The sequence below is a fragment of the Agromyces mediolanus genome (assembly GCF_023715325.1).
GTDB classification, from domain to species: Bacteria; Actinomycetota; Actinomycetes; order Actinomycetales; family Microbacteriaceae; genus Agromyces; species Agromyces mediolanus_A.
Genome location: NZ_JAMBNX010000004.1, coordinates 170,724 through 282,948, shown reverse-complemented (window position 1 = coordinate 282,948; position 112,225 = coordinate 170,724). Strand labels below are relative to the sequence as shown.

Sequence of the window (112,225 nt, the reverse complement as noted above, 5' to 3'; positions counted from 1 at the left end):
TCTGGGAATTCTCGCACGCCCCGTTCGGTTGCTAATATTTCGACATCGAATAGTTCGTATTCGAAGCGCGCGGATGCCTCGGCCCGGTGCGGCGCCGGGGCGGCCCGCCGCGAGCACCATCCCAACCCGAGTCCGCGACGGAACCCGTCGCGGACTCACCGGAGCCGTCCGGACCTGAGGCCTGAAAGGGGGCGCGACCCCGTGCGCGCGAAACTGCTGATCTTCGCATCCGCCATCGGCATGCTCGGCTGGGGGGCCGTGCTCCCCTATCAGTACGCGTACGCCGCCGACACCCGCGGCTGGGGCGCGCTCGTGGCCGCCGGGGCATCCTCCCTGTTCTCGATCGGGGCGCTCGTCGCCGCGCCGATCGCCGGACGCTTGAGCGACCGCTTCAACCCCGTGCTCGTCGCGGTCATCGCCCAGCTCATCGGCGCGGCCGGGGTCGGGGCGCTCGCCTTCGTCGACAGCCCCGGCTTCTTCCTCGCCGGCATGCTCGTGTTCGGTCTGGGCCTCGCCGCCGCGGTTCCCGCGAAGCAGGTGCTCGCGCTGCAGTGGTCGACGAGCGACGACCGGCGCAAGGTGTTCGCGTACAAGTTCACGGGCGAGTCGCTCGGCATGGCGGCGGGCGCGTTCCTCGCCGGGCAGATCGTCGACCTCGGCCGGGCGGACGGACTCGACGTCGGCTTCGCGATGGCAGCCGCCGGGTTCGTGCTCTCCTCGGCCATCATCGCGCTCGCCGGGCGCGGTGCCGTCGTGCCGAGCGAGTTCGCGGTCGCGGCGGTCGCCGACGGGCGTCCCGTCACCGCCTCCGTCGGGGCGATCGAAGCGGCGACCGGCGCGATCGCCGCCATCGACGTGCGCGCGGCGAAGCGGGACCGCAGCGTCGTCCGAGCCATCCTGCGCACGCCGGCCCTCCGCTGGACGGCCATCGTCACCGTGACGCTGGCGCTCGGGTTCTACGCCCAGTTCGAGTCGGGGCTGCCCGCCTACGGCCTCACCGTGCTCGGCGTGGATGCCTCGGCGATCGGCATCGCCGCAGCGGTGAACTGCATCGTGATCGTCGCCCTGCAGGTGCTCGTCGTGAAGCTCACCGCCAAGCGGAGCGCGCCGTCGCTGCTCATGGTCGTCGGCATGATCTGGGTGGTGTCGTGGCTCGCGCTCTCCGCCGCGCAGTTCGCGCCGGGCATCGCGACCGCGCTGTTCGTGACGACGTACGGCGTCTTCGCGATCGGCGAGACGATCTACAGCCCGGTGCTGAACCCGCTCACCGCGCAGCTCGCCCCGAAGGGCATGGTCGGGCAGACGCTCGGCACGATCGGCGCGCTCCAGACGGCGTTCTCGGCGGCCGGTCCGCTGGTGGCGGGCGTGCTGCTCGGCGCCGGGCTCGCCGACGTGTTCCTCGGCATGCACCTCGCGGTCAGCGTCATCGCGGTGTTCGCCGCGTGGCGGGTGAAGCGCGCGATGGAGGCGATGCCGGTGCCCGCGGCATCCGAGCGCGTCGACCCGCCGACCGCGCCGGTGCCGCTGCACTGACGCTGGCGGCCTCGCGCCTCACCGCGCGCCGCCGCCGGCCCCGCCTCCCGCCGGGCTCGCCTCGCGCCTCATAGAACTCAGGAACGCCTCCCGGCGAGCACCGGAATCCCGGGGCTCCCGCAAATCACGCACCCCATAACTGCCACATGTTCCTGAGTTGTGTGAGGGGGGAGGGGGAGGGGGCTACTCGCCGACGGTGACGAAGTCGGCGAGGGGCTTGCGCTGACGCGGAGCGATCTCGCGCTCGCGGAGCACGTCGGAAAGCCGGTCGACGTCGCCGAGCGCGCCGATGGTCGTGATCGAGACGACCTCGTGTCGCTCGTCGAGCCCGAAGGCGTCGTGGATCGCCTGCGCGTCGAAGCCGCCCATCTGGTGGGTGTGCAGGCCCTCGTGCTGCGCCTGCACGGTGAGGTGCGCGACCGCCTGGCCGAGGTCGTAGCGCGCCCACGGGCGGGGCCGGCCCTCGGCATCCACCGTCTCGGCGATGTTCACGATCAGCACGGCGGCCGAGTCGGCCCACTCCTTGTTGAACCCGGCCATCGCCCCGTGCAGCGAAGCGAAGGCGGCGGTGCCACGGCGGGCGACGATGAACCGCCACGGCTGCGAGTTGTTCGCCGACGGCGCCCAGCGGGCCGCCTCGAGGATCGTGCGGAGCTGCTCGGACTCGACCACAGCCTCCGGGTCGAACGCGCGCGGGCTCCAGCGGTCGGCGAGCGGGTCGATGAGCGGGGCCTCGGTGGCGGCCTTGCGGCTGGTGAGATCGGTGACGAGGGTCATGATGCGGCTTTCGTGATCGTGGAGGTTCTGCCGGGACGCCGTTGACCCGTCCATTCGAACGTATCGAGTTCCGAGCCTATTCCGCCCGCGTCGGACGGCGTGCTCCAGAGCGGGCACAATACCCGTATGGATTCCGCAGCCGACGCGCCTGCGCGCGTGCCCGCCAGCGTGCTCGCGATCGACGCCGGCCAGACCGGGGTGAAGGTGCGGCATCGCTCCCCCGACGGCCTCGTCGAGTGGGCCGAGCCCGGCGTGCGCACCGACCAGCCGTTGCTGCCGCAGCTCGCCGACGCGATCCGCGGTGCCGCCGCGCGCGGGCTCTCGGCCGAGGCGGTCGGCATCGGGACGACGGGCCTCACCACGCCGGACTTCGATGCGGAGCCCCTCATCGAGGCGGCCGCCCCGCTCGGTACGCGCGAGCTGATCCTCGCGCACGACTCGATCACGGCCTACCTCGGCGCGCTCGACGAGGCGCGCGGCGTCGTCGTCGCGGCGGGCACGGGCGTCGTCACGCTCGCGGTCGGGGAGTCGGCCGTCGCGCGCATCGACGGCTGGGGCAACATCATGGGGGATGCCGGGAGCGGCTACTGGATCGGCCGCGCCGCCCTGGAGGCCGTCATGCGCGCGCACGACGGGCGCGGCGAGGCGACGGCGCTCACCGACGCGGTGCGGCGCGAGTTCCCCGAGCTCGAGGAGGCGTACATCGTGCTCCAGGGAGACGGCGAGCGCATCCGCCGCGTCGCCCGCTACGCGCGAGCGGTCGCCGAGCTCGCCGACACGGACCCGGTGGCCGCCGGCATCCTCGACGCCGCCGCGCGTGAGCTCGCCCTCGCCGCCGTTACGGGGCTTCGCCGCGTCGGCGAGGATCTCGCCGCGGCGCCCACCGTGCGTGCCGTGGGCGGCGTGTTCGGTTCGACGCGCCTCGCCGGCGCGTTCGAGCGCGCGGTGCGGCACGAGATCCCGGCCGTGGAGGTCGAGATCGGCTCCACGGATCCGCTCGACGGTGCCGCGCGGCTCGTGGCGATGGCGCCCGGCAACCCGCTCCACGCGCACGTGGCCGCCGCCACCCGCTGACGCCTCCCTCCCCTCCCCACTCCCTCCCGTCCCCTTCACAACTCAGGAACATCTGCCGGTTATGGCCGGTGAGCGGTGGCGCGAGGCCCGGGATTCCGGGCTTCGCGCGGACGCGTTCCTGAGTTCTGCGAGGGCAGGCGGGGCGAGGGCGAGGGGCGGGGCCCCGAGGGGGGGCGGGTGAGGCGCGGGGCGTGGGGCGAGGCGCGGGGGGCGTGGCGGCCGCGGGCGGGCCGCGGGCGGGCCGCGGGCGGGGCGCGGGGGGCGCCGCGGCTCAGCGCGCGGCGAGCTCCTCGCGGATGCCGGCGACGAAGGCGTCGATGTCGGCTTCGGTCGTGTCGAAGGAGCACATCCAGCGCACCTCGCCGCGCGAGGCATCCCAGTCGTAGAAGCGGAAGCCGCGCTCGCGCAGCCGGTCGGCGACGCCCTCGGGGAGCACCGCGAAGACGCCGTTCGACTGCGTCTCCTGCGAGAAGCCGAGGCCCGGCAGCTCGCCCGCCGCGATGCCGGCGTCGAGCGCGTCGCGCAGTCGGCGGGCCATCGCGTTGGAGTGCCTGGCGTTCTCGAGCCACAGCTCGCCCTCGTACAGGGCGATGAGCTGCGCCGAGACGAAGCGCATCTTCGAGGCGAGCTGCATGTTCAGCTTGCGCAGGTACTTCAGGCCCTCGGATGCCTCGGGGTTCAGCACGACGACGGCCTCCGCACCGAGGGCACCGTTCTTCGTTCCGCCGACGCTCAGCACGTCGACGCCCGCGTCGCGGGTGAAGGCCCGCAGCGGCACGCCGAGCGAGGCGCCGGCGTTCGCGAGGCGCGCGCCGTCGAGGTGCAGCTTCATGCCGAGCGAGTGCGCGTGGTCGGCGATCGCCCGCACCTCCTCGACGGTGTAGGCGGTGCCGAGCTCGGTGGTCTGCGTGATCGACACGACGAGCGGCTGGGCGCGGTGCTCGTCGCCCCAGCCCCAGGCCTCCTGGTCGATGAGCTCGGGGGTGAGCTTGCCGTCCTCGGCGGGCACGGTGAGCAGCTTCATGCCGCCGACGCGCTCGGGCGCGCCGCCCTCGTCCGAGTTGATGTGCGCGGTCTTCGCACTGATGACCGCGCCCCAGCGCGGCAGCATCGACTGCAGCGCGGTCACGTTCGCGCCGGTGCCGTTGAACACGGGGAACGCCTCGATGCCCTCGCCGAAGTGCCCGGCGAAGACCTGCTGCAGGCGCTCGGTGTAGGCATCCTCGCCGTAGGCGACCTGATGGCCGTCGTTCGCGGCCTGGATGGCGGCGAGCACCGCGGGGTGCACGCCCGAGTAGTTGTCGCTGGCGAAACCGCGGAACGTCGTGTCGTGGAGCTGCGAAGTCACCGAACCATCCTGCCACCCGCTCCCTGGCAGCGTCTCGTAGCTTGGCGCACGGAACGCGCGCCGCGCGCCCCGGCGACGCACGGATGCCGCGCCCGCTGGGTCGCTGAGCTCGTCGAAGCGTCCGCGGGTTCGGCGGCTCAGGCCTCGAGTTGCCCGACTTTCATGAAAGTTGGGCAACTCGGATCTCGTGGAACTCAGCGCACACCCACGACCCGGGCGATGAGCTCCTCGTAGGAGACGCCCGCGGCGGCGAACATCCGGGGCACCTGCGAGTGCGACGTCATGCCCGGGATCGTGTTGATCTCGTTCAGCACGAGGCGTCCGTCCGGTGTGACGAAGAAGTCGACGCGCGCGATCGCATCGCAGCCGAGCGTCTCGAAGAGCGCGCGGGCGGCCTCTTCCAGCCGCCGCGTCGTGGCGTCGTCGAGGGCGGCGGGCACGGTGAACCTGGCCGAGCCGTCGTACTTCGTGGCGGAGTCGAAGACCCCTTCCCCGTGGATCTCGAGCGGCGGCGGCACGAGCAGCCGGCCGTCGGCCGCACGGACGACGGCGACGTCGATCTCGCGGCCCGCGACGGGCTGTTCGACGAGCACCCGGTCGTCGAAGCGCCGCGCCTCCGCGATCGCCGCGGCGAACTCGGCTGCGGTGCGCGCGAGCCGCACGCCGTGGCTGGAGCCCGCGGTCGCCGGTTTCACGACGACGGTGCGGACGAACGGGATGCCCGCGTCGAGCTCGGCCGCCCCGTAGCAGCGACCCGGGGCGACGTCGACGCCGTTCGCGGCGGCGACGAGCTTGGTGAGCTCCTTGTCCATGGTCACCGCGCTCGCCGTGAGCGGGGAGCCGATCAGTCTGATCCCGGCGAGCGTCGCGAGCGCGGCGAGTGCGCCGTCCTCGCCCGGAGCGCCGTGGATCATCGGGTAGACGGCGTCGCAGTCGGCGAGCAGCTCGAGCGCCGCGGCGAGGCCCGCCGCCGGGCTCGGGCCGAGCTGGCGTCCGCGGATGCTCCAGCAGCCGTCTCGTTCGATGCGGAGCCGCACCGCTTCGACGCCGATCCGGGCGAGCGCGGCCTCGACGGCGGCGGCGCTCGCGACGCTTACGTCGTGCTCGGCGCTGGTGCCGCCGGAGATGACGGCGATGCGGCGGACCGGTCGGACGGGTCGGGCGGGTCGGGCGGGTCGGGCGGCGGCGCGCTCGGCGCTGCTCGGTGCTGGCATGGAGGCCTCCTCGGCTGGCAGTCCACCCCGCCGGATGTTGCGTGGGCGTATCGGAATCCGCAGACGGCGGCGCAACACGCCCGCCGCTGGACTGGCCGCATGGCCCCACCCGCATCCGCACTCCTCGTCCACCACGACGCGATCCGCGCGAACGCCGCGCACTTCGCAGCGTCGACCGAGGGCCGCCTGATGGCCGTCATCAAGGCCGACGCGTTCGGCCACGGGCACACGGAGGTGGCGCGGATCGCGCTCGAGGAGGGTGCGGCGTGGCTCGGGGCGGCCTCCATCGACGAGGCGCTCGCGCTCCGGACGGCGGGCCTGCGCGCCCCCATCCTGAGCTGGCTGAACCCGCTCGACGCGGACTTCGAGGCGGCGGTGACGGCCGACGTCGACCTCGCGGTGGCGAGCCCCACCCTGCTCGGCGCGGTCAGCCGAGCGGCGGCGCGGCGCGGCCGGCCGGCGCGGGTGCACCTGCACCTCGACCTCGGGATGGCGCGAGAGGGGTGCCCGCGGGAGGGGTGGTCGGCGCTGTGCGAACTCGCGCACGAGCTGCAACGGCAGGGGGCGGTGCAGGTGGTCGGCCTCATGGGGCACCTCTCCTGTGCGGACGCCGTCGGACACCCGCAGACGCGCGTGGAACGCCAGCGCTTCGTCAACGCGGTGCTGGCGGCGCGGCGGCGGGGGCTCCGGCCGGGCGTGCTGCACCTCGCGGCGACCGCTGCGACGGTGACCGGGGAGGGGAACGGCTTCGGCCTGCACCGGATCGGGGCGGGGCTCTACGGCATCGATCCGTCCGGGACGTCCAGTGCGCTGCGCCCCGCGCTGACGTTGACGACGCACGTGGTGGCCTCGCGCGAGGTCGCCGCCGGAACGGGCGTCGGCTACGGCCTCGATCACGTCGCCGAGGCGCGGACGAACCTGGCGCTGCTGCCCCTCGGCTACGCCGACGGCTTGCCGCGCGCCGCGTCCGGGCGGGCGGAGGTCCTCGTGCGGGGCCGGCGCCGCCCGCTCGTCGGCCGGTTCTCGATGGACATGGTCGTGGTCGACACAGGAGGCGAGCGGATCCGGCCGGGCGAGCCGGTGACCGTGTTCGGTCCCGGCGACGCGGGCGAGCCGACCGTCGCGGAGTGGGCCGGGTGGGCGGGCACCATCGAGCACGAGCTCGTGACGCGGGTCGGCGCCCGGGTCGCGCGGGTGCACCGGGTGGATGCCCCGGCCGGCCGCAGCCTCGGGCGCACCGCATGAGCGGCGTGGAGCGGAGCGGGCACGCCGACCCCGGCGTGCCCCGCGAGATCTGGGGCGACGTCGTCAAGGGCGTGCTCATCGTGCTCGTCGTGTTCTGGCACGTCGTCATGAAGAGCTACCTCGAGGTGGACTGGCAGCTCGGCGTGCCGATCCCCGGCGCGTGGGGGCTGCTCGCCGACCTGATCTGGCCGTTCCTCATGCCGCTCTTCCTGCTCGTCTCCGGGTACTTCGCCGCGACGGCGTTCACCCGGCCCTGGGCGGTCGTGCTGCGCCCCCGGGTCGTGCGCTTCCTGTACCTCTACCTGCTCTGGTCGCTCATCCACACGGCGGCGCTCTGGGCGTTCCCCGACTTCCCCACGCTCGTGCCGCGGGGCGTCGCCGAGTTCGTCGAGGCCGTCACGATCAGTCCGCCGAACACCTGGTACCTTCTTGCGCTCGCGCTCTACTTCCTCGTCGCGAAGGGGCTCGCTCGGGTGTCTCCGTGGCTCGTCGTCGGGGCCGCCGCCGTGCTCTCGGTCGTCGTCGCGGCCGGCTACGTCGAGATCGTGAGCAACCGCGGCTCCCTGCTCTACAACCTCACCTTCTTCCTGCTCGGGCTCCATCTCGCTCCGCACGTGCGCCGACTCGCGGGGCGGGTGCGGCCGGTGCGGCTCGCGCTCCTCGGGGCGGGCTACCTCGCGGTGTTCGCGGCCATGCGGCTGACCGGCAGTGAGACGGTGCCGGGCGTCTGGCCGCTCGTCAGCGTCGCGGGGGTCGCGTTCGGCCTCGCTGCGGCGCCCGCCTTCGCCAGGATCCCGGTGCTCGGCCCCGGTGCCGCGTGGATCGGACGGCGGAGCCTTCCGATCTATCTCCTGCACATGCCGCTGCTCGCCATCGCCGACATCGTGCTCGCCGAATGGCTGTCGCTCGCCTCGCGCCCCGTGCAGCTCGTGGCGGCGGCGGCGCTGCCGCTCGTGCTGACCGCGGTGCTCGTCGCGGCGTGCGTCGGGCTCGAGCGCGTACTGGTCCGCGGTGGGGCGGGCTGGCTCTTCGAGCTGCCCGGGCGGCGGCGCCGAGCGTCCGCGGCGCGGGGTGCCGCCGAGGCATCCGCTCCCCACCCCGCGCCTCGACCGTCCCGCGGGCCCGCGTGGGGCGCGGTCGTCGTCGTCGCGCTCGTCGTCGCGAGTGGCGTCGTCGCGGTCCGGGCGACCGAGATCCCCGGCTGCGAGGCGGATCCGTCGGTGCAGGCCGCCGCCTGGCCCGGGCGCGTGAGCATCGGCGCGGTCGGCGACGTGCTCATGCACGACATCGGCCACGGCGTGCCCGCGGACGGCGGTGCGGCGCACTTCGACGCCGTGCGCCCGTGGTTCACCCAAGACCTCGTCACCGGCAACCTCGAGCAGGTGATCGCCGACGACACCGGCTACGACAAGTGCGGCGGCGACGAGGACTGCCTCGCCTTCCGCAGCGCTCCGGAGACGGCCGGCACGCTCGACGGCTTCGACCTCATGAACCTCGCGAACAACCACACGGGCGACTTCGGTCCCGTCGGGTACGCCGACACCCGCACGAACCTCGCCGCGAACGGCATCCGCTCCGTCGGCGACCGGAACGAGATCGCCTGCACCCGCATCGGCGACACGACGGTCGCGGTGATCGGCTTCGCCCCCTACCGGGACACGAACCGGGTCACCGACCTCCGGCACGCTCGGAAGCTCGTCGCCGCGGCGGCCGCGAGCGCCGATCTCGTCGTGGTGCACGCGCACATGGGGGCGGAGGGGCCGACGGCGAACGTCGTGACCCCCGGCCCGGAGGAAGCGTACGGCGAGCAACGCGGGGATGTGGTGGCCTTCTCTCACGCGGTCGTGGACGCCGGCGCGGACCTCGTGATCGGGCACGGGCCGCACTCCTTGCGCGGGATGGAGTTCTACCGGGGGCGGCTCATCGCCTACAGCCTCGGCAACTTCGGCGGCGGGGGCGTGTTCGGCGCCGAGCAGGCGACGAGGTACGGGGCGTACCTCGACGTGACGCTCGAGGCCGACGGGCGCTTCGCCGGCGGGCGGGTGCGTTCGATCGACTTCGAGCAGGAGGGCGGCGTCCCGCGGCCGGATCCGGAGGGGACGGCGGCACGGCTCGTGGCCGAGTTCGGGGCGCGCGACTTCCCCGAGCGCGCGGCGCGGGTCGGGGAGGACGGCACCATCGCGCCGCCGGACTCCGAGCGCCCGCGCTGAGGCCGTTCAGGGGTCGGCGGCGGGTTCGGGCCGGGGTCGTAGGCTGAGGGCATGGATGCGGCGCCCAGCGAACCCGGCTCGACCCTGCACACGCACGCGGTCGACAGCCAGCGCCGGGCGGCGGCCCTCGGCGAGGGGAATCGGGTGCTGTCGCGCACCCAGAAGGTGTACGTGGCGCTCAGGGACGACATCGTCCGAACCCGGCTCGCGCCCGGCGAGGTCGTCATCGAGCCGGAGCTGGCCGCGCGGTTCGGGGTGTCGAAGACGCCCGTGCGCGAGGCGCTGCAGATCCTCGTCGTCGAAGGGCTCGTCGTCGCGCTTCCGCGTCGCGGCTACGTGGTCCGCCCGCTCGGGATCAGCGAGGTGCGGGAGGTGCTCGATCTGCGCCTGATCATCGAACCGCCGATGGCCGCGGCGGCGACCCGCTACGGGAGCGCGGCCTTCGTCGAAGAGCTCGGCGCGATCCTGGACGCGCAGCGCAGCGGATCGGGCACGGCGGAACTGACCGACGCGGCGCGCGCGTTCCACGAGTGCATCCTCGGCGCATCGCGGAATGCGCGGGCGAAGGGGCTGATGAGCGGTCTCTTCGACGAGACCACCAGGAGCCACCACCTCATCCCGGCGATCGACGCGCGCATCCACTCGGACGTCGAGAACGAGGGCCACGAGCTGGTCCTGGCGGCGATCGAGTCCGGTGATCCGCAGGCCGCCGAGGAGGCCATGCGCCGGCACCTCCTGGAGCTCCGCGAGTTCGTGCTCCAAGCGTTCCTCGAAGCCTGAATCGCGCTCGCCCGACGCGTCGGCACCTCCCCGTCGATTGAGATATATCTCAGGAATATGTGTGTTGTGCGCAAGATATATGTCAGTTATGGTGGGTGCCGACACCGAGGTCGGCGCCCCGCCATCGGTGCGACGCGCTGAGAGGACCCACGAGTGCTGCGACGCCGCATCCGCACCTTCACCGAGCTGTTGAGCTTCGATCCACCCGCGCTGCCCTCCGAGGCGAAGCGAGTGGCGGCCGCGCGCAGCCTCGACGACCTTCGCCGGATCGCCAAGCGGCGCGTGCCGGGGTTCGTCTTCGACTACGTCGAGGGTGCTGCGGTGACGGAGCAGGCGGCGCGGGACAACGAGGCGGCCTTCGCCCGCCGGAGATTCGTCCCGTCCGTCACGGAGAGCGCGGCCGGCGCATCGCTCACCACCCGCCTCCTGGGACGCGAGCACGCGATGCCGATCGGCATCGCCCCGATCGGGCTCACCGCGCTCATGCGGGCAGCCGGCGAGACCGACGGCGTCCGCGCGGCCGCGAGCCGGGACGCGCCGTTCGTGCTCTCCACCATGGGAACGCGGAGCATCGAGCAGCTCGCCGACGCCGCCCCGGCTGCCCGGCGGTGGTTCCAGCTCTACCTGCGGCGCGACCGAGCCGCGTCGCTCCTCCTGATCGACCGGGCCGCCGCGGCGGGCTTCGACACCCTCGTGCTGACCGTCGACACCCGGGTGCCGGGGCAGCGCTACCGCGACGACCGCAACCGGCTCTCGATGCCGCCGCGGCTGACGGTGCGCACGGCCGCGCAGTCGGCGCTGCATCCCGCCTGGTCGCTCGAACTGCTGGCGCACGACGCTCCGGCCATGGCGAACTTCGGCCCTCGCTCCGGACGCGTCACGGACGTCGTCGGCAGCATGTTCGACCCCGCGCTGTCGTTGCACGACGTGCGCTGGCTGCGCGACGCCTGGAGCGGGCCGATCGTCGTGAAGGGCGTGCTCTCCGCCGTCGACGCCGAGCGCTTCCTCGAAGCCGGGGCCGACGCCATCTGGCTCTCCAACCACGGCGGTCGCCAACTCGACCGCGCCATCTCCCCCGTCGAGGTCGTGAGCGCGGTGCGCGCCGCCGTCGGCGACGACGTACCGATCATGCTCGACTCCGGCATCCGCAGCGGCCTCGACGTCGTCGCCTCGATCGCCTGCGGCGCCGACTTCGTCTTCCTCGGCCGCGGGTACATGTACGGACTCATGGCCGGTGGGCAGCTCGGCGTCGAGCGAGCACTCGACATCGTGGCGACGGAGACGTTGTCCACGATGCAGCTGCTCGGCGTGCGGACCACGTCCGAGCTGCGCGGTCGAGGCGCCGACCTCCTGCAGCCGACCGGATAGCCCCGCACCACCGCCAGCACTTTTCAATGACGAAAGGACACCCCATGGCCATCGAACAGCAGCGCACCATGACTCCGCAGGCGAGGCGCGCCATCGCCGCGGCCTACTTCGGCACCCTCATCGAGTGGTACGACTACGCGCTCTACGGCGCCGCCGCCGGTCTCGTGATCGGTCCCCTCTTTTTCCCCGACGTCATCCCGGCCTCCGCCTCGATGCTGGCCTTCGCGACGTTCGCCGTCGGCTTCGTGGTGCGGCCGCTCGGCGGGCTCATCATCTCCCACCTCGGCGACCGCGTCGGCCGGAAGCCCGCGATGATCCTGACCATCGTGCTCATGGGCATCGCGACCGTCGGCATCGGGCTCCTCCCGACCGCGGAGGCGATCGGACTGGCGGCGCCGATCCTCCTGATCCTGTTCCGCTTCATCCAGGGCTTCGGCGCCGGAGCGGAACTCGCCGGCGCGCTCACCCTGGTCGCCGAGTACGCCCCCGAGCGGCGGCGAGGCCGGGTCATCGGGCTGGTCACCTCGGGCGCCCCGGGCGGAGCGTTCCTCGCGACGCTGGCCTTCACCTTCGCCTCGATGCTCCCGGGCGACGTGCTGCTCGGCTGGGCCTGGCGCATCCCGTTCCTCGTCTCCGCCGTGCTGTTCGTCCTCGCCCTGTGGATCCGTCGCCGCCTCGAGGAGACGCCCGAGTACCGGGACGCGGTCGCGAACGCCGAGCACACCGCGATCAAGGTGCCGTTGGCGGAGCTGTTCCGCCGCAGCCCCCGCGAACTCGTGCTCGGCTTCTTCAGCGTCTGCGGGCACAACGTCACCAACTACGTCCTGAGCGCCTTCGCGCTCAGCTACCTGACGCTGACGGTCGGGATGCCGCGCGTCGAAGCACTGATCGCCGTGCTGGTCGCGTCGCTGCTCACGGCGTTCGCGCCCGTCCTCGGCGGGATCGCGGTCGATCGATTCGGGGCCAAGCGTGTGCTCGTCTTCGGGTCGGTGGCGGGCATCGTCCTCACGTACCCGGTCTTCCTCTCGCTGCAGTCGGGCGATCCGGTGCTCGCCGCGCTCGGCATGACCGCGCTCGGCGTCGTCGCCGTGGGTGCGACCGCGGCCTCCACCGGGACGTTCCTCACCAACCTCTTCCCGACCCGCTATCGGTTCACCGGCGTCGCGACGGCCCGTGAGCTCAACGGCGCTCTGGTCGCCGGGCCGACACCGCTCATCGCCACCGCGCTCGTCGCCGCGGCCGGGGGAGGGCTCGCGTTCGTCGTCGTGTTCGTCATCGCGGCCTGCGTCGTGTCGCTCCTCGCCGTCGTCGCGACGCCGAAGCGCATCGGCGACCTGCAGCCCGAGGAGGCGGCCGACCCGTCGCGGCTCGCGCGGGCCGAGCGGGTGTCGGACTAGGCGCTCGCCGCCGGGGCATCCACGTTCGCGACGTCGTCGACGGTCTGCAGCCAGTCGCCGTACTCCGCGACCCAGCGCTCGATGAGCCCGGCGGCGTAGTGGCTGGGGTCCCAGCCCGCGTAGAGCGACATCCGCACCTGGCGGCCGTCGCGCATGACGCGGACGGGGTGCAGGCCGAACGCGGCCTCGTTGGTGAGGACGGCCGCGCCGCGGCCGGCCGCGGCGAGCCCCTGGGCCATGAACGAGGAGCTCATCTCGGTGGCCTCGGGGAGGGCGAGGCCCGCCTCCGCGAGCGCGTCGTCGAAGACCATCCTGGCCTGGTTCGTGCGGTCCATGAGGATGAGCGGATGCCGCACGAGCTCGGCGACCTCGACGTCCGGTCGGCCGTGCAGCGGGTGGCCGGCGGCGACCTGCGCGGTGATGCCGATGGGGGAGAGCCGCCGGCCCGCCCAATCCGCGGGCGGCGGTACTGTCGAGACGCCGAAGTCCGCGCCGACGGCGACCGTTCGCTCGAACACGAGGCTCGGCTCGCACTCGATCGCGTCGATGACGGGATGCCTCGCGCCGTGCGCGGCGGCGAACGGCGCGAGGGTTCGCAGGATCGTCGCGAAGGGGGCGACGGCGACGAGCCGGGTCTCGAGCGGGCGCTCGACGCCGACGGCGTTGCGGGCCATCTGTTCGCGTCGCACCAGGTCGCGCCCGACCCCGAGGAAGCGCCGTCCGGCCTGGGTCAGCCGGAGCGCCCCGTGGCCGCGCTCGAACAGCTCGACGCCGAGCTCCTGCTCGAGCGCGCGCAGCTGCCGGGACACTGCCGGCTGCGAGATCCGGACCTGGCGGGCGCCCTCCGTGATCGAGCCCGCCTCGGCGACCGCCAGGAAGTACTTCACGACGCGGAGTTCCATCAATGCCTCCAAGGCATGCCACAGACTGTTTGGGGATGTCGAAAGCATGCCATGGGCGTCGCCGCGTGTGGAGGACGGGCGCGGGCATCGCCGTGAAATGGTACATTTCTTCATGCAAGGCCCTATGCGACCCGTGAGGTCGCTCGAAGGGTCTTGCGCCCCGCGAACCCCTGGCCCAGGCTGGGGGTTCTTGCGTTGGCGGGCGTCACTCAGTCGAGCCAGTAGACCCCGTCGTCAGTGTCGTCGGGCCAGTGGGCGCGCGCCTGCAGGTATGCGCGGACAGCGCCCGCGCTCGTGGCGTGCGGTGCCGTCCAGATCTCGGGGTGGCGCTGTCTGTGGAGGTGGTAGGCGCCATACGCCAGGAGGTCGGCAGCTTGGATCAGCTGACTGTACCGGCTGTCCTGCATCATGGGGTCCTCGAGGATGCGCCGCGAGCGCAGCTCGAGGGCGCGGTGCGCCGCACGGTAGGGGGCCGCCGATCGGATGGCGCGTTCCCAGATGTTCCGACGCTGCGCGGGGTCCAGCTCGGGTGATTCGTCGGTCCCCTGCTGCCCGTCGTAGAAGACGAGGACTCGGGTGTCGTGCGCCTCCGCCCAGTCCTCGAGGCGTGCGACGAAACGCGCGTAGAGCGTTGCGGGCGACCGATCCGTCGAGCCGACGGTGAAGACCGTGAATGCGCTGCGCTTACTGAGGTGGCTGAGCATGATCCGGCCGGTGGCGGCGCGCTGCGCCGCGCCGAAGCGGCGGTTGTCGGCGGACGACTCGCAGTACCTCCCGCGACCTTTGTACAGCTCGTTGGCGTGCAGCTCGCGGAGCTTCGGAACTCCGAACGCCCGGTGGATCTCCCGCCTGCCCGAAAGCCAGGCGTCGAGCACCGAGGTCCAGTGCGCGTCCTCGACGATCAGTGCGGTGAGGGTCGTTCCGTGTCTCGAATCGCCGGAGTCGTCCACGTAGCAGAGGTGCATGCGGGCAGCCCGCTCAGTTGAACAGGGGGTACGGCCCGAGCAGGCCGGCGGCGAACGAGAGCGGAGCGAGGGGCGAGCGGGTCATGGCTGGACCGTAGTGGGCGGCCCTGCCCCGGCGACTCCGCCATCCACAGGCCATGCTGCTGAGGCATGAAAACAGTGCAGATTCGGTATTCGACAGCATGGCACGGCCACGCGCAGAATGGGGCGATCCCGGGACATCCACCTCGTCAGCACCCATCCCCCGCAACGGAGCACCCATGGCACAGACCGAGACGCGCGCCCGCGCCCGCACCACGCCCGACCGGCAGGGCCGCACCGCCCGCATCGCCGCCTTCCTCGGCACGACCGTCGAGTGGTACGACTTTCTACATCTACGGCACCGCCGCCGCCCTCGCCTTCGGGCCCGTGTTCTTCCCGAACGTGGACGCCTCGACCGCCATCCTCGCCTCCTTCGCCACCTTCTGGGCCGGCTTCCTCGCCCGCCCGATCGGCGGCATGGTCTTCGGCCACCTCGGAGACAAGTTCGGCCGCAAGAACACCCTCGTCGCCACGCTGCTGATCATGGGCGTCGCGACGTTCTGCATCGGCATCCTCCCCGGCTACGCGACCATCGGCGTCGCCGCGCCCGTCCTGCTCACCCTGCTGCGCGCCCTGCAGGGCTTCGCCGTCGGCGGCGAATGGGGCGGCGCCGTGCTGCTGGCCGCCGAATCGGGGCCGAAGTCCAAGGCCGTGCGCGGCGGCATGTTCGTGCAGCAGGGCTCGCCCGCCGGCAACATCCTCGCGACGACCGCCTTCGCGCTCGCCGCGTTCCTGCCCGACGAGGCGTTCCTCGCCTGGGGCTGGCGGATGCCGTTCCTGCTCTCCGCCCTGCTCGTCATCATCGGCCTCGTGATCCGCCTCCGCCTCGAGGAGCCCGAGGAGTTCGCCCAGACGAAGGCCGCCGCCGAGACCGTGAAGGTGCCCCTTTTCGAGCTGTTGAAGCGCCACTGGAAGACCGTCGTCGCCGCCGTCTTCGCGAGCGGACTCGGCATCGGCATGGCGTACTTCGTCAGCACCTTCATGCTCTCCTACGCCACCACCACCCTCGGCGTCGACCGCCAGGTGATGCTGAACATCCTGCTCGTCGGCGCGGTGATCCAGTTCATCTGGCAGCCGATCGGCACCCGCATCGCCGAACGGGTCGGCACGACGAAGTTCATGATCTGGAGCCTCGGCGCGAGCGCCCTGCTCGCCGTGCCGCTCTTCCTCCTCGTCACGACTGGCGAGCCCTGGCTCATCCTGCTCGGCATCGGCATGTCGATGATCGCCGGCACCGGCTACTACGCGGTGCTCGCGGGCTTCCTCGCGCAGGCCTTCCCCGTCGAGGTCCGCTACAGCGGCGTCTCGCTCTCGTACCAGCTCTGCTCCACCCTGATCGGCGGCACGACGCCGCTGCTCGCCCAGCTGTTCCTGAACCTCGGCGGCGGGCACTGGGGCGGCGTGGCCGGCTTCTTCATCGCCCTCATCGTCATCACGGTCGCCGGCGTGCTCGCGCTCGCCGCGATCACCGGATTCTCCGCGGCGCGCGAGCGCGAGCTGCGGAACGCGGAGTAAGGAGCCGCACCCCGACATGCGCATCGACACCATCCTCAGCAACGCCCGCATCACGACGCTCGACCCGGAACGGCCGACGGCGAGCAGCCTCGGCATCCTCGGCGGCCGTGTCGTCGGCTTCGACGAGGAGCTGCACGGGGTCACCGCCGACGAGCGGTTCGACCTCGGCGGCGCCCCCGTCGTGCCCGGCTTCAACGACGCCCACCTGCACTTCTCGATGCTCGGCAAGGAGCAGGTGCAGCTCGACCTCGCCTTCGAGCAGGCGCCCACCCTCGACGCGCTGTACGCGCGGGTCGAGGCGTGGGCCGCTGCGAAGCCGGAGGGCGCCTGGGTCATCGGCAACGGCTACGACCAGAACAAGATCGGCGCCCACCCCGACCGCGCAGTGCTCGACCGCATCGCCGGCGGCCGCCCCGTCTACCTCGTTCACAACTCGAACCACATGGCCGTCGCCAACACGGAGGCGTTCCGTCGCGCCGGGCACCCGGACCCCGACGCCCTCGAGGCGCCCGCCGGCGGCAGCATGGCTCGCAACGCCGGCCGGGCGACCGGTCTCCTGCAGGAGCAGGCCATGCAGCTCGTGAACCACGTGTTGAAGCCCGTGCCGCAGGAGGAACTCGTCACCGCGCTCGCCGCGGCGAGCGAGTGGGCGCTGCGCAACGGCGTCACGAGCGTCACGGAGCCGGGCATCGGCGGCGCCCTGATCGGGCACGGCCCCGCCGACGTGCGGGCGTTCCAGCTCGCCCGGGAACGCGGCCTGCTGCGCACCCGTGTGACGCTCATGCCCTACATCGATGCGATCCACGACCTCGGCCCGCTCGGCGACGGCGTCGACGGCTGGGGCGTCGACCTCGGCATCCGCAGCGGGCTCGGCGACGAGTGGCTGCGGATCGGTCCCATCAAAGTCGTCTCAGACGGCTCGCTCATCGGGCGCACCGCGGCCATGTGCTGCGACTACGCCGACACCCCGGGCAACGCCGGCTACCTGCAGTGGCAGGCCGAGGAGATCCGCCGCTTCATCCTCCGCGGGCACGAGAACGGCTGGCAGCTCGCGACTCACGCGATCGGCGACGGCGCGCTCGACGTCGTGCTCGACGCGTACGAGGAGGCGCAGCGGCGGATGCCCCGGCCGGGAGCGCGGCACCGGATCGAGCACGTGGGCGTGGCCTCCGACGAGCAGGTGCGCCGGATCGTCGCGGGCGGGCTCGTGCCCGTGCCGCAGGGCCGCTTCGTCTCGGCGCTCGGTGACGGCTTCCTCGCCGCGCTCGGCGAGGACCGGGCCCGGCTCGCGTACCGGATGCGCAGCTTCGTCGACGCGGGCGTGGAACTGCCCGGATCGACGGATGCCCCGGTGGTGCCCGGCGAGCCGCTGATCAGCCTGCACGACATGGTGAATCGGCGTGCGGCGAGCGGGGCGCCGATCGGGCTGCACGAGGCGCTGACCCCGGCGCAGGCACTGCGGGCGTACACGGTCGGCTCGGCGTACGCCGAGCACGAGGAGGCGCGGAAGGGTGCGCTCTCGCGCGGCAAGCTCGCCGACCTGGTGGTGCTCTCGGACGACCCGCTGCAGGTGGCGCCCGAGCGCATCCGCGAGCTCTCCGTCGGCGCGACGATGGTGGGCGGCGTGTTCGGCTTCGACGTCGCCGGGGAGCTCGCTCAGGCGACCGCCGCCTGAGCGGCGCCCCGCGCCCGCCCCGGCGCCCCCGGCGCGAAAGGGTCGGATTCCGACAAAGCCCAGGGAGTGCGACGGCATTTCTGTCGGAATCCGACCCCCTCGTGGAATGGAGCGGGCCGGGGAGCGGCCCCGGGAGCGGGCCAGGGAGCAGGGGAGGAGGGCCAGCCCGCGCTACCCCCGCAGCGCCTCGGCGAGCTTCACCCGCGTGCCCGTGCGGAGCAGCGAGTTCCGATAGATCCGGTCCCCGATCGCGAGGGCGCCGAGCGTCGTCGCGACCAGGATGAGCAGCGAGAGCACCGGCTCCCACCACTCGGCCTGGCCGAGGAAGATCCGCACCGGCATCCCCACCGGGGCCGAGAACGGGATGTAGCTCATCACCGTCAGGATCGCCTGGTTGTCGAAGAAGAACACCACCGCGAAGTACGGGATCATCACGAGCATCGTCACCGGCGAGGTCACCGAGCCGACGTCCTCGGCGCGCGACACGAGCGCGGCCGACGCCGCGAACAGCGCCGCGAGCATCACGAAGCCGATCGCGAAGAACACCACGAACCAGATCACCGAGGAGCCGAGCACCCCGAGCAGCACCCGCTGCCCGGTCGCGAGCAGCCCGACGACGGCGAGCACTGCGATCGCGATGATCTGCCCGAAGGCGAGCACGCTGTTGCCGATCACCTTGCCCGTCAGCAGTTCGCGCGCCGACACCGTCGAGAGCAGGATTTCGATGATGCGGGTCTGCTTCTCTTCGACCACCGACTGTGCGATGGTCGAGCCGAAGGTGATCGCCGACATGAAGAACACGATGCCGAAGCCGAACGCGATGAAGTACGCGAGCAGCGGGTCGACGGTCGCCGGGTCGAGCAGCTCGACGCCGGGCTGCGCCGAGAGCGCCTGCACCACGCCGCCGGGGGTGCGGTCGAGCCCGATGACCTGGAGGCCGGTCGGGTCGGATGCCTCGGGCACGATGATCGCGTCGACCTCGCCGTCCCGGAGGAGCGCCTCGCCGGCGGCCCGGTCGTCGACGGGTACCGCTTCGAGGGCGGGATTGCCCTCGACGGCCGTCGCGGCCGTCCCGACGACCGCGACCGTCGCGGGGTCGGACTTGCCGCCGAAGATGCCGCCGAGCACGACCGAGGCGAGCACGGCGAGCATCAGGATGCCCGTGGAGACAAGGAAGGCCTTGCTCCGCAACCGCGTGGTGACCTCGCGGCCGGCGATGAGTCCCACCGTCTCGGTGAACTTCGGGGTGCGGAGTTCGGCGGTGCTGCGTGACGTGCTCACTGCACGACCTCCTTGAAGATCTGGGCGAGCGTCGTGTGCTCGCGGGTGAAGCCGGCGACCTCGCCCCGGCGGAGGGCTTCGGCGAGCACGGCGCGGCGCGCGGCATCCGTGTCGGCCTCGAAGCGGGCCCAGCCGCCGTCGAAGTCCGTCACGACGACCCCCGGAAGCTCGCGCACCCAGCCGGCGTCGCCGTCGGTGAGCAGCTCCCAGCGCTCGGAGCCGTGCTCCGCGCGGAGCTCGTCGCCCGAGCCCGCGGCGCGGATGCGACCGCCGGCGATGATGACGAGGTCGTCGCAGATGCGCTCCACGATGTCGAGCTGGTGCGAGGAGAACAGCACACGGGCACCCGAATCGGCCGCGTCGGACAGCACCGACTGCACCGTCTCGACCGCGATGGGGTCGAGACCCGAGAACGGCTCGTCGAGCACGAGCACCTCGGGGCGGTGCACGAGCGCGGCGGCGATCTGCGCGCGCTGCTGGTTGCCGAGCGAGAGGCTCTCGACGGGGTCGTCGTGCCGCTCGGCGAGGCCGAGGCGGTCGAGGAGCTCCTCGGCGTTGCGGCGGGCCGCGGCCGGCGTCCAGCCGTGCAGCCGGGCCAGGTAGACGGTCTGCTCCAGCACCCGCATCTTCGGGTAGAGGCCGCGCTCCTCCGGCATGTAGCCGAAACTGCGGCGGTCGGCGGTGCCGAGCGGATGGCCGTCGAGCGTGACCGTGCCGGTGTCGGCGCCGAGGACGCCGAGGACGATCCGCATCGTCGTCGTCTTGCCCGCGCCGTTGCCGCCGACGAATCCGGTGAGGCGGCCCGGCGCGACCTGGAACGACACATCGTCGAGGGCGACGCGCTCGCCGAAGCGCTTGCCGAGGTGGTGGAGTTCGAGCATGCTCCCACGCTAGGCAGCCGGGATGCCTCCGGCATCCGCCGCACGACGGGTTCCCGTGGCCGCGCCGCCGTGCGCGTCCCCCCTGCGGGGGAGACCGGCTCTGCCCTGCTTCCCGCCCCCGCCCCCGGGTGGGAGGAGATCGACAGTTCCGGAGGTCTCCATCGCCGGAGGTGTCCTCCCTGCGCGTCAATCTCCTCCCGCGGGGGAGACCACCCCGTGCTCGTACGCGTAGACCACGGCGTGCACCCGGTCGCGCAGGCCGAGCTTCATCAGCACCTTCGACACGTGGCTCTTCACCGTCGCCTCGCCGACCCACATGCGCCCCGCGATCTCGGCGTTCGAGAGTCCCTCGGCCAGCAGCACGAGCACCTCGCGCTCCCGATCGGTCAGCGTGTCGAGTTCCGGCGGCGCGCTCGGGCGCGCGGGAGGGGCGGATGCCTCGTCGCCGGCGTCGGGCGCGGGAGCGGGCGCGGGCCGGCTCGAGGCATCCGTGGAGTTGTCCCCGCCGCTCCCGCCCGCCGCGAGCACGCCGTGCCGGCGAGCCGCCTCGATCACGCGCCGGGTGACGTCGGGCGCGAGCAGCGCCTCGCCGCCCGCGAGCACCTGCACGGCGTCGATGAGCCGTTCCGGGCTCGAGTTCTTCAGCAGGAAGCCGCTCGCGCCGGCCTCGAGCGCCGCGAACAGGTAGTCCTCGCGGTCGAAGGTCGTGAGCACGAGCACCGCGGCATCGACACGCGGATCGGCGGTCAGCCGGCGGGTGGCCTCGAGGCCGTCGACGTTCGGCATCTGCACGTCCATGCAGACGACGTCGGGCGCGAGCTCCAGGGTGCGGGCGACGGCGAGCTCGCCGTCCTCAGCCTCTCCGACGACCTCGATGCCGGGCTCCGAGTCGAGGATCGTGCGGAAGCCGGCGCGCACCAGGCTCTGGTCGTCCACGACGAGGACGCGGATCATCGACCGTCTCCGTTCGACCCCGGCCGCCGTGCGTCATGCTGCAGCGGGAACGCCGCACGCACCAGATACCCGCCGCGCGCACGAGGCCCGACCTCGAGTTCGCCGCCCGTCGCGGCGACGCGCTCCCGCATGCCGACGAGTCCGAGTCCGGCGGGCTCGGCCGAGGCCGATCCGCCGGCCGAGCGCCGCACGATACCGGTGTTCGCGACCTCGAGCTCGAGGCGCTCGGCCGTCCAGCGGACGCGCACATCGGCGGTCGCGGCGGCACCCGCGTGCTTGCGGACGTTCGTGAGCGCCTCCTGGGCGACCCGGTACGCACTGGCCTCGACGAGGGTCGGCGCCGGCCGGGGGTCGCCGACGACGGCGAACGCGGTCGGCAGCCCCACGGCGGTCGCTTCGGCGGCGAGGGCTTCGATCTGCGCGATGCCGAGCGTGCTGGCCGTGGGCTCGGGCTCGCCGTCGGCGCGCAGCGTGCCGAGCAGCGCGTGCAGCTCGGTCACGGCCTCACGGGAGCTCGTCTCGATCGCGGAGAGGGCGTCGCTCGCGGCATCCGGATCCGAGGAGAGCACGCGTCGCGCCGCGCCCGCCTGCACGCCGATCACGGAGACGTGGTGCGCGACGACGTCGTGCAGCTCCCGGGCGATCCGCACACGCTCGAGCGCGACCGCCTGGCGACGCGATCGTTCGCGTTCGGCGGCGAGCTCGGCGGTGCGCTGCTCGAGCGCCGCCCGCTCGCGGGCCGAACGGTAGCTCGCGTCGCCGAAGTACCAGGCCCCGCCGAAGTAGAGCAGGTTCGTCAGCACATTCACGAGGCCGTACGCCAGGTACGGCGAGAGGACGCCCTCCCGGCCGAGCTCGGGGGCCACCTCCTGGACGGTCGAGAAGAAGATCAGCGACCAGAGCAGCCAGCCGAACATCGCGACGACGATCACGAGGCGCACCACGAACGCGCGGCGGCGGCTGCGGCCCCACGCGCCGACGGTGTAGATCCCGATGAAGAGGGCGATGTTGCTGAACAGCGCTTCGCTCACGTACAGCACCGCGCCCGTGATGAAGGCCGCGGAGGCCACGATCGCGACGAGGTCCGGGAACCGGCGGCGCAATGCGAGCGGGAGCGTCATCGCCGCGGCCCAGAGCAGCGACGCCCACCAGGGGCCGTCGTCGTTGTAGCCCGTCGCGCGGTAGAGCACGAGGCTCGCGGCGCTGGCGACGGCGAGGACGAGGGCGAGCAGGAGGTCGTTGCGCAGCTGCCGTCTCGTCGGGCCCTGACGGACCCACTCGACGCCCTCGATCACGGGCGGGGCTGGGGGCGGCTGCTGCATCCCATCACGCTAGCGGGGCGGATGCCTCGGGGCATCCGTCGCGCGGGGGAGGTGGCGCGCCCGCCGCGCCCCGGGAGGGCCATTCGGCCGGAGTTCACCTCCCTGGCGGTCGAACTCCTCCCGCGGGGCGCGTTGCGCGTCGGGCGGACCCTGCCCGGGGTACCGGATGTCGGCGGTGGTGGGTACCCTCGCACCGTGGACGAGCAGCGCCGCCCGACGGCTGACGAAGGCACGGCACCGGGAGTGCCGGTGTCCGCGGTCGCGGCTGCTGCCGAGAGCGTGCCGCCCGCGCCGGGCGCGCCCGCCGCATCGGCACCCGCGCCGACGCCGCCCGCCAACGGCATGCGCACCTTCGCCCAGGTGCTCGTCAACACGATGGTGGCGAACGTCACCACGAGCTTCCTCTGGTTCGCACTCACCTTCTGGGTCTACCTCGAGACGAAGTCCGTGCTCGCGACCGGCATCATCGGCGGCGCGTACATGCTCTTCATCGCGTTCTTCTCCATGATCTTCGGCACGATCGTCGACCGGCATCGCAAGTACCGGGTCATGATGCTGTCGAGCGTCGTCACGCTGGCGTCCTTCGCGCTCGCCGGGCTGCTGTACCTGCTCCAGCCCGAGCGGGCACTGCTCGACCTCGGCGGCCCGTGGTTCTGGGTGTTCACGGGCATCATCCTGTTCGGCGCCGTGGTCGAGCACCTGCGCAACATCGCGCTGTCCACGACGGTGACGCTGCTCGTGCCCGTCGAACGGCACGCCAACGCGAACGGCCTGGTGGGCACCGTGCAGGGGCTCGCCTTCATCGTGACGAGCGTGTTCTCCGGCCTCGCGGTCGGTCTGCTCGGCATGGGCGGCACGATGATCATCGCGGTGGGGCTCACCTTCGTCTCGGTGCTGCACCTGCTCTTCGTGCGCATCCCGGAAGCGAAGCCCGTGGTCGAGGCGGGCCGGTCGCCGGCCATCGACTTCCGGGGCAGCATCGCGGCGATCCGACTGGCGCCGGGCCTGTTCGCGCTCATCCTGTTCTCGACGTTCAACAACCTCATCGGCGGCGTCTACATGGCGCTGATGGACCCGTACGGCCTCACCCTGTTCGAGGTGGAGTGGTGGGGCGTCGTCTTCGGCGTCGCGTCGACGGGCTTCATCGTGGGCGGCCTGATCATCGCCAAGTGGGGCCTCGGGCGCAATCCGATCCGAACGATGCTGCTGGTCGTGATCGGCATGGGAATCCTCGGGGCGTTCTTCACCGTGCGCGAGTGGTGGTGGCTGTACGCGGTCGGCATCTGGCTCTACATGGCGCTCGTGCCGGCCGTCGAGGCCGCCGAGCAGACCGTCATCCAGAAGGTCGTGCCGTTCACCAAGCAGGGCCGCGTCTTCGGCTTCGCGGCCGCGTTCGAGGCGGCGGCGGCGCCGATCACGGCGTTCCTCATCGCACCGATCGCGGAGTTCTGGATCATCCCGTTCATGCGCTCCGACGCCGGCTACGAGACCTGGGGCTGGCTGCTCGGCGACGGCGAGGCGCGCGGTATCGCCCTGGTGTTCCTCGTCAGCGGACTCGCGACGGCCGCCCTCGGGCTCGCCGCCTTCGCCACCAGGGCGTACCGCACGCTCTCGGCCGAGTACCGCACGGCCGACGCGACGACGCCCGACGAGGCGCAGGCCGGCGAACCGCAGCCGGGCGAACCGCAGCCAGGCGAACCGCAGCCGGGCCAACCGCAGCCAGGTGAGGCGACGCCCGGCGAGGCGCGGGCCGGCGAACCTGAGGTCCACGCCGACCCGGCCCGTGGATCCGGCTAGCGCGCCAGCCGGTAGGTGAGCCCGAGGTGCCCGGTGGGGAAGCTCACCACGTGATCGAGCGCCAGGCGCTGCAGGGCGAGCGCGTTCGGGGTGAACGAGCGCCCGGCCCCGAGCAGCACCGGCACGACGCGCAGGCGCAGCGTGTCGACGAGTCCGGCCTCGAGCAGTGCGTCGGCGAGCTGCAGACTGCCCCAGACGATCACGTGCTCGCGCTCCGCCTTCAACGCCGCGACCGAGTCCGCCGGGTCGCCGCGCAGCAGCGTCGCCTCGCCGTCGCCCCAGGGCGCACGCTCGAGCGAGTTCGACACGACCCACTTCGGCAGCCGGGCGATCGGCTCGGCGACGGGCTCCGCCACCGGGTCGGCCGCGGGCCAGTACTCGGCGAACATGCGGTAGCTGTTCGCGCCGAGCAGGATGGCGTCGACATCCTCGAGGTAGGCGAGCTGGTCGTCGTCGGTCACGTCGAAGGCGGGCACCGCCTCGACGAAGTCCAGCCCGCCCTGTTCGTCGGCCGCGTAGCCGTCGGCCGAGACGATCTGCTCGAGCGTCAGGCGGCCCATCAGCGCGCCCCGTTCGCGAGGTGCTCGTCGAGCACGTCGAACGCGGAGGCCCAGCCGTCGTAGACGTCGTCGTCGCCGGGGCCCGCCGCGATGCCCACGAGGTGGAACAGCATCTCGGTGCGCTCGCCGTCGAGTTCGCGCAGGAGCACCGTGATGAGCGGGGCCGCGTCGTCGGCATCCTCCGGCGAACCCCAGGTGAAGGCGAGCCGCTCGGGCGGTCGCACCTCGCGGTAGACGCCGGCGGTCGGGTAGCGGGAGCCGTCCGCGGGATTCACCATCGTGTAGCGGTACCGCCCGCCGGGGCGCACGTCGAGCTCGACGCTGCCCTCCTCGACGTCGATGCCGCGCGGATGCCACCACGTGACGGCCTGCTCCGGCTGGGTCCAGGCGCGCCAGACGAGGGCGCGGGGCGCGTCGAGGATGCGGGTGATCGTGAACTGCGGTCGGTCGTCAGGCGCGGTCATCGCCGGTTCCCTTCAGTCGGCGGAGTTGCTCGTCGAGCAGATCGAAGCGCTCGTTCCACTCGCCGCGGTGGCGTTCGACCCACTCGGATGCCTCGTCGAGGGGCTCCGTGCGCAGCGTGCAGCTGCGCCATTGCGCCTGCGCGGCGCGCTCGATGAGCCCGGCGCGCTCGAGCACCTTGAGGTGCTGCGAGATCGCTGGCCGGCTGATCTCGAACGGTTCGGCCAGCTCCCCGACGGTCGCGGCTCCCACGCGGAGCCGCGAGAGCATCGCGCGGCGGGTCGGGTCGGCGAGGGCCTGGAAGACGAGGCTGAGCCGGTCGGTCATGTAAGCAACTCCTTAATTAAGGATTTGTTTAAATTAGCCCGACCGCGGCGCGGTGTCAAGGCATCCGTCCGAAGCCCGCCGTCACGTGCGCTTCTCGGCGCGATGCTTCAGGAAGATGAGCGGCAGCAGCCATCCGCCGAGCGCGGTGATGATCCACACGACGAGCGTCGCGAGGACCCAGGTGACCGCGCCGTCGATGTGGATGCCTCCCGGGAACAGGGAGGCGATCAGCAGCGCGAGGAAGGTCGTCACCAGGCCGATGCCGCCGAGCACCGCCGACGCGTACTGGCGGGCGAGATTGAAGACGAACGGTCCGAGGATCGCCTGGGCCACCGAGAACACGATGATCGCGACCAGGAAGCCGCCCCACTCGAGGTGGAAATCGGGAAGCACCCACGAGGCGACGAGGAGGCCGAGTGCGGCCGTGACGAGCGAGATCGCCAGCCGGATCAGAAAGCGCACCATGGCGCGAGCGTATCGTGCGGCGCCCGCCTGAAGGGGGCGGGCGGTGGGCTCCGCCGGTCGGAGCGGGCGAAATGCCCCCCTTGCCGGGGGAGGAACCCTCGCCTACGGTGGAAAGGGATGCCTCGACCGCGCGATGTTCCTCGTGCGCTGCGTCCCGAGCGGACCCGGCGCGGCGCGGCGACCGCGCAGACCGGCTCCACCCGCATCGGCGTCGAGCCGCACCGCAGGCACGCGCACCGGGACCGGCCGTCGCGGGTCTCGGGGCCGATGCTCGCCATCGCCGCGGCCGGCGTCGCCGCGCTCTGCACGGTCGGCGCGGTGATCGGCGTGCACGCCGCGATCGGCGACAACGACGGCCCCGCCGTGCAGCTCGCCCACCGCGGTGTCGACCTCCGACCCGATGCGGAGCGCGGGGGCGCGGCGGAGCAGAACGACGGCTCGGCGGCCGGGTCCCCCGAGGCGCCGGCGCCGAGCGCCCCGCCCACGGTGCCCTCGACCCCGCTGCCGACGCTCCCAGCCCCGGCGCCCTCGCCCGAGCCGTCGCCGAGCCCGCGCCCGGAGCGGCCGTCACCATCACCGTCGCCGAAGCCGACCCCGTCGACGCCGCCCACGAACCCGTACCTCGACCCCGCCGATCCGCGCTTCGTCTCCGAGAGTGACCGTGCGGCGTGGTCCACCGGACAACGGGCGGTGCGCGCGTGCATGGCCGAGGCCGGCTTCGAGTACCGCGAGTGGGAGTGGTGGAACGGCGGTACCCCGAAGCCCGCCGGGCTCGACGAGCAGACCGACACCGCCTGGCGCTTCGCGCTGCAGGGCGATGAGGGAACCGCGGGGTGCGCCGTGGCGGCGGGCGACGCGCCCTCCATTCCTCCGGAGGCTGTGCCGCCGGGGCTCAGCCCCGAGGGCGTGCCCCCGTCGGTGCCGCCCGAGTCGGGCGTCGCGCCCGGCGCCGGCACTGCGCCCGCGCCGGAGGGCGTCGAACGGTCGGATGCCGCCGAGTCTTCCCGGGGCGCCGCAGTGCCGGACGACGACGCGACGACCGCGCCCTAGCCGCGGCGGCCGTCCGCGGTGCCGGCGCTCAGCCCGCGGTGCCGGGTCCCAGCCCGCGGTGCCGGGGCTCAGCCGCAGTGCCGCGGTGCCGGGGCTCAGCCGCAGTGCCGCGGTGCGCGGCGCTCAGCCCGCGAGCGCCTCTTCGGCGACGAGCGGTTCGATCCACTCGAACACCGGCTCGAGCGCATCGCGGCGGAGCCGGTGCATGGTCGCCTGGTCGACCCGGCGCGCCCGCACGAGGCCGCTGCGGCGCAGGATGTCGAGATGCCGCGACGCGGTGGAGCGGGAGACCTCGATCCGATCCGCGAGTTCGGTGATCGACACCCAGTGCGCGCCGTTCAGCACCTCGAGGAGGTCCCGTCTGACCGGGTGTGCGATGGCATCGAACACGGTCGATCGTTGACGGAGCACGGGCGCTCTCCCCTCTGAGTTCCGCAGCGAGCCTACCCGAGCGGTGACGCCACGCTCACTCCGCCGAGAGCGTCTCCACCCGACCGTTGAGCGCCGAGGCATCCTCGCGCCAGAGCGCGACGACCCGCTCGGCGAAGCGCTCCTCGAGCCCCTCGAGCGCCTTCACCCGGAAGGTGACGGCCGCGCCGCGGTCGCCGGCCTTGCCGAGGCCCTGCGCGACGCTCTGCATCCACGACTCGCTCGCGGCCTTGACCGCCGTGTAGTTGGCGCCACCGGCGGTCGGGTGCTCGATGGTCGTCGAGGAAATGATCGTGATCCGCCCGGCGGAGGAGCCGACGAGGTCGTCCCACAGGGCGCGGCTGAGGTGGCGCAGCGCGGAGAAGGAGCGCTCGAGCACGCGGTAGTCCTCCTCGGTCTGCCCGGGGAGCCCGCCGCCGCCCCGCCAGCCGCCGACGAGGTGCACGACGCCGTCGACGTCGCCGACACGACCGTGCACCCGCATCGCGAGCGGCCAGACCTGCTGCTGATCGGTGAGGTCGGCGAGCTCGGTCACGAGTCCGGGGAACTCGGCCGCCATCGCCTCGAGCCGCCCCCGGTCGCTGCCGACCGCGACGACGATCGCGCCCGCGTCGAGCAGCGCGCGCGCGACCGCGCGGCCGGACGCGCTCGTCGCACCCGCGATCAGCACGACCCGGCCCGCGGGTCCGTTCGTCGAGTCATCCACCATGTCGTTCTCCATCCGCGTGCTCCATCGAAAGCGAATCACCCCGAGCGCCGGAACGGAAGCTCCGTGTGCGCCCGGGGTGATCCGGTGAATCCAGGGCTCAGGCCTCGGCGTCGCCCGTGATGCCGACCGTCGACTCGATGACCGGCTTCATCTTCTTGTCGAGGGCCTCGAAGAACATCGACAGCGGGAACTCGTCGTCCATCACGAGGTCGGTGTAGCCCTTCGGCGGCCCGGCGAGCACCTCGCGCGGCAGGCCCTCGGCCCACACCGACGCGGGGTTCGGCGTGACCACCGAGGTGACGAGCTCGTAGGCCTTCAGCCAGTGCACCGTCTTCGGGCGGTCGATCGACTCCCAGTAGAGCTGGTCGATCGCGTCGCCGAGCTCGACGACCGCGTCGGCGACGGCGTCCCAGTCGAAGCTCAGCTCGACGTCGCGCCACTCCAGCACGTGCTTCTGGTGCAGCCACGCGAACAGCAGCTGCCCGCCGAGGCCGTCGTAGTTGCGCACCCGGCTGCCGGTGATCGAGAAGCGGAAGATGCGGTCGAAGATGACCGCGTACTGCACGAGCTTGCCGGTCGAGCGCATCTGCTCCTCGATGTCGGTGAGCTCCTCGCCGGCCGCGAGACGGGCGTCGAGCGCACGCTGGATCTTGACCGACTCACGGAACGCGGTGAGGTCGCAGCGCAGCTCCTCCAGCGAGTAGAGGAAGAACGGCATGCGCTGCTTGATCATGAACGGGTCGAACGGCAGGTCGCCGCGCATGTGGGTGCGGTCGTGGATGATGTCCCACATCACGAAGGTGCGCTCGGCGAGCTCCTGATCGCCCAGGAGGCTCGCGGCATCCTCGGGCAGTTCGAGCTTCGTGATCTCGCTCGCCGCGCGCACGACGCGGCGGTAGCGGGCCGCCTCGCGGTCCTGGAAGATCGCGCCCCAGGTGAACTGGGGGATCTCGCGCATCGCGACCGTCTCGGGGAAGAGCACCGCCGAGTTCGTGTCGTAGCCGGGCGTGAAGTCGACGAGGCGCAGGCTCACGAAGAGCTTGTTGCCGTAGTCGCCGGCCTCGAGCGCGGCGATGAACTCCGGCCAGATCGTCTCGACGACGAGCGCCTCGACGTGGCGCTCCGACGAGCCGTTCTGCGTGTACATCGGGAACACGACGAGGTGGCGGATGCCGTCGACGCGGTGCCGCTGCGGCTGGAACTCGACGAGCGAGTCGAGGAAGTCGGGGATGCCGAAGCCCTCGCCCTGCCACCTGCGGAAGTCGGCCTGCAGCGCCGTGAGGTAGGCGGCCTCGTGCGGGAAGCGCGGGGCGAGCGCGGCGACGGACTCGACGATCGTGTCGACGAGCGCGGATGCCTCGGGGCGGTCGGTCTCGACCGGCACCGAGCCGTCCTTCACCTGGAGCGCCTGCAGCCGGGTCGCCGCGTCCTTCAGCGCGAGCCAGGCGGGGTCCTGCTCGACCCCGGCCGCGAGGGCGATCGCCTCCGGCGACACCGCGTCCTCCAGGACCTCGGGTTCGCCAACGATGGTGTCAAGAGTGGTCTGTGACATTCGGAACCTCCCGTCGTCGTGGTGGTCTGCGGCAGCGCGGAATCGCCGCCCATCCCAGGGTAGGCGCACGCGCTCTGCGATTGGTTGCGGTGCGACGCGGGAATATTGCGCCGATCGCGCGATCCGCGCTGGCGATCGCCAGCCCGCACACGAATCCGATAGCGGACGCATAGGGGATGCATAGCGTGCGTGCGTACCGTCGCTCGAGGCCGGGCGACGGACTCCTCCGCACCGGCCCGGCGCACCGGCATCCGGATCGGCGTCCGCCGAACTCGACCAGACGAAACGAGTCCCACATGACCCACACCCGCCCCTCCGCCGCCGTCGCGCTCGTCGTGCCGACGATCGCCCTCGCCGGCTCCGCCGTCGTGACGGTGATCGGCGCCATGTGGACGTCGCAGGCGAACACCACGCTCAACGCCGCGCTCACGAGCGGCACCGGCACCGCCGTCGACGTCTACGGCAGCCAGTCGGAGATCGTCGTGTCGTCGGGGCTGCTCACCGGCGGCATCGTCGGCCTCGTCGTCTCGCTCGCGCTGTTCGCGGTGCTGATCGGCTTCGGCGCGCTCTCGCGGCGGACCCCTGCGCCGGCGCTCGCCGCCGAGCCGGCGTTCGCCGACGAGGAACACGTCGACGAGGTCGTCGTCGAGGAGACGACCGTGGTGGAGGCCGAGCCGGGCGCCGAGCCGGCCGAGCCCGCCGAGCCCGCGCGGGCCGCCGACCCCGCCGACCCGGCCGAGCCCGCCGACCCGGCCGACCCGGCCGAGCCGGCCGCGCCCGGCGCACCGCGGGGCTGACCCGCCTCACACAACTCAGGAACGCCCGACCGGCGCCCCGCGCGATTCCGCGGGCGCGCCGACCGGGCGCTCCGCCGAATCGGCAGATCTTCCTGAGTTGTGTGATGGGTCGGGCGGTACGGTACTGGGGTGGCTGAACTGCTCACCGCGGCCCAGGTGCGGGCGGCGCTCGCCGCGGCATCCTCCCCCGAGCGCGCCGCCGGAGCCGCACGCTTCTTCAAGACCGGGCCCGGCGAGTACGCCGCGGGCGACGTGTTCATCGGGGTCACCGTCCCGGCGACCCGCGCCATCGTGCGCCGGGCGCTCGCGCTCCCCGCGTCAGAGACCGCCGAGCTCGTCGCCAGCCCGATCCATGAGGAGCGGCTCGCCGGGCTGCTCGTCATGGTCGAACGGTTCCGCCGCGCCGGTCGGGCCCGCAGCCGCGACGACGCCGCGCGCCTCGCCGAGCACGAGGCCTACCTCGAGGCCGTGCGCGCCGGCCGGGTCGACAACTGGGACCTCGTCGACGCGAGTGCCGAGTACCTCCTCGGCGAGGTCGTCTACGCCGAGCTGCCCGCCGCCGAGCCGGTGCCGCCGCTCGTCGCGGAGCTCGCGGCATCCGCCTCGCTGTGGCAGCGCCGGGTGGCCGTGCTCGCGACGTTCGCCGCGATCAAGGGCGGGGATGCCGCGCCCACCCTCGCCCTCGCCGAGACGCTCCTCGACGACCCCGAGCCGTTGCTGCACAAGGCCGTCGGCTGGATGCTGCGCGAGGTCGGCAAGCGGGTCGACCGGGCCGCCCTCACCGAGTTCCTCGAGCGCTTCGCCGCGCGGATGCCGCGCACCATGCTCTCCTACGCCACCGAGCACCTGACCCCGGAGGAGCGGGCCGCGTACCGCGCCTGCCGCTGAGCGGCCTCCGCGCACAGAACTCAGGAACGGGCCCCGGCCGATCGGCGCCGTTCCGCGGATGCCGCGATACCACGCCGCGCATAACGGCCAGATGTTCCTGAGTTGTGTGAGTGGGGGAGGCGGCGGGGGCTCAGGCCCACTTGCGCACGGCCCAGCGCTCGAACAGGCCGACGACGGCGTCGCTCAGCTTGCCGAGCACGGCGAGCAGGATGATCGCGAGGAAGATCCGGTCGATCCGGCCGTTGTTGCCGGAGTCCACGAGCAGGAAGCCGAGCCCCATCGAGCTCGCGATGAGCTCCGCCGCGACGAGGAACAGCCACGACTGCGCGAGCGCGAGCCGCAGCGCCGAGACGACCGAGGGCACCGCGGCGGGCAGCTGCACCACCGACAGCAGCCGCACGCCGCGCAGGCCGAACGCCCGCCCGGCCTCGAGCAGCTGCCGGTCGACGTGCCGCAGCGCGGCCGCGACGACCGTGTACACGGGGAAGAAGGCGCCGATCGCGATGAGCACGACCTTCGACTCCTCGCCGATCTTCAGCCACAGGATGAGCAGCGGCACCCAGGCGAGCGAGGGCACCGCGCGGATCGCGCCGAGCGTCGGCGAGAGCAGGAGGTCGCCGAGTTTCGACAGCCCCACGACGGCGCCGACGACGAGGCCGAGCGCCGCGCCGACGGCGAAGCCGATGAACACGCGCTGCGTCGAGATCGCGACGTAGAGGCCCAGCAGGCCGCGCTCGGCGAGATCGACTCCGGCCGTCCACACCATCTCGGGGCTCGGCAGCATCGACACCGGCACGGCGCCCGAGGTCGAGGCGAGCTGCCACGCGACGAGCAGCCCGAGCGGCAGCAGCGCGCCGCCCGCGATCCGGAACCAGCGCCGGTCGGCGAGACGGCGGCGCGTCGAGACGGCGGATGCCCCGGCCGGACCGGCGCTGCCGGCACCACCGCTCCGGCGGCCGGATGCCTCGCGCCGGTCGATCCCGGAGACGCCGAGCGGCCCGGCCACGGCGACCGCGAGGCCGCCGTCGGCGACGGGCGCGTTCGACTGCCGGTCGACCGAGGTCACGCCCGCAGGGCCGTCCTCGGCGCCGGTGCGGCCGGCGCCGGGGTCCGTGCTCGTGCGCGCGCCGCCGCGCGAGGCATCCGCCGTCATCGGATCGGCCCTACTCGAAGCGCGACGCGTCGGCCTTGGCCGCGAACTCGTCGTTGATGAGCGAGCCGAGCGCGGCGTCGACCTGGTCCTGGCTGGCGACGTCGCCGAGCTCGACGAAGATCGGGCCGATCTTCTCGAGCACCGCGACCTGCGCGTCGCCCGGCACATGGTCGACGTCGAGATTCGTGCGCTCGTCGATCACCTTGGTGGCCACGGCGAGGTCGAGGCCCGCGACATCGGCGAGGATCTGCGCCGTCTCCTCGGGGTTCTCCTGGGCCCACTGGCGGGCGTGCTCGTACGCGTCGACGACGGCCTGCGCGACCTCGGGCTTGTTCTGGATGAAGTCCTCGGTGGCGTTCAGGAAGCCGTAGGAGTTGAAGTCGACGTTCCGGTAGAACAGCGTCGCGCCCTGCTCCTCGGCTCCGGCCATGATCGGGTCGAGGCCCGCCCAGGCCTGCACCGAGCCGTTCTGCAGCGCGGCCCAGCCGTCGGCGTGCTGGAGGTTCTGCACGGTGATGTCGGAGGCCTGGAGGCCCTCGGCCTCGAGCGACTGCAGCAGGAAGAAGTACGGGTCGGTGCCCTTCGTCGCGGCGACCTGCTTGCCTTTGAGGTCGGCGACCGAGGAGACCCCGGTGCCGTCGACCGTGACGAGCGCGGCCCACTCGGGCTGCGAGAAGAGGTCGATGACCTGGATCGGCGAGTCGTTCGAGCGGGCGAGCAGGGCGGCGGAGCCGGCGGTCGAGCCGACCTCGATCGCGCCGGCGCGCAGCGCCTCGTTCGCCTTGTTCGATCCGGCCGACTGCACCCAGGTGACGTCGAGCCCGGCGTCCTCGAGCCAGCCCTGGTCCTTGATGACGAGGCTCAGCGGGTTGTAGGTGGCGAAGTCGATCGCGAGCGTCTGGCCCTCGAGCGAGCCGGACTCGGCGCTCGGGGCCGGCTCGGCGGCCTGGCCTTCGCCGGCGACGCAGCCGGAGAGCAGCAGGGCGCTCGCGGCGGCGCCCGCGACGAGCGCGGTGCGGATGAGACTGGTGCGGGACATGTGACTCCTCGGGGGTGGGGTGCAGACGGGGCCCGGCGCGCTCAGTAGGGGAACGCCGGGATGGTGCTGGTGGCCTGGATGCCGCGGGCGGCGCCGTGCCGGTCGATGCCGAGCCCGTCGAGCAGTCGGCCGCGGAGCTCGGCGAGCTCGGCGGAGCCGCGGTCGCGCGGCCGGGTGCCGGGCACGACGACGGTCTGGCGGATGCCCGCGCCCGGCGCCGCGTCCGTCGACGCCGCACCGTCGGGGCCCGGCTCCGTGCCGAGCACGACGATGCGGTCGGCGAGCTGGAGCGCCTCGTCGACGTCGTGCGTCACGAGCAGCACCGTGGTGGGCTCCGCCGCGTGGATCTCGAGCAGCAGGTCCTGCATGCGCAGCCGGGTCAGGGCGTCGAGCGCGCCGAAGGGCTCGTCGAGCAGCAGCACGTGCGGCGACCGGGCGAGGGCCCGGGCGAGCGAGGTGCGCTGCGCCATCCCGCCGGAGATCTCGCGCGGCCGGTGCTCGGCGAACTCGGCGAGCCCGACGAGCTCGAGCAGGCGCGCGACGTGCGCCCGGCCCGCGGCGCGCGCGGTGCCACGGGGCAGGCCGAGGGCGACGTTCTGGGCGACGGTGCGCCAGGGCAGCAGCCGGGGCTCCTGGAAGCCGATCGCGCTGCGCGCGTCGTAGTCGCCGACGGGGCTGCCGGCGATCGTCACCCACCCGCTCGTCGGCCGGTCGAGGCCGCCCGCGATGCGCAGGAGGGTCGACTTGCCGCAGCCGCTCGGGCCGAGGATCGCGAGGATCTCACCGGCCTCGACGACGAGGTCGATCCCTCGCAGCACCGGCCGGTCGCCCGAGGCGGTCGGGAACGCGCGACCGACGCCGCGGAACTCCACGGGCAGCGCGGCTGCGCTCGTGCTCGTCGGCGTCGCTGGCATCTGGGCTCCCGGGTTCCGGGCTCGCCGGAACCGATCGGCGGCGCCCATCGGGGGAGATCAGCGCGCGGGGCGGTGGTGGATGCCCCGACGGTACCCAGCCGGTGCCGCGCTGTCAGCCCGGTGCGACCCATGGCGTAACACGGGCCCGTCGGGCCTCGCACGAGCCCGCCCGGCGCGAGGTGCCGCTCAGCCGAAGATCATCGGCAGGTCGCCGTCGTCGTCGCCACCGAGCTCGAGCTCGACGAGCACCGGCACGTGGTCGCTCGGGGCGTCGCCCTTGCGCTCGTCGCGGTGGATCGACGCGCTCGTGACGGCCTCGGCGAAGGCCTCGGAGCCGAGGATGAAGTCGATGCGCATGCCCTCGTTGCGGGGGAAGCGGAGCTGCTTGTAGTCCCAGTAGGTGAACAGGCCCTCGGGCACTCGGGCGCGCACCACGTCGCTGACCCCGGCGTTCTCGAGCGTGAAGAACGCCTCGCGCTCGGCCGGCGAGACGTGCGTCGTCTGGCCGACGATCACGGTGGGGTCGCCGTTGTCGACGTCGAGCGGGGCGACGTTGAAGTCGCCCATGAGCGCGAACGGCACCTCGGGATGTGCGCTCGTCTGGGCCCGGGTGTACTCGGTGAGCGCCGCGTACCAGTCGAGCTTGTAGGTGTAGTGCGGGTCGCCGAGCGCGCGGCCGTTCGGCACGTAGAGGCTCCAGAGCCGTACGCCGTCGACCGTCGCGCCGATCGCGCGCGCCTCGCGGGGCAGATCGGGGCCCTCGTGGCCCTTCAGGAAGCCGGGCATGCCGGGGAACTCGTGCTCGACGTCGCGGATCGGCGCGCGGCTCGCGATGGCGACGCCGTTCCACTGGTTGAGCCCGTGGATCGCGAGCTCGTAGCCGGCCTGCTCGAACGCCTCGTGCGGGAACTGCTCGGGCTTGCACTTGATCTCCTGCATCGCGAGCACGTCGACGTCTTCGCGCACCATCCAGTCGACGACACGGCCGACGCGGGTGCGGATCGAGTTGACGTTCCAGGTGGCGATGCGCATGGGATCCAGCGTATCCGCCGCGTCCGGCGCCACCGGCACGGTGATGCCCGCGCGCGGCATTGCTGCCATGATCGAAGCCGAGCGAGGAGGCGACGATGGGATTCAGCGTCGAAGGCGTCGAGGGCATCGGCGAGATCACGGCGGGCGCCGATCTGGCGGCGATCATCGCGGGGGCGGCCTCGCTCGAGGACGGCGACATCCTCGTCGTCACCTCGAAGATCGTCTCCAAGGCCGAAGGGCGGATCGTCGAGGCATCCGATCGCGAGGCGGCGATCACCGCCGAGACGGTGCGCGTCGTCGCGACACGGGAGTACGACGGCGGGGTCACCCGCATCGTCGAGAACCGCCAGGGCATCGTCGGCGCGGCCGCCGGTGTGGACGCCTCGAACTCGCCCGACGGCACGGTGCTGCTGCTGCCCGTCGACCCCGACGGCTCGGCCCGCGCGCTCGCGACCGGGCTGCGTGAGCTCACCGGCCGCCGCATCGGCGTCATCCTCTCCGACACCCTCGGCCGGCCCTGGCGCGAGGGGCAGACCGACATCGCGATCGGCGCGGCCGGGGTGCACGTCTTCGACGACCTGCGCGGGCAGGTGGATGCCTCGGGCAAGGCGCTCGCGGTGACCATGCCGTGCGTCGCCGACGAGCTCGCGGGCGCCGGGGAGCTCGTCAAGGGCAAGAGCGCGGGCGTGCCGGTCGCCGTGGTGCGCGGGCTCGGGCGCTACGTCGGAGACCTCGATCTGCCCGGCGCCCGGTCCATCCAGCGGCCCTCCGACCGCGACCTGTTCCGGCTCGGCGCCGACGAGGCGTACGACGAGGGATACCGCGCCGGCTTCGACGAGGCGCAGGCGGAGGGCGGCGAGCGCTGAGCCCGGTGCCGCGGTCCGTCCTCCCGCGCATCCGCAATTCTGGATCCAATCTGCGTGCCCCACGCCGATCCATCCGCTAGCCTCGTCGCCATGAGCGAACGCGAGACCCGCACTGCCGGAGCGAACGCACCGAGCGCCGAAGCACTGGAGCGCCTGGCCGGCCGGCACCAAGCGGGATACCGCTCGGTCGGCACCATGGCGTACGACATCCTCCGCGACGCGATCCTCGACGGCACGCTCGCCCCCGGCCAGAAGCTCCGCCAGGAGACCCTCGCCGAGACGATCGGCGTGTCGCGCCTGCCGGTGCGTTCGGCGCTCATCCAGCTCGAGGCCGACGGGCTCGTCGAGTTCCACGCCCGCCGCGGCGCGGTGGTGAAGGCCCTCTCGGCGGAGCAGGCGCGCGAGGTCTACGACATCCGCGTGCTGCTCGAGGTCGACGCGCTGCGCCACTCCATGGACGAGATGACTCCGGAGCGCATCACCCGCCTCCGCGAGCTCGGCCGCACGGCCGACGCCGAGGAGGAGGGCGCCGACTTCGTGGACGCCCGCACGCAGTTCTACGCGGAGCTCTACGGGGCGGCCGCGCGTCCCGTGCACTGGGAGATGATCGAGCAGCTGCGGCTGAAGGTCGGCCGCTACGTGCTCGGCTGGCGCCTCGTCGGCGGCGGCGAACACGGGCACTCGCACGAGGAGCTCGTCGCGGCCGTCGAGGCGGGCGACGCGGATGCCGCGGCCGAGGTGCTGCGCTCGCACCTCACCGGCGTGCGCGACGCCGTGCTCGCCATGCTCTCCGCCGAGGGCGGCACCCCCGCCCCCACCCCCTGACCTGCCCCGCCCCGCCCCGCACTGCGTGGCTCGGCGACCCGCCGGGTGCTTGCTTTTGGATCCAGTATCCGAAAGACTGATCCGGCGGGAGGTGGATCCGCCGCGTGACGCCGGTACGACGACGCGTCAGGATGGAGGGGTGTCAGTGCACATCGGTTACGCCGCCATGCTCGAGCAGTTCCCTCCGTCCGACGCCGTCGCTTTCGCCGCTGCGGCGGAACGTCACGGCTTCAGCGGCACCATGGCCACCGATCCGTTCCAGCCCTGGTTGCCGCGTCTCGGCCAGGCCTCGCACGTGTGGAGCGTGCTTGGTGCGGTCGGCGCGGCAACCCGGGGCGACCTCGGGCCCGGCGTCACGACGCCCACGTTCCGCATGCACCCCGCGGTCGTCGCCCAGGCGAGCGCGACGCTCGCCTCGATGTACCCCGGCCGGCACTGGCTCGGCATCGGCTCCGGCGAGGCGATCAACGAGCACGTCGTCGGTACGTACTGGCCCGAGCCGCCTGACCGCATCGCGCGCATGTTCGAGGCCGTCGAGCTCATCAAGAAGCTCTTCGCCGGCTCCATCGCCGGGCGCGACGTGCGCCACTCGGGCCCCAGCTTCAAGATGGAGTCGACCCGGCTGTGGACCATGCCGAAGGTCGCCCCCGAGATCTACATCGCGACCGCGGGGCCCGTCACCGCGCGGCGGGCCGGTCGCGTCGCCGACGGCCTGATCACGCAGAGCGGCCCGTCCGAACGCCTCGAGGTGCTGCTCGCCCGCTTCGCCGACGGCGCCCGCGACGGCGGTCGTGACCTCGCGAAGATGCCCCGCGTGCTCCAACTGCACCTGTCCTGGGCCGAGACCGACGAGGAGGCGATGCGCAACGCGCTCGCCGAATGGCCGATCGCCGGCATGCGCTTCGGCCGCGGCGACATCCGTTCGCCGTTCGAGCTCGAGCAGCTCGCCCGCACGGTGCGGCCCGAGGACTTCGCGGGGCGCATGGTCGTCTCCGCCGACCCCGATCTGCACCGGGCCGAGATCCAGCGCCACCTCGACCTCGGCTTCGACCGCATCTACCTGCACAACGTCGGCCGCAACCAGCTCGAGTGGCTCGAGGTCTTCGGCCGCGAGGTCGTGCCGGGACTGCGGCCATGAGCGGCGGTGACTGGGTCGTCGTCATCCCGGTGAAGACCTTCGCCGCGGCGAAGTCGCGGCTGCGCCCGCAGCTCGACGACGAGCAGCGCGCCGCGCTCGCCCGCGCCTTCGCGCTCGACACGGTGGATGCCGTGCGCACCGCCGAACGCGTCGCCGAGGTCGTCGTGGTCACCGCCGAGCCCGAACTCGGCGGCGAGCTCGCCGCACTGCCCGACGTGGAACTCGTCCCCGAGTCCGGCGAGGCCGGCCTCACGGCCGCGATCGAACTCGGCATCGCGCAGGTCAGGCACGGCGGCGGCCGGCACCTCGCGGTGCTCCTCGGCGACCTGCCGGCGCTCCGCTCGGCCGCGCTCGACGCCGCGCTCGAGGCCGCCTGCGGCCACCGGCTCGCCTTCGTCGCCGACCTCGAGGGCACCGGCACGACGCTCGTCACCGCGCTCGCCGGCACCGGCCTTCGGCCGGGCTTCGGCCCGGACTCAGCGGCCGCGCACCGTGCCGCCGGGTTCGCCGACCTCGCCGTGCTCGGCACGATCGACCTCGGCCTCCGCCGCGACGTCGACACCGTCGAGGCACTCGAAGCCGCGCTCGGCCTCGGCGTCGGGCCGCGCACGGCGGAGGTCGTCGCCGCCTTCGCCGACGAGGCGTTGCCGCACGCGCCGGCCGAGGCATCCGGGACCCCGTCGGACGGGGCGGAAGCCCAGGCGGCCCCCGCACGTTCTCAGTGATCAGCAGTTCCCAGCAGAAGGAGACCTATCGTGACCCTCACCCTCGGGTACAAGGCCAGCGCCGAGCAGTTCGACCCCCGCGAGCTCGTCGAGATCGCCGTCGCCGCCGAAGGCCACGGCATGGAGTCGGTGTTCGCGAGCGACCACTTCCAGCCGTGGCGGCACACCGGCGGGCACGCGCCGTTCTCGCTCGCCTGGATGGCCGCGGTCGGCGAGCGCACGAGCTCGGTGAAGATCGGCACGAGCGTGATGACGCCGACCTTCCGCTACAACCCCGCGGTGCTGGCGCAGGCGTTCGCGTCGCTCGGCGTGCTCTACCCCGACCGCATCATCGCGGGCTTCGGCTCGGGTGAGGCGCTGAACGAGATCGCGACCGGGTTCCGCGGCGCCGGCGAGCAGGACTGGCCCGAGTTCCGCGAGCGCTACGCCCGGCTCCGCGAGGCCGTGCGGCTCATGCGGGCCCTCTGGAACGAGGACGGCCAGGTCAGCTTCGAGGGCGAGTACTACTCGACCCACGACGCCTCGATCTACGACCGGCCCGAGACCGCCGTGCCGGTCTACATCGCCGCGGGCGGCCCGCAGGTCGCGAAGTACGCCGGCCGCGCCGGCGACGGCTTCATCTGCACCTCGGGCAAGGGCGCCGAGCTCTACGCCGAGCAGCTCATGCCCGCCGTGAAGGAGGGCCTCGCCGCCCGCACCGACGGCCGCACCTTCGACGAGTTCGACCGGATGATCGAGATCAAGCTCTCCTACGAGGAGACGGAGGAGGCCGCCCTCGACAACACCCGGTTCTGGTCGCCGCTCTCGCTCTCGAAGGAGCAGAAGCACGACATCACCGACCCGGTCGAGATGGAGCGGGCCGCCGACGCGCTGCCGATCGAGCAGATCGCGAAGCGCTGGATCGTCGGCACCGACCCCGACGCCGTCGTCGAGCAGATCGGCCAGTACATCGACTGGGGCTTCAACCACCTCGTGTTCCACGCGCCCGGGCACGACCAGCGCCGCTTCCTCGAGCTCTTCGAGCGCGACCTGGCTCCCCGCCTCCGCGCCCGCGGCTGAGCCGCCTGCCCCGGCCCGCCCTGCCCCGGCCCCGGCCCGCCCTGCCCCGGCGGTGGCGGGCCCGGCACCGCCCGGTTGCACGACGAAGCTCGGGGCGCGCCGTCGCCGCACGGCGCGTCGCCGGGATCGTCGTGCACCTCGCAGCCTCGCCGCAGCGGGCGGTGACGCTCCCGGCCCCCGCGGCGGCCCGCCGTGTCAGACTCGTGTCATGGCGGCGACGGGCTGGGTGGTGCGCGACGGCCGCGCCGAGCTCGAGATGTCGGCACTGCGAGCCCGCAGCGGGGTGATGCACGCCGTGCTCGCCATCGCCCTGGTCCTTGCCGTCGCGGCCGTCGTCACCGCGTTCTTCGTGGTCGACGCGCGCGGCGGGGTGATCGGGCCGCAGCCGCTGCTGCTCCTCGGCGGGGCCGTGTTCTTGGCGGCCGCGGGCCTCAGCGTCGTGATCGGGCGGCCGTTCCGCCGCCGGGGTGTGCTCTCGATCGGGCCCGGCTCGATCCGCTGGCGCGACGCCCGCGGCGAGCTGATCGTGCCCCTATCGCAGGTGCATCGGATCACGGTGCGCCGCCGGTTCATCCCGGGCATCGATGTCGACGCCGGGCGACGGAGCTGGGGGCTGCGCACCTCGGCGTCCATCATGGATGCCGCGCGCGACGACATGCGACCCCTCTCGGCCCGTGCCCGACGCGCGCTCGACGAGGCGGGGTTCGTGTCGAGCCCGAAGGCGAACGTGACCGTCTGGCAGCGCGCGTAGGCTCGGTTCCGAGTGCTGCCGCTCAGTGCAGGCCGGGGCGGTTCACGCTCGGCGGGATCGCGCAGTAGTCGTAGAAGTACCGGCTCGGCGCGCCCTCGTCGGCGAGGTCGACGATGACGTTCGCGCCGGAGTGCGGCAGCTCGTCGCCCGCGAGCGTCCAGACCGAGAAGTGCCAGATGCCCCGCACGGCGTCGTCGAGGAGGCCCTGGCCGTCGACCACGAGCACGGAATCGGGTCCGGGCGGCGTCGCCGTGTCGGCCGGCTCGCCCGCGCGGAACGGCTCGACCGTGCCGCTGCGGAGCTCCGCCTCGGTCACGGCGCCGAGGGAGCGTCGCACGACGTCGTCACCGGATGCCTCGGCGATCGCCTGCGCGAGGGCGTCGGCGAAGCGGGCGGCGCGACCGGCATCCGCCCCGTCGACCGCGACGAGGCGACGCCCGCGATTGGCGTGGTGCAGGAACTCGGCGGCGATGCCGTCGACGACCGATTCGCTCACGCCTCCAGGCTACGCGCTCGGCGTGCTGCCGGTGCGGGCCGGGACCGCGTCGGGTGCGACGGCCGCCGCTGCGCCGCCCGCGACCGCGACGAGGGGCCGCCCGGTGATCGGATGGTCGATGATCTCCGCCCGGACGCCGTAGACCTCGTGCACGAGCTCGGCCGTCAGCACCTCGCGCGGCGGGCCCGCGGCGACGACCCGCCCATCGGCGAGCACGAGCACGTGGTCGGCGTAGGCCGCCGCCTGGCTGAGGTCGTGCAGCGCCGCGACGACGGTGAGGCCGCCCCGGGCGAGGCCCGCGAGCAGTTCGAGCGCGACGAGCTGCGCCGAGAGGTCGAGGTGGTTCGTCGGCTCGTCGGCGAGCAGGAGTTCGGGCTCCTGGGCGAGCGCCCGGGCGAGCGTGACGCGCTGGCGCTCGCCGCCGGAGAGCTGGCCGACGTGGCGCTCGGCGAGATGCGCGGCGCCGGTCGCGGCCAGCGCATGCTCGACGAGCGCGTGATCGCGCGGGCCTGCGGGGGCGAAGGCGCCGAGGTGCGGCGTGCGCCCGAGCAGCACGGCCGCCGACACGGAGAGCTGCGGGTCGAGCTCGGCCTGCTGCTCGGCGAGGGCGACGAGGCGGGCGCGGTCGCGGCGGCGCATCCGGTCGAGCTCCCGGCCGTCGAGCGAGAGTTCGCCGGCGTCGGCCCGCTCGATCGCGGCGATGAGGTGCAGCAGGGTCGACTTGCCGGCGCCGTTCGGGCCGATGAGCGCGGTGAGCGCGCCGCCCGGCAGCGTGGCGTCGATGCCGTCGATGATGGTGCGGCCGCCGCGGGCGAAGCGCACCCGATCGAGATCCAGGGTCATGCGTTCCTCCTCGAGCGGAGCAGCAGCCAGGCGAACACCGGGCCGCCGATGAGGGCCGTCAGGATGCCGACCGGCAGCTCGCGCGGGTCGAACAGGGTGCGCGCCCCGGTGTCGGCCCAGACGAGGAAGATCGCGCCGGCGAGCGCCGAGAGCGGCAGCAGGGCGCGGTGGCCGGGGCCGATCACGAGCCGCACCGCGTGCGGCAGCACGAGGCCGACGAATCCGATCGAGCCGCTCACCGCGACGAGGGCGCCGGTGAGGAGGGCGGTGCCGCCGAGGAGCAGCGCCCGACTGCGGGCGACGTGCACGCCGAGCGCGGCGGCGCCGGACTCGCCGACCGCGAAGGCGTCGAGGGTGCGGGCGCTCGCGACGAGCGGGGCGCCGACGACGAGGAGCGCTCCGCCGGCGATCGCCACGGAGGTCCAGTCGGTGCCGGAGAGCGAGCCGAGCAGCCAGTTCAGGATCTCGCGGTAGCTGTCGTTCGTCGCGCTCCAGAAGATGGCGAGGCTCGTGATCGCGCCGAACACGCTCGTCACGGCGACGCCCGCGAGCACGGTCGTCGTCGGGGCCAGCCGACCGCCGCGCCCGGCCGCGAGGGCGAGGCCGAGCGTCGCGACGAGCGCGAGCACCGCGCCGCCGAAGGCGGCGAGCGGCAGCAGCAGGCCCCAGCCGAGCACGAGCACGACGACCGCGCCGACGGAGGCCCCGGAGGACAGGCCGAGCAGGTAGGGGTCGGCGAGCGGGTTGCGGGTGATGGCCTGCATCACCGCGCCGCACAGGGCGAGGCCGGCGCCGACCGCGGCGGCGGTGAGCACGCGCGGCATCCGCAGCTGCCAGACGATCCCGTCGCGCAGTGGCGACAGCGTCGGCTCGCCGAAGCCGAGGTGCGCGGCGAGGCTCGCGAGCACCTCGCCCGGGGAGAGGTCGGCCGGGCCGAGCGTGACGGCGACGACGAGGGATGCCGCGAGCAGCACGAGCCCGACGAGGCCCGCCGCGAGGGCGCGACCGCCGCCGCGCCGGCTGCGCGAGCCCGTGCCGCCCGGCGTCGCACCCGTCGGAGCGGTGCGCGCCGCGTCGACCCCGGCCGGGCCCGCGGCCCGCACCGTCGTCTCCGTCCGCCCGGCCGCGCGCATCAGCCCTCCAGCGCCCCGAGCTGTTCGACGAGGGACTGCACCGCCGACACGTTGCGCACGCCCGCCTCGGTCGCGGGGAAGTCGACGACGAGGAAGCGCTGCTGCGCGACCGCGGGCAGGGCCGCGGTGACCGGGTTCTGCTGGAGCAGCTCGATCTTCGAGGCCGCGGTGTTCCACGGCGCGTCCACGAGCACGATCACGTCGGGCTCGGCGTCGACGACGGCCTCCCAGCTCATCGAGGTCCAGGTGTCGCGGACGTCGGCGGCGACGTTCTCGAGGCCGGCGGCATCCATGATCATCTGCGGGGCGCCGATGCCCGCGCCGACGAAGGGGGTGTCGGTGCCCGAGCTGTACCAGAGCGCGGTCAGCCCGTCGGTGTTCGGCTCAACGGCGCCGAGCGCGGCGCGCTGCTCGGCGACGAGTTCGGCCGCGGCATCCGGCACGTCGAAGATCGCGCCGAGTTCCTCGAACTCGCGGAAGACCTCGTCGAAGGTCAGCGGGTCGGGCATGTAGCCCGCGCCCTTGCAGGCGGCGGGGGCGACGTAGCTCGCGACGCCGAGCGCGGCGAGCTGGTCGCGCTCGCCGGCGCCCTCGGCGGAGAGGTTCGACTCCCAGCCGGCGTAGACGAGGTCGGGTTCGAGCTCGAGGGTCGCCTCCTGGGAGGGCACCTTGTCGGAGACGACCGGTACGCCGACGAGCGCGTCGGCGTACTCCTCGGGTACCGGCCCGTCGCTGAAGGCCGTGCCGACGACGCGGTCGCCGAGGCCGAGCGCGAGCATGAGCTCGAGCGTGGAGGACTTGACGGTGACGACGCGCTCCGGAGCAGCGTCGAAGGTGACCTCGGTGCCGCAGTTGTCGAGCGTGAGCGGGTAGCCGCTCGTGGCGGGCGCGGATGCCTCGGGCCGCTCGGCCGAGGCCGGGGCGGCGCAGCCCGCGAGGGCCACGGTCGAGGCGACGGCGAGGCCGAGCGCGGTGGCGACGAGCGCGGGGCCGCCGAGGCGGGCACCGCGGGCGGAACGGGCGCCGCGGGCGGAAGCGCCGGAACGGCGGCGACGGGTGGGACTGGTGGTCATGCGGTCTCCTGGGCAGGGGCGAGCGATGGGGAATCCGACGAGGTCGGCGACTCGCGGCCCAATCCCGGACCACTGACACCGGGCAATCCCGCCCGGCCGTCGCTGAAGAGCCTAGCTCCGAGCACGATCTCGGATCAATACTGGATTCTGGATCCAAGATACGACATGATGGGCTCGGCGGGCCCGATCGGAAGCTTCCGATCGACACCGCGGATGCCGATTCATCCGCCGCGTGCCGGGCCCCGCGCAACGAAGCGTCGAGATCCGGGAGGACCCGCATGAGAAGCACAGGCGTCGAGTTCTACAGCGAGGGCGATCGCATCGCCGCCATCTGGCGCACGCCCGAGACGCCGGGCCCGTATCGGGCCATCGTGCAGGGCCCGGGCTGGCTCGGCCTGAAGGACGCGAAGCTCTACGTGCGCTACCACGAGGCACTCGTCGCCGCCGGCTTCGCCGTGCTCGTCTTCGACTACCGCGGCTTCGGCGACTCCGAGGGCGACCGAGGCATCCTCTCGCCCGCGCGCCAGCTGCAGGACCTCGTGAACGCCGTCAGCTACCTCACCACCCGCGACGACGTCGTCGCCGACGCCATCGGCGTCTTCGGCACCGGCGGCACCGGCGGCGGCAACGCCGTGCTGCTCGCCGACGTCGACCCTCGCGTCAAGGCGGCCGTGAGCCAGGTGCCCGTCGCCGACGGCACCGACTGGCTGCACCGCATGCGCGAGGAGCACGCCTGGCTCGCCTTCCTCGCGAGCCTCGAGGAGGACCGCCGGCTGCGTGTCGCCACCGGCCAGGGCCGGCTCGTGCACCCCCGCGAGGAGATCATGGTGCCCACCCCCGAGCGCCGCGCCACGAACATCAAAGCCGACGTCGACGACCGCATCCCGAGTGCCATCCCCCTGTCCTGCGCCGAGGAGATCCTCGCCTACCGCCCCATCGACGCGGCGAACCGCCTGCGCACCCCGCTCCTCGTGATCGGCGTCGAGGGCGACGCGACCACCCCCACCGACCACGCCGAGGCGCTCTACGCCGCGGCGAAGGGGCCGAAGCAGCTGATCATGCAGCGGCACACCACCCACTACGCGGCCTACGACCGCTACTGGGAGCAGACCACCCCGCTCATCGTCGACTGGCTCGACCGCCACGTGCGGCCGAGCGACGTCGTCGTGCGCACCACCCCCTCGCCCGAGCAGGGCGAGACCACCGAGCTCATGGAGGCACCGAAGTGACCATCGACCTCAGAATCGCCGGCGGCACCGTCGTCACCCCCGCCGGCCCCGAGCGGGCCGACGTGCTCGTGCACGACGGCCGCATCGCCGGCCTCGTCGGCCCCGACGTCGCCATCGACGCCGCGCGCACCGTCGACGCCACCGGCCGACTCGTGCTCCCCGGCATGGTCGACGTGCACGTGCACACCCGCGAGCCCGGCTACGAGCACAAGGACGACATCCTCACCACCACCCGCCAGGCCGCGGCCGGCGGCGTCACGACCATCTTCGGCATGCCCAACCTGAACCCGCCGACCGTCGACGTCGAGACCCTCACCGACGTGTTCGAGCGCTACGCCTCGAGCTCGATCGTCGACTGGAACCACAACCCCGCGCCGACGAAGTTCGACGAGATCGAGCCGATGGCCGAGATGGGCATCAACGCCTTCAAGATCTACATGGTCGTCGACACGGGGCGCACCTACCCGCACCCGGCCGGCACCGGCATCCACGACCACGGCCACCTGCTGCAGATCATGGACCGCATCGCGAAGACCGGCAAGCGCTTCATCGTGCACCCGCACGACCAGGCGCTCATGGACTACATCGAGGGCGAGGTGCTCGCCCGCGGCGAGAACACGCCGCAGGGCTACGCCTCCGCGTACGCCGCCCGCGAGGGCGTCATCTGGGACACGGCGATCGACGTCGTGCTGCGGCTCGCCGAGGCATCCGGATGCCCCGTGCACATCGCGCACATCCAGACCCGCCGCTCGATCGAGGCGGTGCGCCGCGCGAAGGCCGCCGGCATCGACGTCACCTGCGAGGTGAACCACTGGGCGCCGTTCCTCTCCACCTGGAACGACGTCGAGACCCTCGGGCCGTACGCCCTCTCCTACTGGGTGCCCGACGACAACCGGGCCGCCATCTGGGAAGGCATGCGCGACGGCACCATCGACATCGCGAGCTCCGACCACGCGCCGCACACGCGCGAGGAGAAGGAGATCGGCTGGACCGAGATGTGGAGCGCGCACACCGGCACGCCCGGCATCCAGTACTACTACGAGCTCATGCTCGACGCCGTGAACCGCGGCGAGCTGACCCTCGAGCGAGCCGTCGACCTGGTCGCGACCATCCCCGCCGACAAGTTCGGCCTCGCCGGCGTCAAGGGCACCATCCAGCTCGGCGCCGACGCCGACCTCGTCATCGCCGACCCCGCCCACGAGTGGACGATCACGAACGACGACGTGCTCTCGAAGATCGGCTGGACCCCGTACGACGGGCGCACCATCAGCGCCCGCATCGAGCGCACCCTCGTGCGCGGCCAGGACGTGTACGCCGACGGCGAGGTCGTCGGCGCCCCCGGTCACGGAAAGCTCGCGGCCGCCCCGGTCGCAACACCTGCGGCACGCGCCGCCGAACCCGCGCTCGCCGCGACTGAAGGGAACTGACACATGAAATTCGGACTGCTGCTGCCGCACTTCGGCGAAGAGGCGAGCAAGGAGAAGCTGCTCGAGGGCTCCAAGCGCGCCGAGGAGCTCGGGTTCGACTCCGTCTGGGTGCGCGACCACCTCGTGTTCGAGCCGCACGGCGAGATGGAGAAGCCGAACCGCACCTTCTACGACGCGCTCACGACGCTCACCGCGATCGGCGCCGTCACCGAGAAGCTCGAGCTCGGCACGGGCTCGCTGATCCCCTTCCGCCACCCGCTCGTCACCGCCCTCATGGCCGGCACGATGACCCAGCTGCTCGGGCCGCGCCTCATCCTCGGCTTCGGCGCCGGCACCTTCGACCACGAGTTCGAGGCGATCGGCTGGGGCGACCTCAACCGGGTCGACATGGTCCGCTCGAACGCCGAGATCCTGAAGCGGGTCTTCACCGAGAACGACGTCACCTACGACGACGGCATCTTCTCCTTCGAGAACGTCACGATCGAGCCGAAGCCCGTCGGCGGCCGGGTGCCGTTCTGGTACTGCGGCGCGACGCCGCGCTCGGCGCGCCTCGCGGCCGAGTACGCCGACGGCTGGATGCCGGGCCGCATCTCGCTCGCGTCGATCGCCAAGCGCATCGAGGTCATGAAGGAGATGACGGATGCCTCGGGCCGCCCGATGCCGACCGTCGCCGTCATCCCGCCGACCTCGATCGAGGAGACCCGCGAGGAGGCGCTCAAGCACGTGAACGTGCCCGGCCTGCTCGCCTGGGCCAACAAGGCGAAGTTCGCCGTGAAGCCCCCGTCGGGTAGCTTCGAGACCGTCGAGGACCTGGAAGGCCAGCTCATCGTCGGCAACCCCGATGAAGCGGTCGCCGAGCTCAAGAAGTTCGAGGCGACGGGCGTCGAGCACGTCGTGTTCGACTTCCGGTTCAAGTTCGACAAGTTCTTCGACCAGATCGAGCTGCTCGGCAGCGAGGTGCTGCCGAAGATGCGCTGACGCGGCACTCCGCCGTGCCCCCGAATTGGAGAGAGAGATGACGACGACGTCAATCGAACGGAACGAGGCGGGTGCGCCGCTGATCTCGGTGCGCGACCTGTCGGTGAGCTACGACGTAGCGCGAACGGGCAAGCGGCTGACGGCCATCGAGGGCGTGGACCTCGACGTGCACGAGGGTGAGTTCATCACCGTGCTCGGGCCGTCGGGGTGCGGCAAGACGACGTTCATGAACGTCGTCGCGGGGCTGGTGAAGCCGACGACGGGCACGGTGCTCGTCGGCGGCTCGCCGGTCACCGGGCCGGGGCCGGACCGTGCGGTGGTGTTCCAGGACTACGCGCTGCTGCCGTGGCGCACCGTCTTCGACAACGTGAAGTTCGGCCTCGAGATGCAGAAGGAGCTGAAGGGCGCCGGCTGGCGGGAGCGGGTGCAGGAGGCGATCGAACTCGTCGGGCTCGCCGGCTTCGAGCAGTCGTACCCGCGGGAGCTCTCCGGCGGCATGCAGCAGCGTGTCGGCCTCGCCCGCGCGATCGTCGCCGAACCCCGCATCCTGCTGATGGACGAGCCGCTCGGCGCCGTCGACGCCCTCACCCGCGAGGTGATGCGCGACGAGATCGAGAAGCTCATGGCGGCCACCGGCAAGACGGTGCTGTTCATCACGCACTCCATCGAGGAGGCCATCCTCCTCGGCGACCGGATCGTGGTCTTCAAGAGCCACCCCGGCGCCATCAAGGAGATCATCGAGACCGGGCTCGAGCGCCCGCGCTCCGAGCGCAGCATCCAGCACGACCCGCGCTTCCTCGAGCTGCGCGACCACCTCTGGGACGCCCTGCAGGGCGAGGCCACGGCGGCGGCGGTCTCGAAATGAGCGCCTTCCTCGCCGCCGGGCCGAACCTCGGCCGGGGCGGCATCGGCGCCTGGCTCGCCGGACTCAGTCCGGCGGGCAAGGCGGGCGTGCTCGCGGTCGAGGTCGTGGTCATGCTCGTCGTGTGGCAGCTCGTCGTCGGGGTGTTCGGCTGGATCAACCCCGTGTTCCTGCCGCCGCCCACCGCCATCGCGCAGGGCTTCGTCGAGCTCGTCGCGGGCGGCATGCTCTGGCCGAACATGCTGATCTCGGCGCAGGCGTGGCTCATCGGCTTCGCGGTCGCCGCGGTGATCGCCATCCCGATCGGCCTGCTCATGGGCAGCTCGCTGCCGATGGACCGTGTCGTCGGGCCGATCGCGTGGACGATCTACGCGACGCCGACGATCGCGTACCAGCCGCTCGCGAAGGCCTGGTTCGGCTTCGGCATCGGGCCGGTGATCTTCCTCGTGGCGGTCAGCGCGCTGTTCCCGATCCTGTTGAACGTGGCGGCGGGCATGCGCACGACGAACGCCTCGATCATCCGGGCGGGCCAGGTGTACGGCGCGAGCCGCACGCAGCTCTACCGCTCGGTGTACCTGCCGTCGACGGTGCCGTTCCTGTTCGCCGGGCTCCGGCAGGCGGTCGTGCTCGCCACGATCGGCATGGTCGTCGCCGAGCTCGCCGGCTCGGCCTCCGGCATGGGCGCGCTCATCATCAAGGCCGCCAACACGTACCAGACCGACCAGGCGTTCGCCGCGATCGCGATCGTCGTGGCGTGGAGCGTCGGGATGACCCAGGTGGTGACCCTCGTCGAACGATGGGCCGCCCCGTGGACGAGGAAGGGCCGGCGATGACCGTCACCAGTGCGACCGGCACGATGCGCATCGTGCGCCCCCGGCGGGTGATCCGGCGGAGCGAGGCCAAGTGGACCTGGCTGCTCGTCGGCGTCATCGCCGCCATCCTGCTGATCTGGGAGGCCGCGGTCAGCTGGCTGCAGCTCATCCCGGCGTCGTTCCTGCCGCCGCCCACCGCGATCGCGGTGTCATTCGGCAAGCTGCTCGTCGACCCGGAATTCTGGGCCGCGTTCGGCTACAGCCTCGGCAACGTCGCGATCGGCCTTGTCATCGCCGTCGTGGTGGGCGTCACCGTCGGCCTCGCGGTCGGCTGGTCGCCGGTGCTGCGGTTCACCGTCGCGCCGTTCCTCTGGCTGCTGTACTCGACGCCGAAGGTGGCGCTCGCACCGCTGTTCATCCTCGGCCTCGGGCTCGGCAGCGAGTCGAAGATCGCGCTCGTGTTCCTGCTGGCGGTGTTCCCCATCATCCTGAACACGATGGAGGGCGCCGTCACCGTCAGCACCTCGCTCGTGAACGCCGGGCGGGTGTACGGCGTCAACGGCGTCGCCCTCGGCTGGAAGATCATCGTGCCGGCGACGCTGCCGTACAGCCTGTCGGGCATCCAGCGCGGTGCCGCGCTCGGGTTCACCGGCGAGGTGCTCGGCGAGTTCCTCGGCGGCACGGGCGGGCTCGGGCACATGCTCGAGTACGCCGCCTACCAGTTCCAGATGGACGACGCGATCGCCATGGTCATCGTGATGGTCATCATCGCGAACCTGACGCTGCTGCTCATCTCCACGCTGCGACGCCGCCTGGCGCCGTGGTACGACGACCGGAAGATCGCGGGGGCCTCCTGATGCACAAGCAGATCGTCATCCCCGAGGGGGTGTACCCGCCCACGGCGGACTTCAGCCAGGCGATCCGGGTCTCCGGCGGCGACCTGGTGTTCCTGAGCGGCATCATCGGCATGCGGCCGGACGGCACGATGCCCGCCGAGCCCGCGGCGCAGATCGAGCTCGCCTTCGAGAACCTCGTGAAGGTGCTCGAGGCGGCCGGGGCGACTGCGGCGGATGTCGTGAAGGTGAACGTGTTCGTGCGGGACGACTTCCAGCTCGTGCGCGACGAGCTGCGGGCCATCCGTGCGCGGTACTTCACGCACGACTTCCCGGTGTCGACGCTGATCCAGGTCGCCGGCTTCGCCGGGCCCGACTACCGCTTCGAGATCGAGGCGATCGCGGCGGTGCCCTCGGGCTGAGTCGCGGTGCCGCTCGTGGTGCCGCGGGTGTGCCGCGGGTGGCGCTCGTGCCGCTCGTGGCGCCGCGGGTGGTTCCGCGGGTGGCGCTCGTACCGCTCGTGGCGCCGCGGGTGGCGAGAGACCGCCGGCCCCCGTCTCATGCGCGATGACGGGGGCCGGCTTCGTCGTGCCCCTCCGTCGGACGCGTCTGGGCCCGTATCGCGCGAGCGCGCCACTTCGGCGTCGTTGCGCCAGTGTGGGTGGCACGTTCGTGGTGAAGTGGCGCTGGTGGTGGCTCGAGGCATCCGTCGGGCCGGTGGCGGATCGCGGGCGCGCCACTTCGGCGTGGGCTTGAGGGCCCGGTACCGGTGGCGGTTGCGGTGGTGGTGGCGGCGGCATCTGTATGGCGCTGGCTCTGGCTCGACGCATCCGTTTTGACGCTCGGGTGCGGTCTGCGCCACTTCGGCGTCGTTGCGCCAGTATGGGTGGCGCGATCGTGGTGAAGTGGCGCTGGTGGTGGCTCGTGGCGTTCGTTGGGTCGGTGGCGGGTGGCGGGTGGCGGGCGCGCCACTTCGGTGTGGGCTCGAGGGCCCGGTACCGGTGGCGGCAGTCGTGGTGCGGGCATCCGTTTTGACGCTCGGGTGCGGTCTGCGCCACTTCGGCGTCGTGGCGCCAGTATGGGTGGCGCGTTCGTGGTGAAGTGGCGCTGGTGGTGGCTCGTGGCGTTCGTTGGGTCGGTGGCGGGTGGCGGGCGCGCCACTTCGGTGTGGGCTCGAGGGCCCGGTACCGGTGGCGGCAGTCGTGGTGCGAGCATCCGTTTTGACGCTCGGGTGCGGTCTGCGCCACTTCGGCGTCGTTGCGCCTGTATGGGTGGCGCGTTCGTGGTGAAGTGGCGCTGGCTCTGGCTCGAGGCATCCGTTTTGGCGATGTGGGCGCGCAAGCGCGCCACTTCGGCTTCGGTGCGCCAGTGTGGGTGGCGCGATCCCGGTGAAGTGGCGCTGACGAGCAGCGCGGCGCGGCGCGTCGCACCCTGGCCCGCGCTCGGGTTCACCAGACCAAGCCCCGCAAAGCCCCGGCCAAGTCGGGTGGGCTCCCCCGAACACGCCGAAGCCCCCGCCGTCATGCGCTGCGGCGGGGGCTTCGGGAACGGGACGAAGCCCGATCAGGGGTACGGCAGCGTGGCCGGCGGGTCGTTCTCGACGCCGACGAGCTCCTGGGCCTTCTCGAGGTACGCGAGCTGCCCCGCATCGAACTCGAGCGGCTCGAGCGACTGCGTCTCGATCGTGGTGTCCCACGCGTCCTGGTCGAAGTACAGGTTCGAGCAGGCGAGGTGCCCGTCGAGCACCCACACGCTGTCCGAGCCGCGGAGCGCCGACACGTCGAAGTCGTTCGCCTCGTAGATGTCGAGGATCTCGTCGACGTTCTCGGGGAACTCGCCCGGCGCCGGGGCGGTCATGAAGTCCGCCGCCTTCAGCGTCGCGCGGAGGAACCGCACGAGCGTGTTCGGGTTCTTCTGCGCCCAGTCGGTGCCGGCGACCTGCACGTCGTTCGCCCAGTTGCGCAGGGCCTCGACGATGATGTTCGCCCCGTGCTCCTCGAGCGCCGGGCGGTCGTCCGTGTAGAACGGCTGCAGGCTGATCCGGTCGTTCACGAAGAACTCGGTCCAGGACTCGGAACCGGGGCCGGGGTACACGACCTCGACGTTCACGGTGTCGAGGTCCCAGCCCTCTTCCTTCAGCACCAGCTTGCGCTGGAACTCGGCCGGGTCGCCGGGGGTGCCGGCGAGCGTGATCGTCGTGCCGTCGAGGTCCTCGACCGATTCGATGCCCTGCTGGACCGCGAAGTCGAAGTTCTGCCGGCAGTAGTGCCCGCCGACGAGGTCGATCGGGACGCCGCCCCGGATCGCCTCGATGACGGTGCCGGTCGACTCGACGCCGATGTCGGCGCTGCCCGACGCGACGGCCGCGGTGACGTTGTCGGCGGTGATGACCTCGACGGTGAGGCCCTCCTCCTCGTAGTAGCCGAGATCCGTGCCGAGCACGTACATCGAGTACATCGTGATGTCGGGGAAGGGGATGGCGACGGTGATGTCGGTGTCCTCGGCGGGACCGGGTTCGCCGTCGCCGAGGTCGACCGGGCCGGACGGCGCCGGTGCGGCGGAGCTGCAGCCGACGAGCAGCGCCAGTGCGGCGATGCCGGCGGCAGCCGCCAGGCTGCTGCGGGGGATGGATCTGCGCATGACTCTCCATTCTTGGCGGGATAGACCCTCGCGGTCGGATCCCGCGGGAACGGCACCGTCCGCGAGTATGGATACGGTATCCAATTCGCTCGGGACTGTCCATGCCCTCTTTCTCGGGGTGGTCGGGTGGGTGCGTTTCGCGGCGCGGCGGGCCCGCGAGGTCGCACGTACGGCTCTCGGGAGCGGATGCCTCGCGCACTTCGTGCGACTCCACGGCGCGAACTCGCACGAACCGTGCGGGAGCGGGCTGGGGAGGAGCGGTTTGCGCGACGTCGAAGTGCCCGGGGGCGGGTGGGCGGGTGGATGACAGAGGAGGGCGCGGGGCCGGCGAGGGCAGCGGGGTGGGATGCTCGTAGCACTGGACGCGGATTGTGATTTTGGATACCGTATCCAGAAAGACGACGCGAGGAGGCGGAGTGCGGGCAGCGCTGCTCACCGATCACACCCTGGACGCGCTCGCCGTCGCCGAGGTGCCGGTTCCGACCCCGGGCACGGGCGAGGTGCTCGTGCGCGTCGAGACCGTCGGGGTGAACCAGCTCGACCGCAACGTCATCGCGGGCATCGGCCCGGGCGCCTCGGCCAAGCTCCCCCGCGTGCTCGGCATCGACCCGGCCGGCACGATCGTCGCCGTCGGGCCCGGCATGAGCGAGGCGCGCCTCGGCCGCCCGGTCGTCGTCAAGCCCAACATCCCCTGCGGAGCGTGCCGCAGCTGCGCCGCGGGCCGCGAGGCCGACTGCCCGGCGCAGACGGTCATGGGCGTGCACCGCAACGGCGGCGCCGCCGACTTCGTCACGGTCCCCGAGCGGAACGCGATCGACCGCGGCGACCTCCCGGCCGCGCTCGCCACGGCGGCCGTGCACACGGTCCCGATCGTGCTCAACGCCTTCGAGGCGATCGGCGTCGGAGCGGGCGACCGGCTGCTCGTCACGGGCGCCGGCGGCATGCTCGGCCAGATCGCGCTGCAGCTCGGTGTCGCGAGCGGGGCCGAGACCGTCGGGGCATCCCGCACTGCTGCGTCCGGACCCGACGGTGCCCGGGTGCTCCGCGCCGCGTCGCCCGACGAGCTCCGCGAGCGCCTCGGCGCCGAAGCCCCCTTCGACGCGGTCGTCGACGTCGGCGGGCACGGGCCGACCTTCGCTGCGGGCATCGCCGCGCTCGGCTGGGGCGGTCGCGCCGTGACGTGCGCGGCCTCCGTGGATCCGGTGCTCGAGCTCGACCAGCGCAGCTTCTACCTGCGCCGACTGCGGCTCGTCGGGGTCGCGAGCGCCGACTTCGCGCAGGTGCGCCGGGCGCTGAAGCTCGTCGCCGAGGGCCGGGTCGTCCCAGCCGTCGCGGCGCGGTTCCCGCTCGAGCGGATCGCGGATGCCTACCGCGCCCCCCGCACGGCGCCGGGCAAGGTGATCGTCGATGTCGCCTGAGTTCGCGCGGTCACCTGCGCCGCGCGCCGGCGCCCGCACCGCCGCCGGCACCGCCACCGGCACCAGCACCCGCACCTGCACCGCAGCACCCCCCGTCCCCCGCGGCACCAGAGGAGAGGACCTCCCAGCATGACCCCCACCCCCAGCGGCCCGCTCGCGGGCGTCCGCGTGATCGAGCTCGGGCAGTACATCTCCGGCCCGTACGCCGCGAAGCTCCTCGCCGATCTCGGCGCCGACGTCGTGAAGGTCGAGTCACCCGACGGCGACCCCATGCGTCGCTGGGAGGGCAGCGGGCAGATGAGCCCGCAGTTCGCCGCGTACAACCGCGGCAAGCGTGCCGTCGTGCTCGACCTGAAGAGCGAAGCCGGCCTCGCCGCGCTCCTCGACCTCGTGCGCGACGCCGACGTGCTGATCGAGAACTTCCGGCCCGGGGTCGCCGCGCGCCTGGGCTTCGGCCCGGACGTGCTCGCCCGGGTGAACCCGCGCCTCGTCTCCTGCGCCATCACCGGCTTCGGCCCGGAGGGGCCGTACGCGAAGCGCCCTGCCTACGACACCGTCATCTCGGCCGTGGGCGGCATGTACAGCCAGGTCGTCCCGGAGGATCTCCTGAGGCCGCTCGGGCCCGCCTTCTCCGATCTGCTCTCGGGCATGTCGGCCGCGCAGGCCGTGCTCGCGGCGCTGCACGCCCGCGGCGACGCCGGCCCGGGCGAGCACGTCGAGGTGTCCATGGTCGGCTCGCTCATCGACTTCCTCACCGAAGCCGCGTCGACGTACCTCGAGACGGGCCAGGTCGCCGGCCCCGACTCCCGGCCGCGCCGGGCGCAGGCCTACGCGTGCCGCGGCTCCGACGGGCTCGACTTCGTCATCCACCTGTCCGTCCCGGAGAAGTTCTGGACCGGGCTGCTCGAGGTGCTCGAGCGCCCCGAGCTCGCCGACGACCCGCGCTTCGCGACGCGCGAGGCCCGGGTGCGCAACTACGACGCGCTCGACGCGGAGCTGAAGGCGACGACGGTGCGGATGCCTCGGCAGCACTGGCTCGACCGGCTCGTCGCGCACGACATCCCGCACGGGCCGCTGAACACCGTGGCGCACCTCTTCGACGACCCGCAGATCGCCGCGATGCAGCTCGTCGAGGAGATCGCCGGGCCGGATGGCTCGGCCCTCCGCGTGCCGGTGCCGAGCACGCGCTTCCACCGCTCGGGCCGGCCCGTGCTCGCCGCGGCACCGCGGCTCGGGCAGCACGCCGACGAGCTGCTCGGCCCGGCGCACGCGCAGTCCGAGGCATCCGCGCAGCCCGAGGCATCCGACGCATCCGCCACCCCCGAGAGGAGCCGGGCATGAGCCGCATCGACGAGCTCGTCGCCATCGACGTGCACACCCATCCGCAGACCGAGGAGTTCCTGCAGGCGATGGGTCAGCGTCACCAGCAGATGGCGAAGCACTTCGGCCGGGAGCGGCCCGTGGTCTCCTTCGCCGAGCAGGCCGACCAGTACCGGGAGCGCAAGATGATGGCGGTCATCGTGAACTCGGACTCCGAGACGACCTCCGGCATCCCCGGCGCGCCGAACGACCTGCTCGGCAAGGCGCAGGCGGACCACCCCGACGCCTTCATCGCCTTCGCCGGCATCGACCCGTGGAAGGGTGAGGCGGCGATCGCCGAGATCCGCCGCATGCACGCCGAGTACGGCATCAAGGGCGTCGGCGAGCTGAACGCGGCGCGGCAGAAGTTCCTGCCGAACGACCGGCGGTTCTTCCCGATCTGGGAGACCTGCGCCGAGCTCGGCCTCGTCGTGATGTTCCACTCCGGCTTCCCGGGCGCTGGAGCCGGGACGCCCGGCGGCGGCGGGTACCGGCTCGAGAACTCGCGGCCGGTGCCGTACCTCGACGACGTCGCGGCCGAGTTCCCCGAGCTGAAGATCATCAGCGCGCATCCCGCCTGGCCGTGGCACCTCGAGAACCTCGCGATGGTGTGGCACAAGTCGAACGTGTACCTCGACCTCTCGGGCTGGGCACCGAAGTACCTGCCGCCGGAAGTGGTCCGCTACGCGGACTCGCTCATCACCGACCGGGTGCTGTTCGGTTCGGACTGGCCCGTGATGACCGCCGACCGCTGGATGACGGAATTCGCCGAGCTGCCGTTCAAGCCCGAGTCGCGGCAGAAGATCCTGCTCGACAACGCGCGCGCCCTGTTCGGCATCTGAGCCGCGCCCGACCCGCGCGCTCGTTCCGCGCCCGACCCGCATCCCCTCGCCCCTCCCGGAAGGACCCACATGGCCGAGCTCGTCCTGGCGGCAGCCACGCCGCACAACCCGCTGCTGTGGCGGGCGATGAACGATCCGGTGCCCGACGACCTGCAGCCGATCGCGGCGAACTTCGCCCGCATCCGCGAGGCGGTCGCGGCGCACGAGGTCGACGCGCTCGTCGTCATCGGCACCGATCACGTGCGGCAGTTCTTCTACGACAACTCGCCGGCGTTCGTCGTCGGCAAGGCCGAGTCGTACCACGGCACCTGGGAGAACGAGGTCCGCACCTTCGGCATGGAGTACGTGGAGCTCGCCGGGCACCGCGAGCTCGCCGACGAGATCACGGGCCGCACGGTGCTGCCCGAGACGATCGACCTCGCCGTGAGCCTGGAATGGCGGCTCGACCACAGTTACGTCATCCCGCTGCAGTACGTGCGCCCCGAGCTCGACCTGCCGGTCGTGCCGATCCACACGAACGCCTCCATGCCGCCCGTGCCCTCGGTGCGTCGCTTCGTCGCCCTCGGCGAGCACCTGCGCGACGCGATCGAGCGCTGGGACTCGGACGCCCGCGTCGGGATCCTCACCTCCGGGCACATGGCCAACGACGTCGGCGGGCCGCGGACCTTCGCCGGTTCACCGGACCCCGACTTCGACGAGGCGGCGGCCGCGTGGATGCGCGACGGCGACCTCGAGGGGGCCATCCGCGTCTGCAGCGACTTCCAGCGCCTCCTGGAGGCGGGCTGCATGACCTACCAGTACCTGAACGCGGTGGCGGCGCTCGCCGCGATGGGCGGCCGGCCGGCCGACTTCGCCGAGGTGACGCCGTCGCGCTTCGCTTCGAGTCTGTTCTTCCTGTGGGGGAGCCGCTGATGAGCAAGTACATGGTCGACAAGTTCATCCGCGCGGTGGAGCTGAGCGACGCGGCCGTCGCGGCGTACGTCGCCGACCCGGCCGGTGTCGTGGACGCCTGGCTCGCCGGGGCCGGCGGGCCGACGGGACCGAGCGACGACCGGGAGCTCACGCCGGCCGAGCGGGATGCCTTCGCCGCGCGCGACTACGAGGCGCTCTACGCGCTCGGTGCCCACCCGTACCTGCTGTGGCACTTCACCGAGGCGGTGTACGAGCACGAGTACACGCCCGACTCCGGCTGGCGCGAGCTCGTCGAGCGCTACCGCGCGGCCGTGGCGCCGCAGGGGATCGTCGACTACATCCCGTAGCCGCGCGCACGCGCGCCCGTGCGTGCGCCGCGCGGGCGTCGCGTGCCTACTCCTCGACGCCGGGGTCGCCGCCGCGGAGGCCGCCCTCGCGCGACTCCGTCATCGGCTCGCCGCGCTCGGCCGGGCCGGTGCCCGGCACGGGACCGTCACGGCCGGTCGTGTCGTGATCGATCGGCTGGGTGTTTCCCAGCTCGTCGTCGTCGGTGTCGACGCGGCGCTCCGCGTCCGGCACGACGGCGTCCTCGGGCAGCTCCGAGTCGACGTAGGCGCCCTCGCCCTCCTCGGGCACGTACTCCTCGCCCGGGATCTGCGACTCCACGTAGGAGCCGGCTTCCTCCTCGGGCATCCGGTCTTCGTTCCGCGACATCTCGGCCTCCCCTGCTGGCGTTCGTGCGGTGGACGAGGCCCACGCTCGCAGGCGCGGCCGAGCGCGGCAACGGGCTTGACACCCGGTGCAGGAACGCCGTACCCCGCGCCCGCTCTCCGACTTGCCCGACTTTCATGAAAGTCGGGCAAGTCGAAATGGGGTGGGGCGTGGCTCAGGGGCGCAGCGCGCTCGCGAGGTCGAGGGCGGCGCCGGCGACGGCGGTCGAGGTGTCCGGGTCGCGCATCCAGAGCGGCGCGGCGTGCGCACGGACGCCGGATGCCTCGAGCGCGGGCACCGCTCCGGCATCCGCCTCGTCGACGAGCCAGCCGTCGATCAGTCCGCCGCCCGAGCGCGGGCCGTAGTGCCGGGCGACCGCCGCGGCATCCGTCTCCACGCCGATCGCGGCGAGGCAGGCGTCGGCCATGCCGCGCACGACCTTGCCGCCGATAATCGGCGAGACGCCGACGACGCGTGCCGGAGTGGCGCGCAGCGCTTCGGCGATGCCGGGGATCGCGGTGATCGTGCCGATCGACACCACCGGGTTCGAGGGCGCCAGGAGCACCACGTCGGCACCCTCGATCGCCTCGACGACGCCGGGCGCGGGCCGGGCGTCGAGAATATTCCGCTGCCGGAATGCCATTGCGGGCAGCCCGGCGCGGTGCCGAGTCCACCACTCCTGGAAATGCAGCTCGCGGCGCCCGTCGTCGGTCGGCTGGGCGACCTCCACCCAGGTGTCGACCTCGGTGTCGGTCGCGGGCAGCAGGTGCACGCCGAGCGGCCAGCGGCGCTGCAGGCGCTCGCCGATCTCGGACGGGGTGAGCCCCTCGCGGAGCCAGGCGGTCCGTGCGAGGTGCGTGCCGAGGTCGAGGTCGCCGAGCGTGAACCACGGCCAGCCGACGCCCCACTCGCGGAGCTCGGCCGCGACGCGCTCGGTCTCGCCCGCCCGGCCCCAGCCGCGCTCGGCGTCGTTCACGCCGGCGAGGGCGTAGAGCAGCGAATCGAAGTCGGGCATGAGGCGCACGCCGGCGAGCCAGACGTCGTCGCCCGTGTTCACGACCACCGACACCTGATCATGCGGTGTCGGCTGGTCGGGCGGGACGGATGCCCCGGGCAGCGGCTCGGTGCGCGCCTCCCGACGTCGCAGTTCCTCCCTGAGCCCACGCACGAAGCGCGAGCCGCCGACGCCGCCGGCGAGCACGGTGATCCTCACCGTTCCAGCGTAGGCGGAGCGGCGTGCACGTCCGCCTCGCATCCACTGCCTTCCCGCCACCGTGCGCGCCGGTTCCGCGTTGCTCATCCGAGCAATCCATTGCCCGAAACGGCGCCTCGGGAGAGGATGAGCCGAACAGGAACCATGAGCCACGAGTGCACGACGACGTGCGGCAGGAGGCAGCATGACCATCGTTCGAGCGGCGATCACGCAGACGAGCTGGACCGGAGACAAGGCGTCCATGCTCGACAAGCACGAGCAGTTCGCGCGGGATGCCGCGGGGCAGGGCGCGGAGGTGATCTGCTTCCAGGAGCTCTTCTACGGGCCCTACTTCGGCATCACGCAGGAGCAGAAGTACTACCGCTTCGCGGAGCAGGCCGACGGGCCGATCGTGCAGCGCTTCGCCGCGGTCGCGAAGGAACTCGGCACCGTCATGGTGCTGCCGATCTACGAGGAGGCCGAGACGGGGGTGTACTACAACACCTCGGTGCTCGTCGACGCCGACGGGGCGATCCTCGGCAAGTACCGCAAGCACCATCTGCCGCACCTCGATCGCTTCTGGGAGAAGTTCTACTTCCGGCCGGGTAACCTCGGGTATCCCGTCTTCGACAGCGCGGTCGGCCGCATCGGCATGTACATCTGCTACGACCGGCACTTCCCCGAGGGGTGGCGGGAGCTCGGCCTGAACGACGCGCACATGGTGTTCAACCCGAACGCGACGAAGCCCGGACTCTCGAACCGGCTGTGGGAGGTCGAGGGGCCCTGCGCCGCAGTCGCGAACGGGTACTTCGTGCTGCAGCCCAACCGCGTCGGGCGCGAGGACAACGAGTACGGCGAGCTCGCCGTCGACTTCTACGGTACGAGCCAGGTCATCGACCCGCGCGGCAACTTCGTCGGCGAGCGCGGCTCGGGCGAGCACGAGGAGATCCTCGTGCGCGACCTCGACCTCGACATGGTGCGGCAGATGCGCGACGACTGGCAGTTCTACCGCGACCGCCGGCCCGACTCGTACACCCGCATCGCGCAGCCGTGACCCGCGCCGCCCTTCGACAGCCGCCCGTTCGACGGCCATCCCTTCGACCAGCTCAGGGAACCAGCATCGTGACGCAGCAGCCCTTCGACAAGCTCAGGGAACCAGCATCGTGACGCAGCATCCCTTCGACCAGCAGCCCTTCGACCAGCTCAGGGAGCCAGGACCATGACCACGACCCTCATCACGGGCGGCACCGTCGTCGGCGCGACCGGGCGCGGCGCCGCCGACGTGCTCATCGACGGCGAGCGCATCGTCGCCGTGCTGGAGCCCGGCAGCGCCCTCCTCGGCGCCGACCTCGCCGGCTCCGTCGACCGGGTGATCGACGCGAACGGCAAGTACGTCATCCCCGGCGGCATCGACGCGCACACCCACATGCAGCTGCCCTTCGGCGGCACCGAGGCCTCGGACACCTTCGAGACCGGCACCCGGGCGGCCGCGCACGGCGGCACCACGACGATCATCGACTTCGCCGTGCAACGGTACGGGGAACGCGTCGAGGACGGGCTCGCCGCGTGGCACGAGAAGGCGGCAGGCCAGTGCGCCATCGACTACGGCTTCCACCAGATCATCGGCGGCGTGGACGAGGCATCCCTCCAGGCCATGCGGAAGCTGCCCGACGAGGGCATCACGAGCTTCAAGCTCTTCATGGCCTACCCCGGCGTGTTCTACTCCGACGACGCGCAGGTGCTGCGGGCCATGCAGGTCTCCCGCGAGACCGGCATGCTCACGATGATGCACGCCGAGAACGGGCCGGCGATCGACGTGCTCGCCGAGCAGCTCGTCGAGCAGCGCAAGACCGACCCGTATTTCCACGGCATCGCCCGTGCCTGGGAGATGGAGGAGGAGGCCACACACCGCGCCATCATGCTCGCGAAGCTCACCGGCGCCCCGCTCTACGTCGTGCACGTCTCGGCGAAGCAGGCGGTCGAGCAGCTCGCCTGGGCGCGGGACCGCGGGCAGCACGTGTTCGGTGAGACCTGTCCGCAGTACCTCTACCTCTCGCTGGAGGAGCAGCTCGGCGCCTCGAGCGAGCAGTGGGGCGCCTTCGAGGGCGCGAAGTGGGTGTGCTCGACGCCGCTGCGCAGCCGAGAGGAGCGCCACCAGGACGCGATGTGGCAGGCGCTGCGCACGAACGACCTGCAGATGGTCTCCACCGACCACTGCCCGTTCTGCATGAAGGACCAGAAGGAGCTCGGGCTCGGCGACTTCCGCAAGATCCCGAACGGGATCGGCTCGGTCGAGCACCGCATGGACCTCATGTACCAGGGCGTCGTCACCGGCGAGCTCACGCTCGAGCGCTGGGTCGAGCTCACGAGCACGACGCCGGCGCGGATGTTCGGGCTCGCCGGCCGCAAGGGCGCGATCCAGCCGGGGGCCGACGCGGACCTCGTCGTCTACGACCCGGACGGGCGCACGACGATCGGCATGCCGGTCGACGAGCAGGGCAACCCGACCGGGCGCACCCACCACATGAACATGGACCACTCCGCGTGGGAGGGCTTCGAGGTCGACGGGCACGTCGACGTCGTGCTGTCCCGGGGCAGGGTCGTCGTCGAGGGGAACGAATACCTCGGCCGCAAGGGCGACGGCCGCTACGTGAAACGGGGGCTGTCGAGTTACGTGAGTTGAGGAGTGGTTCGCTGAGCTCGTCGAAGCGCCCCTTCGACAGGCTCAGGGAACCAGGGCCCTTCGACAGGCTCAGGGGACCAAGCTCAGGGAACCAACGAAGAACGGAGGCACCACCGATGGACTTCGGCGTCGTCCTGCAGACCAACCCGCCCGCATCGCGGACCGTGCACCTCGCGAAGCTCGCCGAGCAGTTCGGCTTCTCGCACGTGTGGACGTTCGACTCGCACCTGCTCTGGGAGGAGCCGTACGTCATCCACTCCCAGATCCTCGCGGAGACCCGGCGGGTGATCGTCGGGCCGTTCGTCACGAACCCGGCGACCCGCGACTGGACGGTCACGGCGAGCGTCTTCGCGACGCTCAACGAGATGTACGGCAACCGCACGATCTGCGGCATCGGCCGGGGCGACTCGGCCGTGCGGGTCACGAACGGCAAGCCGACCACGATGGCCGAGCTGCGCGAGTCGATCCACGTCATCCGCGAGCTCGCGAACTCGCGCGCCGTGGAGTTCAACGGCGCGACGCTGCAGTTCCCCTGGTCGCTCGGCTCCCGGCTCGACGTGTGGGTCGCGGCGTACGGGCCGATGGCGCTGAAGCTCGCCGGAGAGGTGGGCGACGGGTTCATCCTGCAGCTCGCCGACCTCGACATCGCGGCGTGGATGATCCGCACGGTGCGGAACGCCGCCGAGGCCGCCGGGCGAGACCCCGACGAGATCGCGTTCTGCGTCGCGGCGCCCATGTACATCGGCGACGACCGCGAGCACATGCGCGAGCAGTGCCGCTGGTTCGGCGGCATGGTCGGCAACCACGTCGCCGACCTCGTCGCCCGCTACGGCGAGCACGGGCAGGTGCCGGAGGCGCTGACGGAGTACATCCGCGGGCGGGAGGGCTACGACTACAACAGCCACGGCCGCGCGTCCAACGACCACGTCGACTTCGTTCCCGACGAGATCGTGGAGCGCTTCTGCCTGCTCGGCTCGGCAGAGGAGCACATCGAGAAGCTGCAGCGGCTCGCCGAGCTCGGCGTCGACCAGTTCGCCGGCTACCTGCAGCACGACAACAAGGAGGAGACCCTGCGCGTCTACGGCGAGCAGGTGATCCCGGCGCTCCGCGAGCACCTCGTCGCGAAGCGCTGATCACCGAACGGAGCCCACCATGACCGATCCTGGCCCCGAGGCCGATCTCACCGACGGCACCGACGAGCTCGCGCGCGAGCTCGACCGCGCGCATGTCTTCCACTCCTGGTCGGCGCAGGCGCAGACCTCGTCGCTCGTCATCGCCTCGGGGCGTGGATGCCGCGTCTGGGACCATGCCGGCGTCGAGTACCTGGACTTCTCCAGCCAGCTCGTGAACGTCAACATCGGCCACCAGCATCCCGCCGTCGTCTCGGCGATCCGGGAGCAGGCCGAGCTGCTCACGACCGTCGCCCCCGCCACCGTGAACCTCGCCCGCGGCGAAGCCGCGAAGCGGATCGTCGACCGCGCGCCCGAGGGCTTCCGCCGGGTGTTCTTCACGAACGGCGGTGCCGACGCGAACGAGAACGCGATCCGCCTCGCCCGGCTCACGACGGGGCGCGACAAGATCCTCTCGACGTACCGCTCGTACCACGGCAACACCGGGGCGGCGATCGTCTCGACCGGCGACTGGCGGCGGGTGCCGAACGAGTTCGCCCGTGGGCACGTGCACTTCTTCGGTCCGTACCTCTACCGCTCGGAGTTCTGGGCGCGGAGTCCGGAGGAGGAGTGCGAGCGCGCCCTGCAGCACCTGCGCCGGGTGATCGAGTCCGAGGGGCCGCAGACGATCGCGGCGGTGCTGCTCGAGACGGTGCCCGGCACCGCCGGGGTGCTCGTGCCACCGCCCGGCTACCTCGCCGGCGTGCGGGAGCTCTGCGACCGGCACGGGATCCTGCTGATCCTCGACGAGGTGATGGCGGGCTTCGGCCGCACCGGCCGGTGGTTCGCCTTCGACGGCTACGAGGTGCGGCCCGACCTCATCACCTTCGCGAAGGGCGTGAACTCGGGCTACGTGCCGGCCGGCGGGGTGATCATCGACGAACCGATCGCGGCGGGCTTCGACGAGCGGGTGTTCCCGGGCGGACTGACCTACTCGGGGCATCCGCTCGCGATGGCCTCCATCGTCGCGACGCTCGACGCGATGGCCTCGGAGGGCATCGTCGAGCACGCGCGCGCGATCGGTGAGACGGCCATCGGGCCGGGGCTCGCCGAGCTCGCCGAACGGCACGGGGCGATCGGCGAGGTGCGCGGCGAGGGCGTGTTCTGGGCGATGGAGCTCGTCGCCGATCGCGAGACGCGCGAGCCGCTGCCCGCCGTGGCGATGGGTGAGCTCAAGGCGGCGCTGCTCGCGCGCGGGCTGCTGCCGTTCATCCAGGACAACCGCATCCACGTCGTGCCGCCGTGCGTCGTGACCGCCGACGAGGTGGCCGAGGCGATGGCGATCTACGACGAGGTGCTGAGCGCGATGGGAGGCGCATCATGAGTGAGCTCGAGTTCGTCGAGCACTGGATCGGCGGGGCCGCGACGAGCGGGGTGGGGGAACGCACGGGGCCGGTCTACGATCCGGCCCGCGGCGTCGTCGCGCGCCGGGTGCGGTTCGCCGAGGCATCCGATGTGGACACCGCCGTGGATGCCGCGGCGCGCGCCTTCCCCGCCTGGCGCGAGGTGTCGATCGCGAAGCGGCAGCAGATCATGTTCCGCTTCCGGGAGCTGCTGGCGGCGCGCAGCGACGAGCTCGCCGCGATCCTCACGAGCGAGCACGGCAAGGTGCTCGGCGACGCCGCCGGCGAGATCGCCCGCGGCCTCGAGGTCGTCGAGCTGGCGTGCGCGATGCCCGCGTACACGAAGGGCGAGTACTCCGAGAACGCGTCGACCGGCATCGACGTCTACACCGTGCGGCAGCCGCTCGGCGTGGTCGGCATCATCAGCCCGTTCAACTTCCCCGCGATGGTGCCGCTGTGGTTCTTCCCCATCGCGATCGCGAGCGGCAACACGGTGGTGCTGAAGCCGAGCGAGAAGGATCCGAGCGCCGCGGTCTGGCTCGCGCGGCTGCTGCAGGAGGCCGGGCTCCCAGACGGGGTGCTGAACGTCGTGCACGGCGACAAGGTCGCGGTCGACACGCTGCTCGAGCATCCCGAGGTGCGGTCGATCTCCTTCGTCGGCTCGACGCCGATCGCCCGGTACATCTTCGAGACCGCCTCGCGGAACGGCAAGCGGGTGCAAGCGCTCGGCGGGGCGAAGAACCACATGCTGGTGCTGCCCGACGCCGACCTCGAGCTCGCCGCCGACGCCGCCGTGAACGCCGGCTTCGGGTCGGCGGGCGAGCGCTGCATGGCGATCTCCGCGCTCGTCGCGGTCGACTCGATCGCCGACGAGCTCGTCGCGAAGATCGCCGAGCGGATGGCGCGGCTGCGCACCGGCGACGGCACCCGCGGCTGCGACATGGGTCCGCTGATCACGCGGGAGCACCGGGACAAGGTGGCCGGGTATCTCGACGTGGCCGTGGCGGACGGGGCATCCCTCGTCGTCGACGGGCGCGACCCTGAGGTCGACGGCGACGCGGACGGCTTCTGGCTGGGGCCCACGCTCGTCGACCGGGTGCCGACCGGGTCGGCCGTGTACCGCGACGAGATCTTCGGGCCGGTGCTGTCGGTCGTGCGGGTCGCCGGGTACGAGGAGGGGCTCGCGCTCATCAACGGTTCGCCGTACGGGAACGGCACCGCGATCTTCACGAACGACGGCGGCGCTGCGCGGCGCTTCCAGCGGGAGGTGACGGTCGGGATGGTCGGCATCAACGTGCCGATCCCGGTGCCGGTCGCGTACCACTCCTTCGGTGGTTGGAAGGACTCGTTCTTCGGCGACACGAAGGCGTACGGGCCGCAGGGATTCGCGTTCTTCCAGCAGGAGAAGGCGATCACCTCGCGGTGGCTCGACCCGAGTCACGGCGGCGTCGACCTGGGCTTCCCGCGGCACGACTGATCGGGCTCAGGCGGGGCCGGCGCTCGCCGCGGCGAAGGTGCGGGCGAGCCCGGCGATCACCTCGCGGAGCTCGGGCGGGTCGACGACCGTGAAGGGCAGGCCGAGCCGGCCGAGGTAGACCGCGAGGTCATGCAGGGTGTTCGAGCCGGTCTCGACGAGGCAGTGCTGCGCATCGATCGGCGTGACGAGTCCCGCCGGTGGTTCGAGGTGCTGCAGCAGCTCGGCCTGCGGGACGTCGAAGCGGATGCGGGCGCGCACCGGCCAGCTCGCGGAGCCGATGCCGCGCAGCACGTGCGCCGCCGCGCCGCCCTCCGGCGGCTCGCGGGGGACGAAGCGCCGCGCCGTGGGCTGGCCCGGTTCGACGCGGTCGGCGCGGAAGCTGCGCCAGTCCTCGCGATCGAGATCCCAGGCGAGCAGGTACCAGCGGCGGCCGGTGAAGACGAGCCCGTGCGGTTCGACGAGGCGCTCGGACGCGGTGCCGTCGGCGGCCTCGTAGGTGAAGCGCAGGCGTTCGTGGTCGCGGGCCGCTGCGGCGATGCGTTCGAGCACGGTCGCGTCCACGGTCGGCCCGCCGCCGGCGGCGGAGACGGTGGCGTCGCGGAGGGCGTCGACGCGGTGGCGGAGACGCGGCGGCAGGGTCTGCTCGAGCTTCGTGAGGGCTCGTAGCGAGGCCTCCTCGATGCCGGTGACGGATCCTGCGGCGGCAGCGCGGAGCCCGACGGCGACGGCGACGGCCTCTTCGTCGTCGAGGAGGAGCGGGGGCAGCGCACTGCCGGCCGCGAGGCGGTAGCCGCCGGCGACGCCGGGTGAGGAGTCGACGCGATACCCGAGGATGCGGAGCCGCTCGATGTCGTTCCGGACCGTACGGGTGGTGACGTCGAGGCGGTCGGCCAGCTCGGCGCCGGACCACTCCCGGCGACTCTGCAGCAGGGCGAGCAGGCGGAGCATCCGGACCGAGTGTTCGAGCATTTCTGCAGTCTGCCAGCTATTGCGGAACCGTACCTTCCGCAATGCCGCCTAGCGTGCTGCTATGAGCATCAACGAGCAGTCCGCAACCGTCCGACCGGCCACCACCGCGCCCCTGCGCGGGCTCAGCACCGTCAACGTGTACGCCGACGACGTGGCCGCCGCGCAGCGCTGGTACACGGAGTTCCTCGGCGTCGAGCCGTACTTCTTCAACCCGCCGCAGCCGGCGCCTCCGGTGTACGTCGAGTTCCGGCTGGGCGACTTCCAGCACGAGCTCGGCATCGTCGACCGCCGCTTCGCGCCTGGGCCCGCGCCCGATGCGGGCGCTCCCGCCGCCCAGCCGATCACGTACTGGCACGTGGACGACGTCGAGGCGGTGCTCGCCCGGCTGCTCGAGCTCGGCGCCTCGCCGCATCAGCCGATCGTCGAGCGCGGACCAGGGTTCGTGACGGCCTCGGTCGTCGATCCCTTCGGGAATGTGCTGGGCATCATGTTCAACCGCCACTTCCTCGACATGGTCGGCGGGGGTGCCGCATGACCGCCGGGACGCCGGCCGCCCGGCCCGCGGCGCAGCCTGCGGCGCAGCCCGCGGCGCAGCCCGCGCTGCTGCACTTCGCGGACGCCGCCGAGTGGGAGGCCTGGCTCGAGCGCAACGGCGATGCCGGCGAAGCCTGGTTGCGTATCGCGAAGAAGGGTCGGGCGGGGCTGTCGATCTCCGATGCACTCGACGTGGCGCTCTGCTTCGGCTGGATCGACAGCATCCGCCGCGGCAACGACGAGGCCTCGTTCGCGCAGCGCTACTCGCCGCGCCGGGCCGGCAGTCCGTGGTCGGCGATCAACGTCGAGCGCGCCGAGGGGCTGGAGGCTGCGGGGCGCATGCGCCAGGGCGGGCTCGCGCAGCTCGCGGCGGCGAGGGCGGACGGGCGGTGGGATGCCGCGTACGTCCGTCAGCGCGACGCGACGGTGCCCGAGGATCTCGTGGCTGCGCTCGCCGGGGCGCCGCTGGCCGCTCGCCGCTTCGAGGCGCTCGGCAAGACGCAGCGGTACGCGCTCGTGCTGCCGCTGCTGAAGGCGTCCACCGCCGAGGGGCGTGCGGCCAGGGTCGCGAAGCTGGTCGCCGAGCTCGGCGTCGTGCCGGACTGAGCCGGCGGCAGCGGCAGCGGCAGCGGCAGGGGCGCGGGGTGTGAGCACGATGCGGCCGCGGGCACGTGTGGCCGGCGAGCCGGCGGGAATCACGCCGCGGGCAGCCGCATCGCGCTCGGTGCCGGTGAGGCATCCGTCGTCTCGGGCGGTGTAGCGACCCGATGGTCGGCGCGCAGCTCGAAGCGGGCCCGCCCGCCGAGCCGGGGGCGCTGCTCGGGATCGAGGTGCGGCGGGGGCACGAACCAGACTTCTCGCCGATCGGCTCGGATGCGCCAGCCCTCACGATGCACCTGATGGTGGCAGTGGCTGCAGAGCAGCACGCCGTTCTCGAGATCGCTTCGCCCCCGCTGCCGGTGCCACCAGTCGATGTGGTGCGCCTCGACGTAGGCGATGTTGCGACCGCAGGAGGCGCAGCCGCCGTCGCGCTCGCCGAGGGCGAGCCGCTGCGCTCGTGAGAAGAGCCGGCGGGATCGGCCGAGATCGAGCGGCAGCGCCTCCCCGCCGAGGACGGCGGGAACGAACTCGGCGTCGACCGCGAGGCGTCGGGCCGCCGCGGCTGAGATCGGCCGATCGAATCCGTCGACCGTGGCTTCGCCGACGCCGCTCAGCAGGGCGTCGAGCTCCAGGCGAACGACGACCGTGGCCGTGGCCCGCGTGGGGGCGGCCTCGCAGCCCGTCACGTGGCGGGCGAGCTCCGCGAGCGCGTCGGCCTGCAGCTGCGGGATCGTGCGACGGTCGTCGAGCACCGGCCCCATCGGCCGGCTCAGCTCGGCCGCGCATGCGTCGGTGGGGTCGGTCGCGGCGCCGGTGCCGTCGGTGGTGCCGGTACCGCCGTTGCCGTCGGCGCCGATGGTACCGCCGGTTCCGGCTGCACCTGTGCCGGAGGTGTTCGCGCGCCGCCGGTGCAGCGTCTCGGTGACGATCGCCTCGAGCGCGGCCTTGACCGGCGCGGCGGTGACCGGATCGAGCCGCGCCGTGATGCGCACCATGCCCGAAGCCTCCTCGACGATGGTGAGCGTCCGCTGCTGGTGCATGGCCTCGTCGCGGGGTTCGACGCCGTCGGGATCGAGCCTCGCCTCGGCGTGCCGCACCGCTCGCAGCACGAGTCCGTGCGGGGCGGCGCTCGCGAACCGGACGAGCTCGGCCTCGTACGCCTCGGCCCGCCGCAGGCTCGTGCGCGGAGCGATGCGCTCGAGCATGGTGCAGATCGCGTCGGCGGCGTCGAGCGAGAGGGCGCCCCGCTCGAGTGCGTCGGCCACCGCGGGATGCTGCGCCGGTCGATGCTGCCCGGTGAGGGTCAGGCGGGGACGCGTCGAGGTGCCGACGCGGAGCAGCTTCGCCGCCCCGGCGACGGCGTCGCCCGTCGAGGCGGCGACGAGGGCGGCCGCGTTGCGGTGACCGTGTCGCTTGGCGAGCCCCTCGGCGCCGAAGCCCGCATCGGAGCGCGCCGCGACCTCAGCGGCGAGGCCCGCGAGCGCCACCTCGCTCGCCCGTCGCAGTCGCGCCGCGGCGTGCAGCGCGCGCACGAGGCCCGCATCGCTCATCACCGCGGGGCGGACGGGCCCGTCACCCGGTTCAGCGCCCGCGCCGAATGCCGGGCCGGCGTCGCCCCACGCAGCACGAAGCGAAGTCAGGTCGGCTTCGAGTGCGTCGAGCGGATGCGTCATGCTCCCAGCCTGCCATCGCGGCGGCGGAAACGGCGCTGGAAGTGGCGCTTCATCAGGCAAAACATGGCCGTAAGTGGCGCTATTGCGTGGGGCGCTCGCAGGCACCGCGCCGACCAGCCCCACGCCGCCCCGGCTGCGCGCCGGCGCCAGCCGGGTATCCGCCGGCGCCAGCCGGGGCACGCGCCAGCGCCAGCCCGGCTACGTGTCAGCTCGCCGCAGCCCCAGCCCCAGCCCCAGCCCCAGCCCCAGCCCCAGCCCCAGTGCCGGCCCCGAGCTCCGCCGCCTTCGCGACGAGCACGTCGAGCACGGTGCGCACCGCCAGCCGCTCGGCCACGTCGGGCCGCACGAGCGCAACGATCTGCCGGGCCGAGGGCACCCCGCGCAGCGGCTTCAGCACGAGATCCGGCGGCAGGGCGCCCGAGGTGTAGCGCGGCACGAACGCGACGCCGAAGCCGGCCTGGATGAACGCCTCCACGATGCGCATGTCACTGAACCGCTGCGCGATCTCGACGCGGCGGCCGCCCTGCTGCTCGATGGCGTGCAGGATGCGCTCGAAAGGGAAACCCGGTGGCACGCCGAGCCAGGTCTCCTCGACGAGATCGCTCGCCGTGAGGTGCGAGCGCCCGGCGAGCCGGTGCGTCGCGGGCAGTCCGATGTCGAGCGGCTCGGTGAGCAGGGGCACGACGCGGAGCCCCCGGCCGCCCCAGGGCAGCACGCCGGGCATGGTGTGGGCGAGCACGATGTCGTAGTCGGCGGTGAGCTCGGCGAACTCGGCGAGCTCCGGGTCGAAGTCGGTGGCCCGCACCACGAGGCCCGGGACCTGCCGGAGCTCACTCAGCACGGCCGGCAGCATGGTCGCCCCGATGGTGGGAAAGGTCAGCAGGGTGACCTCGCCGCTCGCGTCGTTGCGGAACTCGTCCCAGACGGCGTCGGCGCGGGCGAGGGCGATCGCGACATCCGCCGCGCTCCGCGCGAGGGCGTGCCCGGCGCTGGTGAGGACGATCCCCCGACCGCTGCGCTCGGTGAGCGGCGCGCCGGCCTCCCGTTCGAGCACCTTGAGCTGCTGGGAGACCGCCGACGGCGTGCGCCCGGTCGCCTCCGCGACGGCGGTGACGCTGCCGCGCTCGGCGAGTTCCCTGAGCAGGTCGAGGCGGCGCACATCCATGTAGCGATGCTACATCCTCAGTGAAGGAGTATCAGATTGTGCTGAATGGTTTTCCGCGGTTCAATTGAGTCGTCGAACACGTGCAACGGCGCCTCCGTCGCTCGACGATCCACTGGACTTCGTGAAAGGAACCACCGTGTTCGCCATCCTGCTCATCCTCGGCGGCGTCTCGCTCGCCGGCCTCGTCGGCTCCGTCGTCGTCGCCTCGCGCGACGGCTACCGTCGCCTGCCGAAGGAGACCTTCGCGCGCACTGTGTAGCGCGAAGCGGGGCATCGCCCCGGAGTCGAGGGCCGCTGCGCGGGGGAGGGACACCCCGCGGGGCGGCTCTCCTCGTTTCGCCCCGCAAGTGCTCGACTCGGAGCCTCCTCCAGCGCTAGCGTGTGCCGCAACGGGTACACCGAGGTCTGGGGGGACGATGGCGCACGTGGTGGCGACCGGCGCGGGCAAGGCGATGATGGAGCGTCGCACTGATCCGACGCACGACTACATCCTGAAGCTCACCGGCAAGGAGCGCCCCCGGGTGCTCTTCGTCGGCACGGCGACCGGTGACGAGCAGGCGTACACGCTGAGCTTCTACAAGACCTACGACTCCGACCGGTGCGCGCCGCACCACCTCACCCTCTTCCACCGCGACCTCGACGACCTCGCCGGGTTCGTGACCGGCTTCGACGTGATCCACGTCGGCGGCGGCAACACCGCGAACATGCTCGACGTCTGGCGCCGCCAGGGCCTCGACGAGATCATGCGGGAGATGTGGGACGACCCCGCTTCGAACGTCGTGTTCACCGGCGGTTCCGCCGGCGGCATCTGCTGGTTCGAGGGCGGCACGACCGACAGCTACGGTCCGACGCTGCAGGTGCTGCCGGAGGGCCTCGGCTTCCTGCACGGCAGCTTCTGCCCGCACTACGACGCTGAAGACCAGCGGCAGCCGCTCTTCCACGACGCCCTGCTGAAGGGCGAGCTCGCGACCGGCTACGCGGTCGGCAACCTGCAGTCGCTGCACTTCGAGCGCTCGGGCGGCGGGGCCCCCGAGTTCGTCACCGCGATCAGCCCCGCCGACCCGCCGCTCGCGCTCCGCGTCGAGGCCGTCGACGGAAAGATCGTCGAGACGCCGCTGCCGGTGCAGGTGCTCGAGGGCACCGGGCCGATCGTGAAGGGGCCGAGCGCATGAACGACAACGTCTGGATCCTGCTCGCCGAGCTCCTGGTCGTCATCCTGGCGATCTACATGGGCACGCGCACGAGCGGCATCGGCCTCGGCGTGTGGGGCCTCGTCGGCGTGGCCGTGCTCATCTTCGTGTTCGGCGAGGCGCCGGGCAACGCCCCGGTCGACGCGGTCTTCATCGTCATCACGGTGATCACGGCGGCCTCGGTGATGCAGGCCGCGGGCGGCATCGACTGGATGGTCTCGGTGGCGGCGAAGGCGATCAGGAAACGACCGCGCTCGGTGGTCTTCCTCGCTCCCGCCATGTCCTTCCTCTTCACCGTGGGCGCCGGCACGGGCAACATCTTCTACCCGCTGCTCCCCGTCATCTACGACGTGTCGTACCAGCAGAAGATCCGCCCGGAGCGTGCGCTCTCGGTCTCCGCCGTCGCCTCGCAGGTCGGCATCCTCTGCTCCCCGGTCTCGGCGGCGACCGCCTCGATGGTGGTGCTGCTCGCCCCGCAGGGCTTCGACCTCGGCAAACTGCTGCTCATCATGTGGCCCGCCTCGATCGTCGGCCTCTTCCTCGCCGCCCTGGTCATGCTGAAGCACGGCAAGGAGCTCGAGGACGACCCCGAGTTCCAGAAGCGCCTCGCGGCCCACCAGGTCGACGCCCCGCAGGAGGACGCCCACGACCAGAAGCTGCCGAAGACGGCGGTGCTCTCGGCATCCCTCTTCCTCGCCGGCGTCGCCGTCATCGTCTTCTGCGGGCTCTTCTCCGAGCTGCTGCCGGTGATCGGCACGAACGACGCGGGCGACCCGATCCGCCTCTCGGTGACCACCGTCATCGAGGTCACGATGGGCGTCATCGCCGCCCTCATCTTCGTGTTCTGCAAGGTGAAGGCGGCCGACGTGCCGAAGCAGTCGACCTTCCCCGCCGGCATCGTGGGCGCCATCGCCCTGTTCGGCATCGCCTGGCTCGCGAACACCTTCGTCGCCGCGAACACGCAGCTCATCGTCGACGGGCTCGGCTCGATGGTCTCGGGCTCCTCGGCGTTCGTCGGCGCGCTGCTGTTCGCACTGGCACTCTTCGTCGTGGCGATGCTGACGACCAGTCAGTCGAGCGCGACGAACGCGATCGTGCCGATCGGCCTCACCATCGGTCTGCCGGCGCACCTGATCGCCGGGCTCTGGCCGAGCGCGATGGGCATGTACACGCTGCCGGCCAACGGCAGCCAGGTCGCGACGGTCGCCTTCGACCGCACGGGCACCACGAAAATGGGCAGGTTCGTCTTCGACCACTCCTTCCAGCTGCCGAACCTCGTCTACGTGTTCAGCGCGATCATCGTGGGCGTGGCGATCTCCTTCCTCCTCGGCTGATGGCCGGGGACCGGGCGGCGGGTCGCGCGACGACGGGTGGCGCCTCGGCACCCGATCGGGCGGCCGAGCGGATGAACGATCCGCTCCTCGGCCGGTTCCTGCTCGGCCTCGCCGAGGGCATGAACGCGGCCGCCGAATCCGTCGACCAGATCCGGTCCGACATGACCCGGGTGGCTCGCGCCTACGGCCGCGACGACATCGACTTCGTGGTCCTGCCGACCGTCATCCTCGTCGAGACGGGCTCCGGCGAGGCCGGGCGGGTCGCCATCCGCTCGGTCAATGCGAGCTTCCGCTTCGACCAGATCGCCGCGCTCTACCGCCTCCTCGGCGAGGCGAAGGAGGCCGCCGTCGACCCGGCGGACGGCATCGACCGGCTGAACGAGATCGGCCGGATGCGGCCGAAGCGCGGATGGTTCGTCCGCACCTTCGGCCATGCCGTGCTCACCGCCGGGCTCGCGCTGCTCCTCACCCCGACCTGGGAGGGCGCGCTCGTCGCGTTCGTGCTGGGTGCGCTCATCGGTGTCGCGAAGCTCGTGCCCTCGCCGACGCTGCAGCTCGTGTTCCCGGTGTTCGCGGCCTTCGTCTGCGGGATCGCCGTGTTCCTGCTGGCGCCGCATTTCCCGCTCGGCGACCCGCTGCGCCTGCTCATCGCCCCGCTCGCGACCTTCCTTCCCGGCGGGGTGCTCACGACCGCGGTGATGGAGCTCGCGGCCGGGCAGATGATCGCCGGGGCCTCCCGCCTCGTGATGGGGATGGTCCAGCTCGGCCTCCTCGCCTTCGGCATCCTGGCCGCCGGCACCGTCGTCGGCGTCGCCGACTCGAGCTACGCGCCGCTCGATTCCGCGGCGTCGCTGCCGTGGTGGGTGAGCTGGCTCGCGCTGCTGCTCTTCGCGGTCGGCAACTACCTGCACTTCTCCGCGCCCGGATCGACCTTCGCCTGGGTGCTGCTCGCCCTCGTCGTCGCGTATCTCGGCCAGCTGGCGGGCACCGCGCTGCTCGGGGCGACGGTCTCGGGCTTCATCGGGGCGCTCGCGATGACGCCCGTGGTGCTGTGGATCGCGACGCTGCCGAAGGGCGTGCCGGCGCAGCTGACCTTCCTCCCGGCGTACTGGCTGCTCGTCCCCGGGGCGGCGGGCCTCGTCGCCCTCACCGAGGCCGTGGGCGCGAGCGAGGGCTTCGACGATTTCGCCCTCGCCCTCGTCTCGATCATGTCGATCGCCCTCGGCGTCCTGATCGGCACCGCCCTGTACCGGGCGGTGCATCACGGCGCGGAGGAGCTCGCGGCCTTCCACATCGAGAAGCCGATCGCCGCGGTCACCGGCGGGGCGACCAGTATCTGGGGCCGCTTGCGGTCCCGGCTCCTCCGCCGCGGTTGAGAGTCATCGCACGGGGCGGGCCGTAGAGTTGTTCGCGTGACTCAGCACGACTCGGACGCCCGCCGCCAGCTCATCGACCACATCTCGCGTGAGGCGGTCTTCCACGGCGACTTCACGCTGACCAGCGGCAAGCAGGCGAGCTACTACGTCGATCTCCGCAAGGTGAGCCTCGACCACCGGGTCGCGCCGCTGATCGGGCAGGTCATGCTCGACCTCATCGCCGATGTGCCCGACGTCGCCGCCGTGGGCGGCATGACGATGGGGGCCGACCCGATCGCGAGCGCCATCCTGCACCAGGGGGCTGCGCGCGGGCTCGCCTACGACGCGTTCGTCGTGCGCAAGGAGCCGAAGGACCACGGGCGTGGCCGGCAGATCGAGGGCCCCGAGCTCGAGGGCAAGCGCGTCATCGTGCTGGAGGACACCTCGACCACGGGCGGCTCGCCGTTGAAGGCGGTCGAGGCGCTGCGCAAGGTCGGCGCCGAGGTCGTCGCCGTCGCCGTCGTCGTCGACCGCAACACCGGTGCGCGCGAGGTGATCGAGGCCGAGGGCGTGCCCTACCGCTACGCGATCGGGCTCGATGATCTGGGGCTGGCCTGATGGTGCAGCGAGGCGGAGAGCCCGGCGGCGAGGAGTTCGGCGACGCGGATTGGCTGCTCGGCCAGCTGGGCGACGGCGACGCGGATGCTTCGGCCGAGTCCCGCCCGCAGGGGCGAGGCCGGCGCGCGGCGGACGCCGCGAGCCCGGGCGTCGACGAGGTCGACGGTCCGGGAGCGCCGGAGGCCCGGTCGGCGTCCGAGCGGCCCGCAGCGACGCCCGAGCCCGCAGCGACGGACCCGGGTCAGCAGCCGGCGGCCGCCGCCGAGCCGATCGGCTCTGACGCGTCGGCCCCGCGCGCGCCGTGGTGGACCAGCCGGTCCCGCGGACGTCGCGCAGCGGAGTCGGACGCACGCGAGGCCGCGGCGGCCGACGCCGCGGTCGATCCCGCGCCCACGCCGGCCGAACCCGGTCGGACGGAGCCGAGCGGGCGCCGTCGGGCGGATGCCCCGGGCGAAGAGTCGCTCGACTGGTTCTCGCTCGCCGCGCAGACGCAGACGACGCCGACGCCGCTTCCCAGACCGGCGGACGGCGGGGGCGCCGCAGGCGGCGTGGAGCCCGCCGATCCGATGACCACGCCCTCGATCCCGGTCGTCGACGAGCCGGGCAGCGAGCGCGGCGATACCGGCGTGCTCGACGAGCCGCTGCGCCGCCGCCGCGAGCGGGCGCCGAGCCTGCCCCCGGCCGACCCCGTCCTGACCTCGGTCGAGCCGCCGGTCGCGCCGCAGCGCAGTGCACCGCCGCCCGCCGACCCCCCTGCGCCGACGCCCGACGCCGCGTCCGGGTCGCCGGATCGCACCACCGCTTCCGGCCGGCCGGAGCCGTGGGCCCCCGCGACGCCGGTCGTGCCGGCAGACCCGCAGGCGCCCGTGGTGCCCGGCCCCGCCACCCCGACGGCGCCGTTCGCCCTCACCTGGGGCGACCCGGCGCTCACGCCCGGGGCAGTGCCGAACGAGCCGGGAGAGCCCGCGGCGAGCGAGCACCACGACACCGGCGCCTTCGGCGAGCCGCTGATCCCGCCGCCGGTCTCTGCGGCCGCTGCGTCCGCGGCCGCCACCACCGATTTCGACGCCGCGCTCTGGTCCGCCCTGCAGGAGGGGGACACCGGCGAGGCGCCGACGGTCACGCCGCACGAGCCCCCGCCTGCCCCCGAGGCCGGCGCTCCGGCCGCTGGGGCGCCGTTCCCGGCCTTCGCCTCGGGCGGCACCGGCCCGGTCGAGCCGAGCGGCGAGGCCCCGGTCGACGACCTGCTCGCCGGCATCGCGCTCGGCGGAGCTTCGGCGTTCCCGGCCGGTGCCCCCGCGATTCCGGCCGATGCCCCGGCGACGCCGGACGGTGCCCGCGAGACGCCGGCGGGTGCCGCGTTCGCGCCCGAGGCCGATCAGCAGCACAGCGCTGAGCGCGGACTCCCGGCGGAGGCGGAGCTCGACCCGCTGGGGCTCGGATTCGGCGCCGCCGAATCCGCCCGGGCTGCCGAGTCGGCCCCGGGCCGCGCGAGCGGAACCGCGGACGACGCGGCCCCGGCCCCGAGCATCGGCGCAGACGGCGCAGACGGCGCAGACGGCGCAGACGGCGCAGACGACGCGGACCCGCTCGACGAGTCCGCCTTCCACTGGGGCATCGTGCCCGACCCGGAGGCCGCGGATCCTCGTGCCGAGGTGGGCCCGCTCGGCACGGTCGCCCTCGCGGCGGTCGCCGCGGGCGGCACCCCCGACGACGAGCCCGAGCCCGGCTCACCGGCCGCGGCGGTGGCTCCCGAAGCGGCGCCGGATGCCGAGGCACTCGACCCCCTGGGCCTCGACGCACGCGACCGGCTCGAGGCATCCGCACCCCCCGGATCGCGAACCGAGCCGTTCGCCGCGACCGCGCAGCTGCCGCTCACCGGGGCGACGGCCGCAGCAGGCGCCACCGGCCTCGGCGCCGCGGCGAGCGGCACGGCACCCCGCACGGGCGACGTGCCAGCCCTCCGGTCCGACGGCGCCGCTGCGTCATCCGGTCACGGCTCCGGTCCCGGATCCGGCGGCGGCGGGGGAGGTCTCGGCGACGCCGCGCGACGACGCCGCATGCTGCTCTGGATCGCGGGCGGCCTCGTGGCCGTGCTCGTGCTCGCCGGGCTGTTCTTCCTCGGCACGAAGCTGCCGTTCGGTGGGCAGCCCGAGGCATCCGCGCCCACGACGAATTCCTCGGCCGAGGCGAGCGATACGCCGGCGCCCGCGCCGACCGCGGCCCAGCCCGCCGGCGTCCACGCCTGGAACACCCTCTTCGGCGGCGAGTGCGTCGACCCGTTCACCGACGCGTGGGCGGAGGACTACACGGTCGTCGACTGCGCGGCGCCGCACGCGGCGCAGCTCGTGCTCCGCGGCACGTTGCCCGGTGAGGCCGGGGCGGCGTTCCCGGGCGATGCCGAGCTCGCCGCGCAGCTGGGCACGGCCTGCCAGGCCGACGGCGTGCTCGATCAGAACGCGATCTCGGGCCTCACCGACCTGCAGCTCGTGTTCTCCTATCCGCTCGCCGAGCAGTGGGACGCCGGCGAGCGCACGTTCTACTGCTTCGCGAATCGGTCGAGCGGCGAACCGCTCACCGCCAGCATCGCCGGGGCGACGCCCTCCCAGGTCGCCGCAGGCTGAGCCAGAACCGAGTTGCCCGACTTTCATGAAAGTCGGGCAACTCGGGATCTCGGGCGGGGCAGCGCGCGAGCGAGCGCGCGCCGTGCCTAGAGCTCGGTCTCCTCGGCCTCGCCGACGAGCTCGAAGACGCCCTTCAACACCTCGTCGGGGCGGAAGGGGTACTTCTCGATCTCGGCCTGGTCGCTGATGCCGGTGAGCACGAGCACGGTGTGCAGGCCTGCCTCGATGCCCGCGACGATGTCGGTGTCCATGCGGTCGCCGATCATCGCCGTGTTCTCGGAGTGCGCGCCGATCTTGTTCAGCGCCGAGCGGAACATCATCGGGTTCGGCTTGCCGACGACGTACGGGTCCTTGCCGGTCGCCTTCGTGATGAGCGCGGCGATCGCGCCGGTGGCGGGCAGCGGCCCCTCGGCGCTCGGCCCGGTCGCGTCGGGGTTCGTCACGATGAATCGCGCGCCCCGGTCGATCAGCCGGATCGCCTTCGTGATCGCCTCGAACGAGTAGTTGCGGGTCTCGCCGACGACGACGAAGTCGGGGTCGGTCTCGGTCATGATGTACCCGGCGTCGTGCAGCGCGGTCAGGATGCCCGCCTCACCGACGACGAACGCCGAGCCGCCCGGCACCTGCTGCTTCAGGAAGTCGGCGGTCGCGAGGGCCGACGTCCAGATACGGTCCTCGGGCACGTTCAGGCCGGACGCGCGGAGCCTCGCCGAGAGGTCGCGCGCCGTGAAGATCGAGTTGTTCGTGAGCACCAGGTAGGGGGTGCCCCGGTCCTCCCACTGCTGCAGCAGCTCGGCGGCGCCGGGCAGCGCGTGGTTCTCGTGCACGAGCACGCCGTCCATGTCGGTCAGCCAGCACTCGACTTCATCGCGTCGTCCCATGCCTCCAGCGTAGGGCTCCGATGTTGCGAACGGATGACGACGGCGGGATGCCCCGGCCGACCGCGAGCGGCGGACCGAGGCATCCGGTGGTCCGTGCGACTCAGCCGAGCGCGGCGATCAGCTCCTCGACGAGCTGCACCTCGCTCGGCTCGTCGTCGGCCTCCGGCGTGAAGCCCATCCGCACGACGACGAGGCCCTCCGAGGGGACGACGATGACCTTCTGCCCGTCGTGACCCGAGGCGTAGTAGGTGTCGGCGGGCAGCCCGGGCCAGCGCGGCGAGCCGTCGGTGAGCGTGTTCACCCGCCAGCCCATGCCGTAGCCGGGATCGTCGGTCTGCTCGACGGGCCGCACCTCGAGACTCTTCGCCATCCAGTCGGCGGGAAGCAGCTGCTCGCCGTTCCATTCGCCGTTCTGCAGGGCGAACTGGCCGAGCACGGCCCAGTCCCGCGGGGTCATCCACAGGTACGAGGAGCAGACCGGGGTGCCCGCGGCATCCGGCTCGAACACGGCCGAGGAGAGCCCGAGCGGGGCGAGCAGCGTCCGCCGGGGCAGATCGGCGCCGAGGCCGGTGCGCTCGGCGAGCACCGAGCAGAGCAGCGTCGTCGAACCGCTCGAATACTCCTGCACGGTGCCCGGCGTGTGCTCGAGCGGGAGTCCGGCGACGTAGCCGCCCATGTCGGCCTCGCCGTAGAGCATCTGCGTGATCGGGGTACCGAGGTCGTACGTCTCGTCCCACTCGAGGCCGCTCGTCATGCGCAGCAGCTGCTCGATGGTGATGTCGGCGCGCTCGTCGCTCCACTCCGGGCGGAGTTCGGCGTCGTCCAGGGCGACGACGCCCTGCTGCACGAGGACCCCGGTGATGAGGTCGGTCGCGCTCTTCGACATCGACCAGCCGAGCTGGGGCGTGTCGGCGTCGAAGCCGTCGGCGTAGCGTTCGCCGACGAGCTCGCCGTCCTTCAGCACGACGACCGCGCGGGTGCCGAGCGCCGCCGCCTGCTCCGGGGGCGCCCCGTCGGCGAAGGCGGCGGCGATGGCCGCGTCGACCGCGGGGTCGGCGGTCGGAGCCGGGGCGCCGGCGAGCGGATTGCCGGCGTCGTCGATCGGGGTGGCGGTGCCGAGTTCGGGCCGCTCGCCCGCGAGGGTGCAGCCGAAGCCCTCGGTGTACCAGGCGCGCTGCTTCGCGAGGATGCCGAGCAGTGAGCCGGTCGTCTCCCCGGGCTCGTCGGCACCGAAGCGCAGATACGGCACGAGCGGGTTCGGCGGGAGGTCGTTGCCGGGGTCGTCGCGTCCGGCGACCTCGGTCACGGCGCAGGCGTTGTGTGCCGCGTATCCGGTGCCGGTGAGCAGCATCGGGCGCTGCCACCAGTACACCGCGGTGCCCGCGGCGACGACGACGGCCACCACGATGGCGAGGGCGATGAGCGTTCGACGGAGAATGCGCACCGCCGGATGCTATCAGGCGCGCGGTGCGGTGACCGGCGGAGCCTCAGGGCGGTGGACGGGGGCCGGGGGGCAGGAGCTCGGGCGCGCGGTATGCGGTGCGCGGTGCGCGGTGAGGGGTGCGGTATAGGGGCCGCGTGCGCGGGGCGGTGTGCGGGGGCCGGGTGCGGCGGGCAGGGGCTCGGGCGCGCGGTATGCGGGGCGGTGTGCGGGGGCCGGGTGCGGCGGGCAGGGGCTCGGGTGCGCGAGGCTCAGGCGCTCAGCCAGATCTCGGCGGCCGCCGTGCCCGGGAGCTCGAACGCCGGCGCCGGGGCATCCGCCGTTCCTGCTGCGAGCCGTACGCGCTCACCGTCACCGAGGCTCACAGCGACCTCGACGCCGGGCGCGAGGCCGGCCGTCTCGAGCTCGCGGAGCACGGCGGGATCCCGGTCGCTGATGCGCAGGATGCGGCCGCGGTGCCCCTCCGGCGCCTCGTCGAGGCGGAGGAACGGCTCCGACGGGATCGTGCCGTCGGCCGCGGGAATCGCATCGCCGTGCGGGTCACGGGCGGGACGGCCGAGTCGTTCGTCGATCACGTCGAGGAGACGGTCGGAGACGGCGTGCTCGAGGACCTCGGCCTCGTCGTGCACCTCGTCCCAGCCGTAGCCCATCTCCTGCACGAGCCAGGTCTCGATCAGGCGGTGCCGGCGCACGACGGCGAGGGCGCGCTCGCGTCCGCCGTCGGTGAGTCGGAGCGGACCATAGGGCACGTGCGCGATGAGGCCGGCCGCCGCCATCTTCTTCACCATCTCGGTGACGCTCGAGGGCGCGACGCCGAGCTTGCCGGCGAGCACGGACGGCGTGATGGGGTCGGGCTGCCACTCGGTGTGCGCGTACACCGTCTTCAGGTAGTCCTCGATCGCGGGATTCTTGCTGGCCGGCATCGGCCCCAGACTACCGGGCCCGGGGAGGGGTGGGTGTTGGCGTTGGCGGGGTGGGGCGGGTGCCGTGCTCGGGGTAGGCGGCAGGCACACCGGGGCGTGGCCGGGGTCGCCGTCTGCTCTCCCCGCGGTAGCCGCCGCGATTGCGCCACTTCGGCGGCGTTGCGCCAGTAGAGGTGGCGCAACGCGGTGGAAGTGGCGCGGACGCTCGGGCGGAGGGGGTGGATGCGCCGTGGGCGCGTGCGGCTGCGCCAGTTCGGCGCTGTTGCGCCAGTTCGGGGTCCGGCCGGGGAGCCCGGGTCGGGGTCTGGGCCCGGCCGAGGGGCGGGGGTCGGGTCAGGTTCGGGGTGAGCGGCCGGCCTGAAGCTGGATGCCCGGAGTGGGGCGGGTGCCGCGCTTGGGGTAGGCGGCAGGCACACCGGGGCGTGGCCGGGGTCGCCGGCTGCTCTCCCCTCGGTAGCCGCCGCGATTGCGCCACTTCGGTGGCGTTGCGCCAGTAGAGGTGGCGCAACGCGGTGGAAGTGGCGCGGACGCTCGGGTGGAGGGGGTGGATGCCTCGTGGCCGCGTGCGGCTGCGCCAGTTCGGTGCCGTTGCGACAGTTCGAGGCCGAGCCGGGGAGCCCGGGTCGGGGTCTGGGCCCGGCCGAGGGGCGGGGGCCGGGCCAGATTCGGGGTGAGCAGCAGGCCTGAAGCTGGATGCCGGGGTGGGGCGGGTGCCGTGCGCGGGGTAGGCGGCAGGCACACCGGGGCGTGGCCGGGGTCGCCGTCTGCTCTCGCCGCGGTAGCCGCCGCGATTGCGCCACTTCGGCGGCGTTGCGCCAGTAGAGGTGGCGCAACGCGGTGGAAGTGGCGCGGACGGTCGGGCGGAGGGGGTGGATGCCTCGTGGGCGCGTGCGGCTGCGCCAGCTCGGTGCGGTTGCGCCAGTTCGGGGCTGTTGCGCCGGCTGGGTGCGGCTCCGACAGTCCGGTCGGGCGAGCCGGCGGGGTCAAACCCTGGCGAGGGCCTCGATGTCCTCGAGGAAGGCCTCGGCGGTCTCGGCCGACACCGTGGTTCGAGTGGTGCCGATCGCGTCGAGATAGTCCTCGGTGCTCGGCCCGGCCGGTCGCCCCGAGGCATCCGCGAGCCCCGACGCATCCGCGACCCCCGAGGCATCCGTCCCGATCGCCGTCGCCCCGTTCCGCACGGCCGCCTCGAACGCGCGCTGCGACGCGCTGCGCGCGGCGAACTCGATGTCCGCCGGCGAGAACCCGGCGGTCCGCTCGACGAGCAGCGGCAGGTCGACCTCGCGGACCACCTGCTCCGGCACGTACCGCTGCCAGATCGCGAGGCGCGCGGCGTCGTCGGGCAGGCCGATCGGGATCACGTAGTCGAAGCGTCCGTGCCTGAGGAACGCGCTGTCGAGCGCCCGGATGAAGTTCGTCGCGCAGACGAGGAGTCGCCCGGGCTGCTCGCGGAACGCAGGGATGATCTTCAGCAGCTCGTTCGTGACGCCCTGCAGCGGCGACGGCGGCTCGCCCGAGCGCTGCGCCGCGATCTCCTCCACCTCGTCGATGAAGACCACGGCGTGCTCGAGCTCGGCGATCTTCGTGAACGTCTCGCGCAGCGCGCCCGCCAGCCCGCGCGGATCGGCCGCCAGCCGCGAGGGGAACACCTCCACGAACGACCACTCCAGCCGCGAGGCGATCGCCTTCGCGAACGTCGTCTTGCCCGTGCCGGGCGGGCCGAAGAGCACGACGGCCCGCGGCGGCACCACACCGTAGCGGTCGGCGAGATCCGGTTCGGCGAGGGGGAGCACGAGACGCTGCTCCAGGATCTCCTTCTCTCGGCGCATGCCCGCGACCGACTCCCAGAGCGTGCGCGGCAGCAGCCGTCCGCCGAGCTCGGCGAGCGAGGTCAGCTCCTGACGCTGCACCGGGATGCGCCGCTCGAAGTAGCGCAGCTGGTGCTTCGCTTCAAAGCCCTGGTTCGCGAAGGCGTCGACGCGGCTCTCGTTCTCGGGGATCAGCGCCGAGAGCTTGGTCAGCCCGTGCGGTGCCATCCGCTTCTCGAGGGCGGCGAGCATCGCCGAGCCGATGCCGCGGCCGCGCCAGTCCTCGGCGATGCCGAAGAACACGATCCAGCCCTGGTCGTGCGCGGCCCGCCCGACGACGGCGCCGACGAGCTCCTCGCCGTGCACCGCCACGATCGCGTGATCCTTCTGGCAGGAGGCGACGACCTCGCTGAGATCGTAGACGGGTTCATGCGCCGACCGGCGCTGAGCCTCCCAGAGGTGCAGGATGCCGTCGAGATCGTCGTTGTGGAACTCGCGCACGCGCCAGCCGGTCATGGGGTCCTCCTCAGTGGGGTTCCCGCAGCGTAGGCGACGGATCGGGCGCTCGCGGACCCTGTGACGCACCGGGCGGATGAAACTCTGCCGACAGTTGCCGGAGCCGAAACTTCTGCGCGAGTTCTGCGGTCTGCCCTCCGGCTCGATCCGGTCTGCGCCCTGTCCTGATCTGGTTTGCGCCCTGTCGTGGTCTGCCTGCGCCTGCTCTCGATCCGGTCTGCGCCGCCCTCCTGATCTGGTTTGCGCCACTTCGGCGTCCACGCGCCATCTGTGCTGGCGCGACGGAGCCGAAGTGGCGCTGGCGGAGCCGAAGTGGCGCTGGCGGAGCCGAAGTGGCGCTGGCGGAGCCGAAGTGGCGCTGGTGGGGCGGGCGCCCGAACGACGGCGGGCGCCCGCCCACCGGCGGCGGCTCGCCTCACGCCCCGGTGAACACGAGCCAGAGCAGCAGCGCGTTGAGCGCGATGAGGAACACGGATGCCGCCACGCCCGTCGCGGTCGTCGCCCAGTGGTTGCGCCAGCGGCCGAGCACCCCGGCCTTCGCGGTCAGCGCCACCAGCGGCACGAGCGCGAACGGGATGCCGAACGACAGGACGACCTGGCTGATCACGAGCGACAGCGTCGGGTCGAGTCCGAGCCCGAGCACCACGAGAGCGGGGAGCAGTGAGACGAGTCGGCGCAGCACGAGCGGCACGCGAAGGTGCAGCAGGCCGTGCATGATCTCGGCCCCCGCGTACGCGCCGACGGAGGTCGAGGCGAGGCCCGAGGCGAGCAGCCCGATGGCGAAGAGCGTCGCGATGACGGGTCCGAGGGCTGCGCCGAGTGCCGCGTACGCGCCCTCGAGGCTGTCGGTGCCGTCGATGCCGGCGAGGTTCACCGCGGCGAGCAGCAGGATGCAGAGGTTCACGGTGCCCGCGATCGCCATCGCCACCGTGACATCGATCCGCGTGGCCCGCAGCAGCACCCCGGCTGGGAGGGTGGTGGCCGCACCGGGGGCGACGGTGCGCGCCTCGCCGGCGTGTGCGGCGTCGGCGGCGACGAGGCGGCGCCACCCCCGGGCCGGCCGGGTGGGCGCGGCCGACGCGACGGGCGTGCGCGGCGTCGCGAAGCGGTCGCGGCTGAGCGCCGAGTGCGCGTAGATGGCGTGCGGCATGATCGTCGCCCCCAGGATGGATGCCGCGAGCAGCACCGATCCGGTGTCGGCGAAGCGCGGCACGAGGCCGGCGAAGAGGCCGCCGGGATCGGGTGGGGCGATCAGCACGCCGACACTGAACCCGATGGCGATGATGAGCAGCAGTCCGATGATGACGAACTCGAAGGTGCGCGGCCCGCGGCGGGACTGGATCATCAGGAGCCCGATCGACACCGCCCCCGTGATCACGCCGCCCCAGATCAGCGGGATGCCGAACAGCAGGTTCAGCGCGACCGCGCCGCCGATGATCTCGGCGAGGTCGGTGGCCATCGCGACGAGCTCGGCCTGCAGCCAGTAGGCCCGCCGGCCCCAACGGTTGCGGATGCGCTCGCCGAGCACCTCGGGAAGGCTCCGCCCCGTCACGATGCCGAGTTTCGCCGAGAGGTACTGGATGAGCCAGGCCATGAGATTCCCGAGCACGACGACCCACACGAGCAGGTAGCCGTACTGCGCTCCGGCGGTCATGTTGCTCGCGACGTTGCCGGGGTCGAGGTAGGCGACGCCCGCGACGAGCGCCGGTCCGATCAGCCAGGCGGCGCGCGGCACCGAGCTGTCGCGCCGCTTCGGGCCGCGAGCGGCGGCCGGGGCAGCGTGGTCGGCGGATGCCGCGCCGGGGGCGGATGCCGCGCCGGGGGTGGGTGCTGCGCCGGGAGTGGATGCCGCGCCGGAAGTCGGGTCGGCGGCGGGCGCGAGCGGGTCGGCGGAGGATTTCGGCATACCGAAAAGTTAGCAGAATTTAGGCGCACCGAAAAGTGTGTGACGGATGGCGCGAGTACCGTGGCACGGGTGAACGACGCTGAGCCCGCTGAGCCCGCTGAGCCCGCTGAGCCCGCTGAGCCCGCTGAGCCCGCTGAGCCCGCTGAGCCCGCTGAGCCCGCCGAGCCCGCTGGTTCCCCCGCGCCGGGCGAGAGCGGTGCAGCGGAACAGTCCGCCGAGGCCGAGCTGCCCCTGCACCCGTCGGCTGACTCGGTGGGGACCGGTGTCGGTCCCTGGCCGGGCGGACGCGACGCCTGGCCGAACGAGCCGCACTTCGACCCGGAGCTGCTCGAGCACGGCGACCGCCGCAACGTCGTCGATCGCTACCGCTACTGGCGGCTCGAGGCGATCGTCGCCGACCTCGACGAACGGCGGCACGGCTTCCACGTCGCGATCGAGAACTGGCAGCACGACCTGAACATCGGCTCGATCGTGCGTACGGCCAACGCCTTCGTCGCCGACACCGTGCACATCATCGGCCGCCGCCGCTGGAACAAGCGCGGCGCGATGGTCACCGACCGCTACCAGCACCTCGAGTACCACGACGACGTCGCCGGCTTCGCGGCGTGGGCGCACGAGGCATCCCTGCCGATCATCGCCGTCGACAACATCGCCGGCGCCGTGCCGATCGAGGCCTTCGACTGGCCCGAGCGCTGCGTGCTGCTCTTCGGGCAGGAGGGTCCGGGTCTCTCACCGGAGGCGCAGGGGATCGCCGACGCCGTCGTGGAGATCACCCAGTACGGCTCGACGCGATCGTTGAACGCGGCCGCCGCCGCGGCGATCACGATGCACTCCTGGGTGCTCGCGCACGCGGCCCCCACCGCGCGGGGCTGAACGCGCGAGGCATCCGCGGCCCGCGCCGCCCGCGTGCCAGACTGACGCCGTGACCGTCATCGACAACGCCGTGTACGTCGACGGGCGCCGCGTGGCGACGCCCGTGAGCCTCGACGACACCTTCGAGGCGCTGCAGGCGGCGCCCGGCGGCTTCGCCTGGATCGGGCTGTACCGTCCCGACGAAGCCGAGCTCGAAGTCGTCGCCCGGGAGTTCGACCTGCACGAACTCGCCGTCGAGGACGCGTTGACCGGCCACCAGCGCGCCAAGCTCGATCGCTACGGCGACACCCGCTTCGTCGTGCTGCGGCCCGCCCGCTACATCGACGCCGAAGAGCGTGTCGAGTTCGGTGAGGTGCACCTGTTCGTCGGGCAGGACTTCGTCGTCGGCGTGCGGCACGCGGAGGCCCCGGACCTCGGCCGCGTCCGCGCCCGCCTGGAGTCCGACGGGCTGCTCGCCCGCGGCCCGATGGGGGTGCTCTACGCCGTGCTCGACCAGGTCGTCGACGAGTACGCGCCCGTGGTCGCCGGCCTCGAGAACGACATCGACGAGATCGAGGACGAGCTGTTCTCCGGAGAGGCGGCGGTCGCGAAGCGCATCTACGACCTCTCGGGCGAGGTGATGGAGTTCCAGCGGGCCACGAAGCCGCTCGTCGGGGTCATCGAGACGCTCCGCGCGGAGCTGGACGCCGGCGCCCATGCGGACGACGACTCCGGCCTCGAGCTGCGCCGCTCGTTCCGCGACGTGCTCGACCACGTCATCCGCATCACGGAGAAGGCGGACGAGTTCCGGCAGACCCTGCAGAACGCCCTCAGCGTGCACGCGACCCTCGTCGCGCAGCGGCAGAACGAGGTCATGCAGTCGCTCACGGAGACGAGCCTCGCGCAGAGCGAGCAGACGAAGAAGATCTCGAGCTGGGCGGCGATCTTCTTCGCGCCGTCGCTCGTCGCGGGCATCTACGGCATGAACTTCCACAACATGCCCGAGCTCGGTTGGGAGGCCGGCTACCCCTTCGCCGTCCTGCTCATGATCGCCTCGGCCTCGGTGCTCTACCTGATCTTCAAGTCGCGTCACTGGCTCTAGCCGAGCCGAGCCGAGCGGCGCGTGACGCCGCTCAGCCGCTCAGCCGATGAGGCTCGGCTGCAGGTCGCGCAGCGTGCGGAAGTGGGTCATCCGCGTCACGCCGATCGCGGCGAGGACGAGGCCGCCGGCGAGCCAGATCGCGAGCACCCCGGCATCCGCCCAGGCGCGCGACAGCTCGCCGCCGTACATGAACTGGCGCATCATGTCGACGACGTAGCCCATCGGCAGCACGTGATGCAGCGCGGCGAGCGGCGCGGGTAGCGTCTGCCACGGGAACGTCCCGCCCGCGGTCACGAGCTGCAGCACCATGAGCACGAGCCCGAGGAACTGCCCGACCGAGCCGAGCCACACGTTCAGCGCGAGGATGATCGCCGCGTACGTCGCCGAGGCGAACGCCATCGTGCCGACGACGCCGAGCGGATGCTGCATCTGGAAGCCGAGCGTCACCGCGAGCACCACGTAGAGTGCCACCATCTGCACCGCGCCGAGGAGGCCCGGGGTCAGCCAGCCGGCGAGCGTGATCCGGATGGGCGAGTGCAGCGCCGTCACCGCGCGCCGCGAGATCGGCTTCACGATGAGGAACAGCGCGTAGATGCCGATCCAGCCCGCGAGAGCCGCGAAGAACGGGGCGAGTCCTGCACCGTAGTTGCCGGCCTGGGTGACCTGGCTCGTCTCCAGGGCGATGGGGTCGGCGATCGTCGCCGCCTGCGCGTCGCGCGTCGACTGCGTGGAGTCCGGGATCTCGGCCACGCCGGACTGCAGTCCGTCGCGGAGCGTGCCGGCCCCGTTCGCGAGCTCGCCGAGCCCCGATTGCAGCGTGCTGAGGCCGTCCCGCAGCTGCGCGGCGCCGCCCGCCGCCTGAGCGGCCCCGTCGGCGGCGGAGCGGGCGCCCGCGGCGAGCTCGGCCGAGCCGTTCGCCACCTGCCGGCTGCCGTCGGCGAGCCGATCCACTTCGCCCACGACCTGCTGCACGCGATCGTTGCCGTCGACGATCGCACTGCCGACCACGTCGAGCCGGGCGAGCACGGCGTCGATGGTGGCCTGGTCGAGGCCCTGGGCGCGCAGCAGCGCCTCGATCTCGGCGCGCGCCTGGGGGACGTCGGCGGCGGCCTGCGCGACGACGGAGCCGACGCGGTCGGCGGATGCCGCGAGCTGATCGTTGCCGTCCGCGACCTGCGCGGCGCCGTCGGCGAGGGTGGCCGAGCCGTCCGCGAGTCGGGCGGTGCCGTCGCGGAGCTGCCCGGTGCCGTCGGCGAGCTGTCCGGCCCCGGCGCCGAGCTGCCCGGCGCCGTCGAGCGCGGTGCCGGTGCCGTCGGTGAGCTTCGCCGCCCCGTCGGCCGCCTCGCCGAGCTTGCCGCGGATCGTCGAGATCGAGTCGAGCAGCGTCGAGGCCGCCTCCTGCCCCACCTTCTCGGCGATCGTCGTGCGGATCTTCTCGACCGCCTGCTTACCGATCGTGCCCGCGAGGTAGCTGTTCGCGTCGTTCGTGGCGAGCACGATCTCGGCCTGCCGTGGGGCATCCGTCTGCACGGAGGCGAGCGCGTCCGAGAAGTCCTCCGGGAAGGTGATCGCGAAGTCGTAGCGCGACTCGTCGAGCCCGAGCTCGGCCTCTTCGGCCGACACCCGGTGCCAGTCGAAGGCGCCGTCGGCGACGACCTCGGCGGCGATCTCGTCGCCGACGTTGCGTGCGGGCGTGTCGGCCGTCGCCGGGGTGCCCTCGTCCTCGACGACGAGGGCGACGGGCACCTCCGCGAACTTCGCGTAGGGGTCCTGGTTCGCCCAGAGGTACAGCCCGCCGTAGAGCACCGGCACGGCGATGAGCGCGAGCAGCGCCAGCACCGACATCTTCGTCGAGGTGAGCCGCCGGAACTCCGCGGCGATCATCTGCGGGATCTTCACGCGATGCCTCCTTCGGCGAGCGGCAGCTCGTCGTCCGGCTCGTCGGGGCCGTGCATCCTGGCGATCATCGCGGCCGCGCCGATCGCCGCGGCCGAGGCGTCGCCGGCGATGACGAGGAGCGCGAAGCCGCGGTCGGCGAGTCCCTTCGCGAGCTCCCACCACTCGATCGGGTCGCCGCCGTGCCGGTCGGGCGAGACGATGACGAGGCCCTCGACGCCCTCGCGGAGGAGCGCGAGCTCGGTGAGCAGGCGCAGCCGGGCGTGCGGCGCGACGTTCGCGATCGGCACGCGGGCGAGGTGGTCGAGGCCGAGCCGGGTGAGGCAGCGGCCGACCGAGACGGGGTTCGACGGGATGCCGGCGAACATGAGTTCCTCCGCGGCGACGCCGCCGAGGGTGATGTTCGGTGCCGGGTCGCTCACCTCCGGGGCGTCGACGAGCGCGATGCGGCGCCGGATGGCCGGGGCATCCGCCTTGCCGTCGATGACGACCTCGCCGGAGTCGGGGCGCATGCGCCCGGCGGCGATGAGTCCGAGCACGGTGGGTCGCTGTTCGGTCTCGGCTCTCGCAAGGGTCGCGCGACCGGACTCGAATCCGACGGTAGTCGGGGGCAACGCCTGCCCGTCCCGACCTTTGGCGACTCCGCGGAGCTCGATCCTCACGCGCCCTCCTCCTCGTCTGCCTGGTGGGCAGACCCCCATTGTCCTCCCCTCGGGCGGGCTTCGCGGCGCGCCCCCGAACGGGGGTGAGGATTCCTCTTGTTAGTGCGTGCCGGCAGTGCTTTGCTGACCCTGACCGCATACCCGCATGACGCGGTCGTCCGAACCCGAGAATGGAGCCCATCATGGCCGAGCGCAGCATCCGACGCGCCGTCGCCGTCCTCGCCGCCGTCCCCTTCGCCGCGGCAGCCCTGCTGGCGACCGCGTCGCCGGCCTTCGCGTCGAGTCCCGTGGACGGCGACCACAAGGTCCCGTACTGCCACGCGACCCACAGCGAGAAGAACCCGTACGTGTACATCGAGACCGACAAGCTCGCGGTCGTCAAGGCGCACGCGAAGCACCAGGACGAGGAAGACGTCTATCCGGGCTTCTGGTACGACGACCACGGCACCGCCGTCTGGATGGAGGGCCGGGGCGACCCGCTCTTCGCCCTGAGCGGCTGCACCCAGGTGCCGCGCTAGCCGGCGGCGCGATCCGAGCGGCGCCCGAACCGCCGACCCTCCTGCCGGCGCCCGAACCGCCGTGCGCAGACGACGGAGCCCGGCACCATCCCGGTGCCGGGCTCCGTTGTGCGCCGGGGTGCGGCTTCGCTCAGTCGGTGCCGAGGTCGAACGCCGCGGCCTCGATCGCGGCATCCGTCGCGGCGGAGGCGGCGTCGTCGGCGGGAGCGGCGATCTCGGCCGCCTCGCCCTCGGCCAGGTCGCCGACCAGGGCGGCCGTCGAGCCGCCGACGATGCCGAGGTGCGCGTACTGCTCGAGGCGGCTGCGCGAGTCGGCGATGTCGAGGTTGCGCATGGTCAGCTGGCCGATGCGGTCCTCGGGGCCGAAGGCGGCGTCGCCGACGCGCTCCATCGAGAGCTTCTCGGGCTGGTAGCTGAACGCCGGGCCCTCCGTGTTCAGGATCGTGTAGTCGTCGCCGCGGCGCAGGCGCACCGTGACCTCGCCGGTGACCGCCGAGGCGACCCACCGCACGATCGACTCGCGGAGCATGAGCGACTGCGGGTCGAGCCAGCGGCCCTCGTACATGAGCCGGCCGAGGCGGCGACCCTCGTTGTGGTAGTTCGCGATCGTGTCCTCGTTGTGGATCGCGTTCAGCAGGCGCTCGTACGTGAGGTGCAGCAGGGCCATGCCCGGCGCCTCGTAGATGCCGCGGGACTTCGCCTCGATGATGCGGTTCTCGATCTGGTCGCTCATGCCGAGGCCGTGGCGGCCGCCGATGCGGTTCGCCTCGAGCACGAGCTCGACGGCGTCCGAGAACTCGACGCCGTTGATCGCGACCGGGCGGCCCTGCTCGAAGCGCACGGTGACGTCCTCGGCGGGGATCTCGACCGACTCGTCCCAGAACTTCACGCCCATGATCGGCTCGACCGTGGTGATGCCCGCCGAGAGCTCCTCGAGCACCTTCGCCTCGTGCGTCGCGCCCCAGATGTTCGCGTCGGTCGAGTAGGCCTTCTCGGCGCTCGCGCGGTAGGGCAGCTCGCGCTCGAGCAGCCACTCGCTCATCTCCTGGCGGCCGCCGAGCTCGGTGACGAAGGCCGAGTCGAGCCACGGCTTGTAGATGCGCAGCCGGGGGTTGGCCATCAGCCCGTAGCGGTAGAACCGCTCGATGTCGTTGCCCTTGTAGGTGGAGCCGTCGCCCCAGATGTCGACCCCGTCCTCCATCATCGCGCGCACGAGCAGCGTGCCCGTCACCGCACGACCGAGCGGCGTGGTGTTGAAGTAGGTCTTGCCGCCGGAGCGGATGTGGAACGCGCCGCACTGGAGCGCCACGAGGCCCTCCTCGACGAGCGCGGCCTTGCAGTCGACCAGGCGGCTGAGCTCGGCGCCGTACTCGAGCGCGCGGCCCGGCACGGCCTCGACGTCGGGCTCGTCGGGCTGGCCGAGATCGGCGGTGTAGGTGCAGGGCACCGCGCCCTTCTCGCGCATCCAGGCGACGGCGACGGAGGTGTCGAGCCCCCCGGAGAAGGCGATGCCGACGCGCTCGCCGGCGGGCAGGGAGGTCAGGACCTTCGACATGGTCTCCAGCCTAGTTGCGCGGGGCGGGTCGTGACGCCGCCGATCCGGAGACCCCGCCCCGCTGTGTCCCCCGTGCGGGGGTGGCTAGACTCGCGAGCATCGGCCGTGCCCGGGCGACGACGCCCGGGTCCTCGCGACCCGCGGGGCGGCCGGTCCCGGTCGACGACGTGGTCGACCGTGCATCCATACCCCCTCGAACGGAGACAGGGAATGAATCGCAAGGTGATCGGAACGGCGTGCGCCGCCGTCCTCGCCATCGGCCTCCTGGGCGCAGCCGGAACCCCGGCCGCAGCCGACGACGGCCAGGAGCACAGCTATCTGGTGCTGGGGCCTCAGGGCCAGGGCACGAAGAACGCCCAGAAGCGCGTGGCCGCCGCCGGCGGCACCGTGGTCGCGGCCTACGATCAGATCGGCGTGCTCGTCGTGAAGTCGTCGTCCGGCGACTTCGCCTCGCGCGTCGGCGGCGGCCTCGAGGTCGCCGCGACCGACGGGCTCGGCACCACGCTCATCGACGACGATGCCGCCGCCCCGGTCGACCCGGCGGCGCTCGGCGCGCCCGGCGACCCCACCGCCGAGCCGCTGTGGGGCCTGCAGTGGGACATGCAGCAGATCGACGTCGCGGAGGCGCACGGCGTGACCACGGGCGATCCGTCGGTCGTCGTGGGCGTGCTCGACTCCGGCATCGACTCGAGCCATCCCGACCTCACCACGCAGATCGCGTACGAGCAGAGCGCGTCGTGCATCGGCGGCGTCGTCGACACCGACGAGGCCGCCTGGAACCCGACGACCTCGGACCACGGCACCCACGTCGCCGGCACGATCGCCGCGGCGATCAACGGCGTCGGCATCGCGGGCGTCGCACCCGGCGTGAAGGTGGCCGCGGTGAAGGTCGTGAACGACGACGGATACATCTACCCCGAGGCGGCCATCTGCGGCTACCTCTGGGCGGCCGATCACGGCATGCCGGTGACGAACAACAGCTATTACATCGACCCGTGGGAGTTCAACTGCGTGAACGACCCGAGCCAGCGGCCGGTGTGGCAGGCCGTGCAGCGGGCGCTGCGGTACTCCGCGGCGAAGGGCACGCTGACGGTGGCGTCGGCGGGCAACAGCAACGTCGACCTGCAGCACAAGTTCGTCGACTCGACGAGCCCGAACGACGGGAGCGCCCCGGTCGAGGACCGCACGATCACGGGCGCCTGCCGCGACCTGCCGGCCGAGGCTCCGGGCGTGGTGACGGTGTCGGCCGTCGGACCGACCGAGCAGAAGAGCTACTACTCCTCGTACGGCCAGGGCGTCGTCGACGTGACCGCCCCCGGCGGTGACACCCGCTTCCGCACGCAGGGCGCGGCCCGCACCGTGTCGGACGGCGTGCTGTCGACCGTGCCCGGAGGCTGGGGCTACAAGCAGGGCACCTCGATGGCCGGCCCGCACGCCGCGGGCGTCGCGGCGCTCGCCGTGTCCGCGCACCCGGGCATGAAGCCCGGCCAGCTGGCCTCCTTCCTGGAGCGCTCGGCGACGCCGCTCGCCTGCCCGGCGGGCGTCTACAACCCGGTGCCGCTGTGGGCGGGCAGCGAGACGGCCTACGAGGCCAGCTGCACCGGCGGCGCGCGCAACGGCTTCTACGGCGCGGGCAACGTCAACGCCTACAACGTCGTGAAGTAGCGCGACGGGCCGAGGGGCCCGGCCTCCGGGCCAGGCCCCTCGGCGCGCTCCCGGCGGAGGAGCCGGGCGTCGCGAGCCCCTCGCGATATGGTGGAGTGTGACTCCTGACGAAGCATCGGCGGAGGCCGAGATCACTCTGGCCGACGAGCCGGAGGTGCGCGAGGCCCTCGCCGCGGGCGACCGCAGCGCCGTACAGGCCGTCGTCGCCGAACATCCCTCGTCGCCCCTCGCCTGGGCCGAGCTCGCCGACCTCGCCGACTCCGAGGGGCGGGCCATCGAGGCCTACGCCTTCGCCGCGGCATCCGTCGAGTTCGCCCGTGCGCAGCTGGCCGTCGCCGGCTGGACTGCCGGCGACCCGGTGCGCTGGGCCGACGAGCCCAACCGCGCCTACCTGCGCGCCCTCGACGCCCAGCGTCGCGCCGCGCTCTCCCTCGGCCTCGCCGAGCGCGCCGAAGCGCTCGCCGCGGAGCTCGAGGCCGCCGATTCCGAGGCGCCCGCCCGCATCGCGAGCGAGTTCACGCCGACCCAGCTCATCACCGTGATCCCGGCGGAGACGTCGGCAGGAGAGGACTGATATGCCCGCGGTCGTACTCGTCGGAGCCCAGTGGGGCGACGAAGGCAAGGGGAAGGCCACCGACCTCCTCGGTTCCCGTCTCGACTACGTCGTGAAGTTCAACGGCGGCAACAACGCCGGGCACACCGTCGTCGTCGGCGAGGAGAAGTACGCCCTGCACCTGCTGCCCTCGGGCATCCTGACGCCGGGCGTCACGCCGGTCATCGCGAACGGCGTGGTCGTCGACATCGAGGTGCTGTTCGAGGAGCTCGAGGGCCTCGCGAGCCGGGGGGTGGATGTCTCGAAGCTCCGCATCTCCGCGAACGCGCACGTCATCACCCAGTACCACCGCACGCTCGACAAGGTGACGGAGCGTTTCCTCGGCAAGCGGCAGATCGGTACCACCGGTCGCGGCATCGGGCCGAGCTACGCCGACAAGATCAACCGCGTCGGCATCCGCATGCAGGACCTCTTCGACGAGAACATCCTGCGCCAGAAGGTCGAGGGCGCCCTCGACCAGAAGAACCACCTGCTCGTGAAGGTCTACAACCGCCGCGCGATCGCCGTCGACGAGATCGTCGACGAGCTGCTCGGCTACGTCGACCGGCTGCGCCCCATGGTCACCGACACGGCGCTCGAGCTGCACCAGGCGCTCGGCCGCGGCGAGACCGTGCTCTTCGAGGGCGGCCAGGCCACGATGCTCGACGTCGACCACGGCACGTACCCCTTCGTCACGTCGTCGAACGCGACCTCGGGCGGCGCGGTCACCGGTTCCGGCATCGCGCCGAACCAGATCGACCGGGTCATCGCCGTCGTCAAGGCGTACACGACCCGCGTCGGCGCCGGCCCCTTCCCGACCGAGCTCTTCGACGAGTGGGGCGACTTCCTCACCGAGAACGGGCACGAGTTCGGCACCACGACCGGACGCCGCCGCCGCACCGGCTGGTACGACGCCCCGATCGCCCGCTACGCGGCGCGCATCAACGGGGTCACGGACTTCGTGCTGACGAAGCTCGACGTGCTCACCGGCATCGAGCGCATCCCGGTGTGCGTCGCGTACGACGTCGACGGCGAGCGCTTCGACGAGGTGCCCGTGTCGCAGTCCGACTTCCACCACGCGAAGCCGATCTACGAGGAGTTCCCCGGCTGGACCGAGGACCTCTCCGGAGCGCGCGAGTTCGCCGACCTGCCCGCGAACGCGCAGGCCTACGTGCGGGAGCTCGAGGCGATGAGCGGCTCGCGCATCTCGGCGATCGGCGTCGGCCCCGAGCGTGACGCCATCGTGCAGCTGCACGAGCTGATCGACTAACAGGCGCATCGGCCGCACCGCGGCCCGATCATGCGACGAGGGGCGGATGCCGATGCATCCGCCCCTCGTCGCGTCGCCGCTGGGGCTCCCGGTCGCCGGCGTGAGGTGCCGCCGCTGGGGCAACCCGTCGCCGGTGGCGTTACTCGTTGCCGATGGCGCCGTCGGCCGTGTTGCGCGCGCCGTCGATCTGCTCGTCGAACTTGCCGCCGGTGACCTTCTTCGCGAAGTCGGCGACCCCGTCGAGCACCGAGTCGCTGATGCCCTCGGCCTGCTCGCTCTTCAGCGCGTCGTTGATCTTGTCCTTGTTCTCGGTGATGAAGTCGCCGGCCTGCTTGGCCGCGTCGTCCAGTGCCCCCATGCTGGGTCCTTTCGCTCGCTCGGAATGGTGGTTTCGTCGTCATCGTCGCACACGCGGGGCCGCACCGGAAGGGGACATTCGCGCCCCGCGTCACACTTCGACGAGCGCGGAGAATCGCCGGTCGGATCGGCATTCTGGTCCGGCGACGGCCTCGGCGACGGCCTCAGTGCCGGCCTCGGCGCCGGAGCCGCCCGGAGCCCGGTGCCGGAGCCGCCCGGCGCCCCGCGGCGGGCGGGCGTGCGAAACTCGACCCGTGACCGCGATCCTTCCCGCCAGCGCCGAGCTCCGCGGCGTCCGCATCCGGCTCTCGCCGTGGCATCCTGACGACCTCGCCGGCCTCTTCGAGGCGCTCTGCCGTCCCGAGGTGTTCGCCGGCGGCTACGGCGGGGGCCCCGCCGGGCTGCCCGCCGGCCGGGAGGCGTTCGACCGCTGGGCGACGGGCTACTACGGAGGCACGGCCGGTGCCGAGCAGCGGCCCTTCACCGTGCGCCTCGTCGGCGGACCCGATGACGGGCGCATCGTCGGCGCCACGAAGCTCGCCGACTTCGACCTCACGAACGAGTCGACGCACATCGGCTGGACCGGATACGACCCTCGCGTGTGGGGCACCGCCGTCAATCCCGAGGCGAAGCTGCTGCTGCTCGGCCTCGCTTTCGAGCACGGCTTCGGCCGGGTGAAGATCCAGGCGGATGCCGCGAACGCCCGCTCCCGCCGGGCGATCGAGAAGCTCGGGGCGAAGCTCGACGGTGTGATGCGGCGCGACAAGCGGCGGGCCGACGGCAGCTGGCGCGACAGCGCGGTGTACTCGGTCGTCATCGACGAGTGGCCCGAGGTGCGGGCGGGGCTCGAGGCGCGGCTCGCCGCGCTCGGCGACGGACCGGTGACGCTCCGCACCTGAGCGCGAGGCCGAGGCCGGAGCGCGCCCGCTCAGCCGAGCAGTTCGAGCGCGTCCCCGTTCCCGTTCCTGCTCCCGCACCCGCTCTCGCCCGCGCTCCTGTATCCGCTCCCGCCCGCTCCTGCATCCCGCTCCTGCATCCCGCTCCTGCTCTCGCTCCTGCATCCCGCTCCTGCTCTCGCTCTCGCATCCGCTCCTGCTCTCGCTCCCGCTCTCGCATCTGCTCCTGCACCCGCTCCCGCTCTCGCATCCGCTCCTGCACCCGCGCGCTCTCGCTCCCGCTCCCGAACTCGCGACGGGGTCAGAATGCGACATCTTCGGTGGGTGCCCGCCTGAGCGCTGACGCAATGCGACCCTTTCGCGAGCGCTGCGGGGGCGGGAGCGCGGAGCGCGCGGGAGCGCGGCGCGCGGGGCGGGCGCGGGGGCGGGCGCGCGGGGGCGGGAGCGGGTGCGGGCGCGCGGGGGCGGGAGGGGGAGCGGACGGAGGCGGGAGCGCGGCCCGCGGGGCGGGCGTGCGGGGCGGGAGCGCGGCGCGCGGGAGCGCGGCGGGGTCAGCCGAGCAGCTCGAGCGCGCCGTCCACGAGGGCGGCGGCACCCCCGAGGTAGGCGATCGCGATGACCGCGATGCGCGCCGCCCGGTGACTGATGCGCGCGTGCAGCAGCTCGCCGAGCAGGAGCCCCACGAGCAGCGCGGCGATCACCCACGGCCACGCGCCCGGCTCGAGCTCCGGCAGCGCCCAACCGGTGGTCGCGAGCTTGCTGACGAGCGCCGCCGAGCCGATCACGATGAAGTACGCCTGCGCGGTCGCCGCGAAGCCCGTCTGCGACCAGCGGCTCGCGACCGCGTAGACGCTGAGCGCCGGGCCGCCGACCCCTGCGGCCGAGTTCATGAAGCCCGAAGCCGCCCCGGTCAGGATCGCCGGCGGCGCCCCGTGGACCACGTGCTCCGTGCGGGTCACGAGGAGGGTGACGGTGAGTGCGACGATCACGAGCGCACCGATGCCGAGCTGCAGCCAGGGACCGGGGATCGCGGTCGCGGCGAGAGTGCCGAACAGCGTGCCCACGAGCGCCGGGACGACGAGCCAGGCGAAACGGCGCCAGTCCACCTCCTTCCACACCCTGGGCAGGATGAGGAGCGAGGAGAGCACCGCGCAGACATTCACGATGATGACGCCGTCGAAGGGGCCGAGCAGGATGACGAGGGCCGGCGACGCGATGAGCGCGAAACCCATGCCCGTGATGCGCTGTGCGAACGCGCCGACGAGGACGGAGATCGCGACGGGCAGCAGCACCGATCCAGCCTAGCCGGGGCGGTGGCAGAACCCGGCGGGCGGGCGGTCGGCCGGGCGGTCCCGACGCTCAGCGCGGCCGCTCCGGCACATGCAGGCGGGCGAGGAAGGCGTCGGTGCTCCGAGGCATCCGCCGCCGGTCCGCGAGCGAGACGAGCACGATGACCGCGACGGCGAGCGCCCCGGATCCTCGCCGCCGGCTGCTCGACAAGCGGCCGCAGCCAGCCCGGCGCGTCGGCCGTCGCGCCGGCGGCGCTCGCGAGGATCGCCCCGCCCGAGAGCAGCGCCCCCGTCACCATCCCGGCGATCGCGCCGCGCGCGGTGAGGCCGCGCCACCAGATGCCGAGCAGCAGCACCGGGCACAGGGTCGAGGCGGTGAACGCGAAGACGAGCCCCACGCTGCCGGCGAGCCCCGAGGACTCGGTGACGAGCGCGACGGCGAGCGGCACCAGGGTGGAGAGCACCGCCGCGATGCGGAAGCCGCGTACGCTGCCGCCGAGGAGGTCCTGGCTGACGACGCCCGCGAGAGAGACCACCAGCCCCGAGCTCGTCGAGAGGAAGGCCGCGAACGCCCCGCCGATCACGAGGGCGGTGAGCAGTTCCCCCCACAGGCCGGGCACGAGCAGTCCCGGCAGGAGCAGCACGAGCGCATCGGCGCGGCCGCCCTCGGCGAGCTCCGGCGCGAAAGCCCGGCCGAGCAGACCGAACACGGTCGGGAAGACGTAGAACACCGACAGCAGGGCGAGCACGATCACCGTCGTGCGGCGGGCGGCCGAGCCATCCGGATTCGTGTAGAAGCGCACGAGCACATGCGGAAGGCCGAGTGTGCCGAACAGCAGCGCCACCATCAGCGACACCGTGCGGTACGCGTCGAGGCCGTGCGGCCCGGCCTCGGCCGGGAACGCGAGCTCCGGGGCGAGGGCCGCACGCGCCTCGAGGCCGGGCACGCCCCCGGAGACGACGATGAGCAGCGCCACCGCCGGCACCGCGAGCGCCGTCAGCTTCAGCCAGAACTGGAACGCCTGCACGAAGGTGATCGACCGCATGCCGCCCGCGACGACGACCACGGCGACGATCACGGCGACGGCGAGCGAGCCCGCCCATGGCGGCAGGCCGGTCGTGATCCGAACGGTCAGGGCGGCGCCCTGCAGTTGCGGCACGATGTAGAACCAGCCGACGAGGATGACGAGGGTGCTCGTGACCCGGCGCACCCAGCGCGATTCGAGTCGGGCGGCGGTGAAATCGGGGATCGTGTACGCCCCGCTCCGGCGGAGCGGGGCCGCCACGAAGAGCAGCAGCATCAAGTATCCCGCCGTGTACCCGATCGGGAACCAGAATCCGGCCGAGCCGCTGAGCAGCACCAGCCCGGCGACGCCGAGGAACGACGCCGCGGAGAGGTACTCCCCGCCGATGGCCGAGGCATTCCACCAGGGCCGCACCGTCCGGCTCGCCACATAGAAGTCGCCCGTCGTGCGCGAGACTCGGAGACCGTAGAAGCCGATCAGCGCCGAGGCCAGCGAGACGACCACGATCGCCGTGTACCCGGTGACCGGGTTCACGTCTCGTCCTCGGCGAGCTGCCGGAACCGGGCCTCGTTGCGCGCCGCCGCCCGGGCGTACAGCACGCCCACGGTGATGACCAGCGGGTACAGGCCGAAGGCCAGCAGCAACCAGGCGACCGGCACGCCCGCGACGAACTGCTCGTCGAGTCCCGGCACGAGCACGATCGCGGCGACGAAGAGGGCGGTGGCGAGGCAGAACCCGCCCGCGAACACGAGGCCGAGACGCAGCTGCGAGCGGATGAGGGACCGCACGTAGACGCCGCGGATGTCACTCGTGGGGGCTTCCGGCGCGCGGCCGAGACGGAGGGCGGCGCGGGGCGGGGCGGGTCGCGGGGTGCCGGCGGCGGTGACGCGGACGCGGGCGGGCGGGCGATCCTGGTTCCCTGAGCCTGTCGAAGGGGGTTGGTTCCCTGAGCTCGTCGAAGGGCCCTGGTTCCCTGAGCCTGTCGAAGGGCGCGGCACCCCTTCGACGGGCTCAGGGGACCACCCCGGCTCGCTCACGGGCGGGGCCGCACACTCGACTGGGCGAGGCGGTCGCGCAGGCCCGGCAGCATCCGCCGGCTCACGGGCAGCTCGACGTCGCCCACGACGACCGCCGGGTGGTCGGAGCCGAGCCGGATGCGCGAGACGTGCGCCAGGGCGACGAGGTACGAGCGGTGCACCCGCACGAAGCCGGCCTCCGCCCACTGCTTCTCGAGGTCGGAGATCGGCACGCGCACGAGGTGCGTGCCGGCCTCGGTGTGCAGCCTGGCGTAGTCGCCCTGGGCCTGCACGTAGCGCACCTCGTCTCGTCGGATCATCCGCGTCGTCCCGCCGAGCGGCACCGCGATCATCTCGCCGGCCGGCGAGGCATCCGGCGCCGGCGGCCGCAGCGCCTCGGCGATGCGGCCCACCGAGCGCGCCAGCCGCTCGGCGCGCACGGGTTTCAGCAGGTAGTCGACGGCGGCGAGGTCGAAGGCCTCGAGCGCGCCCTCCTCGTCGGCGGTGACGAAGACGAGTGCGGGCCGGCGCTCGAAGCGCTGCAGCGCGCGCGCCAGGTCGAAGCCGGAGAGGCCCGGCATGTGGATGTCGAGGAACGCCGCATCGACCGGCTCGCGGGTGAGCAAGCGCACCGCCTCAGCTCCGGACGAGGCCTGGTGGATGACGCCGACGCGCGGGTCCTGCCCGAGCAGGTACACCAGCTCGTCGATCGCGGGCTGCTCATCGTCGGCGACGAGGACGGAGATCACGGTTCGAGTCTCCCATCCCGCTCCGGTCGCGGCACGGGCGGCGGCGCCCCGCTTCCCTCTCGACTTGCCCGACTTCCATGGAAGTCGGGCAACTCGGTGGGGGGCGGCGCCGCCTTCGGCACCCGCATGCGCACGAGCGTGCCGGCCCCGCGGGCGGTCTCGATCACGAGGCCGTGCTCGTCGCCGTACACCTGGCGGAGGCGGGCGTCGACGTTCCGGAGGCCGACGTGCGCGTCGCCCTGCCCACCGGCCAGCACCTCGCGGATGAGTTCCGGATCGAAGCCGACGCCGTCGTCCTCCACACTGATCTCCGCGTAGGCGCCGGAGTCCTCGGCGGTGATCGTGATGCGCCCGCCGCCCTCCTTCGCCTCGAGGCCGTGCCGCACCGCGTTCTCGACGAGCGGCTGGATCGACAGGAACGGCACGATCGCGCCGAGCACCTCCGGCGCGATCTGCAGGGTCACCCGCAGCCGCTCGCCGAAGCGCGCCCGCTCGAGGCGCAGGTAGCTGTCGATCGAGCCGAGCTCGTCGGCCACCGTCGTGAACTCGCCGTGCCGCCGGAACGAGTACCGCGTGAAGTCCGCGAACTCCAGCACGAGCTCGCGCGCCTCGGCCGGGTCGGTGTTGATGAAGGAGGCGATCGCGTTCAGCGAGTTGTAGATGAAGTGCGGGCTGATCTGGGCTCGGAGCGCCCGCACCTCGGCCTCGGCGAGGGCGGTGCGGGAGGCGTCGAGCTCGCCGAGCTCGACCTGCGCGGCGACCCAGTCGGCGACCTCGGCGGTCGCACGCACGAGCCCGGCGCGCACGGGGGCCGCGAACGCGACGATCGCCCCGACCGGCCGCCGGCCGACGAGGATGGGGGCCGCAATGGCATCCGTCTCTCTGGCGCCCTGCCGGCCGCGGCCCGAACGCGGCACCCGCCGCTGCACCTGCGGCTTGCCGGATTCGTGCGCGGCGGCGGCGAGTTCCGCGGCCGTCTCGCGCAGACCGTCGTCGCCGTCGAGCGCGACGACCCCGCCCGGGTCGACGATCGCGAGGGTGTCGCAGCCGAGCAGCGCCTTCAGGTGCCGGCCCGCGCGCTTCGCGTCCTCGACGCCGACGCCGCCGCGGAGGTGCGCGGCCGCCTTCGACGCGAGGTGGAGGGTCTGATAGGTGGCGCGCTCGGCCTCGGTGCCGAGCTCCTTCGAGGAGACCACGAGGCGGCGCAGGAGCACGACGAGCCCGACGGCGAGCGCGCCGGCGACGACGCCGGCCGCCGCGGCCACCACCAGGGACTCGGGCATGCAGGCCAGCGTAGCGATCGTTCATCGCGGCCGGCCGTCGTTCGTCGCACGATCGGCACCGCTTGGCGACGACGAGCGGCGACGGTCCCCGGTGCGCGGTCGCCGACGGCAGCATGGTCGCACCGCGGCCCGCAGCCTCTGGCATCGAGGGGCCGCACGGTGCGATGTCGCACCGACGACCTCGAAGGAGACGCCATGGGCAACGACGCCCTGAGCGCGGAGGAGACGAACCGTCCCATCGTCGACTACCGCGCGGTCCAGCAGTCGGAGCGGTTCCAGCGGTTGAGGAGGCGCCAGCGCGGGTTCGTGTTCCCCGTGCTGGCCGCCTGCCTCGTCTGGTACCTCGCCTACGTGCTGCTCGCCAGCTACGCACACGACTTCATGTCGACGCGGGTGTTCGGCAGTGTGAACGTCGCCATGCTGCTCGGGCTCGCACAGGTGGTCACCACCTTCGCGGTGACCACCTGGTACGTGAGCTTCGCCAATCGCCGACTCGACCCGATCGCGAGCGAGATCCGCGAGGAGATCGAGGCGGAGATCGCGGATGCCTCGGATGTTTCGGCCAGCTCCGCCGCCTCGACCAGCTCCTCCGCCTCGACCCCGGAGGCGACCCGATGAGCGCCGCAGTCCTCGGCCTCCGTCTCGCCGCCGAGCCGGCCGCCGCGAACGCCCCCGGCGAGCCGTGGCTCAACATCGCGATCTTCGGCGCCTTCGTGGCGATCACGATGATCATCGTCTTCCGCGCCAGCCGGAACAACAAGACCGCCGCCGACTACTACGCCGCCGGGCGCTCGTTCACGGGTGGGCAGAACGGCTCCGCGATCGCGGGCGACTATCTCTCGGCCGCCTCGTTCCTCGGCATCGTCGGCGCGATCGCGATGACCGGCTACGACGGCTTCCTCTACTCGATCGGCTTCCTGGTGGCCTGGCTCGTTGCGCTGCTGCTCGTCGCTGAGCTGCTGCGCAACACGGGCCGGTTCACCATGGCCGACGTGCTGTCGTTCCGGTTGAAGCAGAAGCCGGTGCGCATCGCCGCGGCCATCACCACGCTCGTCGTGTGCTTCTTCTACCTGCTCGCGCAGATGGCCGGGGCCGGCGGCCTGGTGTCGCTGCTGCTCGGGATCAGCGATCTGCTCGGCCAGTCGCTCGTGATCACCGTGGTCGGCGCGCTGATGATCCTCTACGTGCTCATCGGCGGGATGAAGGGCACCACCTGGGTGCAGATCATCAAGGCGGTGCTGCTCATCGCGGGCGCCGGCGTGATGACGGTGTGGGTGCTCGCGATCAACGGCTTCGACTTCTCGGCGTTGCTCGACCAGGCCGTCGCCGTGGCCGAGAACCCCGCGATCCTCGACCCGGGCCTGAAGTACGGCGTCTCCGACCTCTCGAAGATCGACTTCCTCTCGCTCGGCCTCGCGCTCGTGCTCGGCACCGCGGCGCTGCCGCACGTGCTGATGCGGTTCTACACGGTGCCGACGGCGAAGGAGGCGCGCAAGTCGGTCGTCTGGGCGATCTGGCTGATCGGCATCTTCTACGTCTTCACCCTCGTGCTCGGCTACGGTGCTGCGGCGCTCGTCGGGCCATCCGTCATCGCCGCAGCGCCCGGCGGACCGAACTCCGCCGCGCCGCTGCTCGCGTTCTCGTTGGGCGGGCCGCTGCTGCTCGGACTGATCTCGGCGATCGCGTTCGCGACGATCCTCGCGGTCGTCGCGGGGCTCACCATCACGGCGGCGGCCTCGTTCGCGCACGACATCTACGCCTCGGTCGTGAAGAAGGGCAAGCCGGAGGCCGGCGCCGAGGTGAAGGTCGCCCGGCGCACGGTCGTGATCATCGGCATCGTGGCGATCATCGGCGGGATCGGGGCGAACGGGCAGAACGTCGCGTTCCTCGTGGCGCTCGCCTTCGCGGTGGCGGCCTCGGCGAACCTGCCGACGATCGTGTACTCCCTCTACTGGAAGCGCTTCTCCACGAAGGGCGCGCTCTGGAGCATGTACGGCGGCCTCGCCTCGGCGATCGTGCTCATCGTCTTCTCGCCGGTGGTGTCGGGCTCGGAGACCTCGATGCTGAAGACCGAAGCGATCGACTTCGCGTTCTTCCCGCTGTCGAACCCGGGCATCGTCTCGATCCCGCTGGCGTTCTTCCTCGGCTGGCTCGGCACCGTGCTCGACCGCGGCACGGAGGATCCGGCGAAGCAGTCGGAGATGGAGGTGCGCTCGCTCACGGGCATCGGCGCCGAGAAGGCGAGCGAGCACTAGACGGCCCGGCGGCGCGTGGGGCGCGCCGCCGGGCATCCGTTTCGGTGTGGCGGGAACGCCTGCCCGTGTCGCGCCGGAACCCCGAACCGAGCCGTCCGCTGCCGTCGCAGCGGGCGGCTCGGTGGTGTCCGGGGCCGCGGCGCGGGCGGGCATGCGCGGCTCGCCTGCCGATCATCGGCGGATTCCGGACAGGGATGCCTCGAGCCGTTCCGGGCGTCGGCGGTCGGCCGTAGCCTCGACGAGTGAGCAGCACCGAACCCCGCGAAGCGCCGGCACCCGGCCAGGCCGCAGCCACCGCCCTGCCCGGGCCGAAGCGGTGGTCGACGTGGGCGCAGTTCCTCGTGATGGGGGTCGTGTGGGGCGCGAGCTTCCTCTTCATGAAGCTCGCGCTCGCGGGGGTGAGCTTCGGTCAGATCGCCTGGTCGCGAGTGCTGCTCGGGGCCCTCACCCTCGGCGTCATCGTCGCGGTCACGCGCCCGCGCGTGCCGGCCGCCGACGGCCGCCCCGGGCCCGTGCTGCCACGCGAGCCCATCGTGTGGCTGCATTTCCTCGTCGTCTCGTTCGCCACCTGCGTCATCCCCTACCTGTCCTTCGCGTGGGCCGAGCAGTACGTCTCCTCGAGCCTCGCCTCGATCTACAACGCGACGACGCCCATCATGACGGCGCTGATGGCGACCCTCGTGTTCCGGGTCGAGCGGCTCGGGCTCAGCCGCTGGGTGGGCGTCGGCATCGGCATCGTCGGGGTCGTCGTTGTGATCGGACCGTGGCAGTACCACGCCCTCACCGGCAGCCTCGCGGGGCAGCTCGCGTGCCTCGTCGCGACGGCCTGCTACGGCTTCAGCTTCGGGTACCAGCGCAAGTTCCTGAGCCAGCGACCGATCGCTCCGGCGACCTTCGCCTTCCTCTCCATCGGGGTCGCCGCGGTCGTGATGCTCGTGCTGACGCCCTGGCTCGCGCTCGGGCCGGTGCAGCTCGACTGGACGATCGTCGGTTCGCTGCTCGCACTCGGCATTCTCGGCACGGGATTCGCCTACATCTGGAACATCAACGTGCTGCGCGCCTGGGGCCCGACCGGCACCTCGACCGTCACCTACGTCACGCCGGTGGTCGGGGTCGCGCTCGGCGTCGCGCTGCTCGGTGAACGGTTCGGCTGGCACGAGCCGATCGGCGCGCTGCTCGTGCTGCTCGGCATCCTGCTCGCTCAGGGCCGGCTGCGTCTGCCACGGCGCACCGCGTCGGAGGCGCCCGCGGCGTAGCGCAGCGCCGGTCCGCGCCGAGCTCTGGTCCGTGGGCCTGTCCTGCTTGCTGGGCGCGCGCGTCCGTCCGCCCGTGCCGCTGGGCGGGCGCGCGCGGGGTGCGGCGCCCAATCGGCGATGGCGAACTGGCGCGACGGCACTGAAGTGGCGCGCCCGCTCGTGCCGGTGGGGCATCCGCTTCCTGCTCCCGGGCGTGCGCGCCAGTTCCACCTGGGCGCGCCACTTGTGCTGGCGCAACGAGGCCGAAGTGGCGCGGGCGCCCGCGGGGGCGGATGGTGGGGCAACCCGGACGGATCGCGCGGGGCTGAAGTGGCGCGGGCGCCCGGGGGCGGCGGGCCCCTCGGACGGATCGCGCGGGGCTGAAGTGGTGCGGGCAGGGCCCCTGCCGGAGCCAGCCAGACCGAGGCGCTGCCTTGGGGTGAGCCCGAGCCGGGCTCGGTGAACTGGCGCGACGGGACTGAAGTGGCGCGCCCGCTCGTGCCGGTGGGGCATCCGCTTCCTGCTCCCGGGCGTGCGCGCCAGTTCCACCTGGGCGCGCCACTTGTGCTGGCGCAACGAGGCCGAAGTGGCGCGGGCGCGCGCGGGGGCGGATGGTGGGGCAACCCGGACGGATGGCGCGGACGAGAAGTGGCGCGGGAGGGGCCGGCGGAGCCGCGGGCGGCGCGGCGGACCCACTGGGCGGGGCCGGGCGGGGCCGGGCGGGGGCCGGCGGAGCCGCCGCAGCCGCGTGCGGATATCGCCCCCGCCGGCGATTCCACCCCGGTGCTTGACACGAGCGCGCCCACGTGGTTGGTTAGTTACACAAGTAATGAACCAACCAGGTTCGCTCCCGGGGACAACGAGCAGGAAGGCCGGAATGGACGAATCCCGCCCGATCTTCCTCCAGATCGCGGAGCAGATCGAGAACGACATCATCGACGGGGTCCTCGCCGAAGGCTCGCAGATCCCCTCGACGAACGAGTTCGCCGCGTTCTACCGGATCAATCCGGCGACCGCGCTGAAGGGAGTGACCCGCCTTGTCGACGACGGCATCGTGGTCAAACGAAGGGGCATCGGCATGTTCGTGACCGAGGGCGCCCGTGACCGGCTCGTCGAGCGTCGGCGGGCCGACTTCGCGGCGGAGTACCTCCGCCCGCTCATCATCGAGGCCGAGAAGCTCGGCATCACCATCGACGACCTCGCGGCACTCATCCGCGCGGAAAGGATCGCATCATGACCAGCACCGTGGTCCGCGCCAGCGGTCTCACCAAGCGCTACGGCTCCTTCGCGGCCGTCGACCGCGTCGACTTCGCGCTCGAGGAGAACCGCATCTACGGACTCCTCGGCCGCAACGGCGCCGGAAAGACGACGCTCATGCAGCTGCTCACCGGCCAGCTCTTCCCGAACGAGGGGGAGCTCGAGGTGTTCGGCCGCACACCCGCCGAGCACGCCGACGTGCTGCGCCGGCTCTGCTTCATCGCCGAGTCGCAGCGCTACCCCGAGGACTTCACGCCGAAGCACGTCTTCACCTCGGCCCCGTGGTTCTTCGAGAACTGGGACGCCGAGTTCGCCGAGCGCCTGATCGCCGACTTCCGCCTCCCGGTGAAGCGGCGCATCAAGAAGCTCTCCCGCGGTCAGCTCTCCGCCGTCGGCGTGATCGTCGGCCTCGCGAGCCGCGCCCCGCTCACCTTCTTCGACGAGCCGTACCTCGGGCTCGACGCGGTCGCACGGCACATCTTCTACGACCGACTCCTCGAGGACTACGCCGAGCACCCCCGCACCATCGTGCTCTCGACGCACCTGATCGACGAGGTCGCGAACCTCCTCGAGCACGTCATCCTGATCGACCAGGGCCGCATCCTGCTCGACCGCGACGCCGAGGAGGTGCGCGGACAGGCGACCACGATCGCCGGCGCCCGCTCGGTCGTCGAGGAGTTCGTGCAGGGCCGGCCCATCATCGGCCGCGAGGGCATCGGCGGGCTCGCCTCGGTCACCATCGACGGCCGCCTCGACCGCGAGGAGCGCATCCGGGCAGCAGAGCTCGGCCTCGAGCTCGCCCCGGTCTCGCTCCAGCAGCTCATCGTCCACCTCACCGGCGCCGACCTCGCCGGTGCGACCGAGAAGGAGGTCGCCGCATGACCGCCGTCGCCACCGCCACCGCCGAACGCGAGCTCGGGGCATCCCGGCTCCGCGTCGGAGAGATCTGGCGCATCGTGCGCCTGCTCGCCGTGAACCCCACGATCTTCTTCGGGGTGCCCTGGATGATCCTCGGCGGCGCCTGGGCCGTCACCATGGTGCTCGCACTCATCATGACCGGCGCCGGGGCGCCGATGGAGGAGGCCCGCGAGGGCTTCCGCTACAGCTGGGCCGTGCTCTCGCCGCAGTGGTACCTCGTGGTCGTGGGGGTGCAGGCCGTCGCCTACACCTTCTCGTTCGCGCTCGGCTTCGGTTCGACCAGGCGCGACTTCTGGCTCGGCATGAGCGTGATGTTCGTACTCGTCTCGGCCGAGATGGCCGTCGCGATCGCCACGCTCGTGCAGCTCGAGCAGCTCACGGACGGCTGGTGGATCGGCGCGGGCATGTTCGACGCCCTCTGGTACGGGCAGCTCGGCTGGGGCTTCGACTTCCTCTCGACCTTCGTGCTGCAGCTTCTCGTGCTCTTCGTCGGCGCCAGTGCGACGACGATCTACATGCGCTGGCGGGTGCGCGGCATGATGGTGCTGCTGTTCGGCACCGTCGCGCTCGTGCTGGTCCTCGTCGCCTCGCTGACCTTCACCGGCTCGTGGCCGGCGGTGTGGGCGTGGCTCGCCGGGCTGACCTCGATCGGGCTGATCCTGGTCGGGCTCGCCGCTGCAGCGGTCGCGGCCGTCGCCGGCTTCCTCGTGATCCGCCGGGCCACCCCGCGCTGATCGCCGGGCGCCGGATGGGGCCGGCGCCCGCCCGCGCGGCGATCGATGGGGGTCGGTCGCCGCGCGGCATCCCACCACCCGAGTTGCCCGACTTTCATGAAAGTCGGGCAACTCGCGGTTGGGGGTCATCCCAGCGGCGGCGGGCCGGGTCATCCGGTCGGATGACGCCCCGCGCCCCGGATCATGCCCGCGCCCGACGCGCGGGCGGTCGTCCGCCCGGCAGGCTCGAAGCATGAGTTCCTTCGTCATCGAGGCATCCGGCCTCGAGAAGTCCTTCGGCCCGACGCGCGCCCTCGCCGGGGTCTCACTCGCCGTGCGCACCGGGGAGTCGCTCGCGATCATGGGCGCCTCGGGCTCCGGCAAGACGACCCTCCTGCACTGCCTCGCGGGCATCACCCTGCCGGACGCCGGCACCGTCTCGTTCCTCGGCGGCACCGGCCGCGTGCAGGTCAACGCGCTCGGCGAGCGCGACCGCTCCCGGCTGCGCCGCGAGGCGTTCGGCTTCGTCTTCCAGCAGGGGCTGCTGATCCCCGAGCTCACCGCGATCGAGAACGTCGCGCTCGCGCTCATGCTGAACGGGATGCCGCGCGCCCGCGCCGAGGAGCACTCGCGCGGCTGGCTCGCCGCCCTCGGCCTCGCCGGCCTCGAGGACCGCCGCATCGGACAGCTCTCCGGCGGCCAGGCGCAGCGCGTCGCGATCGCCAGAGCCCAGGTCACCGGTGCGAGCGTCGTCTTCGCCGACGAGCCGACCGGGGCGCTCGACTCGGCCACCTCCGCCGACGTCATGGGCGCCCTGCTGCACTCGACGGTCGGCCAGGGGCGCACCCTCGTCCTCGTCACGCACGACCCGGGAGTGGCGGCGCGCTGCTCGCGCATCGTCGACGTCCGCGACGGTCTGATCGTCGGGGAGCGGATGCCGCAGCCGAACGGTGCGGTGTCCGAGCCGGCGTCGGCCGCCCCCGCTGCTGCGCTCGCCGCGTCGGCCGCCCCCGCAGCGCCGGCCGCCCCCGCTGCGTCGGCCGCCCCCGCTGCGCAGGCTGGCCCTGCCGCGCCTGCCGGGCCGGCAGCACCGCCGGCCCCGCCCGCGCCCGGCGCCACCGCGGTGCCGCTGCCCGCACCGGGCGGCCGGGCATGATCGCCCGCGTCGCCTGGCTCCTCGCCCGGCCCGGATCCTCGGGTGCGGCGACCCTCGTGCTGCCGATCACGGCGTTCGCGATCGTCACCGCGCTGCTGCTCACCGTCATCGGCGGCGCCCAGTCGTTCTGGCGCTGGACCGACGACTCGGCGGTCGGGTATCAGCTCCTCGCCGTCATCGCGCTCGTGCTCCTCGTGGTGCCGCTCGCCTCGCTCGGCGGCGCCGCCGCCCGGCTCTCGGCCCGGCGCCGCGACGACCGGCTGGCGACGCTGCGCCTGCTCGGGGCCACGCCCGCGACCGTCTCCGCGCTCGCCGTGATCGAGTCGGCCATGCTCGCGCTCGTCGGCTCGGTGATCGGCATCGCCGGGTACTTCGCGATCATGCCCGGCATCGCGCTCGTGCCGTTCCGCGGCGAGCCGCTCGGCATCGGCGGTGTGCTGCTGCCTCCCGCGGTGCTGCTCGCAGTCCCGCTCGGCATCGTCGTCCTCGCCGTCGTGAGCGCCGTGCTCGGACTCCGCCAGGTGGTCATCTCGCCGCTCGGCGTGCGGACCCGGCAGGATGCCCCGAAACTCTCCTGGCTCCGGATCGTGATCGGCGCCGCGGTGATCCTCGTCGCCTTCGGGCTGATGAGCGGGCTGCAGCTGGCCGGCGAGGCATCCGTGCTGTTCCTGTTCCTCGGCGCCGCGTTCGGCGGCACGCTCGCGGTGCTGAACCTGATCGGGCCGTGGGTGATCCGGCTCGTCGCGCAGGGGCAGGCGAGGCGGGCGACGAAGCCGGCGAAGCTGCTCGCGGCGCGCAGCGTGCTCGAATCGCCGAAGGCCGCCTGGCGGCAGGTCTCCGGGGTCGCGATGACGAGCTTCATGGCGGTGTTCGCCGGCGTCGGCATCGCCCTCATGGACGCGATGGGCGGCTCGGGGGAGATGGACCGCGAGGGGCTCGAACTCATCACCGACATCCGCACCGGCATCCTGATCACCGTCGTCGGCTCGTTCCTGATGGTCGCCTGCTCGGTCGGGGTGAACCAGGCTGCCGGGATCCTCGACCGCCGCGAGCTCTACCGCTCGCTCGACATGCTCGGCATGCCGGAGCCGACGATGGACGCCGCCCGCCGTCGGGCCGTGATGTCGCCGCTGCGGATCACCGCCGTCGGCTCCGCCGTGGTCGCCGCGGTCGTCATGCTGCCGCTCACGGGCATCACCCTCATCGTGCAGCCGCTCGCGCTGCTGGTGATCGCCGGGGTGCTCGCCGCCGGCATCGGGGTCGTCGCCCTCGGCCTCGTCTCGACGCGGCCGATGCTGCGCCGCGCGGCGGAGTCCGGCTAGGCCCCCGCCGGCCCGGCCCGGCCCGGCCCGGGCCGGGCCGGGCCGGCCGCGAGGTCGCGCGATCGGCTGCTCGGGCCTCGCGGTCCGCGCAGAGTGCGCGACCTCGCGCAAGAAGCGGGCCTTCGCGAAGTAGGGTCGAAGCATGACCGCGATCGACGACCGGGATGCCGCGATGTCCGAGCTCCTCGGCATCCGAGCGAGCATCGACAACATCGACGCCGCCCTCATCCACCTGCTGGCCGAGCGCTTCAAGTTCACCCAGCAGGTCGGCCGGCTGAAGGCGACGCACGGCCTCCCGCCGAGCGACCCCGACCGCGAGAAGCGCCAGATCCAGCGCCTGCGCGCGCTCGCCGAAGACGCCCACCTCGACCCCGCGTTCGCCGAGAAGTGGTTCAACTTCGTCGTCGCCGAGGTCATCCAGCACCACGAAGAGCTCGCCGGCAACGGCGCCTCGGGCGAACTGTGAGCCGGGCCCGGTGAGCTGGTACCCCGTGCCGCTGCCCGACCTCTCGGGCCGCCGCTACCTCGTGACCGGGGCGAACGCCGGCCTCGGCTTCTTCACGAGCGCCCGCCTCGTCGGCGCGGGCGCGCACGTCGTCATGTCCGGCCGCAA

General features: G+C 72.6%; 104 protein-coding genes and 2 pseudogenes (2 of these 106 only partly in view). 61 read left to right on the top strand and 45 right to left on the bottom strand.

Annotation, left to right across the window (positions count from 1 at the left end; all coding sequences use genetic code 11):
- Position 1, bottom strand: a 1-nt sliver of a protein-coding gene (locus tag M3147_RS09460; RefSeq protein WP_251203213.1) for a MarR family winged helix-turn-helix transcriptional regulator. The gene continues 506 nt to the left of window position 1, outside the view; a 1-nt sliver of its 507-nt coding sequence is all that appears in the window; only part of the start codon is in view: it crosses the left edge, with 1 base visible at position 1; the stop codon falls past the left edge of the window.
- A gap of 200 nt (positions 2-201) precedes the next feature.
- On the opposite strand from M3147_RS09460, the gene M3147_RS09455 reads away from it, so the two are divergent.
- Positions 202-1,533: an MFS transporter gene (locus M3147_RS09455; protein ID WP_251203212.1), complete on the top strand. Its 1,332-nt coding sequence runs from the start codon at positions 202-204 to the stop codon at positions 1,531-1,533.
- Between the two features lie 183 nt (positions 1,534-1,716).
- On the opposite strand, the gene M3147_RS09450 is transcribed toward M3147_RS09455, so the two are convergent.
- Positions 1,717-2,310 carry a nitroreductase family protein gene (locus M3147_RS09450; protein WP_251203211.1) on the bottom strand — a complete coding sequence of 198 codons (594 nt, stop codon included), beginning with the start codon at positions 2,308-2,310 and terminating at the stop codon, positions 1,717-1,719.
- Positions 2,311-2,436: 126 nt separating this feature from the next.
- On the opposite strand from M3147_RS09450, the gene M3147_RS09445 reads away from it, so the two are divergent.
- The gene (locus M3147_RS09445) at positions 2,437-3,384 is read left to right on the top strand and encodes a BadF/BadG/BcrA/BcrD ATPase family protein (protein WP_251203210.1); all 948 of its coding nucleotides are present in this window, start codon (positions 2,437-2,439) and stop codon (positions 3,382-3,384) included.
- A 271-nt stretch (positions 3,385-3,655) separates the two neighbouring features.
- On the opposite strand, the gene M3147_RS09440 is transcribed toward M3147_RS09445, so the two are convergent.
- On the bottom strand, positions 3,656-4,732 hold the full coding sequence (locus tag M3147_RS09440) for a threonine aldolase family protein (protein ID WP_251203209.1): 1,077 nt from the start codon (positions 4,730-4,732) through the stop codon (positions 3,656-3,658).
- A 194-nt stretch (positions 4,733-4,926) separates the two neighbouring features.
- On the bottom strand, positions 4,927-5,946 hold the full coding sequence (locus M3147_RS09435; protein ID WP_251203208.1) for a D-alanine--D-alanine ligase family protein: 1,020 nt from the start codon (positions 5,944-5,946) through the stop codon (positions 4,927-4,929).
- 99 nt (positions 5,947-6,045) lie between these two features.
- On the opposite strand from M3147_RS09435, the gene alr reads away from it, so the two are divergent.
- The 5 genes from alr to M3147_RS09410 all read left to right on the top strand — a co-directional run bounded on the left by alr (position 6,046) and on the right by M3147_RS09410 (position 12,946).
- Complete coding sequence (alr, locus tag M3147_RS09430; RefSeq protein ID WP_251203207.1) at positions 6,046-7,191, top strand: alanine racemase; 1,146 nt, start codon at positions 6,046-6,048, stop codon at positions 7,189-7,191.
- On the top strand, positions 7,188-9,401 hold the full coding sequence (locus tag M3147_RS09425; RefSeq protein WP_251203206.1) for a CapA family protein: 2,214 nt from the start codon (positions 7,188-7,190) through the stop codon (positions 9,399-9,401). The genes alr and M3147_RS09425 overlap by 4 nt, the downstream gene beginning before the upstream one ends.
- Before the next feature lie 51 nt (positions 9,402-9,452).
- Positions 9,453-10,181 carry a GntR family transcriptional regulator gene (locus tag M3147_RS09420; RefSeq protein WP_251203205.1) on the top strand — a complete coding sequence of 243 codons (729 nt, stop codon included), beginning with the start codon at positions 9,453-9,455 and terminating at the stop codon, positions 10,179-10,181.
- 153 nt (positions 10,182-10,334) lie between these two features.
- Entirely contained in the window at positions 10,335-11,549 is a 1,215-nt protein-coding gene (locus tag M3147_RS09415; protein WP_251203204.1) for an alpha-hydroxy acid oxidase, read from the top strand.
- 44 nt (positions 11,550-11,593) lie between these two features.
- On the top strand, positions 11,594-12,946 hold the full coding sequence (locus M3147_RS09410) for an MFS transporter (protein WP_251203203.1): 1,353 nt from the start codon (positions 11,594-11,596) through the stop codon (positions 12,944-12,946).
- Here M3147_RS09410 and M3147_RS09405 read toward each other — a convergent pair.
- Both M3147_RS09405 and M3147_RS09400 read right to left on the bottom strand, forming a co-directional pair.
- Positions 12,943-13,848 carry a LysR family transcriptional regulator gene (locus M3147_RS09405; protein WP_251203202.1) on the bottom strand — a complete coding sequence of 302 codons (906 nt, stop codon included), beginning with the start codon at positions 13,846-13,848 and terminating at the stop codon, positions 12,943-12,945. The genes M3147_RS09410 and M3147_RS09405 overlap by 4 nt on opposite strands.
- Before the next feature lie 209 nt (positions 13,849-14,057).
- Positions 14,058-14,813: a DUF3800 domain-containing protein gene (locus tag M3147_RS09400; protein ID WP_251203201.1), complete on the bottom strand. Its 756-nt coding sequence runs from the start codon at positions 14,811-14,813 to the stop codon at positions 14,058-14,060.
- A gap of 408 nt (positions 14,814-15,221) precedes the next feature.
- Between M3147_RS09400 and M3147_RS09395 the strand changes: the two genes are divergently transcribed.
- Both M3147_RS09395 and M3147_RS09390 read left to right on the top strand, forming a co-directional pair.
- Positions 15,222-16,409 (top strand): MFS transporter, encoded by a 1,188-nt coding sequence (locus M3147_RS09395; protein ID WP_251203200.1) that lies wholly within the window; start codon positions 15,222-15,224, stop codon positions 16,407-16,409.
- 16 nt (positions 16,410-16,425) lie between these two features.
- Positions 16,426-18,084: an amidohydrolase gene (locus M3147_RS09390; RefSeq protein WP_251203199.1), complete on the top strand. Its 1,659-nt coding sequence runs from the start codon at positions 16,426-16,428 to the stop codon at positions 18,082-18,084.
- 171 nt (positions 18,085-18,255) lie between these two features.
- Here the strand turns inward: M3147_RS09390 and M3147_RS09385 are convergent, their stop codons facing one another.
- From M3147_RS09385 to M3147_RS09370, 4 genes are all read right to left on the bottom strand, one after another.
- Positions 18,256-19,365 (bottom strand): ABC transporter permease, encoded by a 1,110-nt coding sequence (locus tag M3147_RS09385; protein WP_251203198.1) that lies wholly within the window; start codon positions 19,363-19,365, stop codon positions 18,256-18,258.
- Complete coding sequence (locus tag M3147_RS09380) at positions 19,362-20,246, bottom strand: ABC transporter ATP-binding protein (RefSeq protein ID WP_251203197.1); 885 nt, start codon at positions 20,244-20,246, stop codon at positions 19,362-19,364. The genes M3147_RS09385 and M3147_RS09380 overlap by 4 nt, the downstream gene beginning before the upstream one ends.
- Before the next feature lie 186 nt (positions 20,247-20,432).
- Positions 20,433-21,200, bottom strand: a complete 768-nt coding sequence (locus M3147_RS09375) for a response regulator (RefSeq protein ID WP_251203196.1) — start codon at positions 21,198-21,200, stop codon at positions 20,433-20,435.
- A complete protein-coding gene (locus tag M3147_RS09370; protein WP_251203195.1) occupies positions 21,197-22,522 on the bottom strand; it encodes a sensor histidine kinase in 1,326 nt (441 codons plus the stop codon). The genes M3147_RS09375 and M3147_RS09370 overlap by 4 nt, the downstream gene beginning before the upstream one ends.
- A gap of 342 nt (positions 22,523-22,864) precedes the next feature.
- On the opposite strand from M3147_RS09370, the gene M3147_RS09365 reads away from it, so the two are divergent.
- On the top strand, positions 22,865-24,319 hold the full coding sequence (locus M3147_RS09365; protein WP_251203315.1) for an MFS transporter: 1,455 nt from the start codon (positions 22,865-22,867) through the stop codon (positions 24,317-24,319).
- Here M3147_RS09365 and M3147_RS09360 read toward each other — a convergent pair.
- The 4 genes from M3147_RS09360 to M3147_RS09345 form a co-directional block, all read right to left on the bottom strand.
- Complete coding sequence (locus M3147_RS09360; RefSeq protein ID WP_251203194.1) at positions 24,316-24,879, bottom strand: dihydrofolate reductase family protein; 564 nt, start codon at positions 24,877-24,879, stop codon at positions 24,316-24,318. The genes M3147_RS09365 and M3147_RS09360 overlap by 4 nt on opposite strands.
- Positions 24,879-25,343 (bottom strand): SRPBCC family protein, encoded by a 465-nt coding sequence (locus tag M3147_RS09355; protein WP_251203193.1) that lies wholly within the window; start codon positions 25,341-25,343, stop codon positions 24,879-24,881. The genes M3147_RS09360 and M3147_RS09355 overlap by 1 nt, the downstream gene beginning before the upstream one ends.
- Positions 25,330-25,668 (bottom strand): ArsR/SmtB family transcription factor, encoded by a 339-nt coding sequence (locus tag M3147_RS09350; RefSeq protein ID WP_251203192.1) that lies wholly within the window; start codon positions 25,666-25,668, stop codon positions 25,330-25,332. The genes M3147_RS09355 and M3147_RS09350 overlap by 14 nt, the downstream gene beginning before the upstream one ends.
- A gap of 81 nt (positions 25,669-25,749) precedes the next feature.
- Entirely contained in the window at positions 25,750-26,133 is a 384-nt protein-coding gene (locus M3147_RS09345) for a phage holin family protein (RefSeq protein WP_251203191.1), read from the bottom strand.
- Between the two features lie 117 nt (positions 26,134-26,250).
- Between M3147_RS09345 and M3147_RS09340 the strand changes: the two genes are divergently transcribed.
- Positions 26,251-27,183 (top strand): hypothetical protein, encoded by a 933-nt coding sequence (locus M3147_RS09340; protein ID WP_251203190.1) that lies wholly within the window; start codon positions 26,251-26,253, stop codon positions 27,181-27,183.
- 123 nt (positions 27,184-27,306) lie between these two features.
- Here M3147_RS09340 and M3147_RS09335 read toward each other — a convergent pair whose 3' ends face one another.
- The 3 genes from M3147_RS09335 to M3147_RS09325 form a co-directional block, all read right to left on the bottom strand.
- A complete protein-coding gene (locus M3147_RS09335; RefSeq protein ID WP_251203189.1) occupies positions 27,307-27,573 on the bottom strand; it encodes an ArsR/SmtB family transcription factor in 267 nt (88 codons plus the stop codon).
- Positions 27,574-27,649: 76 nt separating this feature from the next.
- The gene (locus M3147_RS09330) at positions 27,650-28,321 is read right to left on the bottom strand and encodes an SDR family NAD(P)-dependent oxidoreductase (RefSeq protein WP_251203188.1); all 672 of its coding nucleotides are present in this window, start codon (positions 28,319-28,321) and stop codon (positions 27,650-27,652) included.
- 97 nt (positions 28,322-28,418) lie between these two features.
- Positions 28,419-29,873, bottom strand: coding sequence for a DUF6421 family protein (locus M3147_RS09325; RefSeq protein ID WP_251203187.1), 1,455 nt, complete (start codon positions 29,871-29,873; stop codon positions 28,419-28,421).
- A gap of 296 nt (positions 29,874-30,169) precedes the next feature.
- On the opposite strand from M3147_RS09325, the gene M3147_RS09320 reads away from it, so the two are divergent.
- On the top strand, positions 30,170-30,670 hold the full coding sequence (locus tag M3147_RS09320) for a hypothetical protein (RefSeq protein WP_251203186.1): 501 nt from the start codon (positions 30,170-30,172) through the stop codon (positions 30,668-30,670).
- A gap of 129 nt (positions 30,671-30,799) precedes the next feature.
- Positions 30,800-31,558, top strand: a complete 759-nt coding sequence (locus M3147_RS09315; protein WP_251203185.1) for a DNA alkylation repair protein — start codon at positions 30,800-30,802, stop codon at positions 31,556-31,558.
- Positions 31,559-31,688: 130 nt separating this feature from the next.
- On the opposite strand, the gene M3147_RS09310 is transcribed toward M3147_RS09315, so the two are convergent.
- From M3147_RS09310 to M3147_RS09295, 4 genes are all read right to left on the bottom strand, one after another.
- Entirely contained in the window at positions 31,689-32,711 is a 1,023-nt protein-coding gene (locus M3147_RS09310; protein ID WP_251203184.1) for an ABC transporter permease, read from the bottom strand.
- A 10-nt stretch (positions 32,712-32,721) separates the two neighbouring features.
- Positions 32,722-33,750, bottom strand: coding sequence for an aliphatic sulfonate ABC transporter substrate-binding protein (locus tag M3147_RS09305; RefSeq protein WP_251203183.1), 1,029 nt, complete (start codon positions 33,748-33,750; stop codon positions 32,722-32,724).
- Between the two features lie 41 nt (positions 33,751-33,791).
- Positions 33,792-34,664 (bottom strand): ABC transporter ATP-binding protein, encoded by an 873-nt coding sequence (locus M3147_RS09300; RefSeq protein WP_251203182.1) that lies wholly within the window; start codon positions 34,662-34,664, stop codon positions 33,792-33,794.
- 186 nt (positions 34,665-34,850) lie between these two features.
- Positions 34,851-35,696: an exodeoxyribonuclease III gene (locus M3147_RS09295; protein ID WP_251203314.1), complete on the bottom strand. Its 846-nt coding sequence runs from the start codon at positions 35,694-35,696 to the stop codon at positions 34,851-34,853.
- Between the two features lie 95 nt (positions 35,697-35,791).
- Between M3147_RS09295 and cofE the strand changes: the two genes are divergently transcribed.
- The 6 genes from cofE (at position 35,792) to M3147_RS09265 (ending at position 41,060) form a co-directional block, all read left to right on the top strand.
- Entirely contained in the window at positions 35,792-36,562 is a 771-nt protein-coding gene (cofE, locus tag M3147_RS09290; protein WP_251203181.1) for a coenzyme F420-0:L-glutamate ligase, read from the top strand.
- Positions 36,563-36,652: 90 nt separating this feature from the next.
- On the top strand, positions 36,653-37,387 hold the full coding sequence (locus M3147_RS09285) for a GntR family transcriptional regulator (RefSeq protein WP_251203180.1): 735 nt from the start codon (positions 36,653-36,655) through the stop codon (positions 37,385-37,387).
- Between the two features lie 139 nt (positions 37,388-37,526).
- Positions 37,527-38,525: a TIGR03557 family F420-dependent LLM class oxidoreductase gene (locus tag M3147_RS09280; protein ID WP_308201056.1), complete on the top strand. Its 999-nt coding sequence runs from the start codon at positions 37,527-37,529 to the stop codon at positions 38,523-38,525.
- Positions 38,522-39,250 (top strand): 2-phospho-L-lactate guanylyltransferase, encoded by a 729-nt coding sequence (cofC, locus tag M3147_RS09275; RefSeq protein ID WP_251203179.1) that lies wholly within the window; start codon positions 38,522-38,524, stop codon positions 39,248-39,250. The genes M3147_RS09280 and cofC overlap by 4 nt, the downstream gene beginning before the upstream one ends.
- Before the next feature lie 30 nt (positions 39,251-39,280).
- Positions 39,281-40,309 (top strand): glucose-6-phosphate dehydrogenase (coenzyme-F420), encoded by a 1,029-nt coding sequence (gene fgd / locus M3147_RS09270; protein ID WP_251203178.1) that lies wholly within the window; start codon positions 39,281-39,283, stop codon positions 40,307-40,309.
- 208 nt (positions 40,310-40,517) lie between these two features.
- Positions 40,518-41,060 carry a hypothetical protein gene (locus M3147_RS09265; RefSeq protein WP_251203177.1) on the top strand — a complete coding sequence of 181 codons (543 nt, stop codon included), beginning with the start codon at positions 40,518-40,520 and terminating at the stop codon, positions 41,058-41,060.
- Between the two features lie 22 nt (positions 41,061-41,082).
- Here the strand turns inward: M3147_RS09265 and M3147_RS09260 are convergent, their stop codons facing one another.
- The 4 genes and pseudogenes from M3147_RS09260 to M3147_RS09245 form a co-directional block, all read right to left on the bottom strand.
- Positions 41,083-41,556: a hypothetical protein gene (locus tag M3147_RS09260; RefSeq protein ID WP_251203176.1), complete on the bottom strand. Its 474-nt coding sequence runs from the start codon at positions 41,554-41,556 to the stop codon at positions 41,083-41,085.
- A 333-nt stretch (positions 41,557-41,889) separates the two neighbouring features.
- Positions 41,890-42,399: pseudogene (locus M3147_RS19865) on the bottom strand (ABC transporter ATP-binding protein); the annotation flags it as partial.
- On the bottom strand, positions 42,396-43,532 hold the full coding sequence (locus M3147_RS09250) for a putative F420-0 ABC transporter permease subunit (protein WP_251203174.1): 1,137 nt from the start codon (positions 43,530-43,532) through the stop codon (positions 42,396-42,398). The gene M3147_RS09250 and the pseudogene M3147_RS19865, both read right to left, overlap by 4 nt.
- Positions 43,532-44,605: a putative F420-0 ABC transporter substrate-binding protein gene (locus M3147_RS09245; RefSeq protein ID WP_251203173.1), complete on the bottom strand. Its 1,074-nt coding sequence runs from the start codon at positions 44,603-44,605 to the stop codon at positions 43,532-43,534. Before M3147_RS09245 ends, M3147_RS09250 begins: the two co-directional genes overlap by 1 nt.
- 278 nt (positions 44,606-44,883) lie before the next feature.
- Between M3147_RS09245 and M3147_RS09240 the strand changes: the two genes are divergently transcribed.
- From M3147_RS09240 to M3147_RS09210, 7 genes are read left to right on the top strand one after another with little or no spacing between them, the layout of a single operon-like run.
- On the top strand, positions 44,884-45,834 hold the full coding sequence (locus M3147_RS09240) for an alpha/beta hydrolase (RefSeq protein WP_251203172.1): 951 nt from the start codon (positions 44,884-44,886) through the stop codon (positions 45,832-45,834).
- Positions 45,831-47,261, top strand: a complete 1,431-nt coding sequence (locus tag M3147_RS09235; RefSeq protein WP_251203171.1) for a dihydroorotase — start codon at positions 45,831-45,833, stop codon at positions 47,259-47,261. The genes M3147_RS09240 and M3147_RS09235 overlap by 4 nt, the downstream gene beginning before the upstream one ends.
- A gap of 3 nt (positions 47,262-47,264) precedes the next feature.
- Positions 47,265-48,239 (top strand): LLM class flavin-dependent oxidoreductase, encoded by a 975-nt coding sequence (locus M3147_RS09230; protein WP_251203170.1) that lies wholly within the window; start codon positions 47,265-47,267, stop codon positions 48,237-48,239.
- Positions 48,240-48,276: 37 nt separating this feature from the next.
- Positions 48,277-49,104 carry an ABC transporter ATP-binding protein gene (locus M3147_RS09225; protein WP_251203169.1) on the top strand — a complete coding sequence of 276 codons (828 nt, stop codon included), beginning with the start codon at positions 48,277-48,279 and terminating at the stop codon, positions 49,102-49,104.
- Positions 49,101-49,934: an ABC transporter permease gene (locus tag M3147_RS09220; RefSeq protein WP_251203168.1), complete on the top strand. Its 834-nt coding sequence runs from the start codon at positions 49,101-49,103 to the stop codon at positions 49,932-49,934. The genes M3147_RS09225 and M3147_RS09220 overlap by 4 nt, the downstream gene beginning before the upstream one ends.
- Positions 49,931-50,770: an ABC transporter permease gene (locus tag M3147_RS09215; protein ID WP_251203167.1), complete on the top strand. Its 840-nt coding sequence runs from the start codon at positions 49,931-49,933 to the stop codon at positions 50,768-50,770. Before M3147_RS09220 ends, M3147_RS09215 begins: the two co-directional genes overlap by 4 nt.
- Positions 50,770-51,168: a RidA family protein gene (locus M3147_RS09210; protein ID WP_243570224.1), complete on the top strand. Its 399-nt coding sequence runs from the start codon at positions 50,770-50,772 to the stop codon at positions 51,166-51,168. Before M3147_RS09215 ends, M3147_RS09210 begins: the two co-directional genes overlap by 1 nt.
- A gap of 1,141 nt (positions 51,169-52,309) precedes the next feature.
- Here the strand turns inward: M3147_RS09210 and M3147_RS09205 are convergent.
- On the bottom strand, positions 52,310-53,386 hold the full coding sequence (locus M3147_RS09205) for an ABC transporter substrate-binding protein (protein WP_251203166.1): 1,077 nt from the start codon (positions 53,384-53,386) through the stop codon (positions 52,310-52,312).
- A gap of 416 nt (positions 53,387-53,802) precedes the next feature.
- Between M3147_RS09205 and M3147_RS09200 the strand changes: the two genes are divergently transcribed.
- The 5 genes from M3147_RS09200 to M3147_RS09180 all read left to right on the top strand — a co-directional run bounded on the left by M3147_RS09200 (position 53,803) and on the right by M3147_RS09180 (position 58,264).
- Positions 53,803-54,804 (top strand): alcohol dehydrogenase catalytic domain-containing protein, encoded by a 1,002-nt coding sequence (locus M3147_RS09200; RefSeq protein WP_251203165.1) that lies wholly within the window; start codon positions 53,803-53,805, stop codon positions 54,802-54,804.
- Between the two features lie 129 nt (positions 54,805-54,933).
- A complete protein-coding gene (locus tag M3147_RS09195) occupies positions 54,934-56,145 on the top strand; it encodes a CaiB/BaiF CoA transferase family protein (RefSeq protein WP_251203164.1) in 1,212 nt (403 codons plus the stop codon).
- A complete protein-coding gene (locus M3147_RS09190) occupies positions 56,142-57,005 on the top strand; it encodes an amidohydrolase family protein (RefSeq protein ID WP_251203163.1) in 864 nt (287 codons plus the stop codon). Before M3147_RS09195 ends, M3147_RS09190 begins: the two co-directional genes overlap by 4 nt.
- A gap of 69 nt (positions 57,006-57,074) precedes the next feature.
- A complete protein-coding gene (locus M3147_RS09185) occupies positions 57,075-57,917 on the top strand; it encodes a hypothetical protein (protein ID WP_251203162.1) in 843 nt (280 codons plus the stop codon).
- On the top strand, positions 57,917-58,264 hold the full coding sequence (locus tag M3147_RS09180; RefSeq protein ID WP_251203161.1) for a hypothetical protein: 348 nt from the start codon (positions 57,917-57,919) through the stop codon (positions 58,262-58,264). The genes M3147_RS09185 and M3147_RS09180 overlap by 1 nt, the downstream gene beginning before the upstream one ends.
- A gap of 46 nt (positions 58,265-58,310) precedes the next feature.
- Here the strand turns inward: M3147_RS09180 and M3147_RS09175 are convergent, their stop codons facing one another.
- The gene (locus M3147_RS09175; RefSeq protein WP_251203160.1) at positions 58,311-58,631 is read right to left on the bottom strand and encodes a hypothetical protein; all 321 of its coding nucleotides are present in this window, start codon (positions 58,629-58,631) and stop codon (positions 58,311-58,313) included.
- Between the two features lie 172 nt (positions 58,632-58,803).
- Entirely contained in the window at positions 58,804-59,841 is a 1,038-nt protein-coding gene (cofD, locus tag M3147_RS09170; protein WP_251203159.1) for a 2-phospho-L-lactate transferase, read from the bottom strand.
- 184 nt (positions 59,842-60,025) lie between these two features.
- On the opposite strand from cofD, the gene M3147_RS09165 reads away from it, so the two are divergent.
- The 5 genes from M3147_RS09165 to M3147_RS09145 all read left to right on the top strand — a co-directional run bounded on the left by M3147_RS09165 (position 60,026) and on the right by M3147_RS09145 (position 66,492).
- A complete protein-coding gene (locus M3147_RS09165) occupies positions 60,026-60,874 on the top strand; it encodes a nitrilase-related carbon-nitrogen hydrolase (protein WP_251203158.1) in 849 nt (282 codons plus the stop codon).
- A 165-nt stretch (positions 60,875-61,039) separates the two neighbouring features.
- Complete coding sequence (gene hydA, locus M3147_RS09160; protein ID WP_251203157.1) at positions 61,040-62,503, top strand: dihydropyrimidinase; 1,464 nt, start codon at positions 61,040-61,042, stop codon at positions 62,501-62,503.
- A 116-nt stretch (positions 62,504-62,619) separates the two neighbouring features.
- Positions 62,620-63,636, top strand: a complete 1,017-nt coding sequence (locus tag M3147_RS09155) for a TIGR03842 family LLM class F420-dependent oxidoreductase (protein WP_251203156.1) — start codon at positions 62,620-62,622, stop codon at positions 63,634-63,636.
- 19 nt (positions 63,637-63,655) lie between these two features.
- Positions 63,656-64,996: an aspartate aminotransferase family protein gene (locus M3147_RS09150; RefSeq protein ID WP_251203155.1), complete on the top strand. Its 1,341-nt coding sequence runs from the start codon at positions 63,656-63,658 to the stop codon at positions 64,994-64,996.
- Positions 64,993-66,492, top strand: a complete 1,500-nt coding sequence (locus tag M3147_RS09145; protein ID WP_251203154.1) for a CoA-acylating methylmalonate-semialdehyde dehydrogenase — start codon at positions 64,993-64,995, stop codon at positions 66,490-66,492. The genes M3147_RS09150 and M3147_RS09145 overlap by 4 nt, the downstream gene beginning before the upstream one ends.
- A 6-nt stretch (positions 66,493-66,498) precedes the next feature.
- On the opposite strand, the gene M3147_RS09140 is transcribed toward M3147_RS09145, so the two are convergent.
- Entirely contained in the window at positions 66,499-67,461 is a 963-nt protein-coding gene (locus M3147_RS09140; protein ID WP_251203153.1) for a helix-turn-helix transcriptional regulator, read from the bottom strand.
- A gap of 61 nt (positions 67,462-67,522) precedes the next feature.
- Between M3147_RS09140 and M3147_RS09135 the strand changes: the two genes are divergently transcribed.
- Positions 67,523-67,996 (top strand): VOC family protein, encoded by a 474-nt coding sequence (locus tag M3147_RS09135; RefSeq protein WP_251203152.1) that lies wholly within the window; start codon positions 67,523-67,525, stop codon positions 67,994-67,996.
- Positions 67,993-68,601 carry a YdeI/OmpD-associated family protein gene (locus M3147_RS09130; RefSeq protein WP_251203151.1) on the top strand — a complete coding sequence of 203 codons (609 nt, stop codon included), beginning with the start codon at positions 67,993-67,995 and terminating at the stop codon, positions 68,599-68,601. The genes M3147_RS09135 and M3147_RS09130 overlap by 4 nt, the downstream gene beginning before the upstream one ends.
- Before the next feature lie 89 nt (positions 68,602-68,690).
- On the opposite strand, the gene M3147_RS09125 is transcribed toward M3147_RS09130, so the two are convergent.
- Both M3147_RS09125 and M3147_RS09120 read right to left on the bottom strand, forming a co-directional pair.
- Positions 68,691-70,268: an HNH endonuclease gene (locus M3147_RS09125; RefSeq protein ID WP_251203150.1), complete on the bottom strand. Its 1,578-nt coding sequence runs from the start codon at positions 70,266-70,268 to the stop codon at positions 68,691-68,693.
- A gap of 205 nt (positions 70,269-70,473) precedes the next feature.
- A complete protein-coding gene (locus M3147_RS09120) occupies positions 70,474-71,433 on the bottom strand; it encodes a LysR family transcriptional regulator (protein WP_251203149.1) in 960 nt (319 codons plus the stop codon).
- Positions 71,434-71,554: 121 nt separating this feature from the next.
- Here M3147_RS09120 and M3147_RS09115 point away from each other — a divergent pair, with 121 nt between their 5' ends.
- The 6 genes from M3147_RS09115 (at position 71,555) to M3147_RS09090 (ending at position 78,554) form a co-directional block, all read left to right on the top strand.
- Positions 71,555-71,692, top strand: coding sequence for a hypothetical protein (locus M3147_RS09115; RefSeq protein WP_243570243.1), 138 nt, complete (start codon positions 71,555-71,557; stop codon positions 71,690-71,692).
- 157 nt (positions 71,693-71,849) lie between these two features.
- Positions 71,850-72,605 (top strand): peptidase E, encoded by a 756-nt coding sequence (locus tag M3147_RS09110; protein ID WP_251203148.1) that lies wholly within the window; start codon positions 71,850-71,852, stop codon positions 72,603-72,605.
- Complete coding sequence (locus tag M3147_RS09105) at positions 72,602-73,957, top strand: anaerobic C4-dicarboxylate transporter family protein (protein ID WP_251203147.1); 1,356 nt, start codon at positions 72,602-72,604, stop codon at positions 73,955-73,957. Before M3147_RS09110 ends, M3147_RS09105 begins: the two co-directional genes overlap by 4 nt.
- Entirely contained in the window at positions 73,957-75,333 is a 1,377-nt protein-coding gene (locus M3147_RS09100) for a threonine/serine ThrE exporter family protein (protein WP_251203146.1), read from the top strand. Before M3147_RS09105 ends, M3147_RS09100 begins: the two co-directional genes overlap by 1 nt.
- 36 nt (positions 75,334-75,369) lie before the next feature.
- Positions 75,370-75,930 carry an orotate phosphoribosyltransferase gene (pyrE, locus tag M3147_RS09095; protein ID WP_251203145.1) on the top strand — a complete coding sequence of 187 codons (561 nt, stop codon included), beginning with the start codon at positions 75,370-75,372 and terminating at the stop codon, positions 75,928-75,930.
- Positions 75,930-78,554, top strand: coding sequence for a septum formation family protein (locus tag M3147_RS09090; RefSeq protein ID WP_251203144.1), 2,625 nt, complete (start codon positions 75,930-75,932; stop codon positions 78,552-78,554). Before pyrE ends, M3147_RS09090 begins: the two co-directional genes overlap by 1 nt.
- An 86-nt stretch (positions 78,555-78,640) precedes the next feature.
- Here the strand turns inward: M3147_RS09090 and M3147_RS09085 are convergent, their stop codons facing one another.
- The 5 genes from M3147_RS09085 to M3147_RS09065 all read right to left on the bottom strand — a co-directional run bounded on the left by M3147_RS09085 (position 78,641) and on the right by M3147_RS09065 (position 86,029).
- A complete protein-coding gene (locus M3147_RS09085; protein ID WP_251203143.1) occupies positions 78,641-79,435 on the bottom strand; it encodes an HAD-IIA family hydrolase in 795 nt (264 codons plus the stop codon).
- A 100-nt stretch (positions 79,436-79,535) separates the two neighbouring features.
- Complete coding sequence (locus M3147_RS09080; protein ID WP_251203142.1) at positions 79,536-80,879, bottom strand: serine hydrolase domain-containing protein; 1,344 nt, start codon at positions 80,877-80,879, stop codon at positions 79,536-79,538.
- Positions 80,880-81,127: 248 nt separating this feature from the next.
- A complete protein-coding gene (locus M3147_RS09075) occupies positions 81,128-81,799 on the bottom strand; it encodes a metal-dependent transcriptional regulator (RefSeq protein ID WP_251203141.1) in 672 nt (223 codons plus the stop codon).
- Positions 81,800-82,782: 983 nt separating this feature from the next.
- A complete protein-coding gene (locus M3147_RS09070; protein WP_251203140.1) occupies positions 82,783-84,123 on the bottom strand; it encodes an ATP-binding protein in 1,341 nt (446 codons plus the stop codon).
- 415 nt (positions 84,124-84,538) lie between these two features.
- Positions 84,539-86,029: an Nramp family divalent metal transporter gene (locus tag M3147_RS09065; RefSeq protein WP_251203139.1), complete on the bottom strand. Its 1,491-nt coding sequence runs from the start codon at positions 86,027-86,029 to the stop codon at positions 84,539-84,541.
- Positions 86,030-86,254: 225 nt separating this feature from the next.
- Here M3147_RS09065 and M3147_RS09060 point away from each other — a divergent pair, with 225 nt between their 5' ends.
- A complete protein-coding gene (locus M3147_RS09060) occupies positions 86,255-86,902 on the top strand; it encodes a TrmH family RNA methyltransferase (RefSeq protein ID WP_251203312.1) in 648 nt (215 codons plus the stop codon).
- Between the two features lie 49 nt (positions 86,903-86,951).
- Positions 86,952-87,983: a magnesium and cobalt transport protein CorA gene (locus tag M3147_RS09055; protein ID WP_251203138.1), complete on the top strand. Its 1,032-nt coding sequence runs from the start codon at positions 86,952-86,954 to the stop codon at positions 87,981-87,983.
- 39 nt (positions 87,984-88,022) lie between these two features.
- Here the strand turns inward: M3147_RS09055 and M3147_RS09050 are convergent, their stop codons facing one another.
- Positions 88,023-89,882 carry a YhgE/Pip family protein gene (locus M3147_RS09050; RefSeq protein ID WP_251203137.1) on the bottom strand — a complete coding sequence of 620 codons (1,860 nt, stop codon included), beginning with the start codon at positions 89,880-89,882 and terminating at the stop codon, positions 88,023-88,025.
- On the bottom strand, positions 89,879-90,418 hold the full coding sequence (locus tag M3147_RS09045; RefSeq protein WP_251203136.1) for a hypothetical protein: 540 nt from the start codon (positions 90,416-90,418) through the stop codon (positions 89,879-89,881). Before M3147_RS09045 ends, M3147_RS09050 begins: the two co-directional genes overlap by 4 nt.
- A gap of 305 nt (positions 90,419-90,723) precedes the next feature.
- On the opposite strand from M3147_RS09045, the gene M3147_RS09040 reads away from it, so the two are divergent.
- Complete coding sequence (locus M3147_RS09040) at positions 90,724-91,059, top strand: hypothetical protein (protein WP_189084316.1); 336 nt, start codon at positions 90,724-90,726, stop codon at positions 91,057-91,059.
- A gap of 130 nt (positions 91,060-91,189) precedes the next feature.
- Here M3147_RS09040 and argG read toward each other — a convergent pair whose 3' ends face one another.
- Entirely contained in the window at positions 91,190-92,614 is a 1,425-nt protein-coding gene (gene argG, locus M3147_RS09035; RefSeq protein ID WP_251203135.1) for an argininosuccinate synthase, read from the bottom strand.
- A gap of 210 nt (positions 92,615-92,824) precedes the next feature.
- Here argG and M3147_RS09030 point away from each other — a divergent pair, with 210 nt between their 5' ends.
- The 3 genes from M3147_RS09030 to M3147_RS09020 all read left to right on the top strand — a co-directional run bounded on the left by M3147_RS09030 (position 92,825) and on the right by M3147_RS09020 (position 96,141).
- A complete protein-coding gene (locus tag M3147_RS09030; RefSeq protein ID WP_251203134.1) occupies positions 92,825-94,279 on the top strand; it encodes a S8 family peptidase in 1,455 nt (484 codons plus the stop codon).
- A gap of 97 nt (positions 94,280-94,376) precedes the next feature.
- Complete coding sequence (locus M3147_RS09025) at positions 94,377-94,853, top strand: DUF3151 family protein (RefSeq protein WP_251203133.1); 477 nt, start codon at positions 94,377-94,379, stop codon at positions 94,851-94,853.
- Between the two features lies 1 nt (position 94,854).
- Positions 94,855-96,141 (top strand): adenylosuccinate synthase, encoded by a 1,287-nt coding sequence (locus M3147_RS09020; protein WP_251203132.1) that lies wholly within the window; start codon positions 94,855-94,857, stop codon positions 96,139-96,141.
- A gap of 139 nt (positions 96,142-96,280) precedes the next feature.
- On the opposite strand, the gene M3147_RS09015 is transcribed toward M3147_RS09020, so the two are convergent.
- The gene (locus M3147_RS09015; protein ID WP_251203131.1) at positions 96,281-96,499 is read right to left on the bottom strand and encodes an antitoxin; all 219 of its coding nucleotides are present in this window, start codon (positions 96,497-96,499) and stop codon (positions 96,281-96,283) included.
- Between the two features lie 253 nt (positions 96,500-96,752).
- On the opposite strand from M3147_RS09015, the gene M3147_RS09010 reads away from it, so the two are divergent.
- Complete coding sequence (locus M3147_RS09010; RefSeq protein ID WP_251203130.1) at positions 96,753-97,397, top strand: GNAT family N-acetyltransferase; 645 nt, start codon at positions 96,753-96,755, stop codon at positions 97,395-97,397.
- Positions 97,398-97,945: 548 nt separating this feature from the next.
- Here the strand turns inward: M3147_RS09010 and M3147_RS09005 are convergent.
- From M3147_RS09005 to M3147_RS08985, 5 genes are all read right to left on the bottom strand, one after another.
- On the bottom strand, positions 97,946-98,626 hold the full coding sequence (locus M3147_RS09005) for a sulfite exporter TauE/SafE family protein (RefSeq protein ID WP_285873739.1): 681 nt from the start codon (positions 98,624-98,626) through the stop codon (positions 97,946-97,948).
- Entirely contained in the window at positions 98,554-100,242 is a 1,689-nt protein-coding gene (locus tag M3147_RS09000; RefSeq protein WP_439954195.1) for a sodium/solute symporter, read from the bottom strand. The genes M3147_RS09005 and M3147_RS09000 overlap by 73 nt, the downstream gene beginning before the upstream one ends.
- Complete coding sequence (locus M3147_RS08995) at positions 100,239-100,496, bottom strand: hypothetical protein (protein WP_251203128.1); 258 nt, start codon at positions 100,494-100,496, stop codon at positions 100,239-100,241. Before M3147_RS08995 ends, M3147_RS09000 begins: the two co-directional genes overlap by 4 nt.
- A 245-nt stretch (positions 100,497-100,741) precedes the next feature.
- Complete coding sequence (locus tag M3147_RS08990) at positions 100,742-101,473, bottom strand: LytR/AlgR family response regulator transcription factor (RefSeq protein ID WP_251203127.1); 732 nt, start codon at positions 101,471-101,473, stop codon at positions 100,742-100,744.
- Entirely contained in the window at positions 101,470-102,756 is a 1,287-nt protein-coding gene (locus tag M3147_RS08985) for a sensor histidine kinase (RefSeq protein WP_251203126.1), read from the bottom strand. The genes M3147_RS08990 and M3147_RS08985 overlap by 4 nt, the downstream gene beginning before the upstream one ends.
- Positions 102,757-102,951: 195 nt before the next feature.
- Between M3147_RS08985 and M3147_RS08980 the strand changes: the two genes are divergently transcribed.
- The 10 genes and pseudogenes from M3147_RS08980 to M3147_RS08935 all read left to right on the top strand — a co-directional run.
- The gene (locus tag M3147_RS08980; RefSeq protein WP_251203125.1) at positions 102,952-103,374 is read left to right on the top strand and encodes a DUF485 domain-containing protein; all 423 of its coding nucleotides are present in this window, start codon (positions 102,952-102,954) and stop codon (positions 103,372-103,374) included.
- Positions 103,371-105,011 carry a solute symporter family protein gene (locus tag M3147_RS08975; RefSeq protein ID WP_251203124.1) on the top strand — a complete coding sequence of 547 codons (1,641 nt, stop codon included), beginning with the start codon at positions 103,371-103,373 and terminating at the stop codon, positions 105,009-105,011. The genes M3147_RS08980 and M3147_RS08975 overlap by 4 nt, the downstream gene beginning before the upstream one ends.
- Before the next feature lie 344 nt (positions 105,012-105,355).
- Positions 105,356-106,267: a DMT family transporter gene (locus M3147_RS08970; RefSeq protein ID WP_251203311.1), complete on the top strand. Its 912-nt coding sequence runs from the start codon at positions 105,356-105,358 to the stop codon at positions 106,265-106,267.
- Between the two features lie 856 nt (positions 106,268-107,123).
- Positions 107,124-107,483, top strand: a complete 360-nt coding sequence (locus tag M3147_RS08965) for a GntR family transcriptional regulator (RefSeq protein WP_251203123.1) — start codon at positions 107,124-107,126, stop codon at positions 107,481-107,483.
- A complete protein-coding gene (locus M3147_RS08960; protein ID WP_251203122.1) occupies positions 107,480-108,385 on the top strand; it encodes an ABC transporter ATP-binding protein in 906 nt (301 codons plus the stop codon). Before M3147_RS08965 ends, M3147_RS08960 begins: the two co-directional genes overlap by 4 nt.
- Entirely contained in the window at positions 108,382-109,155 is a 774-nt protein-coding gene (locus tag M3147_RS08955) for a hypothetical protein (protein ID WP_251203121.1), read from the top strand. Before M3147_RS08960 ends, M3147_RS08955 begins: the two co-directional genes overlap by 4 nt.
- A gap of 232 nt (positions 109,156-109,387) precedes the next feature.
- Positions 109,388-110,065 (top strand): annotated as a pseudogene (locus tag M3147_RS08950) (ABC transporter ATP-binding protein); the annotation flags it as partial.
- 221 nt (positions 110,066-110,286) lie between these two features.
- On the top strand, positions 110,287-111,612 hold the full coding sequence (locus M3147_RS08945; protein ID WP_251203120.1) for an FtsX-like permease family protein: 1,326 nt from the start codon (positions 110,287-110,289) through the stop codon (positions 111,610-111,612).
- Between the two features lie 142 nt (positions 111,613-111,754).
- The gene (locus tag M3147_RS08940; RefSeq protein WP_251203119.1) at positions 111,755-112,078 is read left to right on the top strand and encodes a chorismate mutase; all 324 of its coding nucleotides are present in this window, start codon (positions 111,755-111,757) and stop codon (positions 112,076-112,078) included.
- Between the two features lie 10 nt (positions 112,079-112,088).
- A protein-coding gene (locus tag M3147_RS08935) for an SDR family NAD(P)-dependent oxidoreductase (RefSeq protein ID WP_251203118.1) crosses the window boundary here: on the top strand, positions 112,089-112,225 show its 5' portion. 847 nt of this gene lie beyond the right edge of the window; 137 of the gene's 984 nt are visible here — the first part of the coding sequence; the start codon lies at positions 112,089-112,091; its stop codon lies off the right edge, out of view.

Bases quoted from the DNA above. Each gene is read 5' to 3' on its own strand.
- M3147_RS09345 (WP_251203191.1), bottom strand. From the start codon at position 26,133: ATGGTGCGCTTTCTGATCCGGCTGGCGATCTCGCTCGTCACGGCCGCA.
- M3147_RS08975 (WP_251203124.1), top strand. From the start codon at position 103,371: ATGAGCGCCGCAGTCCTCGGCCTCCGTCTCGCCGCCGAGCCGGCCGCC.
- M3147_RS09310 (WP_251203184.1), bottom strand. From the start codon at position 32,711: ATGACGGCGGATGCCTCGCGCGGCGGCGCGCGCACGAGCACGGACCCC.
- M3147_RS09425 (WP_251203206.1), top strand. From the start codon at position 7,188: ATGAGCGGCGTGGAGCGGAGCGGGCACGCCGACCCCGGCGTGCCCCGC.
- M3147_RS09190 (WP_251203163.1), top strand. From the start codon at position 56,142: ATGAGCCGCATCGACGAGCTCGTCGCCATCGACGTGCACACCCATCCG.
- M3147_RS09445 (WP_251203210.1), top strand. From the start codon at position 2,437: ATGGATTCCGCAGCCGACGCGCCTGCGCGCGTGCCCGCCAGCGTGCTC.
- M3147_RS08965 (WP_251203123.1), top strand. From the start codon at position 107,124: ATGGACGAATCCCGCCCGATCTTCCTCCAGATCGCGGAGCAGATCGAG.
- M3147_RS09410 (WP_251203203.1), top strand. From the start codon at position 11,594: ATGGCCATCGAACAGCAGCGCACCATGACTCCGCAGGCGAGGCGCGCC.
- M3147_RS09020 (WP_251203132.1), top strand. From the start codon at position 94,855: ATGCCCGCGGTCGTACTCGTCGGAGCCCAGTGGGGCGACGAAGGCAAG.
- M3147_RS09265 (WP_251203177.1), top strand. From the start codon at position 40,518: ATGGCGGCGACGGGCTGGGTGGTGCGCGACGGCCGCGCCGAGCTCGAG.
- M3147_RS09135 (WP_251203152.1), top strand. From the start codon at position 67,523: ATGAGCATCAACGAGCAGTCCGCAACCGTCCGACCGGCCACCACCGCG.
- M3147_RS09075 (WP_251203141.1), bottom strand. From the start codon at position 81,799: ATGCCGGCCAGCAAGAATCCCGCGATCGAGGACTACCTGAAGACGGTG.
- M3147_RS09350 (WP_251203192.1), bottom strand. From the start codon at position 25,668: ATGACCGACCGGCTCAGCCTCGTCTTCCAGGCCCTCGCCGACCCGACC.
- M3147_RS09185 (WP_251203162.1), top strand. From the start codon at position 57,075: ATGGCCGAGCTCGTCCTGGCGGCAGCCACGCCGCACAACCCGCTGCTG.
- M3147_RS09155 (WP_251203156.1), top strand. From the start codon at position 62,620: ATGGACTTCGGCGTCGTCCTGCAGACCAACCCGCCCGCATCGCGGACC.
- M3147_RS09240 (WP_251203172.1), top strand. From the start codon at position 44,884: ATGAGAAGCACAGGCGTCGAGTTCTACAGCGAGGGCGATCGCATCGCC.
- M3147_RS09100 (WP_251203146.1), top strand. From the start codon at position 73,957: ATGGCCGGGGACCGGGCGGCGGGTCGCGCGACGACGGGTGGCGCCTCG.
- M3147_RS09195 (WP_251203164.1), top strand. From the start codon at position 54,934: ATGACCCCCACCCCCAGCGGCCCGCTCGCGGGCGTCCGCGTGATCGAG.
- M3147_RS09295 (WP_251203314.1), bottom strand. From the start codon at position 35,696: ATGCGCATCGCCACCTGGAACGTCAACTCGATCCGCACCCGCGTCGGC.
- M3147_RS09400 (WP_251203201.1), bottom strand. From the start codon at position 14,813: ATGCACCTCTGCTACGTGGACGACTCCGGCGATTCGAGACACGGAACG.
- M3147_RS09325 (WP_251203187.1), bottom strand. From the start codon at position 29,873: ATGTCACAGACCACTCTTGACACCATCGTTGGCGAACCCGAGGTCCTG.
- M3147_RS09005 (WP_285873739.1), bottom strand. From the start codon at position 98,626: ATGGGTTTCGCGCTCATCGCGTCGCCGGCCCTCGTCATCCTGCTCGGC.
- M3147_RS09420 (WP_251203205.1), top strand. From the start codon at position 9,453: ATGGATGCGGCGCCCAGCGAACCCGGCTCGACCCTGCACACGCACGCG.
- M3147_RS09215 (WP_251203167.1), top strand. From the start codon at position 49,931: ATGACCGTCACCAGTGCGACCGGCACGATGCGCATCGTGCGCCCCCGG.
- M3147_RS09120 (WP_251203149.1), bottom strand. From the start codon at position 71,433: ATGGATGTGCGCCGCCTCGACCTGCTCAGGGAACTCGCCGAGCGCGGC.
- M3147_RS09220 (WP_251203168.1), top strand. From the start codon at position 49,101: ATGAGCGCCTTCCTCGCCGCCGGGCCGAACCTCGGCCGGGGCGGCATC.
- M3147_RS09375 (WP_251203196.1), bottom strand. From the start codon at position 21,200: ATGATCCGCGTCCTCGTCGTGGACGACCAGAGCCTGGTGCGCGCCGGC.
- M3147_RS08940 (WP_251203119.1), top strand. From the start codon at position 111,755: ATGACCGCGATCGACGACCGGGATGCCGCGATGTCCGAGCTCCTCGGC.
- M3147_RS09145 (WP_251203154.1), top strand. From the start codon at position 64,993: ATGAGTGAGCTCGAGTTCGTCGAGCACTGGATCGGCGGGGCCGCGACG.
- M3147_RS09450 (WP_251203211.1), bottom strand. From the start codon at position 2,310: ATGACCCTCGTCACCGATCTCACCAGCCGCAAGGCCGCCACCGAGGCC.
- M3147_RS09175 (WP_251203160.1), bottom strand. From the start codon at position 58,631: ATGTCGCGGAACGAAGACCGGATGCCCGAGGAGGAAGCCGGCTCCTAC.
- M3147_RS09040 (WP_189084316.1), top strand. From the start codon at position 90,724: ATGGCCGAGCGCAGCATCCGACGCGCCGTCGCCGTCCTCGCCGCCGTC.
- M3147_RS09085 (WP_251203143.1), bottom strand. From the start codon at position 79,435: ATGGGACGACGCGATGAAGTCGAGTGCTGGCTGACCGACATGGACGGC.
- cofC (WP_251203179.1), top strand. From the start codon at position 38,522: ATGAGCGGCGGTGACTGGGTCGTCGTCATCCCGGTGAAGACCTTCGCC.
- M3147_RS09320 (WP_251203186.1), top strand. From the start codon at position 30,170: ATGACCCACACCCGCCCCTCCGCCGCCGTCGCGCTCGTCGTGCCGACG.
- M3147_RS09090 (WP_251203144.1), top strand. From the start codon at position 75,930: ATGGTGCAGCGAGGCGGAGAGCCCGGCGGCGAGGAGTTCGGCGACGCG.
- M3147_RS09230 (WP_251203170.1), top strand. From the start codon at position 47,265: ATGAAATTCGGACTGCTGCTGCCGCACTTCGGCGAAGAGGCGAGCAAG.
- M3147_RS09365 (WP_251203315.1), top strand. From the start codon at position 22,865: ATGCGCACCTTCGCCCAGGTGCTCGTCAACACGATGGTGGCGAACGTC.
- M3147_RS09380 (WP_251203197.1), bottom strand. From the start codon at position 20,246: ATGCTCGAACTCCACCACCTCGGCAAGCGCTTCGGCGAGCGCGTCGCC.
- M3147_RS09435 (WP_251203208.1), bottom strand. From the start codon at position 5,946: ATGCCAGCACCGAGCAGCGCCGAGCGCGCCGCCGCCCGACCCGCCCGA.
- M3147_RS09300 (WP_251203182.1), bottom strand. From the start codon at position 34,664: ATGCCAGCGACGCCGACGAGCACGAGCGCAGCCGCGCTGCCCGTGGAG.
- hydA (WP_251203157.1), top strand. From the start codon at position 61,040: ATGACCACGACCCTCATCACGGGCGGCACCGTCGTCGGCGCGACCGGG.
- M3147_RS09150 (WP_251203155.1), top strand. From the start codon at position 63,656: ATGACCGATCCTGGCCCCGAGGCCGATCTCACCGACGGCACCGACGAG.
- M3147_RS09205 (WP_251203166.1), bottom strand. From the start codon at position 53,386: ATGCGCAGATCCATCCCCCGCAGCAGCCTGGCGGCTGCCGCCGGCATC.
- M3147_RS09340 (WP_251203190.1), top strand. From the start codon at position 26,251: ATGCCTCGACCGCGCGATGTTCCTCGTGCGCTGCGTCCCGAGCGGACC.
- M3147_RS09065 (WP_251203139.1), bottom strand. From the start codon at position 86,029: ATGCCGAAATCCTCCGCCGACCCGCTCGCGCCCGCCGCCGACCCGACT.
- M3147_RS09250 (WP_251203174.1), bottom strand. From the start codon at position 43,532: ATGCGCGCGGCCGGGCGGACGGAGACGACGGTGCGGGCCGCGGGCCCG.
- M3147_RS09015 (WP_251203131.1), bottom strand. From the start codon at position 96,499: ATGGGGGCACTGGACGACGCGGCCAAGCAGGCCGGCGACTTCATCACC.
- argG (WP_251203135.1), bottom strand. From the start codon at position 92,614: ATGTCGAAGGTCCTGACCTCCCTGCCCGCCGGCGAGCGCGTCGGCATC.
- M3147_RS09370 (WP_251203195.1), bottom strand. From the start codon at position 22,522: ATGCAGCAGCCGCCCCCAGCCCCGCCCGTGATCGAGGGCGTCGAGTGG.
- M3147_RS09110 (WP_251203148.1), top strand. From the start codon at position 71,850: ATGGCGCACGTGGTGGCGACCGGCGCGGGCAAGGCGATGATGGAGCGT.
- M3147_RS09165 (WP_251203158.1), top strand. From the start codon at position 60,026: ATGACCATCGTTCGAGCGGCGATCACGCAGACGAGCTGGACCGGAGAC.
- M3147_RS08970 (WP_251203311.1), top strand. From the start codon at position 105,356: ATGGGGGTCGTGTGGGGCGCGAGCTTCCTCTTCATGAAGCTCGCGCTC.
- M3147_RS09030 (WP_251203134.1), top strand. From the start codon at position 92,825: ATGAATCGCAAGGTGATCGGAACGGCGTGCGCCGCCGTCCTCGCCATC.
- M3147_RS09130 (WP_251203151.1), top strand. From the start codon at position 67,993: ATGACCGCCGGGACGCCGGCCGCCCGGCCCGCGGCGCAGCCTGCGGCG.
- M3147_RS08945 (WP_251203120.1), top strand. From the start codon at position 110,287: ATGATCGCCCGCGTCGCCTGGCTCCTCGCCCGGCCCGGATCCTCGGGT.
- M3147_RS09360 (WP_251203194.1), bottom strand. From the start codon at position 24,879: ATGGGCCGCCTGACGCTCGAGCAGATCGTCTCGGCCGACGGCTACGCG.
- alr (WP_251203207.1), top strand. From the start codon at position 6,046: ATGGCCCCACCCGCATCCGCACTCCTCGTCCACCACGACGCGATCCGC.
- M3147_RS08980 (WP_251203125.1), top strand. From the start codon at position 102,952: ATGGGCAACGACGCCCTGAGCGCGGAGGAGACGAACCGTCCCATCGTC.
- M3147_RS09330 (WP_251203188.1), bottom strand. From the start codon at position 28,321: ATGGTGGATGACTCGACGAACGGACCCGCGGGCCGGGTCGTGCTGATC.
- M3147_RS09180 (WP_251203161.1), top strand. From the start codon at position 57,917: ATGAGCAAGTACATGGTCGACAAGTTCATCCGCGCGGTGGAGCTGAGC.
- M3147_RS08985 (WP_251203126.1), bottom strand. From the start codon at position 102,756: ATGCCCGAGTCCCTGGTGGTGGCCGCGGCGGCCGGCGTCGTCGCCGGC.
- M3147_RS08960 (WP_251203122.1), top strand. From the start codon at position 107,480: ATGACCAGCACCGTGGTCCGCGCCAGCGGTCTCACCAAGCGCTACGGC.
- M3147_RS09305 (WP_251203183.1), bottom strand. From the start codon at position 33,750: ATGTCCCGCACCAGTCTCATCCGCACCGCGCTCGTCGCGGGCGCCGCC.
- M3147_RS09355 (WP_251203193.1), bottom strand. From the start codon at position 25,343: ATGACCGCGCCTGACGACCGACCGCAGTTCACGATCACCCGCATCCTC.
- M3147_RS09070 (WP_251203140.1), bottom strand. From the start codon at position 84,123: ATGACCGGCTGGCGCGTGCGCGAGTTCCACAACGACGATCTCGACGGC.
- M3147_RS09285 (WP_251203180.1), top strand. From the start codon at position 36,653: ATGAGCGAACGCGAGACCCGCACTGCCGGAGCGAACGCACCGAGCGCC.
- M3147_RS09390 (WP_251203199.1), top strand. From the start codon at position 16,426: ATGCGCATCGACACCATCCTCAGCAACGCCCGCATCACGACGCTCGAC.
- M3147_RS09140 (WP_251203153.1), bottom strand. From the start codon at position 67,461: ATGCTCGAACACTCGGTCCGGATGCTCCGCCTGCTCGCCCTGCTGCAG.
- M3147_RS09105 (WP_251203147.1), top strand. From the start codon at position 72,602: ATGAACGACAACGTCTGGATCCTGCTCGCCGAGCTCCTGGTCGTCATC.
- cofE (WP_251203181.1), top strand. From the start codon at position 35,792: ATGGGATTCAGCGTCGAAGGCGTCGAGGGCATCGGCGAGATCACGGCG.
- M3147_RS09125 (WP_251203150.1), bottom strand. From the start codon at position 70,268: ATGACGCATCCGCTCGACGCACTCGAAGCCGACCTGACTTCGCTTCGT.
- M3147_RS09210 (WP_243570224.1), top strand. From the start codon at position 50,770: ATGCACAAGCAGATCGTCATCCCCGAGGGGGTGTACCCGCCCACGGCG.
- M3147_RS09225 (WP_251203169.1), top strand. From the start codon at position 48,277: ATGACGACGACGTCAATCGAACGGAACGAGGCGGGTGCGCCGCTGATC.
- M3147_RS09245 (WP_251203173.1), bottom strand. From the start codon at position 44,605: ATGACCACCAGTCCCACCCGTCGCCGCCGTTCCGGCGCTTCCGCCCGC.
- M3147_RS08955 (WP_251203121.1), top strand. From the start codon at position 108,382: ATGACCGCCGTCGCCACCGCCACCGCCGAACGCGAGCTCGGGGCATCC.
- M3147_RS09405 (WP_251203202.1), bottom strand. From the start codon at position 13,848: ATGGAACTCCGCGTCGTGAAGTACTTCCTGGCGGTCGCCGAGGCGGGC.